This is a genomic window from Chelativorans xinjiangensis, from assembly GCF_009812055.1.
Classification (GTDB): domain Bacteria; phylum Pseudomonadota; class Alphaproteobacteria; order Rhizobiales; family Rhizobiaceae; genus Chelativorans; species Chelativorans xinjiangense.
On the sequence record NZ_WQNH01000002.1, the window covers coordinates 57,672 to 173,014 of the forward strand.

Annotated in this window: 101 protein-coding genes, 1 tRNA gene and 1 CRISPR repeat array (2 of these 103 cut by a window edge); of the genes, 29 read left to right on the top strand and 73 right to left on the bottom strand. The window is 63.3% G+C overall.

Going from position 1 to position 115,343, the window contains the following annotated elements:
- Both GM910_RS01990 and GM910_RS01995 read left to right on the top strand, forming a co-directional pair.
- Window positions 1-1,058 carry the 3' portion of a bifunctional 2-C-methyl-D-erythritol 4-phosphate cytidylyltransferase/2-C-methyl-D-erythritol 2,4-cyclodiphosphate synthase gene (locus GM910_RS01990; RefSeq protein ID WP_159585823.1) on the top strand. Its footprint begins 169 nt before the window's first position, so only the last 1,058 of its 1,227 coding nucleotides appear in the window; its start codon lies off the left edge, out of view; it ends in the stop codon at window positions 1,056-1,058.
- A 7-nt stretch (window positions 1,059-1,065) separates the two neighbouring features.
- Window positions 1,066-1,560, top strand: coding sequence for a CinA family protein (locus GM910_RS01995; protein WP_159585824.1), 495 nt, complete (start codon window positions 1,066-1,068; stop codon window positions 1,558-1,560).
- Between the two features lie 190 nt (window positions 1,561-1,750).
- Here GM910_RS01995 and GM910_RS02000 read toward each other — a convergent pair whose 3' ends face one another.
- From GM910_RS02000 to tpiA, 17 genes are all read right to left on the bottom strand, one after another.
- Window positions 1,751-2,212, bottom strand: a complete 462-nt coding sequence (locus GM910_RS02000) for a type II toxin-antitoxin system RatA family toxin (RefSeq protein ID WP_159585825.1) — start codon at window positions 2,210-2,212, stop codon at window positions 1,751-1,753.
- 8 nt (window positions 2,213-2,220) lie between these two features.
- Window positions 2,221-3,192 carry a lipoyl synthase gene (lipA, locus tag GM910_RS02005; protein ID WP_159586035.1) on the bottom strand — a complete coding sequence of 324 codons (972 nt, stop codon included), beginning with the start codon at window positions 3,190-3,192 and terminating at the stop codon, window positions 2,221-2,223.
- 116 nt (window positions 3,193-3,308) lie between these two features.
- Window positions 3,309-3,566, bottom strand: a complete 258-nt coding sequence (locus tag GM910_RS02010; RefSeq protein ID WP_159585826.1) for a GlsB/YeaQ/YmgE family stress response membrane protein — start codon at window positions 3,564-3,566, stop codon at window positions 3,309-3,311.
- 81 nt (window positions 3,567-3,647) lie between these two features.
- Window positions 3,648-5,111 carry a dihydrolipoyl dehydrogenase gene (lpdA, locus tag GM910_RS02015; RefSeq protein ID WP_159585827.1) on the bottom strand — a complete coding sequence of 488 codons (1,464 nt, stop codon included), beginning with the start codon at window positions 5,109-5,111 and terminating at the stop codon, window positions 3,648-3,650.
- Between the two features lie 51 nt (window positions 5,112-5,162).
- Window positions 5,163-5,720 (bottom strand): HdeD family acid-resistance protein, encoded by a 558-nt coding sequence (locus GM910_RS02020; protein ID WP_159585828.1) that lies wholly within the window; start codon window positions 5,718-5,720, stop codon window positions 5,163-5,165.
- 16 nt (window positions 5,721-5,736) lie between these two features.
- Entirely contained in the window at window positions 5,737-6,375 is a 639-nt protein-coding gene (locus tag GM910_RS02025) for an SGNH/GDSL hydrolase family protein (protein WP_159586036.1), read from the bottom strand.
- Window positions 6,372-6,839, bottom strand: a complete 468-nt coding sequence (locus GM910_RS02030) for an endonuclease domain-containing protein (protein ID WP_343032950.1) — start codon at window positions 6,837-6,839, stop codon at window positions 6,372-6,374. Before GM910_RS02030 ends, GM910_RS02025 begins: the two co-directional genes overlap by 4 nt.
- A gap of 97 nt (window positions 6,840-6,936) precedes the next feature.
- Window positions 6,937-8,307: a pyruvate dehydrogenase complex dihydrolipoamide acetyltransferase gene (locus GM910_RS02035; protein WP_159585829.1), complete on the bottom strand. Its 1,371-nt coding sequence runs from the start codon at window positions 8,305-8,307 to the stop codon at window positions 6,937-6,939.
- Between the two features lie 15 nt (window positions 8,308-8,322).
- Entirely contained in the window at window positions 8,323-9,723 is a 1,401-nt protein-coding gene (locus GM910_RS02040) for a pyruvate dehydrogenase complex E1 component subunit beta (protein WP_159585830.1), read from the bottom strand.
- 15 nt (window positions 9,724-9,738) lie between these two features.
- Window positions 9,739-10,815 (bottom strand): pyruvate dehydrogenase (acetyl-transferring) E1 component subunit alpha, encoded by a 1,077-nt coding sequence (pdhA, locus tag GM910_RS02045; RefSeq protein WP_159585831.1) that lies wholly within the window; start codon window positions 10,813-10,815, stop codon window positions 9,739-9,741.
- 227 nt (window positions 10,816-11,042) lie between these two features.
- Entirely contained in the window at window positions 11,043-11,369 is a 327-nt protein-coding gene (locus GM910_RS02050; RefSeq protein ID WP_159585832.1) for an FtsB family cell division protein, read from the bottom strand.
- A 64-nt stretch (window positions 11,370-11,433) separates the two neighbouring features.
- On the bottom strand, window positions 11,434-12,708 hold the full coding sequence (eno, locus tag GM910_RS02055; RefSeq protein ID WP_159585833.1) for a phosphopyruvate hydratase: 1,275 nt from the start codon (window positions 12,706-12,708) through the stop codon (window positions 11,434-11,436).
- A gap of 230 nt (window positions 12,709-12,938) precedes the next feature.
- Window positions 12,939-13,769: a 3-deoxy-8-phosphooctulonate synthase gene (gene kdsA / locus GM910_RS02060; RefSeq protein WP_159585834.1), complete on the bottom strand. Its 831-nt coding sequence runs from the start codon at window positions 13,767-13,769 to the stop codon at window positions 12,939-12,941.
- Complete coding sequence (locus tag GM910_RS02065) at window positions 13,769-14,692, bottom strand: VOC family protein (protein ID WP_159585835.1); 924 nt, start codon at window positions 14,690-14,692, stop codon at window positions 13,769-13,771. The genes kdsA and GM910_RS02065 overlap by 1 nt, the downstream gene beginning before the upstream one ends.
- A gap of 97 nt (window positions 14,693-14,789) precedes the next feature.
- Window positions 14,790-16,418 carry a CTP synthase gene (pyrG, locus tag GM910_RS02070; protein ID WP_159585836.1) on the bottom strand — a complete coding sequence of 543 codons (1,629 nt, stop codon included), beginning with the start codon at window positions 16,416-16,418 and terminating at the stop codon, window positions 14,790-14,792.
- A 149-nt stretch (window positions 16,419-16,567) separates the two neighbouring features.
- Window positions 16,568-16,951: a preprotein translocase subunit SecG gene (secG, locus tag GM910_RS02075; protein WP_159585837.1), complete on the bottom strand. Its 384-nt coding sequence runs from the start codon at window positions 16,949-16,951 to the stop codon at window positions 16,568-16,570.
- 142 nt (window positions 16,952-17,093) lie between these two features.
- A complete protein-coding gene (gene tpiA / locus GM910_RS02080) occupies window positions 17,094-17,858 on the bottom strand; it encodes a triose-phosphate isomerase (protein WP_159585838.1) in 765 nt (254 codons plus the stop codon).
- 137 nt (window positions 17,859-17,995) lie between these two features.
- Between tpiA and GM910_RS02085 the strand changes: the two genes are divergently transcribed.
- The 12 genes from GM910_RS02085 (at window position 17,996) to cas2 (ending at window position 31,831) form a co-directional block, all read left to right on the top strand.
- On the top strand, window positions 17,996-19,882 hold the full coding sequence (locus GM910_RS02085; RefSeq protein WP_159585839.1) for a SurA N-terminal domain-containing protein: 1,887 nt from the start codon (window positions 17,996-17,998) through the stop codon (window positions 19,880-19,882).
- Between the two features lie 8 nt (window positions 19,883-19,890).
- Window positions 19,891-20,907: an anthranilate phosphoribosyltransferase gene (gene trpD / locus GM910_RS02090; protein ID WP_159585840.1), complete on the top strand. Its 1,017-nt coding sequence runs from the start codon at window positions 19,891-19,893 to the stop codon at window positions 20,905-20,907.
- Window positions 20,908-20,927: 20 nt separating this feature from the next.
- The gene (gene trpC / locus GM910_RS02095) at window positions 20,928-21,743 is read left to right on the top strand and encodes an indole-3-glycerol phosphate synthase TrpC (RefSeq protein ID WP_159585841.1); all 816 of its coding nucleotides are present in this window, start codon (window positions 20,928-20,930) and stop codon (window positions 21,741-21,743) included.
- A gap of 1 nt (window position 21,744) precedes the next feature.
- Window positions 21,745-22,263, top strand: a complete 519-nt coding sequence (moaC, locus tag GM910_RS02100) for a cyclic pyranopterin monophosphate synthase MoaC (RefSeq protein ID WP_159585842.1) — start codon at window positions 21,745-21,747, stop codon at window positions 22,261-22,263.
- On the top strand, window positions 22,244-23,449 hold the full coding sequence (locus GM910_RS02105; RefSeq protein ID WP_159585843.1) for a molybdopterin molybdotransferase MoeA: 1,206 nt from the start codon (window positions 22,244-22,246) through the stop codon (window positions 23,447-23,449). The genes moaC and GM910_RS02105 overlap by 20 nt, the downstream gene beginning before the upstream one ends.
- 290 nt (window positions 23,450-23,739) lie before the next feature.
- The gene (gene cas3, locus GM910_RS02110; protein ID WP_159585844.1) at window positions 23,740-26,001 is read left to right on the top strand and encodes a CRISPR-associated helicase Cas3'; all 2,262 of its coding nucleotides are present in this window, start codon (window positions 23,740-23,742) and stop codon (window positions 25,999-26,001) included.
- 410 nt (window positions 26,002-26,411) lie between these two features.
- Complete coding sequence (gene cas5c, locus GM910_RS02115) at window positions 26,412-27,080, top strand: type I-C CRISPR-associated protein Cas5c (protein WP_159585845.1); 669 nt, start codon at window positions 26,412-26,414, stop codon at window positions 27,078-27,080.
- Window positions 27,077-28,861, top strand: coding sequence for a type I-C CRISPR-associated protein Cas8c/Csd1 (cas8c, locus tag GM910_RS02120; RefSeq protein WP_159585846.1), 1,785 nt, complete (start codon window positions 27,077-27,079; stop codon window positions 28,859-28,861). The genes cas5c and cas8c overlap by 4 nt, the downstream gene beginning before the upstream one ends.
- Window positions 28,861-29,814: a type I-C CRISPR-associated protein Cas7/Csd2 gene (cas7c, locus tag GM910_RS02125; RefSeq protein WP_159585847.1), complete on the top strand. Its 954-nt coding sequence runs from the start codon at window positions 28,861-28,863 to the stop codon at window positions 29,812-29,814. The genes cas8c and cas7c overlap by 1 nt, the downstream gene beginning before the upstream one ends.
- A 1-nt stretch (window position 29,815) precedes the next feature.
- On the top strand, window positions 29,816-30,499 hold the full coding sequence (gene cas4, locus GM910_RS02130) for a CRISPR-associated protein Cas4 (RefSeq protein ID WP_246225822.1): 684 nt from the start codon (window positions 29,816-29,818) through the stop codon (window positions 30,497-30,499).
- Window positions 30,496-31,530 (top strand): type I-C CRISPR-associated endonuclease Cas1c, encoded by a 1,035-nt coding sequence (gene cas1c / locus GM910_RS02135; protein WP_159585848.1) that lies wholly within the window; start codon window positions 30,496-30,498, stop codon window positions 31,528-31,530. Before cas4 ends, cas1c begins: the two co-directional genes overlap by 4 nt.
- A gap of 10 nt (window positions 31,531-31,540) precedes the next feature.
- Window positions 31,541-31,831 carry a CRISPR-associated endonuclease Cas2 gene (gene cas2 / locus GM910_RS02140; RefSeq protein WP_159585849.1) on the top strand — a complete coding sequence of 97 codons (291 nt, stop codon included), beginning with the start codon at window positions 31,541-31,543 and terminating at the stop codon, window positions 31,829-31,831.
- A gap of 207 nt (window positions 31,832-32,038) precedes the next feature.
- Window positions 32,039-38,858: direct repeats of the CRISPR family, unit length 32 nt; unit sequence GTCGCCCCTCTCGCAGGGGCGTGGATCGAAAC.
- 175 nt (window positions 38,859-39,033) lie between these two features.
- Here the strand turns inward: cas2 and GM910_RS02145 are convergent.
- Genes GM910_RS02145 through GM910_RS02160 form a run of 4 tightly spaced genes read right to left on the bottom strand, consistent with a single transcriptional unit; the run spans window position 39,034 to window position 42,466 of the window.
- Entirely contained in the window at window positions 39,034-39,459 is a 426-nt protein-coding gene (locus GM910_RS02145; protein ID WP_159585850.1) for a regulatory protein GemA, read from the bottom strand.
- Complete coding sequence (locus GM910_RS02150) at window positions 39,456-39,746, bottom strand: hypothetical protein (protein WP_159585851.1); 291 nt, start codon at window positions 39,744-39,746, stop codon at window positions 39,456-39,458. Before GM910_RS02150 ends, GM910_RS02145 begins: the two co-directional genes overlap by 4 nt.
- A gap of 12 nt (window positions 39,747-39,758) precedes the next feature.
- Window positions 39,759-40,505, bottom strand: a complete 747-nt coding sequence (locus GM910_RS02155; RefSeq protein WP_159585852.1) for an AAA family ATPase — start codon at window positions 40,503-40,505, stop codon at window positions 39,759-39,761.
- Complete coding sequence (locus GM910_RS02160) at window positions 40,502-42,466, bottom strand: Mu transposase C-terminal domain-containing protein (protein WP_159585853.1); 1,965 nt, start codon at window positions 42,464-42,466, stop codon at window positions 40,502-40,504. The genes GM910_RS02155 and GM910_RS02160 overlap by 4 nt, the downstream gene beginning before the upstream one ends.
- Before the next feature lie 290 nt (window positions 42,467-42,756).
- Between GM910_RS02160 and GM910_RS02165 the strand changes: the two genes are divergently transcribed.
- A complete protein-coding gene (locus tag GM910_RS02165; RefSeq protein ID WP_159585854.1) occupies window positions 42,757-43,248 on the top strand; it encodes a helix-turn-helix domain-containing protein in 492 nt (163 codons plus the stop codon).
- Between the two features lie 340 nt (window positions 43,249-43,588).
- Window positions 43,589-44,299: a transcriptional repressor LexA gene (gene lexA, locus GM910_RS02170; protein ID WP_159585855.1), complete on the top strand. Its 711-nt coding sequence runs from the start codon at window positions 43,589-43,591 to the stop codon at window positions 44,297-44,299.
- Window positions 44,300-44,362: 63 nt separating this feature from the next.
- Here lexA and GM910_RS02175 read toward each other — a convergent pair whose 3' ends face one another.
- A complete protein-coding gene (locus GM910_RS02175; protein WP_159585856.1) occupies window positions 44,363-47,737 on the bottom strand; it encodes a YhdP family protein in 3,375 nt (1,124 codons plus the stop codon).
- A 144-nt stretch (window positions 47,738-47,881) separates the two neighbouring features.
- Here GM910_RS02175 and GM910_RS02180 point away from each other — a divergent pair, with 144 nt between their 5' ends.
- Entirely contained in the window at window positions 47,882-48,349 is a 468-nt protein-coding gene (locus GM910_RS02180; RefSeq protein ID WP_159585857.1) for a peroxiredoxin, read from the top strand.
- Between the two features lie 82 nt (window positions 48,350-48,431).
- A complete protein-coding gene (locus tag GM910_RS02185) occupies window positions 48,432-49,703 on the top strand; it encodes a M23 family metallopeptidase (RefSeq protein ID WP_159585858.1) in 1,272 nt (423 codons plus the stop codon).
- 76 nt (window positions 49,704-49,779) lie between these two features.
- Here the strand turns inward: GM910_RS02185 and tig are convergent, their stop codons facing one another.
- The gene (tig, locus tag GM910_RS02190) at window positions 49,780-51,246 is read right to left on the bottom strand and encodes a trigger factor (RefSeq protein ID WP_159586038.1); all 1,467 of its coding nucleotides are present in this window, start codon (window positions 51,244-51,246) and stop codon (window positions 49,780-49,782) included.
- A gap of 84 nt (window positions 51,247-51,330) precedes the next feature.
- A tRNA-Leu gene (locus GM910_RS02195) sits at window positions 51,331-51,415 on the bottom strand.
- 293 nt (window positions 51,416-51,708) lie between these two features.
- Here GM910_RS02195 and GM910_RS02200 point away from each other — a divergent pair.
- Window positions 51,709-51,849: a DUF1127 domain-containing protein gene (locus tag GM910_RS02200; protein ID WP_159586039.1), complete on the top strand. Its 141-nt coding sequence runs from the start codon at window positions 51,709-51,711 to the stop codon at window positions 51,847-51,849.
- A 200-nt stretch (window positions 51,850-52,049) separates the two neighbouring features.
- Window positions 52,050-53,456, top strand: coding sequence for a methylenetetrahydrofolate--tRNA-(uracil(54)-C(5))-methyltransferase (FADH(2)-oxidizing) TrmFO (gene trmFO / locus GM910_RS02205; protein WP_159585859.1), 1,407 nt, complete (start codon window positions 52,050-52,052; stop codon window positions 53,454-53,456).
- Between the two features lie 5 nt (window positions 53,457-53,461).
- Here trmFO and GM910_RS02210 read toward each other — a convergent pair whose 3' ends face one another.
- The 5 genes from GM910_RS02210 to yajC all read right to left on the bottom strand — a co-directional run bounded on the left by GM910_RS02210 (window position 53,462) and on the right by yajC (window position 59,490).
- The gene (locus GM910_RS02210) at window positions 53,462-55,228 is read right to left on the bottom strand and encodes a DUF4153 domain-containing protein (protein WP_159585860.1); all 1,767 of its coding nucleotides are present in this window, start codon (window positions 55,226-55,228) and stop codon (window positions 53,462-53,464) included.
- An 84-nt stretch (window positions 55,229-55,312) separates the two neighbouring features.
- On the bottom strand, window positions 55,313-56,155 hold the full coding sequence (locus tag GM910_RS02215; protein WP_159585861.1) for a phytoene/squalene synthase family protein: 843 nt from the start codon (window positions 56,153-56,155) through the stop codon (window positions 55,313-55,315).
- 1 nt (window position 56,156) lies between these two features.
- Window positions 56,157-56,546, bottom strand: coding sequence for an Mth938-like domain-containing protein (locus tag GM910_RS02220; protein ID WP_159585862.1), 390 nt, complete (start codon window positions 56,544-56,546; stop codon window positions 56,157-56,159).
- Complete coding sequence (gene secDF / locus GM910_RS02225; RefSeq protein WP_159585863.1) at window positions 56,543-59,098, bottom strand: protein translocase subunit SecDF; 2,556 nt, start codon at window positions 59,096-59,098, stop codon at window positions 56,543-56,545. Before secDF ends, GM910_RS02220 begins: the two co-directional genes overlap by 4 nt.
- 50 nt (window positions 59,099-59,148) lie before the next feature.
- Window positions 59,149-59,490, bottom strand: a complete 342-nt coding sequence (gene yajC / locus GM910_RS02230; RefSeq protein ID WP_159585864.1) for a preprotein translocase subunit YajC — start codon at window positions 59,488-59,490, stop codon at window positions 59,149-59,151.
- 214 nt (window positions 59,491-59,704) lie between these two features.
- Between yajC and GM910_RS02235 the strand changes: the two genes are divergently transcribed.
- On the top strand, window positions 59,705-60,583 hold the full coding sequence (locus tag GM910_RS02235) for an ATP-binding protein (protein ID WP_159585865.1): 879 nt from the start codon (window positions 59,705-59,707) through the stop codon (window positions 60,581-60,583).
- Between the two features lie 236 nt (window positions 60,584-60,819).
- Here the strand turns inward: GM910_RS02235 and GM910_RS02240 are convergent, their stop codons facing one another.
- From GM910_RS02240 to GM910_RS02310, 15 genes are all read right to left on the bottom strand, one after another.
- The gene (locus GM910_RS02240; RefSeq protein ID WP_159585866.1) at window positions 60,820-62,100 is read right to left on the bottom strand and encodes a M23 family metallopeptidase; all 1,281 of its coding nucleotides are present in this window, start codon (window positions 62,098-62,100) and stop codon (window positions 60,820-60,822) included.
- A gap of 169 nt (window positions 62,101-62,269) precedes the next feature.
- Window positions 62,270-62,911 carry a protein-L-isoaspartate(D-aspartate) O-methyltransferase gene (locus tag GM910_RS02245; RefSeq protein WP_159585867.1) on the bottom strand — a complete coding sequence of 214 codons (642 nt, stop codon included), beginning with the start codon at window positions 62,909-62,911 and terminating at the stop codon, window positions 62,270-62,272.
- Window positions 62,912-62,916: 5 nt separating this feature from the next.
- On the bottom strand, window positions 62,917-63,675 hold the full coding sequence (surE, locus tag GM910_RS02250) for a 5'/3'-nucleotidase SurE (protein ID WP_159585868.1): 759 nt from the start codon (window positions 63,673-63,675) through the stop codon (window positions 62,917-62,919).
- 6 nt (window positions 63,676-63,681) lie between these two features.
- A complete protein-coding gene (gene serS, locus GM910_RS02255) occupies window positions 63,682-65,199 on the bottom strand; it encodes a serine--tRNA ligase (protein ID WP_159585869.1) in 1,518 nt (505 codons plus the stop codon).
- A gap of 608 nt (window positions 65,200-65,807) precedes the next feature.
- On the bottom strand, window positions 65,808-66,671 hold the full coding sequence (locus GM910_RS02260; protein WP_159585870.1) for a hypothetical protein: 864 nt from the start codon (window positions 66,669-66,671) through the stop codon (window positions 65,808-65,810).
- A 285-nt stretch (window positions 66,672-66,956) separates the two neighbouring features.
- Entirely contained in the window at window positions 66,957-67,754 is a 798-nt protein-coding gene (gene tatC / locus GM910_RS02265; protein ID WP_201285396.1) for a twin-arginine translocase subunit TatC, read from the bottom strand.
- Window positions 67,755-67,798: 44 nt separating this feature from the next.
- Complete coding sequence (tatB, locus tag GM910_RS02270; protein WP_159585873.1) at window positions 67,799-68,344, bottom strand: Sec-independent protein translocase protein TatB; 546 nt, start codon at window positions 68,342-68,344, stop codon at window positions 67,799-67,801.
- Between the two features lie 42 nt (window positions 68,345-68,386).
- Entirely contained in the window at window positions 68,387-68,605 is a 219-nt protein-coding gene (locus GM910_RS02275) for a twin-arginine translocase TatA/TatE family subunit (RefSeq protein WP_159585875.1), read from the bottom strand.
- Window positions 68,606-68,780: 175 nt separating this feature from the next.
- Entirely contained in the window at window positions 68,781-69,869 is a 1,089-nt protein-coding gene (locus GM910_RS02280; RefSeq protein WP_159585877.1) for an ABC transporter ATP-binding protein, read from the bottom strand.
- 48 nt (window positions 69,870-69,917) lie between these two features.
- Complete coding sequence (gene scpB, locus GM910_RS02285) at window positions 69,918-70,655, bottom strand: SMC-Scp complex subunit ScpB (protein ID WP_159585878.1); 738 nt, start codon at window positions 70,653-70,655, stop codon at window positions 69,918-69,920.
- Between the two features lie 76 nt (window positions 70,656-70,731).
- Entirely contained in the window at window positions 70,732-71,565 is an 834-nt protein-coding gene (locus GM910_RS02290; protein WP_159586040.1) for a segregation and condensation protein A, read from the bottom strand.
- Between the two features lie 184 nt (window positions 71,566-71,749).
- Complete coding sequence (gene nagZ, locus GM910_RS02295) at window positions 71,750-72,769, bottom strand: beta-N-acetylhexosaminidase (protein ID WP_159585879.1); 1,020 nt, start codon at window positions 72,767-72,769, stop codon at window positions 71,750-71,752.
- Between the two features lie 140 nt (window positions 72,770-72,909).
- Window positions 72,910-75,771 carry an SPOR domain-containing protein gene (locus tag GM910_RS02300; protein WP_159585881.1) on the bottom strand — a complete coding sequence of 954 codons (2,862 nt, stop codon included), beginning with the start codon at window positions 75,769-75,771 and terminating at the stop codon, window positions 72,910-72,912.
- A 99-nt stretch (window positions 75,772-75,870) separates the two neighbouring features.
- The gene (gene argS, locus GM910_RS02305; protein WP_159585882.1) at window positions 75,871-77,628 is read right to left on the bottom strand and encodes an arginine--tRNA ligase; all 1,758 of its coding nucleotides are present in this window, start codon (window positions 77,626-77,628) and stop codon (window positions 75,871-75,873) included.
- Window positions 77,629-77,688: 60 nt separating this feature from the next.
- Complete coding sequence (locus GM910_RS02310; protein WP_159585884.1) at window positions 77,689-78,909, bottom strand: deoxyguanosinetriphosphate triphosphohydrolase; 1,221 nt, start codon at window positions 78,907-78,909, stop codon at window positions 77,689-77,691.
- A gap of 71 nt (window positions 78,910-78,980) precedes the next feature.
- Between GM910_RS02310 and erpA the strand changes: the two genes are divergently transcribed.
- Window positions 78,981-79,331 (top strand): iron-sulfur cluster insertion protein ErpA, encoded by a 351-nt coding sequence (erpA, locus tag GM910_RS02315; protein WP_159585886.1) that lies wholly within the window; start codon window positions 78,981-78,983, stop codon window positions 79,329-79,331.
- 58 nt (window positions 79,332-79,389) lie between these two features.
- On the top strand, window positions 79,390-80,169 hold the full coding sequence (xth, locus tag GM910_RS02320) for an exodeoxyribonuclease III (RefSeq protein ID WP_159585887.1): 780 nt from the start codon (window positions 79,390-79,392) through the stop codon (window positions 80,167-80,169).
- Window positions 80,170-80,422: 253 nt separating this feature from the next.
- On the opposite strand, the gene GM910_RS02325 is transcribed toward xth, so the two are convergent.
- From GM910_RS02325 to GM910_RS02360, 8 genes are all read right to left on the bottom strand, one after another.
- The gene (locus GM910_RS02325; protein WP_159585888.1) at window positions 80,423-81,223 is read right to left on the bottom strand and encodes a tetratricopeptide repeat protein; all 801 of its coding nucleotides are present in this window, start codon (window positions 81,221-81,223) and stop codon (window positions 80,423-80,425) included.
- Window positions 81,210-82,934, bottom strand: a complete 1,725-nt coding sequence (gene ilvD / locus GM910_RS02330; protein WP_159585889.1) for a dihydroxy-acid dehydratase — start codon at window positions 82,932-82,934, stop codon at window positions 81,210-81,212. Before ilvD ends, GM910_RS02325 begins: the two co-directional genes overlap by 14 nt.
- A gap of 198 nt (window positions 82,935-83,132) precedes the next feature.
- Window positions 83,133-84,062, bottom strand: a complete 930-nt coding sequence (locus GM910_RS02335; RefSeq protein ID WP_246225823.1) for a TerC family protein — start codon at window positions 84,060-84,062, stop codon at window positions 83,133-83,135.
- A 238-nt stretch (window positions 84,063-84,300) separates the two neighbouring features.
- Window positions 84,301-85,425, bottom strand: a complete 1,125-nt coding sequence (locus tag GM910_RS02340) for an OmpP1/FadL family transporter (RefSeq protein WP_246225824.1) — start codon at window positions 85,423-85,425, stop codon at window positions 84,301-84,303.
- Between the two features lie 398 nt (window positions 85,426-85,823).
- On the bottom strand, window positions 85,824-88,607 hold the full coding sequence (locus GM910_RS02345; RefSeq protein ID WP_159585893.1) for a valine--tRNA ligase: 2,784 nt from the start codon (window positions 88,605-88,607) through the stop codon (window positions 85,824-85,826).
- A 150-nt stretch (window positions 88,608-88,757) separates the two neighbouring features.
- Complete coding sequence (locus tag GM910_RS02350) at window positions 88,758-89,384, bottom strand: PopZ family protein (RefSeq protein ID WP_159585895.1); 627 nt, start codon at window positions 89,382-89,384, stop codon at window positions 88,758-88,760.
- A 173-nt stretch (window positions 89,385-89,557) separates the two neighbouring features.
- Window positions 89,558-90,922, bottom strand: a complete 1,365-nt coding sequence (locus GM910_RS02355; protein ID WP_246225825.1) for a TolC family outer membrane protein — start codon at window positions 90,920-90,922, stop codon at window positions 89,558-89,560.
- A gap of 180 nt (window positions 90,923-91,102) precedes the next feature.
- Window positions 91,103-91,777, bottom strand: coding sequence for a protein-L-isoaspartate O-methyltransferase family protein (locus GM910_RS02360; RefSeq protein ID WP_159585897.1), 675 nt, complete (start codon window positions 91,775-91,777; stop codon window positions 91,103-91,105).
- Window positions 91,778-91,994: 217 nt separating this feature from the next.
- Between GM910_RS02360 and GM910_RS02365 the strand changes: the two genes are divergently transcribed.
- Entirely contained in the window at window positions 91,995-92,207 is a 213-nt protein-coding gene (locus GM910_RS02365) for a hypothetical protein (RefSeq protein WP_159585898.1), read from the top strand.
- A gap of 294 nt (window positions 92,208-92,501) precedes the next feature.
- Here GM910_RS02365 and GM910_RS02370 read toward each other — a convergent pair whose 3' ends face one another.
- The 8 genes from GM910_RS02370 to GM910_RS27560 all read right to left on the bottom strand — a co-directional run bounded on the left by GM910_RS02370 (window position 92,502) and on the right by GM910_RS27560 (window position 96,085).
- Window positions 92,502-92,786, bottom strand: a complete 285-nt coding sequence (locus tag GM910_RS02370) for a DUF4406 domain-containing protein (RefSeq protein ID WP_159585899.1) — start codon at window positions 92,784-92,786, stop codon at window positions 92,502-92,504.
- Window positions 92,783-93,115 carry a DUF6378 domain-containing protein gene (locus tag GM910_RS02375; protein ID WP_159585900.1) on the bottom strand — a complete coding sequence of 111 codons (333 nt, stop codon included), beginning with the start codon at window positions 93,113-93,115 and terminating at the stop codon, window positions 92,783-92,785. The genes GM910_RS02370 and GM910_RS02375 overlap by 4 nt, the downstream gene beginning before the upstream one ends.
- Window positions 93,112-94,134, bottom strand: a complete 1,023-nt coding sequence (locus GM910_RS02380) for a metallophosphoesterase (protein ID WP_343032953.1) — start codon at window positions 94,132-94,134, stop codon at window positions 93,112-93,114. The genes GM910_RS02375 and GM910_RS02380 overlap by 4 nt, the downstream gene beginning before the upstream one ends.
- Window positions 94,135-94,138: 4 nt before the next feature.
- Window positions 94,139-94,351 carry a hypothetical protein gene (locus GM910_RS02385; protein ID WP_159585902.1) on the bottom strand — a complete coding sequence of 71 codons (213 nt, stop codon included), beginning with the start codon at window positions 94,349-94,351 and terminating at the stop codon, window positions 94,139-94,141.
- Window positions 94,351-94,716: a hypothetical protein gene (locus tag GM910_RS02390; protein WP_159585903.1), complete on the bottom strand. Its 366-nt coding sequence runs from the start codon at window positions 94,714-94,716 to the stop codon at window positions 94,351-94,353. The genes GM910_RS02385 and GM910_RS02390 overlap by 1 nt, the downstream gene beginning before the upstream one ends.
- Entirely contained in the window at window positions 94,716-94,907 is a 192-nt protein-coding gene (locus tag GM910_RS02395) for a hypothetical protein (protein WP_159585904.1), read from the bottom strand. Before GM910_RS02395 ends, GM910_RS02390 begins: the two co-directional genes overlap by 1 nt.
- Window positions 94,907-95,731 (bottom strand): hypothetical protein, encoded by an 825-nt coding sequence (locus GM910_RS02400; protein ID WP_159585905.1) that lies wholly within the window; start codon window positions 95,729-95,731, stop codon window positions 94,907-94,909. Before GM910_RS02400 ends, GM910_RS02395 begins: the two co-directional genes overlap by 1 nt.
- 228 nt (window positions 95,732-95,959) lie before the next feature.
- On the bottom strand, window positions 95,960-96,085 hold the full coding sequence (locus GM910_RS27560) for a hypothetical protein (protein ID WP_281354856.1): 126 nt from the start codon (window positions 96,083-96,085) through the stop codon (window positions 95,960-95,962).
- A gap of 183 nt (window positions 96,086-96,268) precedes the next feature.
- On the opposite strand from GM910_RS27560, the gene GM910_RS02405 reads away from it, so the two are divergent.
- Window positions 96,269-96,742: a hypothetical protein gene (locus GM910_RS02405; protein WP_246225827.1), complete on the top strand. Its 474-nt coding sequence runs from the start codon at window positions 96,269-96,271 to the stop codon at window positions 96,740-96,742.
- 27 nt (window positions 96,743-96,769) lie between these two features.
- Here GM910_RS02405 and GM910_RS02410 read toward each other — a convergent pair whose 3' ends face one another.
- Entirely contained in the window at window positions 96,770-99,451 is a 2,682-nt protein-coding gene (locus tag GM910_RS02410) for a tail fiber domain-containing protein (protein WP_159585907.1), read from the bottom strand.
- A 39-nt stretch (window positions 99,452-99,490) separates the two neighbouring features.
- On the opposite strand from GM910_RS02410, the gene GM910_RS02415 reads away from it, so the two are divergent.
- Window positions 99,491-99,778 carry a hypothetical protein gene (locus GM910_RS02415; protein WP_159585908.1) on the top strand — a complete coding sequence of 96 codons (288 nt, stop codon included), beginning with the start codon at window positions 99,491-99,493 and terminating at the stop codon, window positions 99,776-99,778.
- Window positions 99,779-99,799: 21 nt separating this feature from the next.
- On the opposite strand, the gene GM910_RS02420 is transcribed toward GM910_RS02415, so the two are convergent.
- Window positions 99,800-100,165: a hypothetical protein gene (locus GM910_RS02420; RefSeq protein ID WP_159585909.1), complete on the bottom strand. Its 366-nt coding sequence runs from the start codon at window positions 100,163-100,165 to the stop codon at window positions 99,800-99,802.
- A 126-nt stretch (window positions 100,166-100,291) separates the two neighbouring features.
- Here GM910_RS02420 and GM910_RS02425 point away from each other — a divergent pair, with 126 nt between their 5' ends.
- On the top strand, window positions 100,292-100,585 hold the full coding sequence (locus GM910_RS02425; RefSeq protein ID WP_159585910.1) for a hypothetical protein: 294 nt from the start codon (window positions 100,292-100,294) through the stop codon (window positions 100,583-100,585).
- Entirely contained in the window at window positions 100,582-100,833 is a 252-nt protein-coding gene (locus GM910_RS02430; protein WP_159585911.1) for a hypothetical protein, read from the top strand. The genes GM910_RS02425 and GM910_RS02430 overlap by 4 nt, the downstream gene beginning before the upstream one ends.
- Here the strand turns inward: GM910_RS02430 and GM910_RS02435 are convergent.
- The 5 genes from GM910_RS02435 to GM910_RS02455 are packed head-to-tail and all read right to left on the bottom strand — an operon-like array spanning window position 100,826 to window position 108,646.
- Window positions 100,826-103,414, bottom strand: a complete 2,589-nt coding sequence (locus GM910_RS02435; RefSeq protein ID WP_159585912.1) for a hypothetical protein — start codon at window positions 103,412-103,414, stop codon at window positions 100,826-100,828. The two genes, GM910_RS02430 and GM910_RS02435, sit on opposite strands and share 8 nt — an antisense overlap.
- Window positions 103,411-105,162 carry a coiled-coil domain-containing protein gene (locus GM910_RS02440; protein WP_159585913.1) on the bottom strand — a complete coding sequence of 584 codons (1,752 nt, stop codon included), beginning with the start codon at window positions 105,160-105,162 and terminating at the stop codon, window positions 103,411-103,413. The genes GM910_RS02435 and GM910_RS02440 overlap by 4 nt, the downstream gene beginning before the upstream one ends.
- On the bottom strand, window positions 105,159-107,744 hold the full coding sequence (locus GM910_RS02445) for a phage tail tip lysozyme (RefSeq protein ID WP_159585914.1): 2,586 nt from the start codon (window positions 107,742-107,744) through the stop codon (window positions 105,159-105,161). The genes GM910_RS02440 and GM910_RS02445 overlap by 4 nt, the downstream gene beginning before the upstream one ends.
- 6 nt (window positions 107,745-107,750) lie before the next feature.
- Window positions 107,751-108,287, bottom strand: a complete 537-nt coding sequence (locus tag GM910_RS02450; RefSeq protein ID WP_159585915.1) for a hypothetical protein — start codon at window positions 108,285-108,287, stop codon at window positions 107,751-107,753.
- Window positions 108,269-108,646 (bottom strand): hypothetical protein, encoded by a 378-nt coding sequence (locus GM910_RS02455; RefSeq protein WP_159585916.1) that lies wholly within the window; start codon window positions 108,644-108,646, stop codon window positions 108,269-108,271. The genes GM910_RS02450 and GM910_RS02455 overlap by 19 nt, the downstream gene beginning before the upstream one ends.
- A 325-nt stretch (window positions 108,647-108,971) precedes the next feature.
- On the opposite strand from GM910_RS02455, the gene GM910_RS27780 reads away from it, so the two are divergent.
- Window positions 108,972-109,325, top strand: a complete 354-nt coding sequence (locus GM910_RS27780) for an HNH endonuclease (RefSeq protein ID WP_425482645.1) — start codon at window positions 108,972-108,974, stop codon at window positions 109,323-109,325.
- On the opposite strand, the gene GM910_RS02465 is transcribed toward GM910_RS27780, so the two are convergent.
- The 6 genes from GM910_RS02465 to GM910_RS02490 form a co-directional block, all read right to left on the bottom strand.
- Window positions 109,322-112,015 (bottom strand): phage tail protein, encoded by a 2,694-nt coding sequence (locus tag GM910_RS02465; protein WP_159585918.1) that lies wholly within the window; start codon window positions 112,013-112,015, stop codon window positions 109,322-109,324. The genes GM910_RS27780 and GM910_RS02465 overlap by 4 nt on opposite strands.
- A 3-nt stretch (window positions 112,016-112,018) precedes the next feature.
- Complete coding sequence (locus tag GM910_RS02470) at window positions 112,019-112,633, bottom strand: phage connector family protein (RefSeq protein WP_159585919.1); 615 nt, start codon at window positions 112,631-112,633, stop codon at window positions 112,019-112,021.
- A 12-nt stretch (window positions 112,634-112,645) separates the two neighbouring features.
- The gene (locus tag GM910_RS02475) at window positions 112,646-113,137 is read right to left on the bottom strand and encodes a hypothetical protein (protein ID WP_159585920.1); all 492 of its coding nucleotides are present in this window, start codon (window positions 113,135-113,137) and stop codon (window positions 112,646-112,648) included.
- A 117-nt stretch (window positions 113,138-113,254) separates the two neighbouring features.
- Window positions 113,255-113,539, bottom strand: coding sequence for a hypothetical protein (locus GM910_RS02480; protein ID WP_159585921.1), 285 nt, complete (start codon window positions 113,537-113,539; stop codon window positions 113,255-113,257).
- A gap of 13 nt (window positions 113,540-113,552) precedes the next feature.
- Window positions 113,553-114,389, bottom strand: a complete 837-nt coding sequence (locus tag GM910_RS02485; protein ID WP_159585922.1) for a phage capsid protein — start codon at window positions 114,387-114,389, stop codon at window positions 113,553-113,555.
- Window positions 114,390-114,624: 235 nt separating this feature from the next.
- A protein-coding gene (locus GM910_RS02490) for a hypothetical protein (protein WP_159585923.1) crosses the window boundary here: on the bottom strand, window positions 114,625-115,343 show its 3' portion. Its footprint extends 217 nt past the window's final position; only the last 719 of its 936 coding nucleotides appear in the window; the start codon falls outside the window, past its right edge; its stop codon occupies window positions 114,625-114,627.

Genomic DNA, 115,343 nt, shown 5'->3' on the forward strand with positions numbered 1-115,343 from the left:
CGCACGAGCGGATCGACACCATCGCCGTGGCGATCCACCCCGAGGACAGCACGCTGTTCGCGGCCGCCTGCGAGGGCATCGACGGCGATATCCGCACCATCCATGGCGGCTCGTCGCGGCAGGAATCGACGCGCCTTGCGCTCGCCGCCCTTGCCGAACTGAAGCCGGATATCGTCCTGATCCACGACGGCGTGCGGCCTTTCATCGACGGCGCCCTCATCGACCGCGTCATCGACGCCGTGGCCGACGGGACGGGCGCGCTTCCGGCCGTCGCCATTTCCGACACGCTGAAGCGGAGCGGCGCCGACATGCTGGTTAAGGGCACGGTGCCGCGGGCCGACCTCTTCGCCGCGCAGACGCCGCAGGGCTTTTCCTTCCTGACGATCCTTGCCGCCCACGAGAAGGCGCTCAAGGAAGGACGCCTCGATTTCACCGACGATGCGGCGATCGCCGAATGGGCCGGCATTCCGGTGCGGCTCGTGGAAGGATCGCCCGACAACACGAAGCTCACCTGGGCGCGCGACATGGCGCTTGCCGACCAGCGGCTGAGCGCGGTGCGGATGCCCGACGTGCGTACGGGAAACGGCTATGACGTGCACGCCTTCGGCAAGGGCGACCGGGTGTGGCTCTGCGGCGTCGAGATCGCCCATGAGAAGGCGTTGCAGGGGCACTCCGACGCCGATGTCGGCCTGCATGCGCTCACCGATGCGCTGCTTGCCACCTGCGGCGCCGGTGACATCGGTACCCATTTCCCGCCCTCCGACCCACAATGGAAGGGCGCGCGCTCGCGCCTCTTCGTCGAGCATGCGGTGAAGCTCGTGCGGGCGCGCGGCGGGCGCATCGCCAATGCCGATATCACGCTGATCTGCGAGGCGCCGCGCATCGGGCCGCACCGGGAGGCGATGGTGGCGGAACTTTCCGATATGCTGCGGATTGCGCCCGAGCGCGTTTCCGTCAAGGCGACGACCAACGAGAAGCTGGGCTTCGTCGGCCGCGAGGAAGGCATCGCGGCCATTGCGACGGCGACAGTCGTCTACCCCGATTTTCTGCCGGAGTGAGGGCTTCATGAGCGACGTCGAGATGCTGGCGAAAAGGGTGTTGCAGGCTTGCGAGGAGCGCGGCTTGAAGCTCGCCACGGCCGAATCCTGCACCGGCGGCATGATCGCCGCCGCCATTACCGATCTCGCCGGCGCCTCGAACGTGCTGGAGCGCGGGTTCGTCACCTATTCCAACGAGGCGAAGGTGGAGATGCTGGGGGTTTCGCCGCAGACGCTGGGGACCCGCGGGGCGGTGTCGGAGGAGACGGCGCTGGAGATGGCGGCCGGCGCGCTTGCCCATTCGCGCGCCGACATCGCCGTCTCGGTGACGGGTGTCGCGGGGCCCGGCGGCGGCACGGCGGAGAAACCGGTTGGCCTCGTCTGGTTCGGGCTCGCCGTGAAAGGAAAGGAGCCGCGTGCGCAAAAGCGTCTGTTTACCGGCACGCGGGGCCAGGTACGCAGCGAGAGCGTGGCGACGGCGCTTTCGCTCATGCTGGAAGTATCGCAGGAACGAGCGCCGTGAAACCCGAGCCTCTCATGTTGAGCTGAGCGCCCTCGTGGTTCGACAAGCTCACCATGAGGGCTACTGGGGCGTCGGGCGCGTTTCGATGCTGAGGGGCCGAGCGGTTGTCGCACGGGAATACGCACAGGCTTCAACACAAGCGGCGAGGCTCAAGTAGCCCTCATGGTGAGCTTGTCGAACCACGAGGGCGCTAGGCGACGCTTCCTTTCCCGTAGACGGCGTCCGCCCGCCGCTCGAAAGCTTCGGAAAACATGCGGAAGGCGCGGTCGAACATGGCGCCCATCAGCATGCCGAGCATGCGGCTCTTGAACTCGTATTCGATGAAGAAGTGCACGTCCGTCTGGCTTTCGCCCTCCGGATCGAAGCGCCAGCGGTTCTGCAGGAAGCGGAACGGGCCGTCGATATAACGCACGTCGATAATGCGTTCCTGCGGTTTCAGGACCACCTGGCTGGTGAAGGTCTCGCGGATGGCCTTGTAGCCCACCGTCATGTCGGCGAGCAGGATCGTCACGCCGTCGCGCTCCTTGCGCGAGCGCACGTTGAGCGCCTCGCACATGGGCACGAATTGCGGATAGGCCTCGATGTCCGCCACCAGGGCGAACATCTGCTCGGGCGGGTGGTTCACCCGGCGGACCGTCTCGTGTTTGGGCATCGGAAGCTTTACGCCGTCCTGGCCGCCGAAAGCCGCGCCTCACGCGCCGCCCTGAGGCGGGTGAAGTCGTCGCCGGCATGGTGCGAGGAGCGCGTCAGCGGGCTCGAGGAGACCATCAGGAAGCCCTTGGTGTAGGCGATGGTCTCGTAGGACTTGAATTCCTCGGGCGTGACGAACTTCTTCACCGGATGGTGCTTTCGCGTCGGCTGCAGGTACTGGCCGATGGTGATGAAGTCGACATCCGCCGAGCGCAGGTCGTCCATGAGCTGCAGCACCTCGTTGCGCTCTTCGCCGAGCCCCACCATGATGCCGGACTTGGTGAACATCGACGGGTCCAGCTCCTTCACCCGCTGCAGGAGGCGGATGGAGTGGAAATAGCGGGCGCCGGGGCGCACGGTGAGGTACTTCGACGGCACGGTCTCCAGATTGTGGTTGAAGACGTCGGGCCTGGCCGCCACGACCATCTCCAAAGCACCGTCCTTGCGCAGAAAATCGGGGGTGAGGATCTCGATGGTCGTTTCCGGCGAGACCTTGCGTATGGCGTGGATGACGTCGACGAAATGCTGTGCGCCGCCGTCCTTCAGGTCGTCCCGGTCGACCGAGGTGATCACCACGTGGGTCAACCCCATCTCGCGCACGGCCTTGGCGACGTTTGCCGGCTCATTCGGGTCGAGCGGGCCGGGAATGCCGGTCGCCACGTTGCAGAAGGCGCATGCGCGGGTGCAGATCTCGCCCATGATCATGAAGGTGGCGTGCTTCTTGTCCCAGCACTCGCCGATATTGGGGCAGCCGGCTTCCTCGCAGACCGTGACGAGGTTGTTCGACTTCACGATCTCGCGCGTTTCCAGATAGCCCTTCGAGGTGGGCGCCTTGACGCGGATCCACTCGGGCTTCCTGAGCACCTCCTGGTCGGGCCGGTGCGCCTTTTCCGGATGGCGCGGGCGCGGCTTCGCGGAGACGGTGTCGAGAACGGTAACCATCATTTCCTCTGTTTCTTCAATTCGCCGGCCTGGTTGCGCCTTTTACACATATAGAGATTGCCGCCGGCGGCAAAAGCCCGCCTGCCCATCGGCAGGCGGGCTTGTCGATGATCGGCTTATCGTCCTCCGCGAATCAGCCGATAAAGCCAGATCAGGAGGCAGGCACCGATAACGGCGACGACGAGCTGGCCGATGATGCCGCCGAAGGTGGCACCCATGAGTGCAATCAAAATCGCGTTGAGGACGACAGCGCCGACCACACCGAGGACGATGTTAAGCAGAAGGCCGTGCCCGGCGGCCTTCATGATCTTCTCGGCGAGCCAACCGGCTATGCCGCCGATGACAATCGTCAAAATCCAACCTACACCCTCCATTCGAAGTCTCCTGCTTTGGTTGCGGATCGGTACAAACTATACGCGACAATCCTGCACCGGTTACCGCCGGCGCAAGGCACTTCAAGCATTCAGCGTCCGCCCGTAAGCGTCGAGAACGCTCTCTTTCATCATCTCCGAAAGCGTGGGATGTGGGAAGATGGTGTGCATAAGTTCCTCTTCCGTGGTTTCCAGGTTCATAGCGATGACGAAACCCTGGATGAGCTCCGTCACCTCGGCGCCGATCATGTGCGCGCCTAGAAGTTCGCCGGTTTTCTTGTCGAGGATCGTCTTGACGAAGCCCTGGTCTTCGCTGAGCGCAATGGCCTTGCCGTTGGCGGCGAACTGGAAGCGGCCGACGCGGATGTCGCGGCCTTCTTCCTTGGCCTTCTCTTCCGTCAGCCCGACAGAGGCGACCTGCGGCTGGCAATAGGTGCAGCCGGGAACCCGGTTCTTGTCGAGTGCGTGCACGCCGGGCACGCCGGCGATCTTCTCCACGCACACGACGCCCTCGTGCTCGGCCTTGTGGGCGAGCATGGGCGGGCCGGCGACATCGCCGATGGCGTAGATGCCGGGAACGTTGGTGTGCCCGTAGCCGTCGACGATGACCATGCCGCGCTCAGTCTTCACGCCGGCAGATTCAAGACCGAGGTTCTCGATATTGCCCTGCACGCCAACGGCCGAGACGAGACGCTCGGCGGCGATCTTCTCCACCTTGCCGTCCTTCATCTCGACATGAGCCGTGACCTTGCCCGACCCCTTCTCCACCTTCGTGACCTTGGCCTCGACATGGAACTTTATGCCCTGCTTCTCGAGCTGCCGCTTGGCGAACTTGGAGATTTCCGCGTCCTCCACGGGCAGGATCTGCGGCAGGAGCTCGACCACCGTCACTTCCGAGCCCATGGTGCGGTAGAAGCTTGCGAACTCGATGCCGATGGCGCCCGAGCCCATGACGATGAGCGATTTGGGGATTTCCTTCGGCACCATCGCCTCGAAATAGGTCCAGATCAGCTTGCCGTCGGGCTCGACACCCGGCAGGACGCGCGGGCGTGCGCCGGTGGCCAGAATGATGTGTTTTGCCTTGTAGGTCCCCTCGCCCAGCGTGGCCTTCGGGGCTGCCGGTTGCGGCTCCATCGGCTTCTTCGCCGGCTTGGAGACGACGACTTCGCCCGGCTGTGACCCTGTGGAGGCCTTGGCGATCTTCGCCTCGCCCCAGATGACGTCGACCTTGTTCTTCTTCATGAGGAAGCCCACGCCGCCGTTGAGCCGGGTGGAGACCTTGCGCGAGCGGTCGACGACGGCAGCGGCATCCACGGAGACCTTGCCGTCTACCTTCAGCCCGTAATCCTTGGCATTTTCGACATAGTGCAGGATTTCGGCCGAGCGCAGGAGCGCCTTTGTGGGGATGCAGCCCCAGTTGAGGCAGATACCACCCAGATGCTCGCGCTCTACGATGGCCGTCTTGAATCCAAGTTGCGCCGAGCGCACGGCCGTGACGTAGCCGCCCGGACCGGAGCCTATGATGATGACGTCGTAGGTTTCAGCCACGGCTCAATTTCTCCTTCATTCAAATCACGCGCCCGGCCCTATCGCCGGTTCTCAGGTGTTGCCTGCTGCACGCAGGCCGAAGGCCACCAGCAGCAGGAAAACGCCGTTCGACAAAAGTTCGACGGCCAAGAGGATGCCGAGCACGGCGGAGGCCGACCACGGCATGTCGGCCAGGATCATGCCGCCCAGCACCAGGGACAGGAGACCCGAGACGAACACCCAGACCCAGCCGGGGATCGGCCTCAACGCATAGGCGTACATCAGCTTCACGACGCCCAGGACGATGAAGATGATGGCGACCAGGACCGTGAGCGAGATGATGCCTTCCATCGGCCGGAAGAGCAGCGAGATGCCTATGGCGAGCGCCAGCGCTCCGAGCAGCAGCGACCACAGGAAGATCGGCCAGCTCCCGCGACGCAGCCTGAAGGCCTGGATGACCTGCAGCACCCCGAACAGCGTGAACGCCCATGCGGCCAAAAGAGCCGCCGTCATGGTCGCGGCGAACGGATTGGCGAGCGCAACGATACCGCCGATGAGCGAGATGGCGCCGAGAACGGCAAGCCACACCCAGGAAGACCGCAACTGTCTATGCTCTACGGAATTGGCCATTGTCATCCCTCCTTGATCAAAGGCCGAATAATCGGCGGACCGCCGGTTCCAGCCCGTCGCCGATGGCGCGGGTGTTCCCGGCGTCCAGATGCACGCCGTCCAGAGACGTCGTGCGGGCGACCGAGCCGGCATCGAAGAAGGCGCAGCCGCTATCCTCGGCAAGCTGCGCGTAGAGCGGGGCCAGCTTCTTCGATTCGGCGATGCCGCCCTCGAACATGGCGGCGAAGTCGGCATTGTCGGTGTCGCAGAGCGGCGGCGGCGCGACGAGCAGGACGGCCGGCGCCTTCCAGTCGAAGGGGTAGTCATGGCGGCGGATGATGTCGATCAGCCGCCTCATGCCCTGCTTGGCGCCGACGGCGCGGCCGCAGATCACCGGTTTCATGTCGTTCGTGCCGAGCATGATGATGACGAGGTCGAGCGGCGCGTGGGTGGACAGAAGCGTGGGCAGGATGCGCGCACCGTTCCGGTCGGCGCCGGAAAGCCAGTCGTCATAGGCCGTGGTACGGCCGCCAAGCCCCTCGGGGATCACCCGCGCCGCCTCACCCAGGCGGGCCTGAAGCGCCGACGGCCAGCGGTCCTCGTATATATGCCGGTCCTCGGCCTCCGCGTTGTGGCCGTAGGTGAGCGAGTCTCCGTAGCAAAGAATGGTCTTCATGGGCGCGGCCTCCGCGAGTCCAGCGACTCCCCTCCCCCTTGGGGGAGGGTGGCCCTGACGGCTTGCCGGCGGGGTCGGGTGGGGGTCGGCGCGACGAGCGCGGCATGGATAGTATCGAGCACTGGGTCGAGCTCCCGCATGATCTCATAGTTCGAGAACCTCAGTACGCGAAAGCCCTGCCGCCTCAAGTAAGCATCCCTGCGCGCATCATATGCGATTGCCGCGTCGGTGCCGTGCTGATTACCGTCCACCTCGATGATCAGCCAATGCCTGAGGCAGCAGAAGTCCACCACGTAGGTCCCAATAGGCACCTGCCGCCGGAAGTGTGTACCTTCCAGCGGCAGCTTCTCGCGCATGTGCCACCAAAGGCGTCTTTCCGCGTCGGTCATTTCCTTACGAAGTTTCGGCGCGTTCGCTCTCGCCTTGACCGTCGGCGCTCTCCTTGGCGGTCTATTCCACGGCATTTCCCCCTCCTGAACCTTGGCACAAGTTCGCCGACCCCCACCCGTCCAGCCGCCTGGCGGCGGCTGTCCACCCTCCCCCAAGGGGGAGGGAAAGGAGCTACACCAGCATGCCAAACGGCTTCTCCACCAGCCGCTTGAATGCGGAGAGCAGTTCGGCGCCGAGCGCCCCGTCGACGGCGCGGTGGTCCGTCGACAGCGTCGCCGACATGATGGTGGCGGCTTTGATCTCGCCGTTCTTCACCACCGCCCGCTCTTCGCCCGCGCCGACCGCCAGGATGGTCGCGTGCGGCGGGTTGATGACGGCGGCAAAATCCTTGATGCCGTACATGCCCAGATTGGACACCGCCGTCGTGCCGCCCTGGTATTCCTCCGGCTTCAGCCTGCGGCTCCTGGCGCGGGCGGCCAGGTCCTTCATCTCGTTGGAGATCGCCGACAGGGTCTTTTCTTCGGCGCGGCGCACGATCGGCGTGATCAGCCCGCCGGGAATGGCCACAGCCACGCCGACATCGGCATGGCTGTGCTTCACCATCGCACTCTCCGTCCACGAGGCGTTGGCGCCGGGCACTGCTACAAGCGCCATCGCCATCGCCTTGATGATGAAGTCGTTGACCGACAGCTTGTAGGCCGGCTTCTCGCCATCCTCGGTCTTCACCAGCGGCGCGGCCTCGTTGAGCTGCTTGCGCAGGGCCAAAAGCGCGTCGATCTCGCAGTCGAGCGTCAGGTAGAAATGCGGGATGGTGGACTTCGCCTCGACCAGGCGGCGGGCGATGGTCTTGCGCATGCCGTCATGCGGCACGAGCTCGTAGGAGCCTTCCTCGAAGAGCTTCAGCACCTGGTCGTCCGACATGGGCGCGGGGGGCTTGGGCGTGGTGGCCGGCGCTTCGGGCGCTTTGGCCGCGCCACCCGAAAGCGCCGCCTCGACGTCCGCCTTCACCACGCGGCCGCGCGGGCCGGAGCCGGCGACGGCGGCAAGGTCGATGCCGGCCTCCCGGGCGATGCGGCGGGCGAGCGGGGAGGAGAAGACGCGGCCGTCCTTCCCCCCTTCGACAACTTCGAGACGGGGAGGCCGAGCGGCCGGAGACGGCGCCGGCCGGGCGTCTTCTTGGCCGGCCAGCGTGCGCTCGCCGCCACTCTCCTGCGCCGCTTCGACAGGTTGGGGACTTGGGGAGGAAGGGGCAGCCGCACCGCCGTTCCCGGCGGCCTTGGCGGCTTCGGCCACGTCCTCGCCCTCTTCCGCGAGCACGGCGATCAGTGCATTCACCTTCACGCCTTCCGTGCCCTCGGGCACGACGATCTTGGCGACGGTCCCTTCATCCACCGCCTCCACTTCCATGGTCGCCTTGTCGGTCTCGATCTCGGCGATGACGTCGCCGGACGAAACGCTGTCCCCCTCCTTGACCAGCCACTTGGCGAGGTTCCCTTCCTCCATGGTGGGCGAAAGGGCCGGCATGGTGATCTGAATCGGCATATAGGATCCCTCTCCTTAGCCCCGATAGGTGACGGCCTTCACCGCCTCGACGACTTCGGCCACGCTGGGCAGCGCCAGCTTTTCCAGATTGGCGGCATACGGCATCGGCACATCCTTGCCCGCAACGGTGATGACCGGCGCGTCGAGATAGTCGAAGGCGCGCTGCATCACCTGGGCAGCGATGTGGTCGCCGACGGAGGATTGCGGAAAGCCTTCCTCGACGGTGACCAGCCGGTTGGTCTTCTTCACCGATTCGATGACGGTATCGAGATCCATGGGCCGGATCGTGCGCAGGTCGATGATCTCCACGTCGAGGCCCATGCCGCGCAGCTCCTCCTCGGCCTTGACCGCGTAGGTCATGCCGATGCCGAAGGAGACGATGGTCGCATCCTTGCCCGCCTTGTGGATGCGCGCCTTGCCGATGGGGAGCACGAAATCGTCGAGCTGCGGCACATCGAAGGTCTGGCCGTAGAGGATTTCGTTTTCGAGGAAGATCACCGGGTTGGGATCGCGGATGGCCGCCTTCAGCAAGCCCTTGGCGTCGGCTGCCGTATAGGGCATCACCACCTTGAGGCCAGGGATGTGGCCGTACCAGGCGGCGTAGTCCTGGCTGTGCTGGGCGGCGACGCGGGCGGCCGCACCGTTGGGGCCGCGGAAGACGATGGGAGCGCCCATCTGACCACCGGCCATGTAGAGCGTCTTGGCCGCCGAATTGACGAGCTGGTCCATCGCCTGCATGGCGAAGTTGAAGGTCATGAACTCGACGATGGGCTTGAGCCCCGCGAAGGCCGCGCCGATGCCGACGCCGGCGAAGCCGTGCTCGGTGATCGGCGTGTCGACCACGCGCTTGTCGCCGAATTCCTGCAGCAGGCCCTGGGTCACCTTATAGGCGCCCTGATACTCCGCCACCTCCTCGCCCATGACGAAGACGTCCTCGTCGCGGCGCATTTCCTCGGCCATGGCGTCGCGCAGCGCTTCGCGCACGGTGGTGGGCACCATTTCGGTGCCTTCGGGAATGTCGGGATCGGCGGGAAGCGCCGGCGCCTCGGCCTTTGGCACGGCGGCGGGCTTAGGCGTCTCCTCGACCTTCTGCGCCGCCGGCTCTTCCGCCGGTGCCTGGGCGGCGGCCGGAGGCGCGCTCACGGGAGCCTTGGAAAGGTCTTCCTCGCTCTCGCCGTCGGCGAGCAACAGGGCGATGGGTGTGTTGACCTTCACGCCTTCGGTACCCTCACCGATGAGGATCCTGCCGATCTTTCCTTCGTCGATCGCTTCGACCTCCATGGTCGCCTTGTCGGTCTCGATCTCGGCAATCACATCGCCGGGGGCGACGGCATCGCCTTCCTTCTTCAGCCATTTGGCCAGATTGCCCTCCTCCATGGTCGGGGAGAGCGCGGGCATGAGAATTTCCGTGGGCATCGGCAGCGCCTCCCCTTAGAGCAGGATATCGGTATAGAGCTCGGATACGTCCGGCTCGGGATCCGCCTGGGCGAAATCGGCCGCGTCAGCAACGATCTCGCGCACGCGCTTGTCCTCCGCCTTCAAGTCGTCCTCGCTCGCCCACTTCTTGTCCAGGAGCCGTTTCTTCACCTGCTCGATCGGGTCGTGCTCGGAGCGCATCTTCTGCACTTCGTCCTTGGAACGGTACTTTGCCGGGTCGGACATGGAGTGGCCGCGGTAGCGGTAGGTCTGCATCTCCAGGATGATCGGCCCCTTGCCGGAGCGGCACCAGTCGACCGCAAGGTCGCCTGCGGCCTTCACGGCGCGCACGTCCATGCCGTCGACCTGGATGCCCGGAATCTTGAAGGAGAGGCCGCGGTGCGAGAAATCGGTCTCGGCCGAGGAGCGCGAGACCGAGGTGCCCATTGCATAGCGGTTGTTCTCGATGACGTAGACCACGGGGAGCTTCCACAGGGAGGCCATGTTGAAGCTCTCGTAGACCTGGCCCTGGTTGGCCGCGCCGTCACCGAAATAGGTGAGCGAGACGCTGTCGTTGCCGCGATAGCGGTTGGCGAGCGCCAGGCCGGTTCCGAGCGGCACCTGGGCGCCGACGATGCCGTGGCCGCCATAAAAGTTCTTCTCCTTGGAGAACATGTGCATGGAGCCGCCCTTGCCCTTGGAGTATCCCCCGCGCCGGCCGGTCAGCTCCGCCATGACGCCGCGCGGGTCCATGCCGGTGGCCAGCATGTGACCGTGGTCGCGGTAGCCGGTGATGACCTGATCACCCTCCTTCAACGCCATCTGCATGCCGACGACGACAGCCTCCTGGCCGATATAGAGGTGGCAGAAGCCGCCGATCAGGCCCATGCCGTAAAGCTGGCCCGCCTTCTCCTCGAAACGGCGGATCAAGAGCATGTCGCGGTAGGCCGAAAGCTCCTGCTCTTGTTTGAACTCTTCCGGCTTCGGCGTCCTGACGGCGGGCGTGCCGCCGGCTGTGGATGACGGTTTGGCTGGGCTACGGGATTTTGCCGACGAAGGTTTCGGCGCGGTTTTCCTGGCGGCTGTCGCCATCTGTCACTCCCTAGAAAGCGTCTCTTGACGGACATAGGACCTGCCTGCGACACCATACTGCCGCAGGACACGCATCTAGTCCACGCAAAGCAGCCATCCATGGCAAACAGTTCGGTGCCGGACGCTATCATGACGGAAAGGCTTCCGCCATGCGAAATTATGCATGGCAGCCATGCCGGCTAACCCGTTGGGAAAATTGAAATTCTTTTGGATTAACTGGAAATCGGTTAATTCACATTGCCAGCCGGGCGGAATATGACGATCTCGTTCTCCCGGACGAGATTCAGCGCCCGCCGTGCCTGCTCGTCCAGCATATCCTTTTCCAGCGAACCGTCGTTGAGCAGGCTCACCCGCTCCTCCAGGTCCCCGCGCTCCCGGTGCAGCGCGTCGAGCTTGGCTTCAAGTCCGGCAATGCGGCCTTCCAGGCGCTCCTTGCCGTTGAGGCCATAGTCGCCTTGATAGGCATGAAAGCCGAAATAGGTCAGCACGAGCGCGGTGATCGCCGGTACGATCAAGCGGCCTGTATTGCGACGTTTGTGATGGCGGGTCCACATGCGGCGAAATTCCTTCCGCCGCATGTGGCCATATCTTGCTTAATGGAGGGTTATCCGCGGGCCGTTACCCGCGCAAAATCGTCCGTCCCGCGTAGCGCGCCTGCTTGCCCAGTTCCTCCTCGATGCGGATGAGCTGGTTGTATTTGGCAAGCCGGTCGGACCGGGCGAGCGAGCCGGTCTTGATCTGCCCGCAATTGGTGGCGACCGCGAGGTCGGCGATGGTGGCATCCTCCGTCTCGCCCGAGCGGTGCGACATCACCGCCGTATAGGCGGCCTTGTGCGCCGTCTCAACCGCGTCCAGCGTCTCGGTCAGGGTGCCGATCTGATTGACCTTGACGAGGATGGAATTGGCGATGCCCATCTTGATGCCGTCGGAGAGCCGCTCGGAGTTGGTGACGAAAAGGTCGTCGCCGACAAGTTGCACCTTGTCGCCGGCAAGCTCGGTGAGGATCTTCCAGCCCTCGAAATCGTCTTCGGCCATCCCGTCCTCGATGGAGATGATGGGATAGTCGGCGGCGAGCTTGGCGAGATACTCGGCCTGCGCCTTGGCCTCGCGCGTCTTGCCCTCGCCTTCGTAGACGTACTTGCCGTCCTTGAAGAACTCGGTCGCCGCGCAATCGAGGGCGATGGCGACGTCGTCGCCGGGCTTGTAGCCGGCCTTCTCGATGGAGGTCATGATGAAGTCGAGCGCTTCCTGGGCGCTCTTCAGCCCCGGCGCGAAGCCGCCCTCATCGCCCACATTGGTGTTGTGGCCGGCCGCCTTCAGCCCCGCCTTCAGCGTGTGGAAGATCTCCGCGCCGCAGCGCACCGCCTCGCGCAGGCTCTCCGCTCCCACCGGCATGACCATGAATTCCTGGAAGTCGATGGGGTTGTCCGCATGCACGCCGCCGTTGACGATGTTCATCATCGGCACCGGCAGAACATGCGCCGAAGCGCCGCCGACGTAGCGGTAGAGCGGCAGGCCGGAGGCTTCCGCGGCCGCCTTGGCGACGGCGAGCGAGACGCCGAGGATGGCGTTGGCGCCGAGCCGGCTCTTGTTGGGCGTGCCGTCAAGCTCGATCATGGTGCGGTCGATATGGATCTGGTTCTCCGCCTCCATGCCGCCGATGGCCTCGAAGATCTCGCCGTTGACGGCATCGACGGCGCCGGCAACGCCCTTGCCGAGGAAGCGCGGGCCGCCGTCCCGCAATTCCACGGCCTCGTGAGCACCGGTCGAGGCGCCGGAAGGCACCGCCGCGCGGCCCATCGAGCCATCCTCCAGGACCACATCGACCTCGACGGTGGGATTGCCCCGGCTGTCGAGGATTTCACGTCCGACGATGTCGACAATGGCAGTCATGGGCTGGTTCCTCCGGCTCGGATTGGCGTGAAGACAGATGCGCCCCTCTTATCGCAGGCGGCGAAAAAGGCAATGCGTATACATCCACACGTCATGCCGGGACGGGAGCGCAGCGGAGGCTGTCCGGGACCTATTCCGTGACTCGTCCACGTGCCGGAATGGGTCCCGGATAGCCGTCTTTCGCTTCGCTCAAGCTGGATTCCGGGATGACGCGCGGAGATAACGGCACTTCAATCCCCCTTCGCCACCCGGTCGAACGCCATCAGGCGCTCCAGCAATGCGGGAATCTGGTCGAGCGGTACCATGTTGGGCCCGTCGGAGGGCGCATTGTCGGGGTCGTGGTGGGTCTCGATGAAGACGCCGGCGACGCCGACGGCCACGGCGGCGCGCGCCAGCGTCTCGACGAAACGCCGCTCGCCGCTGGTGGAGCCGCCCTGCCCGCCCGGCTGCTGCACGGAATGGGTGGCATCGAAGATCACCGGCGCGCCCATCTCCGCCATCTGCGGCAGGCCGCGCATGTCCGAGACGAGCGTGTTGTAGCCGAAGGAGGTGCCGCGCTCGGTCACCAGCACATTGGCATTACCGGAGCCGGTGATCTTGGCGACGACGTTCTTCATGTCCCAGGGGGCGAGGAACTGGCCCTTCTTCACGTTGACGACGCGGCCGGTCCGGGCGGCGGCGATCAGAAGGTCCGTCTGGCGGCACAGGAAGGCCGGGATCTGCAAGACGTCCACGGCCTCGGCCACCAGGCCGCATTGCTCTTCCGTGTGAACGTCGGTCAGCACCGGTACGTCGAGTTCGCGCCTGAGATCGGCAAAGACCGGCAGGGCCGCATCGAGGCCGGCGCCGCGCTTTCCCGAAAGCGAAGTGCGGTTGGCCTTGTCGAAGCTCGTCTTGTAGACGAAGCCGATGCCCAGCTTCCGTGTCAGCTCCTTCAGCGCGCCGGCCATCTCGAAGGCGTGATCACGCGATTCGAGCTGACAGGGACCGGCGATCAGCGCCAACGGGGCATTATTGGCGAAAACGGCTTGCCCCACTTCCACACGCGGGTTAGGCCCCATCATGCACTCCCCGAAAAACCGACCGCCTCAGCGGCGAACGTTGCAAACAGCCCCCAATAGGACGACTTTTCGGGCTCCGCAAAGACAAAATACGCCCCCTGCCCCGCCGCAGGCGGCACGATCAGCCTATTTCCATGTATCCTGTGGAGAATGTCAGCGGCGGCCAGCCGCTTGACGAGCGCACTTATGGACGTTGTGCGGAACATGATGCCGCGCAGGCCAAGAACATTATCGTCGCCGGCCTCAATGCCGTAGATGCGCTTGGCTTCCTCTGGCGCAAGCAGCCACACAGCTCCGTTGGAAAGCGACCAGATTCCCGCACCATCGTCAGCCTGCTTCCGGAGCAGGCGGGAGAGGAACTCCCCTCCGGTGCTCCGTTCCTCTGCCGTCGCCAGAATGCGCGATATCCCGAAAACGCCGTTGTCGTGGCGCTGCAGGGACGAACGGTCGGCGGCCGGCATCTTTACCCGCTCGCAGGTGAAGAAGAAGGAAGGAGAAGATTGGGGAGCGGCGAAGGCCAACTTGAACGAGGCATCGGCCTTGCTACCGTCGGCCTCGACGAAGGGGCGGGAGAAAGAAAGCTGCGCGCCGGCGGAGAGTCCCTCCTCAACGAAACGGGTGTGATCCGAGGCGGCATCGTCCGTGCCGAAAGCAAGCGCGGAGAAACCGTCCTCGCCACAGGAATCCCGAAACGCGCGATCCTGCAAGACGAAGGTGTTGCCGCTGGCTCCCGCCTTCGCCGCCGCTCCTTCATCACCTATGGCCAGCGGCTCCAGATACGTGCCATCCTGAAAGAACACGCAGCAATTGGCCGTGCCGAAGGGATGGGCAGCATTCGGCGCCACGGTGAAGCCGAGCGCGGCAAGGCGTTCACGCGCGACGGAAAGGCTCGCGGTCGGTAGCACGCAGTGGTCGAGTTTCATCCCAAATTCCTAAAGTATGGCTCATCAGAATAGCTTTCAGGTAGTAATTGGAATGAAGAATACAACCAAAATGGATATGGCTGTCGCGACGGTGTCATCACACCAGCCGCGATTGCTCCACGGCGGCGGCGATGAAGGAGGCGAAGAGCGGGTGCGGCTCGAAGGGCCGGCTCTTGAGCTCGGGGTGGTATTGCACGCCGATGAACCAGGGATGGTCGGCATATTCCACGGTCTCCGGCAGCACGCCGTCGGGCGACAGGCCGGCAAAGACCAGCCCGCACTCTTCCAGCTTCTGGCGGTAGCCGATATTCACCTCGTAGCGGTGACGGTGGCGCTCGGAGATTTCCTCCGAGCCGTAGATTTCGGCGATCTTCGAACCGGGCGTCAGGCGCGCATCATAGGCGCCGAGCCGCATCGTACCGCCGAGATCCCCGGCGGCGGTGCGTTTTTCGAGCATGTTGCCCTTCAGCCATTCGGTCATCAGGCCGACGATGGGCTCGTCGGTCGGACCGAACTCGGTCGAGGACGCCTTCTCGATGCCGGCGAGTGATCGCGCCGCCTCGATGCAGGCCATCTGCATGCCAAAACAGATGCCGAAATAGGGCACCTTGCGTTCGCGGGCGAATTTGGCGGCCAGGATCTTGCCCTCCGAGCCACGCTCGCCGAAGCCGCCGGGAACGAGAATCCCGTGCACCTTCTCAAGCCAGGGCGCCGGATCCTCCTTCTCGAATATCTCCGATTCGATCCATTCGAGATTGACGCGCACGCGGTTTGCCATACCACCGTGGGAGAGCGCCTCGTTGAGCGACTTATAGGCGTCCTTGAGGTCCGTGTACTTGCCGACAACGGCGATGGTCACCTCGCCCTCAGGGTTGTGGATGCGGTCGCAGACCTGCTGCCAGCGCTCCATGCGCGGCTTCGGCGCCGGGTCGATGCCGAAGGCGGCGAGCACTTCGCCGTCGAGCCCCTCGCGGTGATAGGCCATGGGCACGTCGTAGATATGCGCCACATCGAGCGCCTGGATGACGGCCTGTTCGCGCACATTGCAGAACAGCGAGAGCTTGCGCCGCTCCTCCGCCGGAATTTCGCGGTCGGCGCGCACCAACAGGACGTCGGGCGCGATGCCTATCGACCGCAGCTCCTTGACCGAGTGCTGGGTGGGCTTGGTCTTCAATTCGCCCGCGGCAGGAATCCACGGCATAAGCGTCAGATGCACATAGACCGCGTTGCCGCGCGGCAATTCGTTGCCGAGCTGGCGGATCGCCTCCAGGAACGGCATCGCCTCGATGTCGCCCACCGTGCCGCCGATCTCGCAGAGTACGAAGTCGAACTCGTCGTTGCCTTCCAGGATGAACTGCTTGATCTCGTCGGTGACGTGCGGGATCACCTGCACCGTGGCGCCCAGATAGTCGCCGCGCCGCTCCTTCTCGATGATGTTCTGGTAGATGCGGCCGGTGGTGATGTTGTCCTGCTTGTTGGCCGAGCGCCCGGTGAAGCGCTCGTAATGGCCGAGGTCGAGGTCGGTCTCCGCCCCGTCATCGGTGACGAACACCTCGCCGTGCTGATACGGCGACATCGTGCCGGGATCGACGTTCAGATAGGGGTCGAGCTTCCTGATACGGACGCGGTAACCGCGCGCCTGCAGCAACGCGCCGAGGGCCGCTGCCGCAATGCCTTTGCCGAGAGAGGAAACCACGCCGCCAGTGATGAATACATATCGCGCCATGGGACTTACCGCTTAACCGGACGAAGGCGATTCCGCCAGAGCAAAATCCCCAAACCCGCAACTTTTTGGCTGCGCGCCGACAAGCTGCCGCGCGCGATTTCGAAATCGGCGACGGGATCCGTTGCCGAATCCCGTTCGAGATTAAGTGTTTACTGACCCGTCGGCACCTGCGGCTCGGAATCGGCCGGCTCTTCCGCCGGCGCCGGCTCCGACGAGGCGCCGCTGCCGCCGAGTTGGTCGAGAACGCCGCTGCCGCCGCCCTCACCCTGCTCCTGCGTCTGCGGCAGCCGGTCGAAGATATCCGTCGGCTGGGCCTGATAGCGCGCGATCAGCGACAAACCGAGCGAGGTGGCGAAGAAGGCCGCGGCAAGGATCGCCGTTGCGCGCGTCAGCGCGTTGGCCGCTCCGCGCGCCGTCATGAAGCCGGAGCCGCCGCCAATGCCAAGCCCTCCACCCTCCGAACGCTGCATAAGCACCACGCCGACAAGCGCAAGCACGGTGAGCAAGTGGATGACGATGACGATGGTCTGCATGATTCCTTCCGGCGCCTGAGGCGGAGCGGGCGATGCGCCCGCGGACGCGGCTCATTACACGCCTTTGCCCGTTTTTCCAAGTCCCCGTCACCACAGATAGGCGTGGCATGCGGCTTTGCAAGAAAAGACGGTGGGCAGAGGCTCAAACAGTGCGCGCCGCCTCGCTTATGGCAAGGAAATCGGCTGCCTTGAGGCTGGCGCCGCCGATCAGTGCACCGTCGACATTGAGGATCGACAAGAGTTCGCGCGCGTTGCCGGGCTTTACCGAACCGCCGTAGAGGAGCCGCGTGCGTTTTGCCTCATCACCGATCTTTTTCTCCAGTTCGGCGCGCAGGTGGGCATGCGCTTCGGCCACGTCCCCAGTTGTCGGCGTCAGCCCGGTGCCGATCGCCCATACGGGCTCGTAGGCGATCACCGTGTTTTCGGCCGTCGCCTCGGCGGGCACGGAACCCGCGACCTGGCGCGAAAGCACGGCAAGCGTCTCGCCCGCCTCGCGCTGCTGCCGCGTTTCCCCCAGGCAGATGATGGCGACAAGGCCGGCGCGCCAGGCTGCTTGCGCCTTGGCGGCCACCTCGGCATCGCTCTCGCGGTGATCCGTGCGCCGCTCGGAGTGGCCGACGATCACAAAGCCGGCACCGCAGTCGGCAAGCATTTCGGCGGCGATGTCGCCCGTATGGGCACCGCTCTCGGCGGCGTGGCAGTCCTGCCCGCCCAAGAAGACCGGTGTCGATCCGAGCACCCCGCTCGCCCGAAAGACGAGCGTCGCCGGCACGCAGATCAGCCCGTCGGCCTCCTCGCCGGCAGCGGCGGCAAAGCCTTCGCCGATGGCCTCCAGTTCGCCGAGCGAGGCGCTGGTGCCGTGCATCTTCCAGTTGCCTGCGATGAGCGGACGGATCGCGGGTGTCATGGGGCCTCCATTCGTTGTCATGTCCTGGTCGAAGGATGTTCACTACCAAAAAGGCGCTACAAAGCAATCGACAGTGGCTTTCAAGGGCGCTATTGCCAACATTCGCCAAGAAGAAAAGAGAACTATAGCGGATCACCATGCTCGACAGCCTGAGACAAGCGGCCACAACCTGGATTGCAAAGCTTCTGCTCGGCCTCCTGGTCCTGAGTTTTGCCGTGTGGGGCATTTCCGGCCAAATCCTGAACGGTGCCGGGGGCGCCGTCTTGACGGCGGGTGGTACGTCCGTTTCGCCGCTCGATTTCCGGCTGGCCTACGATCGCCAGATCGCCGAGCTTTCGCAGCGTTTCGGCACCAGGCTGACGCGCGAGCAGGCGGTGGCGATGGGTATCGACGAGCAGGTGCTCGCGCAACTCGCCGCGGGCGCCGTGCTGGACGAGACGGCACGCGAGATGGACCTTGGGTTGTCGCAGGACAAGCTTGCCGAGCTGGCGACCTCCGACCCGGCATTCCGCGGCGCCGACGGCCGCTTCAATCGTCAGCAGTTCGAGTTCGTCCTGAGACAGGCGGGCATGCGTCCGGAAGACTATCTGAAGAACCGGCAGAATGCCGCCATGCGCCAGCAGATCGTCGATGCGGTCGCAGGCGGCGTCTCGGCGCCCGATACGCTGCTGCGCAATGTCGCGCTCTACCGGGGCGAGGACAGGACGATAGAGTACGTGCCCCTCCCCCGCTCCCTCGTCGAGCCCATCGAGCCGCCGAGCGACGACGAGCTGCAAAGCTGGTTCGAGGAGCGCAAGGATGACTACGCCGCTCCCGAATACCGCAAGATCAACTACGTGAAGCTGGAAGCGGAGGATATCGCCGATCCATCGACGATCTCCGACGAGCAGGTGGGCAGCTACTACGAGAAAAACCGCGAGCGCTACACGACGCCGGAGCGCCGCACCATCGAGCAGATCAACTTCTCCGAGGAGGAGGATGCCGTTGCCGCCCGCGAGAGCATGCGCACCGGCGCGACTTTCGAGGGCGTGGTGGAGATGCAGGGCAAGACCCCCGAGGACATCAGGCTGGGCACCTTCACGCGCGCCGACGTCGCCGACGAGGCGGTGGCCGAAGCCGCCTTCGCGCTTGAGGAAGGCAAGGTGAGCGAGGTGGTCCAAGGCGCCTTCGGACCGGTGCTCCTGCGCGTGACGGAGATCGTTCCCGAAAAGGCGACGCCGCTCGACCAGGTGGCCGGCGAAATCCGCCAGGAACTGGCGCTCGACGAGGCGAGCAACCTGGTGCTCGACACCTACGACGCCTATGAGGATGCGCGCGCCGCCGGCCAGACGATGCAGGAGGCGGCGAACGCGCAGAGGCTGACCATGCGCACCGTCGAGGCTGTCGACCGTTCCGGCCGCCGCCCCGACGGCGCCGTCATCGAGGACCTCCCCCAATCGCGACAATTGCTCAGCGAAGCCTTCGAGACGGACAAGGGCGTGGAGAACCCGCCGATCGACCTGCCCAGCAACGGCTTTCTCTTCTACGAGGTGGAAGACATCGTGCAGGCGCGCGAGCGCTCGTTCGCCGAAGTGCGCGAAAAGGTGGTCGAGGACTGGACCGAAGCCGAGGTCGAGGCGCGGCTTGCAGAGCGCGTCAAGGAACTCCAGGACGCACTGAAGGGCGGCAAGACGCTCGACGAGATCGCCGCCGAGATCGGCCAGGAGAAGGTCGTCAAGCGCGGGCTGAAACGCGAGGCGGACGACCCGGATCTGGGTCGAGCGGGCGTTGCCGCTGCCTTCGGCGTGCCAGAGGGCGGATCCGGGGCTTTTGCCAATCCGGCCGGCGAGGGGCAATTTCTCTTCCAGGTGACGGAGGTGTTCGAGCCGGCGGCGGTCTCCGCCGACGCGGTGCCCGAAGACGTCGCCAACAGCATCACCCAGGGCATCTCCAACGACCTTCTGGACCAGCTCGTCGCACGGCTGCAGGCCGAGCATGAGGTGACCGTCAACCAGGCCGCCCTGCAGCAGGCGCTGAGCTTCTGAGGCCGGCCATGGCAGACCTCAAGCAACATATCGCCAAGGTGGCGAGCGGCACGGCCCTCAGCTTCGCCGAGGCGCGCGAGGCCTTCGAGGTCATGATGTCCGGCGAGGCCACGCCGAGCCAGATCGGCGGCTTCCTGATGGCGCTCAGGGTGCGCGGGGAAACGGTCGACGAGATCAGCGGCGCGGTCGACACCATGCGGGCGAAGATGCTTCCGGTCGAAGCCCCCGGGGATGCGATCGACATCGTCGGCACCGGCGGCGATGCCTCGGGCACCTACAATGTTTCGACCTGTGCGGCCTTGATCGTCGCCGGCTGCGGCGTGCCGGTGGCCAAGCACGGCAATCGGGCGCTTTCCTCGCGCGCGGGCGCGGCCGACAGCCTCGCAGCCCTCGGCGTCGACATCGAGATCGGGCCGGAGAAGATCGCCGCCTGCATCGCCGAGGCCGGTGTCGGTTTCATGTTCGCGCCGGCCCACCATGCGGCCATGCGCCATGTCGGGCCGACGCGGGTAGAGCTCGGCACGCGCACCATCTTCAACCTGCTCGGGCCGCTGTCGAACCCGGCGCGCGTGAAGCGCCAGCTCGTCGGCGTCTTCTCGCCCGAGTGGGTGGAACCGATCGCCCATGTGCTCAAACAGCTCGGCGCGGAAAGGGCCTGGGTGGTGCACGGAGATGGGCTCGACGAGATGACGACCGCCGGCACGACCCGCGTGGCCGCGCTGGAGGACGGCGCCGTGCGCACATTCGAGGTGACCCCCGAGGAGGCAGGCCTGGCGCGCGCCGAGATGGCCGCCCTGAAAGGCGGCGACGGCGAACACAATGCCAAGGCGTTGCGCGCCGTGCTGGAAGGCGCCAGGAACCCTTACCGTGACATCGCCCTTCTCAACGCCGGCGGCGCCCTTGTCGTGGCCGGAAAGGCCGAGACGCTGGGAGACGGCGTGAGGCTTGCGGCAGCAGCGCTGGACGACGGTCGCGCGCTCGCCGCGCTCGAAAAGCTTGTCGAAGTCTCGAACCGGGAAGCATAATTCCAGGAGCGTACCTGTAAATGACAGACATTCTGCGCAAGATCGAGGCTTACAAGCGCGAGGAGATCGCTGCTGCGAAATCCGCCATGCCCCAGGCCGACCTTGAGGCAAGGGCGCGCGAGGCCGCCCCCGTGCGCGGCTTTGGCGAGGCGTTGCGCGCAAAGCATTCTGCCGGCCTCCTGGCGCTTATCGCCGAGGTCAAGAAGGCGAGCCCCTCGAAAGGGCTCATCCGCGCCGATTTCGACCCGCCTCGGCTGGCGGCGGCCTATCAGCACGGCGGCGCGGCCTGCCTTTCTGTGCTGACGGACAAGCCATCCTTCCAGGGTGCGCCCGAGTTCCTCGCCGAGGCACGGCGGGCGACGAAGCTCCCTGCCCTGCGCAAGGATTTCATGTTCGAGCCTTACCAGGTCTACGAGGCGCGGGCCTGGGAAGCCGACGCGATTCTCATCATCATGGCGAGTGTGACAGACGACGAGGCGAAGGCGCTGGAGGAGACGGCCGGCAAACTCGGCATGGACACGCTGCTGGAGGTGCATGACGAGGCCGAGCTGGAACGCGCGCTCGGGCTTTCCTCGCCGCTGATCGGCATCAACAACCGCAATCTGAGGACCTTCGAGACGACGCTCGCCACCTGCGAGGCGCTGGCGCCGCAGGTGCCGGAGGATCGCATCGTCATCGGCGAGAGCGGCATCTTCACCCACGACGACTGCCGCCGCCTCGCGAAGGTGGGCATCTCGAGCTTCCTCGTCGGCGAGAGCCTGATGCGCCAGGACAACGTCGAGGCGGCGACGCGCAAATTGCTCGGGCTGGAAACGGATGTAGAGGCGGCAGGCTGAGATGGCCGGAGACGAAAAGAGCGGACTGACCCATCTTGCCGCCGACGGACGGGCGGAGATGGTGGATGTCGGGGCGAAGGACGACACGGCCCGCACGGCTGTCGCAGCCGGTGCCGTGACCATGGCGCCGCAGACCCTGCGGGCGATCCTGGCCGGGGACGCCAAGAAAGGCGATGTCATCGCCGTCGCCCGGCTCGCCGGCATCATGGCGGCGAAGAAAACGCACGACCTCATTCCGCTCTGCCACCCGCTGGCGCTGACCAAGATCGCCGTCGATATCGCGCCGGACGAGGCGCTGCCCGGCTTGCGCGTCGAGGCGACGGCACGCGTGACCGGCAAGACGGGCGTGGAGATGGAGGCGCTGACGGCCGTCTCCATCGCCTGTCTGACGATCTACGATATGGCCAAGGCGCTGGACAAAGGCATGGTCATCGGCGAGGTGCATCTCAAGGAGAAGACGGGCGGCAGGTCCGGCGCCTGGCGCGCACAAGGGGCGGACGATGGCTCTGCTTCCGGTTGACGAGGCGCTGGAGCGCATACTCGACGGCCTCAGCCCCCTCGCCGCCGAGGAGGTGGCGCTCACTGAGGCCGCCGATCGCGTACTCGCCGCGCCGCTGAAGGCGCAGCGTACGCAGCCGCCTTTCAACGCCTCGGCCATGGACGGCTACGCCGTTCGTGCGGCGGATATCGGGACGGTTCCAAGAACCCTTTCCGTCATCGGCGAATCGGCAGCGGGACACCGCTTTGCCGGGGCGCTCCAGCCGGGCGAGGCCGTGCGCATCTTCACCGGCGCACCGGTGCCGGAGGGTGCGGACGCCATTCTTATCCAGGAAAACGCGCGTAGGCTTGCCGACGGCCGCATCGAGGCCACCGAGCCCGTTGCTGCCGGGCGGCACATCCGCCGCGCCGGCCTCGACTTCGGCGAGAAAGACCCGGTTCTGGAGCAAGGCAGGGTACTGGACCCGGCGGCCCTGTCGCTGGCCGCGGCCGCGGGACATGCCACACTCCCCGTGGTGCGCCGGCCGCTCGTCGCCGTCATCGCCATCGGCGATGAACTCGTGCCGCCGGGCATCGCGCCCGGTCCCGACCAGATCGTCGCCTCCAACAGCTTCGGCACCGCCGCCCTCGCCGGGCGCGACGGCGCCAGGATTGTCGATCTCGGCATCGTCCCCGACAGCGAGGAGAAGATCTCCGCCGCCCTTCGCAAGGCGCTCGCCGCAAACGCCGATATTATCGCAACGCTCGGCGGCGCCTCGGTCGGCGACCACGATCTGGTGCGCCGGGTGCTCGAGGCGGAAGGCGCCGCCCTTTCCTTCTGGAAGGTCGCCATACGGCCCGGCAAGCCGATGATGTTCGGCCGCCTCGAAACAACGCGTGTGCTCGGCCTGCCCGGCAACCCGGTCTCCAGTCTGGTGTGCGCGCATCTCTTCCTGCGACCGATGATCGCCCGGCTTTCCGGCCGGGTCTTTTCGCCGGACCTGCGCCAGGCGGAGCTCGCAGTTCCCATGAAAGCCAATGACGAGCGGCAGGACTATGTGCGCGCCTCTGTATCCCACGGCCCGCGCGGGCTGATCGCGAGGCCGTTCGACCTGCAGGACTCCTCCATGCTCAGCACCCTCGCCGCCGCCAACGCGTTGATCGTCCGCGAGCCCAACGCGGGGCCGAGCGAGGCGGGCGCGCGCTGTCAGGTGCTGATGCTGCGCTGACGGTTTCGATATACCGTCCATAATTATCTGACATCGGCCGGAATTAACCGGACCTATCCGGGAATAAGCGGGAATAGCCGGGTATAGGCGGTGTGGAGCGATCCCAATTGCCTTGGAACGCAATTGACCCCACCTTCAGGGGGCGACTGAATGCAGGCCCAGGAGCCATCCGGATTCTGCTGCCAGAAGATTGCCGTTCAAAATCCCATCGACCAGGGTAGCAATACCGGTCACCATTGACCTTTCCCAATTCGCCGGCGAAGATAACTGCCGGGTTTGGGGAGGCGTGCATGTTTTTCGCGCACTCGACGGAGGACACATCGTGCTCCGATTGGCAGCTATTACATCGACATCTGATTGATGTTGCTGAGCTGGCTGCACAGTTCGCTGTCGTGTTCGGAGCGGAAAGGGCAACTCGGCTTGCAGGACTCCTGCATGACCTTGGAAAATATACTCCGGCGTTCCAGGCGAGGCTGACGGGAGCGCTCGAAAAGGTCGATCACTCGACCGCCGGCGCCGCCGAAACATTCACTCTTGTAAGCGCGATTGCAGATCGCGCAATGGCGGAACTGATCGCCTATGCGATCGCCGGACATCATGCGGGTCTGCCGGACAGGATCGGCGATGGATCGCTGGCAGAACGGCTGAAGAAGCAACTGGAGCCTCTCGATCCGTCGTGGCGCGACGAAATCGCCCCGGATGCAGTCGGCCTGATGCCGGATTTCGAATGGAGCAAGGACAAGGACAAAGCGGCGTTCCAGCTCGGCTTTCTTGGGCGGATGATCTTTTCCTGCCTGGTCGATGCCGACTTTCGGGATACGGAAGCTTTCTACGACGGGGTCAAGGGAGAGAAGAAAGATCGCGAATGGCCGGCCCTCGGCACGATCATCGATCCCCTCATTGCCTGCTTCGAGGTTCACATAGCCGACAAGCAGTCGGGTGGCACGGCCTCCAAGGTCAACCAACTGCGCGGCGAAATCCTTGCCCATGTGCGCGCCAAGGCGAGCGAAGCTACCGGCCTCTTCACGCTCACCGTCCCGACCGGCGGCGGCAAGACGCTGGCTTCGCTCGGTTTCGCGCTCGACCACGCGAAGAAGAATGGGCTGGAGCGGATCATTTTTGCCATTCCTTTCACATCGGTGATCGATCAGACCGCGTCCGTTTTCCGGGAGGTATTGGGCGACGAATTTATCCTGGAGCATCATTCGGCGATCGATTTCAATTCGGCGGCGAAGGAGAATGAATTCCGCGAGAAATTCGAAGGAAACTCGCTCGAAGCCAAGCTCCGTCTCGCCATGGAGGACTGGGCGGCGCCGATCGTCGTCACCACCAATGTGCAGCTTTTCGAGAGCTTGTTCGCCAATCGGCCATCGCGCTGCCGCAAACTGCACAATCTGGCGCGCAGCATCATCATTCTGGACGAGGCGCAGACCATACCCTTGCCGTTGCTCCGTCCCTGTGTGGCGGCGTTGGACGAACTCGCCCGCAACTACGGCATATCGATCGTCTTGTGCACGGCCACCCAGCCGGCTCTGGCCGCACCGGAGTTCGAGGGCGGGCTCGTCCTCGGGTCAAAACAGGAACTGGCCCCTGATCCGCCAGGACTGGCCCGCGCCCTGAAGCGCGTAGAAATCGCGTCAGGCGGCGAAATGAGCGACGACGATCTGGTGGCCGCGCTCCGGGACAACGGGCAAGGGCTCGTCATCGTCAACAGCCGCAAGCATGCGCTTGCCCTGTACAAGGCCGCGAAAGCCGCGGGGCTCGATGGCGTCGTCCACCTGACGACCCGGCAATATGCGACTCATCGGCGGGAGATCCTGGCCGACGTGCGGCACAGGCTGAAGAAAAAGCTTCCCTGCCGCCTGATCGCGACATCGCTGGTCGAGGCCGGCGTCGATGTCGATTTCCCGCGTGTCTGGCGCGCGGAAGCCGGGCTCGACCAGATCGCCCAGGCGGCTGGGCGCTGCAACCGCGAAGGGGAACGGCCAGTCGGGGAAAGCATCGTCACCATTTTCAAGGCGCCGGAGAACCCGCCGCCAAGGGAGATCGGCCAGCTTGCCGCGGACTTCGTCCGCATGGCGGACAAGCATCAGGACCTGCTGTCGCCCGACGCCATGCGCGACTATTTCGGCGAGGTGTACTGGCGCAAGGGTGACAGGCTCGACGCCAAGAAGATTCTCGAGGACTTCCGGCTCAACCGCGACGAGACGAATTTTGCCTATCGCTGCGTCGCGGAGAAATTCCGCATGATCGAAAGCGGCATGGTGCCGGTGATCGTTGCGCGAGACGAGGCCGCTCGCGACGCGCTGGGCGAACTCGCGTGGGAAAAGGCCTATCCAGGCGCGGTGGCCCGCAAGCTTCAGTCCTTCATCGTGCAGGTGCCGCCGAAGGCGCGCAACCTGTTGATCGCGAACAGGCATGTGCGCTTCGAGCAGGAAAAGCGCTTCGGCGACCAGTTCGCGGTGCTGGTGACGGGAAGTTTCTACAAACCCGAAATCGGACTGATCTGGGAGGATGCGGACTATCTGGGATTGGAACAGCCGGCGATTTGAGGGCAATGGAGGCGGATCCAGTTAACTGAATCCGCCTCAAGCTGCGTTTGCAGCCTCACTCGCTCGAGAAAGTTTCGATCCACGCCCCTGCGCGAGAGGCGACAAGTTGAATGTCGGTGACAGTCGAACCAGCCTATGGAGGGTCCCATTCAATTTCTAATTCCATATTCAGGCGCCCAAGCGTCAAGCGAAGAAAGTACCGGCGGCGGCGAATCATTTTGGCGTCCTTTTGGCTGCAGGCTGTGCAGGATGCAGAAAATGGAGTGAGTGTCTAGTGCGTGTGAACTGCGTTGCAGTTCACACGCACTAGAAAGAAGTTCATTGTGGTGTTGTAGGGACTGACCTGCTAAGTTGGAACGATCGCCACCGGTAAGAAGGAACGCAGGCATCCCAAGCAGTGGAGGGCAAAATTGGCATATGGAATTCGTTTAAAGGTCTCGGGCGAATACGCCTGCTTTACGCGCCCGGAAATGAAGGTCGAGCGCGTCTCCTATGATTTGATGACGCCTTCGGCGGCGCGGGGAATATTGGAAGCGATCCACTGGAAGCCGGCGATCCGCTGGGTGATCGACGCCATCCATGTGCTGAAGCCGATCCGCTTCCAGTCGATCCGCCGCAACGAAGTGGGACATAAGGCGCCCGTCGGCAAGATCAAATCCGCCATGAAGGCGGGCAATGTCGAGGGCCTGCACATCCTCGTCGACGAGGATCGCCAGCAGCGCGCCGCGACCGTCCTCGTAAATGTCGGCTATGTCATCGAGGCACATTTCGAACTGACCGACGCGGCCGGACCGGACGACAACGAGGGCAAGCATCTCGACATCTTCAATCGCCGCGCGGCGCGCGGGCAATGTTTCCACCAGCCATGTCTCGGCACGCGCGAGTTCCCTGCCCGGTTCGAGTTGCTGCCGCCGGACGCGACGTTGCCGCCGGCAATCGACGAAAACCGCGACCTGGGCTTCATGCTCTGGGATATCGATCATCAGGTGGAGGGGCGGCCCTCGCTCTTTTTCCGCGCCGCGCTGGAAAATGGCGTCGTGAAGGTGCCCGCGCCTGATTCCGAGGAGATTAGGCGATGAGCATGCTCGCTTCCCTCACCAGTGCCTACGACCGTATGGCCCAACGCGGCGAAGTGCCGCCGTTCAGATATTCGAGCGAAAGGATTGGCTTTCTAATCTCACTGAATGAAGACGGCAATCCAGCAGGAAAGCCGGTTGATCTTCGTGAAGCCAAGGGCAAAAAACTGGTTGCGCCTTTGATGGCTGTACCCACGTCTTTCAAGCGTCCAGGTATCACACCTCGATCTTTTTTCTTGTGGGACAATACAGCTTTTTCTCTCGGTATTTCCGCTTCGCAAGACAAAGACCCAGGTCCACGACTGGAGGCCTTCCGTAGTCTTCATCGCAACGCATTGTCCGATACAGACGACCCGGGATTGCGAGCGCTGCTACGATTCATAGACCTTTGGCTTCCTGAGCGGTTCGAGACGCTTGGCTGGCCCGAGGAAATGAAAGACCAGAACGTGGTCTTCGCTCTGGAGAGCGACCGGCGTCACCACATCCGCATTCATGACCGCCCGGCCGCAAAAGCATTATGGACACGTCTTTCCGCGGAAGTCGAAGGAGCCGAGGCCGTCTGTCTGGTGACGGGCGAGAAGGCGCCGGTCGCTCGCCTCCATCCCGCCATCAAGGGGGTCTGGGGCGCACAAACTTCCGGCGCCTCGATCGTCTCTTTCAATCTCGATTCCTTCGAATCTTACGGGCATGAGCAGGGCGACAATGCTCCTATCTCCGAGCGCTCGGCCTCCGCCTACACCACCGCGCTCAACAGGTTTCTCGAATCCGGCAGCAAAAACCGCATTCAGATCGGCGATGCATCAACCGTGTTCTGGGCGGACGGTTCGGATATCAAAGAGGCCGAAGTAGCTGAAAGCATCTTCTCCGCGATGCTCGGCGGCGAAGCCGGTACCGATGACGAAAAGATCGACGAGCAAACGGAAGCGGCAAAGGTAGGCGCTGTCCTGGATGGGCTGCGCAAGGGCAAGCCGCTTGCCGAACTCGCACCCGAACTGACCAAGGGCGTGCGCTTCTATGTGCTCGGGCTTGCCCCCAATGCCGCGCGGCTCTCGATTCGGTTCTGGTTCGAGGACGATTTCGGCGTTGTTGCGGAGCGCTATCGGCGCTTCGTGGACGAGATGAGGATAGAGCCGCCGCCGCGCGACCCCAGCCCGCCGCTGTGGCGCTATCTGGTTGAAACCGCGGCGATGAGCAAACGCGAAAACGTGCCGCCCAATCTGGCCGGCGAGTGGCTTCGCGCGATCCTCACCGGCAACAACTATCCGCTGACGCTGCTTTCGACGGTGCTGATGCGCCTCAGGGCGGACAAGAACGTAAACGCCTTGCGTGTCGCCATGCTCAAGGCCGTGCTTATGCGCAATTTCAACATGGAGGTACCCATGGCGTTCGATCCCGACTTTACAGGCAAGGGCTATCTGCTCGGGAGGCTTTTTGCCGTCTACGAGCAGGTCCAGTCCGCCGCGCTTGGCCGTAACGTCAATGCAACCATCAAGGATAAGTTCTACGGCTCGGCATCCGCCCAGCCGCGCAAGGTGTTTCACCTGCTGGACAGCGGCTCGGCAAACCATCTCTCCAAGATAGGCAAGCAAAGCCCGGGACACAGGGTCTCCTTGGAAAAGCGCATCGGCGCCATCATGGACATGATGACGCCCGGAGAAGATCCCTTCCCTGCTTCTCTTCCCAGTGAACAGCAGGCGTTATTCGGCCTTGGCTATCACCATCAACGCAACGAATTCTTCAAATCCAGGGAAACGGCGCAAGCCGCCAACGAGGGGGAACATTAATGACCATGCTCGCCAACCGCTATGATTTCGTACTTCTGTTCGACGTCTCCAACGGCAATCCCAACGGTGATCCCGATGCGGGCAACCTGCCGAGACTCGATCCCGAAACCAACCACGGCCTCGTCACCGATGTCAGCCTCAAGCGTAAAATCCGCAACTATGTGGAAATGGCGCGGGGAGATGTTCCCGGCTCGCGCATTTACGTTCAGGAAGGTTCCATCCTCAATGAAAGGCACCGCGAAGCTTATATAGCAGTGCGCGCGGATGACCCGAAGGCAACGACCGACAAAAAACTCAGCCCAAAATCCGACTCTGAAATGGAGCAATTGCGCGGCTGGATGTGCGCAAATTTCTTCGATGTGCGAACCTTCGGCGCGGTGATGAGCACCGGAATCAACTGTGGTCAGGTACGCGGCCCAGTGCAATTTTCCTTCGCGCATTCCGTTGAACCGATCATGCCGCTGGAAATCTCGATAACCCGCATGGCGGCTACCAACGAGAAGGAAAAGGCGGCGCGTGAAGAAGGCAACGATGCGGACGAACGCACCGACAATCGCACTATGGGCCGCAAGCATATCGTGCCCTACGGGCTCTATCGGGCGCATGGCTTCATTTCAGCCAAACTCGCTGAGCGCACAAACTTCGCCGAGGCCGATCTCGACCTGCTGTTCGAGGCGGTGCAGAATATGTTCGAGCATGATCGCTCCGCTGCCCGGGGTGAGATGGCGACGCGGAAGCTGATCGCCTTCAAGCACGCCTCCGCGCTCGGCAACGCTCACGCCCAGGACCTGTTCGAACGGGTGAAGGTAGGTCGACGTATCAACGGGGACGTCCGCGACATCGGCGACCAAGGCATCGACAATTATCCACCTGCTCGCAAATTCGCAGACTACGACATAACGATAGACCGCGACGACCTGCCCGACGGCGTCGAGATCATCGAGATTTGCTGAGATGAAAACGGGCGAGGTTTCGGCCATGCCGCCCCTGCCCGACGAGCGGGATCCCGATCCCATCCCGCTCTCGGCGCTTCAACATGCCGTTTATTGCCTGCGGCAGGCCGCCCTCATCCATCTGGAGCGCATGTGGGCGGAAAACCGCTTCACCGCCGAAGGCCATGTGATGCACATCGCGTCCGACAGGCCCGGCTCACGCAAGGCGCGCGGCGTGCGCCGGGAAACTTCGCTTTCGATCGCCTCGAAGCGCCTCGGCATCGCCGGCATCGCCGATCTCGTCGAGTTCCATCCCGGCAAGGAAGGCGAGACCCCCTACCCCATCGAATACAAACGCGGCAAACCAAAACTCCACCGCGCCGACGAGGTGCAGCTTTGCGCGCAGGGGCTCTGTCTCGAAGAGATGACCGGCCGACCCGTGCCCGAAGGCGCGCTCTTTTACGGTGAGACGAAACGGCGCGTCGTCGTTCCCTTCGATACCGCCTTGCGGCGCCTAACGGAAGAGACGGCGGGGCAACTCCGCGAGGTCTTCACCAGCCTGCGAACCCCGCCGGCGATCTACAAAGCCAATCGCTGCCGAGCCTGTTCGCTCGCCGAACTGTGCCGGCCGAAGGCGACGGCAAGACCGGCAAGGCAGTGGCGCGACAGAATGCTGGAAGCGCTCCTCGCCGAGAACGGGTCATGAAAAAGCTTCTCAACACGCTCTATGTCACCACGGCCGGGGCGGGGTTGCGCAAGGATGGCGAAAATCTGGTCGCCGAGATCGATGGCGATGAGCGCGCCCGCGTGCCGCTCCACATGCTGGCTTCGGTCGTCGTATTCGGCGCCATATTCCTGTCCCCGGCACTGATCCAGGCCTGTGCGGCGGCGGGCATCACCGTTGTCCTGCTTGATCGCGTCGGGCGGTTTCAGGCGCGCATCGAAGGGCCGGTCACGGGCAACGTGCTTCTGCGCCGCGCGCAATATCGCGCTTCCGAGGCGCCTGAGGAGATTGTGCGCGGCTTCGTGATCGGCAAGATATCGAACCAGCGTGCCGTCCTGATGCGGTCGCTGCGCGATCACGGTGATGATCTGCAACCCGAACACCGCGACAGGGTTTCACAGGTGACGGATCGTATGGCGCGGATTTTGCGGCGCGTGAGCCTCGCCAGCGAAAATCTGGAAGAACTGCGCGGGGCGGAGGGTGAAGCCGCCAATCTCTATTTCGGCGTCTTCGACCTCTTGATCCGCTCGCCCGACGAGGAGTTCCGGTTTCGCGGGCGCTCCCGCCGCCCCTCGCTGGATCCCATCAACGCGCTTCTGTCCTTTCTCTACACGCTTTTGACCCACGACTGCCGCAGCGCCGCCGAAAGCATCGGCCTCGACCCCGCCGTCGGCTTTCTTCATCGTGACAGGCCGGGCCGTCCCAGCCTCGCGCTCGACTTGATGGAGGAGTTGAGGCCCGTGCTGGCCGACCGGCTGGCGCTCTCCCTCGTCAATCGCAGACAGCTTCGGGCAAAGGACTTTGAAACACGCGACGGCGGGGCCGTCTTCATGACGGACGACGGTCGCAAAACCGTGCTCGCCGCCTGGCAGGAACGCAAGAAGGAAGAGCGCCGCCATCCCTTCCTCGAGGAAACCACACCGCTCGGCCTCGTTCCCTACTGCCAGGCGCAATTGCTCGCCCGCCATCTGCGCGGCGATCTCGACGCTTATCCGCCCTGGTTCTGGAAGTAGGCGCTTCGCGATGATGGTGCTTGTGACCTATGACGTGAACACGATCGAAGCGGGCGGCACAAGACGGCTGCGCCGTGTTGCCAAGGCTTGTCTCGATTTCGGCCAGCGCGTGCAATACTCGGTGTTCGAGATCGAGGTGGACCCGGCGCAATGGACCATGCTCAAGGCCCGGCTCGAAGCAACCATCGACCCGGAACATGATAGCCTGCGATACTACCATCTGGGCGCCAACTGGCGTCGCCGTGTCGAGCATGTGGGGGCAAAGCCGGCTACCGATCTGGGCGGTACGCTGATCGTTTGACTGCTCCCTGAGCAGCCGTTCGGCCGGCAAGCGCGAACCTGAAGCGTGCTACGTTTTCCCGGCATGTTCGCACCAGGTTCAGCTCTTTGAAATCGTGAAGAAATTTTGGTGTGTCTTGACATTTCAGGGCGAGCGACATCGACAGCGCCATATGTTCGCTCTTCGGCTGTTCTTTCCGCAGCATTTGCAATCTGTTAGAGCATGACAGTCGCCCCTCTCGCAGGGGCGTGGATCGAAACATTGACAGCGTTATTATCGGCGAGCGCCACCGCGCGTCGCCCCTCTCGCAGGGGCGTGGATCGAAACCATTACCGAGGCCGAGAAAGCCATTGCCGACCAAGTCGCCCCTCTCGCAGGGGCGTGGATCGAAACCTCGATATTACCGAGGTGGCGCGCCCCTACAAGGTCGCCCCTCTCGCAGGGGCGTGGATCGAAACATCTCGCAGTACCGGTTCATGCAGGGGCGCCGCGTCGCCCCTCTCGCAGGGGCGTGGATCGAAACTTCGATATGGATTTGGAGTGTGTACCCACCTTCACGTCGCCCCTCTCGCAGGGGCGTGGATCGAAACCAGCAAGATGTGCGCGACTATCTAAAGGAGCGCAAGTCGCCCCTCTCGCAGGGGCGTGGATCGAAACACATACGATAAGGTCTATATCCTGAGGGGCGAGCGTCGCCCCTCTCGCAGGGGCGTGGATCGAAACTCCTGCCAGGGCATCGCCATCCCGATCGCCTCGGGTCGCCCCTCTCGCAGGGGCGTGGATCGAAACAGGAAATCGACCGGCAAATCGCCGGATGAGATCGCGTCGCCCCTCTCGCAGGGGCGTGGATCGAAACGTTGGAAGCATCGCTCAACGGTTCCCGCGCCTGGTCGCCCCTCTCGCAGGGGCGTGGATCGAAACCTTCGCCCATTGCTGATGGCTCATTGTGCGCCCGGTCGCCCCTCTCGCAGGGGCGTGGATCGAAACTCCGTGCGCTCGGAAGCCATCCTGATGCTGACACGTCGCCCCTCTCGCAGGGGCGTGGATCGAAACCGTGCGGATTGGGTCCATATCCTTATCCCCGCCGTCGCCCCTCTCGCAGGGGCGTGGATCGAAACAATCGTCATGGCCTTTGCCTCCTTCACGTAAGAACGTCGCCCCTCTCGCAGGGGCGTGGATCGAAACATCAATGATGAGCATCTGCAGACCTCAAGATCATGTCGCCCCTCTCGCAGGGGCGTGGATCGAAACGACATCAAGGAAACGCCGCCGCCGAAGGATGGTGTCGCCCCTCTCGCAGGGGCGTGGATCGAAACCTGTACGGGGCCGCAGCTCGAGCTGCGTTCGCCCGTCGCCCCTCTCGCAGGGGCGTGGATCGAAACAACATAGCAAAGCGGCTTCCTCGCCTCATCCACGGGTCGCCCCTCTCGCAGGGGCGTGGATCGAAACGCAATAAGCGTGCGCCAGCCTTTCAGCTTCGACAGGTCGCCCCTCTCGCAGGGGCGTGGATCGAAACTGCGTCAGGCGCATACAGACGCGGGAGGCAAGCTGTCGCCCCTCTCGCAGGGGCGTGGATCGAAACCGACAGTTTCGCTTGACCCCTCCACCATCGTGAAGTCGCCCCTCTCGCAGGGGCGTGGATCGAAACAATGGCGACGGCGTCAACAAGCCGCGTGGTCTCGTCGCCCCTCTCGCAGGGGCGTGGATCGAAACACCGCCTCCAGAGCAAGGGCCGATGCAAGGGTTGTCGCCCCTCTCGCAGGGGCGTGGATCGAAACTGCGCCAGGCGCGTTATCGCCATGTCGCGCGAAGGTCGCCCCTCTCGCAGGGGCGTGGATCGAAACAGCCATGTCTGATGTCGAATTGGCCGCAAACCTCGTCGCCCCTCTCGCAGGGGCGTGGATCGAAACCACTTCGGGCTTTCTTGGCGCTTGGCGTCGTAGCGTCGCCCCTCTCGCAGGGGCGTGGATCGAAACGCCTGCGCCGCTGAGGTAGTTCCTGTCATCGCAGTCGCCCCTCTCGCAGGGGCGTGGATCGAAACTCACCGCAGCCCTCGCCCATGCCCCGAAGGGTGGTCGCCCCTCTCGCAGGGGCGTGGATCGAAACACCCAGGGCCATCTCCGCGCCGCGCGCGAATGGCGTCGCCCCTCTCGCAGGGGCGTGGATCGAAACCATAACCATCAAATCCGGAACGGACATGCGCCGGGTCGCCCCTCTCGCAGGGGCGTGGATCGAAACTATGCAGGAGCCACGGAGACATTATCCGCTAGCCGTCGCCCCTCTCGCAGGGGCGTGGATCGAAACTATGATGGGCGTTTCGCCAAAAGCGGTGAAAGACGTCGCCCCTCTCGCAGGGGCGTGGATCGAAACCTCTGGCGTCTCATCGGTTACCGCCTCGCCTAGAGTCGCCCCTCTCGCAGGGGCGTGGATCGAAACGGATAGAGGACCACTGGTTTTTTGCTGATGCGTGTCGCCCCTCTCGCAGGGGCGTGGATCGAAACCGTTATGTCCTCAATCGGAGCGCCGTGTGCATTGTCGCCCCTCTCGCAGGGGCGTGGATCGAAACCACCTCGGCAACACCAACGGCGCGGCAAAGGCAGGTCGCCCCTCTCGCAGGGGCGTGGATCGAAACGCCAAAAGCGGCGAAAGACACCCGACCGCTTGCAGTCGCCCCTCTCGCAGGGGCGTGGATCGAAACTCCTTGACGATCTTCTCGGGCTTGCCGTCACGCGTCGCCCCTCTCGCAGGGGCGTGGATCGAAACAGTTCGGCGGCCGTTGCGGTGATCTCGACATCGCGTCGCCCCTCTCGCAGGGGCGTGGATCGAAACTCCGACTGGAACGTGCCGGAGATCATCTCGACGGTCGCCCCTCTCGCAGGGGCGTGGATCGAAACATCTCGGCTCGCTTGGTCATCGCGGCCTTGAGGGTCGCCCCTCTCGCAGGGGCGTGGATCGAAACGTCAAGGAGGCGGCAAGATCTTGCTGGAGTTTTGTCGCCCCTCTCGCAGGGGCGTGGATCGAAACCCAGCCACATATTCGATGCGGCTACGGCCAAAGGTCGCCCCTCTCGCAGGGGCGTGGATCGAAACGATTTCATGTGCGCGTACCCGACATTGACCTTCGTCGCCCCTCTCGCAGGGGCGTGGATCGAAACTGTTGCCTCCACCCCTGATTTCATCGATGACGCGTCGCCCCTCTCGCAGGGGCGTGGATCGAAACAGCAAAGGGCAGACGCGCCAGCGGCAGGGCATCTGTCGCCCCTCTCGCAGGGGCGTGGATCGAAACTCGAAGGCCATTGCAAGGGGCGCCTCGTGGCGGGGTCGCCCCTCTCGCAGGGGCGTGGATCGAAACGCTTTCGGCCATGCCGACGTGGCCGGCCGTCTTGCGTCGCCCCTCTCGCAGGGGCGTGGATCGAAACGGTGAGAGGGTCGATCTCCTGCATGTCGGTGAGGTCGCCCCTCTCGCAGGGGCGTGGATCGAAACTCCAAGGGCGACTGATGACGTCGCTTTATCTGGTGTCGCCCCTCTCGCAGGGGCGTGGATCGAAACCCCGACAGCTACATCATCGACAGGCGTCCGGACGGTCGCCCCTCTCGCAGGGGCGTGGATCGAAACTCCTCCTCGACAAGGACGACGAGTGGAGCCAGAAGTCGCCCCTCTCGCAGGGGCGTGGATCGAAACCTGGAAAGAATGCCGGCAAGGTCGCCGTCGTCGGGTCGCCCCTCTCGCAGGGGCGTGGATCGAAACCGCCCTGAGCCAGGCGACCAGCTCCGCCTTCTGGTCGCCCCTCTCGCAGGGGCGTGGATCGAAACACTGAAGACTTCGATTGGAAGCCGATGCCTTCCGGTCGCCCCTCTCGCAGGGGCGTGGATCGAAACATGAACTTCGCCGTCTCCGGCAGCTTGACCTTGGTGTCGCCCCTCTCGCAGGGGCGTGGATCGAAACCTTCCTATGCCGAGTTGAGTCGCACCGATCTGAAGTCGCCCCTCTCGCAGGGGCGTGGATCGAAACTCCAGCTTGATGTCATCGAAGACACCGAGCGAGAGTCGCCCCTCTCGCAGGGGCGTGGATCGAAACTGCCAGATGCTTAAGCTTATCGTCAAGCACCAGGTCGCCCCTCTCGCAGGGGCGTGGATCGAAACTACTATTGGTCCTGCCGGCTGACCACGAAATCGCGTCGCCCCTCTCGCAGGGGCGTGGATCGAAACATCTCGGGTTCCTTTCGCAAAGCGTTCCAGTGCGTCGCCCCTCTCGCAGGGGCGTGGATCGAAACTGCGGACATGAGACAGCTAGGCCCTCCTCGTATTGTCGCCCCTCTCGCAGGGGCGTGGATCGAAACATGAAGACTCTGGCCGATTCCTCATTAGAGGAAAGTCGCCCCTCTCGCAGGGGCGTGGATCGAAACCCCGTAGTGGCCGGGATAACAAGAATCCCCTCCAAGTCGCCCCTCTCGCAGGGGCGTGGATCGAAACCCCATGACGGTGAGACGAACGACCGTGTACACGACGTCGCCCCTCTCGCAGGGGCGTGGATCGAAACATTCTCACCGTGGACATTGTGGCGATTGGCGACGAGTCGCCCCTCTCGCAGGGGCGTGGATCGAAACCCCAGCGGAGATACGGCAGCGTCAAAGCCGCGCAGTCGCCCCTCTCGCAGGGGCGTGGATCGAAACTCCAGAAGGGAGGCTGTCTCCGCTCTCCAATCCTGTCGCCCCTCTCGCAGGGGCGTGGATCGAAACGTCTACGTCAATCAGGACAACATCGGCACAAGCGCGTCGCCCCTCTCGCAGGGGCGTGGATCGAAACGACTTAGCGATGCGTGGTACGGAGACGGCGAAGGCGTCGCCCCTCTCGCAGGGGCGTGGATCGAAACATCCGTCCGGCTTTATCCACCACCTAAAACACCTGTCGCCCCTCTCGCAGGGGCGTGGATCGAAACGCTATAGGCTGTCTCCGTTGACAGACCAAGGCGCGTCGCCCCTCTCGCAGGGGCGTGGATCGAAACTTCGTCAGCGGTATCGTCATGATGGGGCTGCGCTTCGTGTCGCCCCTCTCGCAGGGGCGTGGATCGAAACACCAAGTGCTGTCACTTCGTCATCGTCGCGGCCTAGTCGCCCCTCTCGCAGGGGCGTGGATCGAAACATGGAAGAGTACCAGAAGCTGAAGAATTGGACCGGTCGCCCCTCTCGCAGGGGCGTGGATCGAAACTTGTCCTCGGGGGCGAGCGATTTGTGCTGAATGGGTCGCCCCTCTCGCAGGGGCGTGGATCGAAACCCTGATGGCCCCATGGAACGCCGTGATGAAGCAGGTCGCCCCTCTCGCAGGGGCGTGGATCGAAACTTCTCGCTTGTCGGGAGAGACCGACCGGCGCACGGTCGCCCCTCTCGCAGGGGCGTGGATCGAAACCTCATCGCCAACGGGTTGCTCACCGAGTACCTGCGTCGCCCCTCTCGCAGGGGCGTGGATCGAAACATGATGGAAAAGCGCGGCTTTGTTAAAGCTCACGTCGCCCCTCTCGCAGGGGCGTGGATCGAAACGGTCTCGGCATTCAATCGTCTCCTACGGTGCGTGTCGCCCCTCTCGCAGGGGCGTGGATCGAAACCAGAATGGGCGTGACCTGGCAGAACGGATCAAGGTGTCGCCCCTCTCGCAGGGGCGTGGATCGAAACCACAGATAGACCGTGGCGCTCACGATGCCGTGCGGGTCGCCCCTCTCGCAGGGGCGTGGATCGAAACTTCCTGGACAAGATACAGCTTCCCGAGGCCGGCACGTCGCCCCTCTCGCAGGGGCGTGGATCGAAACCCGAACCGCGACCTCACGTCTTTGCACAGCAAAGTCGCCCCTCTCGCAGGGGCGTGGATCGAAACATAACGGTAAGCTGTGCGCGGCAATTAATACCGGGTCGCCCCTCTCGCAGGGGCGTGGATCGAAACTCTCGTGTGTCGCCTCCTCCACGGCACCGGAGAGTCGCCCCTCTCGCAGGGGCGTGGATCGAAACTTTTCCGGCAACAATGCCGAGGCGATCCTGACGGTCGCCCCTCTCGCAGGGGCGTGGATCGAAACCGTTAGCGACGGCGAGGATTGGCCCGTCAGCCGGGTCGCCCCTCTCGCAGGGGCGTGGATCGAAACGTCCCTTATGGCGATCGGGACACGGAACCCTCGGCGTCGCCCCTCTCGCAGGGGCGTGGATCGAAACCTGTCCGTATGCAGCGGCATCGAGGCGGCAAGTGGTCGCCCCTCTCGCAGGGGCGTGGATCGAAACATTGCCTCGTGCAGGCGTTCCGCAGACGCCGCACGTCGCCCCTCTCGCAGGGGCGTGGATCGAAACGAATACAAGACGTGCGCCTTCGTCTGGGTGAAAGTCGCCCCTCTCGCAGGGGCGTGGATCGAAACGCTTGAGATCGGCGCTCATGGAGGCTAGCGCCTGGTCGCCCCTCTCGCAGGGGCGTGGATCGAAACAGTCCTGGCGGCAGAGAATCCAGATTGCCGACCGGTCGCCCCTCTCGCAGGGGCGTGGATCGAAACTCCACCATCTCCGCTGCATCGGCGGCCGGCTCGGTCGCCCCTCTCGCAGGGGCGTGGATCGAAACGGTGAAAGCCTGACCTCGCCATCGTTCACCAGCCCGCCGCCCCTCTCGCAGGGGCGTGGATCGAAACGATAGCTTCGACTGGCGATTGCCGAAGATGACGGTCGCCCCTCTCGCAGGGGCGTGGATCGAAACTTCGGTCCGAAGGGGCTCGTGATTGCCGATGCTCGTCGCCCCTCTCGCAGGGGCGTGGATCGAAACTCCTTGTTTGCCATGTATTTGGCAATCCAGCGGGGTCGCCCCTCTCGCAGGGGCGTGGATCGAAACCTTCACCGGAAACGAAGTCGTCGACGATGCGCTGTCGCCCCTCTCGCAGGGGCGTGGATCGAAACCACGTAATGGCCACCCAGCCACGGCGCGGATAAGTCGCCCCTCTCGCAGGGGCGTGGATCGAAACCTTGCTCGCGACGATGGCGGCCCACCACTGCGGTCGCCCCTCTCGCAGGGGCGTGGATCGAAACCAGATCGGAGGATGCCGGAGCAAGGCAAAGGGATAGGCGAGTTACTGGAGCGGCGCCCTCAATCCGCCTGTCGCGATAAAGATCTGTAGAGCGCGATTGCGCACCCCGAAGGTCGTAGATCCCTGGGGAAGGTCTCGCGCCGCTCCACGGCTTTGAAAGCACTTCGAATCCGATTTTATTTTCGGCCTACCATCGCTTTGAGCGCAGGAATGACGCTCGCGGCCTTCTCGGCGCTGACGAACCGCAGCACCGAGACGTGGTGATACTTGTGCAGCCAGGCGTTCAAATGGGCCTCGCCCTGATCGTCGGGATCGTATTGCGCCCAAAGCCGCCTGATAAGTGCCACCTGCGGAGGCGTTGCCATGCCGGGACGATCACCGAAATTCCGTTTTGCCCCGGTCGACTGGAACCCCAGCTCCTTGAGGCAGATCATCACCTTCTCGAAGCCGAGGGGTTCCAGCTCCCTGCTAGTTTCGACGCCGCCCCAGCGCTTCAGGATGTCGCGATAGGCGTCGTCATCAAGGCCAAGCTGCCTTTTGGCTACGTGAAGCAGCGCGATCTTTTTAGGCTGGATGGACCCATTGCGCAGACGCGATATCATCGAACGTCACTTTCAAAGCTACGCGAACGTCGCTGGCTTTCCTTGGCAATCATGTCGCCGACCTCCTCAGCGACGGCGCCGGCCAAGCCGGCCTTCGACGTCATGTCCCCTCGCCCGAGGCCGGCCTCCGTGTGATCACGGATAACGTACAGGGGCATTGCGAGGTTTTCGGCATGCACTTCGTTGAGTTGCTGCACACCGGCTGCGCAAAGCAATTCCTCGACAGCAAGCAGCGCGATCGTTCCATCGTCAAACAGGTCAATGTCGACTTCTTCATTGGCTGGCATAGGGCCTCCTTGTCAGGTGTTCGGGGAAAGAAGTTTGAGCGCGTCACGCCGGCCGTGCAGGCCGATGACGGCGGTCTCGATGTGGCGAATCTGGATGCTGCCGACGCCGTCCGAATTGGCGACACACATATCCAGAAGGAAACAGAGCTGGCGGATTGAGGTCCGCGCGCCATAGCTTGCGATGGCGGCATAGGTGTCCTTGCCCTCGACATTATATTCGACGCCGATGCTCTTGCAGTCGGCCGAGGTCGGGCGCTCGATGTGAACTCGCATGCCGATGCGGCTGTTGATCTGGCTGAGAGCGCCGGCTTCCTTCTTCGAAGCTGCAAGCCTCTCCCTGTTGCCCGCGAGAACGAGGGCGAATCTGCAATGCTCGTGAACGCGCAAAAGCTCGCGCAACGTCTTCGGTTCGAAATTCTGATATTCATCGACCAGCACAGGCGGGATGGAGCCATTGGCGTTGTCCAGCCACCTCAGGCACTGGTCGGCCAACTCATAGGTGAAGTGGCTAACTGGTGGGATTCGATAGGCATCCAGTAGCATGCGATACATGCCCTTCACCGACTTGGTTTGCTGGGAAACCTCGCAATAGGCTTCGCCGGTTTCCTGCGCCACGCGCTTCAGCGCCGTCGTCTTGCCAAATCCGGCGTCGCCCACCACAAGCACCGGAAAGCGCAAATCACTGGCCATCTTCACCGCCGCGCGAACCTGCTGAACAGGACGGATTTCCGCAAATTTTGTTGCGCGCACCGGCATCATCCGGCCGATCTCCTATTTGCGAGTGCCTGCTGAATGTCAAAGACCTCATCCGCCTCGCGCTGTTCTTCCTCGCACGCCGTCGCCGATTTGGGACCGGGAACAAGCACTCGTGCCGGCCGGGTGGCCCGATCGAATGTCACCGTCCCGTCCGGCGCGTTGGGTGTGACGGCTTCTCTTTCCTGCCCAAACGTGGTGAGGCGCTCGGCTATATCGATGGTCGGCGCGGACTTATCGAGCTTCCGCACCATGCTCCTGCGCGCCTTGCTGCGTCCGTCCGCCTCGCGCGCTCCGCGTTGGTCGAGGGGGTGGAACGCCCGGTCCGGCGTGGCGATCCCGAGGCGCTCGCCGTTCAGATCGAGCAGAAGCAGTTCCGCCGGTTCATGGTAAGCTGGCACCCGCACCTGAACTCTGTCGTGCGGATAGTCCCAAAGCGCCGGGCAACTCCACATGACGTTGCCGACGCTGATGCGCCCCTGGCTTACGGTTCGGGTTTCTGTATGGGCGCAAGCCGCCCTCATCTCATCGCGGCTCATCACGGTTGCTGCCCAACCGGCATCCACGTGCGCCTTGAACAACATGGCGGGGGACTGTCCCTTGAGTTTGCTGTCCTTCCCTTGGGCCGTATGTTCGTAGGCGCGGAGAAGGCCATAGAAGGCTGGAACAAAGTCCTCGAATGTTCCCAGCGGGGCGGCGGTCCGGCCCACCGTCTCCTGCTTCTTGTTCATGCGGTCACCGCCGATCCAGCCCGGCAAGGTGCTGAGAAAGCGGGCCTCGAAATTCTTGAAGAAGGACTCGATTACCTTCGCCGCAGCATTGTACGGCTTCGCTTTGATGATCGTGGACCGGGATCGCTCCGGCGACGAGAAGCACGGCACATTGAGCCGCATCGCATCGTCCAGAAACGACGCGAACAGATACTCCTTGCCGTTGTCGATGTAGAGGTTTTCCGGCAGGCCGAAGGCCGGATCCTCGACCATGGCTCCGAAAGCTTCGATCAGATCGACATTGCGGACGCCGCCCCGCCCCTCGATGAAGACGAGTTCGCACCAGACACGCCACGTCGCCCAATCCAGAAAGCCGAGAAGCCTTGCCGTCGCGGTGGTGCCGTCCCGGCGCGTCAGAAGGATGTCGACCGGGTGCACATCGGCCACCACGATCTCCATCGGGCGCAGGCCGTCGATGGTGCGCGAGATACGCGGCCGGCTGTCCTCATAGGCTTTGCGGTCCCTCTTGAACTGGTGGACCTTGCGATAGTGAAGCTCGGCCGACAGCATAAGCTTGGGGATCGCGCAGATGCGCTCCAGTTCGGCCGGGTCAGCGGGACGGTAGCCGTAGGAACTGGTGGCGGTCACGAGGAACCGCCGAGCGAGCATGCTGGCTATGCCCCACTTCGCGCCGCCCTTGAACAGGCCACGGATTTCCTGCTTCAGGTCTTCCGCGATCTTGGCCTTGGTGGCTCCGTCAACGGGCACAGCCTTGTCCCAGCTGCGCGAGACATACACGCGCCTGCGCCCCTTGTCCGACCGGCCGTGCCGCCCTAGCTTCACACCGTCCTCGTGTTTCGCGGCACGCCGCTGCAAGGCGCGGACGCTCAGTGTGATGGACTTACCTCTCCAATCGAAGTGCTGCCGGGCGGCGATCTCTTCCAACGCCGTCCGGCGCTCTTTCGAGCCTTTCGGATGCTGCAAGGCCGGCTCAAGGAGGGTCTTCCACCAAACATGCTCCCGCGCGGATCGGCTATCCGGGAGAACCATCTTCGAAGGGGCTTCGACGGGTGTTTGAAGAGCCTTCAAACGCTCCTGGAGATAGGGCGGAAGGCTGGAGACCTTGACGAGGTAGTTCTTGCCGGATGCGCCACGCCTTCCCTTTACTTCCCGCACTTCGAGCGCGTGGCCGCGCCAGTGAGTCTTGTCACCGCGTTCGATCTTAGCGAACAGGCGACTTGCGACCTCGCGCCTCATCTCCACCAATCCTGCGAAGTCGCTGACTCCCAGCCATTCGCTCATCGAATGGCATCGCTTTCGCGAATCAACCGCTGGCGCAGCTCTACGGCGGCAGGCCCGTTCCGCTTGCCCAAAAGAACATCTCGAGCCCAAAAGCGATCGATGCCAGTTTTTTGACACCACTTGCTTAGCGAAGTTCCTTGGGCAACAAAGCCTCCGCGAACCCTCGCCAGGAGCGTGGGGCCAAACGAATTAAGGTATGCAGTCTCAGTCCTCATATTTGTGGACTAGACCACATAGTGTGAAAAATGGCAACAGACCACACGCCCGCCGCAGTGGCTCTTTATATCCAGCGGCTCAAAATGGCATTCGACGTCAAAAGGGATGACGAGCTTGCAGAGAAGCTCGGCCTTTCAAAGCAGGCGGTTTCGAACTGGAGGAGCCGAGGCAGAGTACCGCTCCGAGTTCAACAACACATGCTCGATCAACACGGCATCCGCTACACTGACTGGAATTTGGAATTTGACGCGACCAAGGGCGACATCGTTTATGCTGTCGCTCTTTATGCGTACGAACGGTACCTGAGCCAAAGAGACCGGCCGCTTGATGCTCGCACCCGCCGCGCCATTGGTCAGGTTTTCCCCGTTTTGCGAGATGCAATCGCCAAGAGGCTAGAAGGGATAGCTGCCACCGCAGGGAGCGCAGAGACCATGATCTCCCTCCTCACCTCGTACCTAGATAACGGGCGCTTCACCGAAGTGGACGAGTTGCTTTCAAGGGTGGATGACGTTTCTGAATAGGATCACAAAATGGGTCACAATTCGGTTGTCGATTCGGCCCCTTTGCGGTCAGAAGTCCGAAAATCCTTAATAAAATCAAGTGTCTATAATTATTTGTCGTTGACGGCGATTTGTGACCTTTTCGGCGCTGGTTAGAAACCCTCAGCGCACAGGGATAGCGCAATGAAAACAACAACTTGCGTCGTCTCCAACGACAGTTAATTGTGGACGGGTCGCCCCTCGCCAACGACACTTAATTTCGGCCTCTGTATCGATACCTCAATAATTTTCCTGTTGCGGAACACAACTGGAACGTCTACGTTATGTTCTGGTTTTGTTTACTGATTCCGGGGTGGAACCGATGCTGACACGCAAACAGCACGAGCTGCTGCTTTTCATCCACGATCGTCTGAAGGAGACGGGCATACCGCCCTCCTTCGACGAGATGAAGGAGGCATTGGATCTGGCCTCGAAGTCCGGCATCCACCGGCTGATCACCGCCCTCGAGGAGCGCGGCTTCATCCGCCGCCTGCCCAACCGGGCGCGCGCGCTGGAAGTGCTGCGATTGCCCGATTCGATCGCCCCGGGGCTCGGGGGGCCACGCAAATTCTCGCCCAGTGTCATCGAGGGAGGCCAGGGCCGCGCGGCACCGATGCCCAAGCCGCTGGCCGGCAACGACGATGCGTCGGGCGTCGTTTCCATTCCCGTCATGGGGCGGATCGCCGCCGGCGTGCCCATCGAGGCTATCCAGCACCAGACCCACTCCATCGGTGTTCCGCCCGACATGCTGTCGAGCGGCGAGCACTTCGCGCTTGAGGTGAAGGGCGATTCGATGATCGAGGCCGGCATCTTCGATGGCGATACGGTCATCGTCCGCCAGACCCAGACCGCCAATCCCGGCGAGATTGTCGTGGCATTGGTCGACGAGGAGGAAGCCACGCTCAAGCGCTTCCGCCGCAAAGGGGCCTCCATCGCGTTGGAGGCGGCGAATCCGGCCTACGAGACGCGCATCTTCGGCCCCGACCGGGTGAAAGTGCAAGGCCGGCTGGTGGGCCTCATCCGTCGTTATTGAAGCTCTCCCTTTCCTGCGTGCAGCAGGGGCCTCTCCCAGTGCCCGGCAGGAGAAGGGAAACGATCAGCGGAATTCGAAGATGCGGCGGAAGATCCCCGGCGCGATGGCGGAGATGGGGTTGATCTCCAGCGTCGGAGCATCGAGCTTGCCGGTGAGCCGGTATGTGATGCCGATGAGGCCGCCATTGCGCCCATTGCCGAGGATTTGGCCGATGATGGGAATTTCACCGAAAACCCGGTTGATTCCATAGAGCGGCAGAAAGGTGCCGGTGATGGCGGTGGTGTCGTTGGGGTCGTACAGCGTTCCCTGGAAGGTCGAGCCGATCAGCGGGCCGCGCAACACGCCGTCTCTGATCTCCAGCTGCTCGCGCCCCTTGGAGAGCGTGGCCGAACCGTACTCGAACTGAACGCGCGAGACATCCATCTCGCCGTTGGAACTCTCCGCGCTGGCAGCGACGAGCGAACCCAGCCGCTCTTCATTGATCACCCAGAAGTTGCGAATGTCGAACTGGCCGGAAAGATCGTCATCGCTCGCGCCGGAGAGCGCGAGGCTGAGCCGCCCACCGTCCACATGCTGGTAGATATTGAGGAAACGCAAAAGGGCGCCGGCGTTGCTTGAGGAGGCGCGGACGGTGCGTCGCCCCTGCTCCACGCCTTTCATGAATTGCACGGCGCCGTTCGCGGCCACAGCGGCGCGGACCGACAACCGCTCCGGCTGCGCCGCTTCGGCCGAATAGGCCATTTCCACCTGGCTCAGACTTTCGCCGTTGAACCCTTGCACGTTGGCAAGCGAGGCTTCCACCGTGATCCCGGCCCCGCTGTCCGCGCCATGGCTCTCCGTCGCCTTATTGTCCAGGACACGTTCGATCACCCCGCGCGCATCGAACGAACGACCGTTCACGGACATGGAATAGCCGCTGCCCGTGTGCCGAATGGTGGCGGCATAGTCGTCGATACGGTTGAGGCGTACCTTGTTCAACCGGGCCTCCTGCAAGCTGCCGCCGGCAAGGCGAATATGGCCGCTCACCGCGAAATTCTCGCCGTCCAGGGTAAATTCGGACAGCTCCGACACCTTGTTGTCCCCTTCCGGGCCGTTCTCTTCCAGAAAGAAGCTGGCGGCGGCCGGGATGCCGGCACCCTTCTGCCAGCCGATCCACGGCACGGTGAGGCGCGCGGTATCGAGCGCAACGGCGACCTTCTTGCGCCCGTCGGGCTGCTCGTCATAGACGATTTCGAAAGGCCCGGAGACCAGCACGTCCAAGCCGGGAAAGAGCCTGTCGCGCGCCGCGTCGTCCATCTGCAATTCGACATGGCGCACCCGCTCCACCTGCGAACCACCCAGGGGCTCGAGGATGCGCAGGCGCGCCGGAACCGCATTCAACTCGGCCTCGGCGGAGAATTCGGCCTTGTCCGGCTGCACCAGAAGCGAGCCGTTCGCCTTCGTCACCTCCTGACCTTCGAAAGGCTTGGCGATCGACAGGTCCTCGTAGTCGAGGGCGACACGCCAATCGAGATCCTTTGCCGGAATGCCGGCCTGCAGCGGAATATCGGCGCTGATGTGTCCGGACGCCCCTCCGTCGAGATCGCCAGGGGCGATGTCGTGGAACCGCGAGGCATCGATGGGCTCGTAGGAGGCGAGTTCGACCATGGCGGCCGCCTCGCCTTCGACGCCGATCTCCAGCCTGCCGATACGCGGCTTCTGGTGGGCCGCATCGATTGTCAGGCTGCCACCGCTCGCCTCCACCATGCGTCCGCTCGGCATGTAGATCGTGCCCTTCGACAGGCCTACCGCCACATCCGTGCCGCGAAACTCGACCCAGCCGCTACCGTCGCGCACGGGCGGGATGTCGCCAGCGATATCGAAACGCGTGTTCTCCAGGGCAAACCGACCGACCACCTCGTCCTGCGACAGCGGCACACCGTTTCCAAGGCGGCCGGGCGGGACGTTAAGCCGCAGATTGCTGTCGCGCACGCGCCCGCCGAAAACGTGCTCCAGCATCCAGTCGCGCGCGCCGCTCGCGGCGAACCACGGCCAGAACTGCTTCGCATGCGCCGTCGGCATATCTTCGACATAGATCGCCAGCCTGATACCGGGCGACACACCCGCCGGCATCGTCAATACCGCGTTCCCCGCCAGCTCCCCGTCGGAGGTGCGCACCTCAATCTTCTCCGCGTTCAGCCGCGATGCCGCCGGCTCGTACCGGCCGGCCAGGCGCATGGCGAAGGGAAGCGCCCGCTCGGGCGAATCGGCGGGCGCGAGCACCGACCCGCGCGACACCAGATCGTACCTATAGGCCGGATCGCCGCCTGTTGTCGTGACAGGAGTCACGGCCCCCTGAAAATTAACCTGCGACCGCCCTGCCCCGATCTGGGAGGCAACCACGGAGAAGGCCTCGTCTCCTTCGGCAAAGGCGGCGCGCATCGACGCCACGTCGAGCGACAGCGTGTCCTTGTCGATTTTGATGGCGATATCCTCGAGCCGCGTGTCGAGAGCCAGCCAGCCCTCCTCCTCGCCTCCAGCTCCGCGCCCCGATAATGACAGCCGGGCATTGCCCAGCGCGCCCAAGGCTCCTCCCTGCGCATCCGCGCTCGCGCCGCTGGTATCGGACGTGACGGCGTCAAGCGACAAGGCCGTGATCGCACCGCTCTGCCCGTCATGTTCAGCCTTTCCACTTAAGATGATGCCGCGGCCGCGGTAGACCGCCGAACCTTCGAGCACGATCTCCGCCTCGTCGGCCCGCTGTAACTCGAGCGCCTCGATCAGGAAATCGGGAACAGCCTGCCCTTTCGCCGTTCGCAGGCCCACATTGGAGAGGCTGATGCGGTTGAGGCCGGCGGATTCCGTCATCATGAACGCCCGCTCCACCGCGCCGAAGACCGCCGCATAAACCTCGTCCGGTTTCATGACCGGAGCTGCAAGACCTCCTTTCCGCAGCGTGGGTATGTCCGCGGGCGAGATCGCGGCATCGGTGAGCCCCACCCGCACGACCTCAATCCTGCCATCCAGCAGCGGCCACGCCTTGAGACCGAAGCGCAGAGTACCGGCGCTGGCGAGCACCGCGCCGTTGTCGGCCCTGGCAATACGCGCGTCCCGCACCTCGAGCGCCAGCAGGCTGGTTTCGCCCAACCCCAGACGCAGCTCGCCGAGCCTTACATCGGCATCAAAGCCCGCCATTCGGGTGATGGCACGCTCGGCCGCCACCCGCAGCCGCTCATTGCCGATTGCATCGACGCCAACCAGATAAAGCGTTCCGCTGAAGACCAAGAGCAACAGAGGAAGCGCAAGCACGGCGATCGCGGCCCAGCCAAGGATGCGTGCACGCCACTGCTTGGGCAGGGGGCGGGAGGATGGACAGGTAGCGGACGGGAAGCGCTTCAGCGAGGCGATCTCGCCACGCCGAAAGTGCACCTTCTCGTGGTCCGGTCCTGCGTTCTCCACGCGGCTTCCTGTCAAAGCGTTTCCGTTCGGTTGGACGAATCCCCTTAGGCCATTATATCTGTGCACCCGATTCAAGGGGGCCGGCTTGCAGGAAATCCAGATATTTTGTCGGATGCCGGCCTAACGCTAAAGAGAGGTGATTAAATGGCCGGTCTCGACAAAGAAAGCGAAGCCCCCGACTTCGAGCTACCGCGAGACGGCGGCGGAAGCCTGCGGTTGTCGGAGCTGCACGGCAAGCCGGTGGTTCTTTACTTCTATCCCAAGGACGACACCAGCGGCTGCACCGCCCAGGCGATCGATTTTTCCGCCCGCAAAGCAGAATTCGACGCGCTCGGCGTGGCGATCGTCGGCATGTCGCCCGACAGCCAGAAGAGCCACGACAAGTTCAAGGCGAAGCACGGGCTGACGATCGATCTGGTCTCGGACCCGGAAAAGAAGGTTCTGGAGGCCTACGGCGTGTGGGTCGAGAAAAGCATGTATGGCCGCAAGTACATGGGCGTCGAGCGCACCACCTTCCTTATCGCGCCGGACGGACGCGTTGCGCAGGTCTGGCGCAAGGTGAAGGTGCCGGGTCATGTGGACGCGGTGCTGGAGGCGGCGAAGGCACTTTGAAGCCGTCCGGCAAAGCCTTTGTTAACCCTAATGGAGTGTAATCGGCTTCATCGGAATCTTCGATAAATGGACTCTCAGACCGGTGAAGCGGGTACAAGGGGCGGACATATTCCGCGGGCGCAGAAAGCCGACCACGATTATCGTCGCGCGCGGCGACGACATCCGTTATTTCACGGTGCGCCCATGGCTGGCGGCGATTGCCGGCACGGCACTGACGGTCGCGGCAGTGGGCTATCTCTCAGCGACAGCCTATCTGGTGATGCGCGACGACCTCATCGGCTCCACTATGGCGCGCCAGGCACGCCTGCAACAGGCGTATGAGGACCGCATCTCCGCCCTCAGGGCGCAAGTCGACCGCGTCACCAGCCGGCAACTGCTGGACCAGCAACTCATGCAGCGCAAGGTGGGCGAGCTCATCGAACGCCAGGAGCGGCTGAGCGAGCGCCACGGTCAACTCGTTCCTGTTCTGGAGCGCACCGGAGATATCGTCGGCGAGAAAGAGATACCTGTCCCCTCCCCGCGTCCCGACATCCGCGCCGACGCCGATCACGGCGGCTTTCAACTCGACGAGATGGTCACCGGCACGGCCTATGCCGGCGTGATATCATCGCGCATCCCCTGGCCGATCCGCGGCATCGGCCAGGAAACCGAGGTCACACGGGCCGATCGCACATTCGTGGCGATCGATCGGTCGCTGCGCGATATCGAAGCGGAGCAGATCGAACGCGTGGAAACGCTTGCCGAGGAGGCATATCAGACCGCCGAGACGATCGCCGATGCGCTGGGTTCGGCGGGCATCTCCATTGCCGACGGCTATGGAGAGGAAGATGTCGGCGGGCCGCTGATCGCGCCGGCTGCGAATATCGGCTTCGAGGAGAAGGTGCGCGAGCTCGACGAGGCGCTGCAGCGGCTCGATGAGCTGAAACGGACGGCACGGCGCGTCCCCATCGCCAACCCGCTTCCAGGCGCGGCCGTGACCAGCCAGTTCGGCCTGCGGCGCGACCCCATCCTGCGGCGGCCGGCGCATCACTCCGGCGTCGATTTTCGCGCTCCTCGCGGTGCGGCGATCAGAGCCACCGGCGCCGGCACCGTCGTCTCCGCCGGCTGGAACGGTGGCTACGGGCGCATGGTCGAGATCGACCATGGCGGCGGCATCACCACCCGCTACGCCCACCTGAGCAAGATCCTGGTCGAGCCGGGGGATAAGGTGGATGCTGGCGCGGCCGTCGGCCAAGCCGGTAGCAGCGGTCGCTCCACCGGCCCGCACCTGCACTACGAGGTCCGGCACAACGGCACCGCCGTCAACCCGCTGAAATACATCTCCGCCGGACGCCGCATCGTCGAATATCTGTAGGCGAAAAGAAAAGGCCCCCGGCAGGTGACCGAGGGCCTTCCTATCTTCGTTGCGCCGCTGACGACGGACGGCAGGGCTATTCGGCGTCCGCTTTTTTGGCCGCCGCTTTCTTCGGCGCAGCTTTCTTGGGCTCTGCCTTGGTCGCCGCCTTCTTCTTCGGCGCGGCCTTTTTCTCCGCTGCCGGCTTCGGCGTCTCCGCTTCGTCCTCGTCGTCCGCAAGAAGCTCCTCGCGGCTCACCTTCTTGTCGGTGACGTCGATCTTGGTGAGCAGGTGGTCAACCACCTTCTCCTCGAACAACGGAGCGCGGATGCCGGCCAGCGCCTGCGGGTTCTGGCGGTAGAAATCGTAGATCTCCTGCTGCTGGTGCTGCGGATAGCGGCGGATCGATTCGATCAGCGCCCGCTGCATCTCGTCCTCGGCAACCTCGACCTTTGCCTCCTCGCCGATCTGCGCCAGAACGAGGCCGAGCCGCACGCGGCGCTCGGCGAGCGTGCGGTACTCTTCCCGGGCTTCTTCCTCGGTGGTGTCCTCGTCCTCGAAGGTACGGTTCGCCTGCTCCAGATCGCGGGTCACCTGCCCCCAGATGTTGTCGAACTCGGCATCCACCAGCTTCGAGGGCGCCTCGAACTTGTAGGTCTCGTCCAGTGCGTCGAGAAGCTGGCGCTTGGCCTTCTGGCGGGTGACCTGGCCGAACTGGTTCTCGATCTGGCCGCGGATGATCTCGCGCAGCTTGTCGGCCGATTCCAGGCCCAGCTTCTTCGCCAGCTCGTCGTCGATCACCAGCTCTTCGGCCCCTGCCACCTGCTTGACGGTGATGTCGAACTCGGCTTCTTTGCCGGCCAGGTGCTGGGCGGCATATTCGGCGGGGAACGTCACCTTGATGGTCTTCTCATCGCCCGCCTTCAGCCCGACGAGTTGCTCCTCGAAACCGGGGATGAACTGGTTGTGGCCGATCACGAGTTCCGAGTCGGTTGCCGAACCGCCTTCGAACAACTCGCCGTCCACCTTGCCGGCGTAGTCGATGGTGACCTTGTCGTTCTCTTCCGCCTTGCCGTTCTTCGGCTCGTAGGTGCGGACGGAATCGGCCACGCGCTTGACCTGCTCCTCGACCTCCTCCTCCGGCACGTCGTAGACCGGCCGGGTGATCTTGATTTCGGCGAGGTCCCTGATCTCGATCGGCGGAATGATCTCGTAGCTCATGGAGAACTCGAAGTCGGCGGCGCCGGCAAGAACCTTCTCCGCCTCCTTCTCGTCCTCGGTCATGGAGATTTCCGGCTGCATGGCCGGCTTCTCGCCGCGATCCTCGATGATGGACTTGGAAGAATCGGACAGAATCTCGTTGACCACCTCGGCCATGAAGGACTTGCCATACATGCGGCGCAGATGCTGCAACGGCACCTTGCCGGGGCGGAAGCCCTTCAGCCGCACCTTGTTCTTGGCATCCTCCAGCCGCTCCATCAGCCGGGCTTCCATGTCCTTGGCCGGCACGGTGACCTTGATCTCGCGCTTCAGGCCTGAATTGAGTGTCTCGCTAACCTGCATCATAAAACCTTTGTGTTCATTCAGCGCCGCTGCCCGACGGCGTATCACCGCTCAGCCTGCCGAAAGATCTTTTCCGGGGTGGCCTGGTGCGGGTGGAGGGACTTGAACCCCCACGGCTTGCGCCACAGGAACCTAAATCCTGCGTGTCTACCAGTTCCACCACACCCGCTTTCCGAAAGCCGACGCTCCCGAAAGCGCGGGTTCTATATCACCTGCCCTTGGTCTATCAAAGGGAAATTGCCCGAAAAACAGGCTTTTTTGGCTGCCGGGCGGCAACCAGCGCCACGCCCGTCGCAGCCGCCCACACACTCTATATCGTGGCGGCTTCGCGGCGCATTTATGATGCAATGCACAATACGCATTGCTGCTATGCAACATTATCTCTTCCGGTGCGGCGCGAGGCCCCTTATCTGTTGCTCACAAGACGGTTGGACAAACCAGACGAACAAAGTGAGCAAGACGATGAACCTGATCCGCAACTACCGCAACTGGCGCCGCTACCGGCAGACGGTTAACGAACTGAGCCGCCTTTCCTCGCGCGAGCTGAACGACCTCGGCATCGCCCGCGGCGACATCCCCTTCGTGGCGCGCAAGTCGCTCTAACGAACACGAATTTCGCCAGGGTCACCTCCTCCCGACCCTGACGGATGCGACCGGCCTTCACCTCCTCCCGATAGCCGGTCACCAAAACGACACCCGCCGGACCTCCTCCCCCGGCGGGTGTTGTTTTTTTATGCAGTCCCTCCTTTTCCGCACCGCACTTCTCGTTGCATTCGCACCGTCTTCGCCCTATCTCGGACGACATGAAACATGCGCCCATTCACGTGATCGGCGGCGGGCTTGCGGGCTCGGAAGCCGCCTGGCAGGCGGCCGAGACCGGCGTGCCCGTCATCCTGCATGAAATGCGCCCCGTGCGCGGCACGGATGCGCACAAGACGGACGGCCTGGCCGAACTCGTCTGCTCCAATTCCTTCCGTTCCGACGACGCCGAGACCAACGCGGTCGGCCTTTTGCATGCTGAAATGCGGTTAGCCGGCTCGCTGATCATGCGCGCGGGCGACGCCAGCCAAGTGCCGGCCGGCGGTGCGCTCGCGGTCGACCGCGAGGGATTTTCCCAGGCCGTCACGCGTGCCATCGAGGCGCATCCGCTCATTACGGTCGTGCGCGAGGAGGTGGACGGGCTGCCGCCCGCCGAATGGGACCAGGCGATCATCGCCACCGGCCCCCTCACCGCGCCTTCCCTTGCCGAAGCCATCCGGGCGGCCACGGGCGCCGAGGCGCTCGCCTTCTTCGACGCCATCGCGCCGATCGTGCACTTCGAGACGATCGACATGGATGTCTGCTGGTTCCAGTCGCGCTATGACAAGGTCGGCCCCGGCGGCACCGGCAAGGACTACATCAACTGCCCGATGAGCAAGGCCGAGTACGAGGCTTTCGTGCAGGCCCTGCTCGACGGCGAGAAGACCACCTTCAAGGAATGGGAAGGCACGCCCTATTTCGATGGCTGCCTGCCCGTCGAGGTGATGGCCGAGCGAGGGCCAGAGACCCTGCGCCACGGGCCGATGAAGCCGATGGGACTCACCAACGCGCATAAGCCCGACGAAAAACCCTACGCCGTCGTGCAGCTCCGCCAGGACAATGCGCTCGGCACGCTCTACAACATGGTCGGCTTCCAGACGAAGCTGAAATATGGCGAGCAGGTGCGCGTCTTCCGCCTGATCCCCGGGCTGGAGAATGCCGAATTCGCCCGTCTCGGCGGTTTGCACCGCAACACCTATATCAACTCTCCGGCGCTGCTCGACGGCACATTGCAGCTTAAATCGCGGCCGGGCCTGCGCTTCGCCGGTCAGATCACCGGCTGCGAAGGTTATGTGGAAAGCGCTGCGATGGGGCTCGTCGTCGGCCGTTTCGCCGCCGCGGAGCGCCTCGGCCATCCCATCTCGCCGCCCCCGCCGACGACGGCCTTCGGCGCGCTGGTGAACCATATCAGCGGCGGGCACATTCTCGCCGACGACGAACCGGGAAAACGCTCCTTCCAGCCCATGAACGTCAATTTCGGGCTCTTTCCGCCGGTCGAGGTCCCGAGGACGGAAGGAAAGCGCTTGCGCGGCAAGGAGAAGACGTTGGCGAAGAAGCGCGCGATGAGCGCGCGTGCGCTTGCCGACTGCCGCGACTGGCTGGGGATCGCCGCAAGGGCGGCCGCCGAGTAGGCCGCCTACCGCCAGTCCTCCGACCGCAGCAGGATTGCCCCCTGAAAACTGGTCAGTCGCGGCGGATCGCCGAGATCGGCATAAATATAGTTCGGCATCAGCATCATCCTGCGGCCATCCGCATCGACCGGAATCTCCACCGGCCTGCCGGCGCCGTCAAGCCGCGCCATGCCTTCGATATCCTGCCCGGAGATGGGAAAGCGCACGATCTCCTCGCCCGCCATCACGACGAGCGCATTCTCTTCCAAGGTGAAAGAGACCTCGCGTCCCGAGGGCAAGCGCGCGGAAACCGGAGACTCGCTTTCGACAGAGACACTAATGTACTGGATCATCGTGTCGAAGCCCTTCACGGTGAAGACCGCGGTCTCGGGCCCGATATCGAACGAAAAGCCGCGTGGGCCTGAAAAACGGCGCGACGGGTCGAGCCCCCACGCCTTGGCTGTCTCCATATAGGCGTTGTCTGCGTTGGGCGGGATGTCCGTTCCCTCCGGCGCTACACGCGAGAGCGCCTTTTGGCTTTCGAGGAAGGTCAACGCCCCAAGCGCCTGCTCATGGCGCGCGCCCTCTACCGGGGGGTTCTCGACGATCTCGAGAAAGCGGGTGGTCTGGCTCCTGAGCGACAGCCCCAGCGCGCCCTGGGGCCCGAAGCTCACCAGGATAAGGGCCACGACCGGCACGCCAGCGATCACACGGATGTCGCCGCGCATGCGCGGGAAAAGTTGCAGGGCGAGGATAAGGGTGGTGACGGCACCGAAAAGCCCGAGCAGAAAGCGTTCGGGCGTTATGCCGAACTCTCCTACCCTCAAGGCCACCGCGTAGAAGAGAAGCGCCAGCGGCACCGGCAGGAAGAACGGCCACAGGCGCAGGAAGGCCCGTGTCGGCGCGCGCGCCCGGTCGAAGAATGGATTGATGATGATGAGCGTGCCGAAGATGCAAAGGCCGTAGACGAGCACCAGCCAGCCGATCTGCCCCTGCGGCACCTCGCCCGTAACGACGATCTTCAAGGCGTAGAGATGCAGGATCACCGCGTAGAGGATGAGAAGAGGTGCGGCGAGAAAATCGCCGAGCGCGCGCATGCCGCGGTCCATGAAGCCTGTCACCGCCGTGCCCGGCTCCTCGTCGAAGCGGTCGGGCAGCTGCCCCATGGCGAAGAGCGGCGCGGCGAAGAGACCGGTGAAGGCCCACACGTGGCTGTAAAGCTCGTCCGGCACGGCAAGCTCGAACAGAAGCGTCAGGCTGGCGAGGATTGCCGAGATGCCGCCGGCGAGCAAAAGCAGCGCCAGGAGGCCGAGCAAGGCGGCGAAGGCAGCCCGTGCCGAGAACATCCAGAACGCCCCGCTGCCGCCGCGCCCGACGAAGGGAGCGACCGGCACCAGGCCGAGAAGCGCCGGGACCAGCGTCCATTGCAGCACCAGGAAGGTCTGAGGCAGCGCCATCAGCGCGAACGCTACAAGGCCGGCAACCAGCGCCATGGTCGACCTTGCCGGCCTCGAATAGCCCCGCGCCTCACCGAAGAGCGTAGCTGCAAGGGCAGCCAGCGCACCGCTCGCAAAGCCTAAAACCAGATCTGAATCGTCGTTGAAGCGGCCCTGCCCTTCCGAGCCGAACAGGTGGATGTCGGCAATCAGCAGGTGCGCCTGGATGGCGGTGGCCAGTAGAAAGATCGTTGCCAGAGGAAAGCGGAGGACGGCCTCACGCAGGCCGACCAGCATCTCCATGAGCACGGCACGCCAGCCCGTTCCCGCGTTCCTGTCTCCCGCAGACGCAGCCATCCCGAATCTCCCTTCTCATAAAAAAACTAAATGAAACAGCTCCTTGGAGCGAAGAATTCAGGCGGAAATACGGCCAGGAAGGTTTCACCAGCCACGCATGGCGTGGCTCAGAAGCAGCCAGTGGCGGTATAGGGGAGAGATGGCGGCAACGTCTTCCAGCGGGTCGACAGCACCGCTTTCGATACGGTCGAGATAGGCGCCGGCAAGCGCTACGGGCAGATAGGCCGGGCGGAGCGAGCCAGGCAGCGCTCCCGCGCCCTCGCGGAAAGCCGCCAGATGCTCGCGCCCGAGCGCCGCCATGGCTGCCACCGCCCGCGCCGCGCCCTCCCTGTCTTCGCCGGCAACCAGCGCCTCACGCGTGGTGCCGGCCGCCTGCAGCATGTCGAGCGGGATATAGCACTGGCCGCGCCGGCGGTGGATCGGCAGCAGCCGCAGAAGGCCGGCAATCGCCTGTGCGCAGCCGGCGTGGCCGGCGAGCGCCGCCGTCCGTTCCGCCGCATCGGCGTCGAGCACGAGAGCGCAGAGCTGGATCAGCGCCGATGCCGTCTCGCCGCAATAGCCTTCGAGGTCCGTACGGCTCGGCATGGGGTCGTCGTAGAGGTCGAAGATGCGCGCTTCCAGCATGTTCTGGAAGGCGGCGGCCGGCAGGCGATGGGTGCGCACCGTATTAAGAAGAGCGGCCGCCACGGGGTGGCCGCCCGCCGCTTCCGGATCGCCGGCCGCCAGCACGTCTCGCCACCACTGCAGGCGCACCTCGCCGGGAAGCGGCTGGCTGATGCGGTCGCGCACCGCCGCGATTTCGGCATTGAAGGCGTGGAGCGAAAAGAGCGCGCCGCGCCGCGCCGCCGGTGCGTAAAGGGTGGCGAGATACCGGTCGGGATCGGCCTGGCGAACGATCGCAAGTGCTTCGGTTTCGGCCGGGCCCATATCAATCGACGGCGATCAGTGCCGCGGCGACCGCGCGCTCTTCCGCCAGAAGCACGTTGAAGGTGCGCACCGCCGCCCCGGTCGCCATGGTCTCGACGGCCATTCCCGCTTCCTTCAACCTCAAGCGAAGCGCGGGAGGCAGAGACAGAAGCGTCCTGCCGGTACCCACCAGCAGGATTTCGATGGCGTCGGCCTCTGCCAGCGGCCGGGCAAAATCCTCTTCGCGCAGCGCCGCGGCGTCTGCCGCCGACCAGCCGTGAATACCGGAGGGAAGACACAGGATCGAGCCGCGATGCGACATCTCGGCAAAGCGGAAACCGCCATTGCCATAGGCGTCGATCGCGGCGCGGCCTGGAAAGTGGGCCGCGCGGATCTGCATTCCACCGCTCATCCCTTTGCCGCCACCTCGTCGACGCCCTTCTCTTCCTTCGGCGCGGTCTCCGCCACCGAGGGCCGCATCCTGAACAGGATGAGCAGCGGACCGGCGATGAAGATCGACGAGTAGGTGCCGATGACGACGCCGAAGATCATGGCCGCGGTGAAGGAGCGGATGACCTCGCCGCCGAAGGCATAAAGCGCCACCAGCGCCAGAAGCGTCGTCACGGAGGTCATGAGCGTGCGCGACAGCATCTGGTTCATCGACAGGTCGAGCAACTGCGGCAGCGGCATCTTCTTGAAGCGCCTCAAATTCTCGCGCACGCGGTCATAGACCACCACCGTATCGTTCAGCGAATAGCCGACGATCGTCAGGATGGCGGCAATACTCGTGAGGTTGAACTCGATGCCGGTGATGACGAAGAAGCCGATCGTCATGATGACGTCGTGCAGCGTCGCCAAAATCGCACCCACGGCGAACTGCCACTCGAAGCGCAGCCAGATGTAGATCAGGATCGCCAGCAACGACACCAGAACGGCGATGGTGCCGGCGCGTGCAAGTTCACCGGAGACCGTCGGCCCCACCACCTCGACGCGGCGGAAGGTATAGTCGTTCTCGAGTTCGCTTCTCACCTTGGTGATGGCGCTCTGCTCGGCATTTTCGCCGCCGTCCTGCGCCTGGACGCGGATCAGCACCTCGCGCGGGTCGCCGAACTCCTGCACCTGCACCTCGCCGAGATTGAGGCCGGAGAGGCGGCTTCGGATATCGGCAAGGTCAGCATTCCCCTCATGCGCCTGAACCTCGATGCTCGAGCCGCCCTTGAAGTCGATTCCGTAGTTCATGTCGACGGTGACGAAGAGCGCGAGCGCGGCGATGGATGCCGCCGCCGAGAGCGTGAAGGTCATGCGGCGCAGCCACATGAAGCCGATGCTCGTCTCCGTCGGCACGACCTGAAGCGGCATACGCGGCAGCTCTTTCGGCCTGCGCCGCTTCACCCATTCCGCCACCATCCAGCGTGTCAGCGTATAGGCGGAGAAGACGGTAGTGATGATACCGATGGCCAGCGTCACGGCGAAGCCGCGCACCGGACCCGTGCCGAGATAAAAAAGGATGACAGCGGCGATCAGCGTGGTGACGTTGGCATCCACGATGGTACCCAGCGCCTTCGAGAAGCCGGAATCCACCGCCTGGATGATCGACCGGCCGGCCGCCCGTTCCTCGCGTATACGCTCGAAGACGAGCACATTGGAATCGACCGCCATGCCCATCGTCAACACGATGCCGGCAATGCCGGGCAGCGTCAGGGTCGCGCCCAAGCCGGAGAGGATCGCCACGATCATGCAGATATTCGCCACGAGCGCGACAACGGCGAAGATGCCGAGCAGCCCGTAGGTGGCGATCATGAAAACGACGACAAGCGCCGCGCCGATGATTGAGGCGATCTTGCCGGCGTCGATGGAGTCCTGCCCGAGCCCGGGGCCCACCGTGCGCTCCTCGATCACGGTGAGCGTCGCCGGCAATGCGCCGGCGCGCAGAAGCACGGCAAGGTCGTTGGCGGTCTGGACAGTGAAGTTGCCGGATATCTGGCCGCTACCGCCAAGGATCGGCTCGCGGATCTGCGGTGCCGAGATCACCTGCCCGTCGAGGATGATGGCGAAGAGGCGACCGACATTCTCCTGGGTCGCCTGCCCGAAACGGGTGGCACCCCTGGTGTCGAACCGGAAGGAGACGACGGGCTCGTTGGTGCGCTGGTCAAAGGTGGCCTGAGCGTCGACGAGGCTCTCGCCCGAAACGATGACGCGGTCCTCGATGAGGTATGGCACGGGCGGATCGTCCATCGAGTACATCACCGTCGTGCCTGCCGGCGGCCTGCCCTGGATCGCCTCCTGGACGGGCACCGACTGGTCCACCATCTGGAACGTCATCTTGGCCGTTTGGCCGAGGATGTCCTTGAGGCGCTCGGGGTCGTCGAGGCCCGGCACCTGGACGAGCACCCTGTCATCGCCCTGGCGCTGTATGATGGGTTCGGTAGTGCCCAGTTCGTTGACGCGGCGGCCGATCACTTCGATCGACTGCTCGAGCGCCGTGGCCAGACGGTAGCTGATCCCCTCCTCCGTCAGCTCCAGCCGCAGAAGGCCGGGCTCCGGTTCCGTTATCGTCAGTTCGCTGACCGTGCCGGAGCCGAACAGGCCGGAGGCGACGGGCTGCGCCAACTCGTCCAGCGCCTCTCTGGCCGCTTCCACCTCGCTTGCATCGCGGATGCGCACCTGCACCGCCTGCCCGGAGGCGGACAGGCCGGTATAGCCGATGCGTTCGCCACGCAGGAGCCGGCGCACGTCGTCGCGGGTGCTCGTCAGACGCTCGGCGATCAACTCACCGCGGTCGATCTGCAGCAGGATGTGCGAGCCGCCCTGCAGGTCGAGCCCCAGCGTCATGGGCCGCGAGGGCGCCCAGCCCGGCAGCGGGGAGAAGTAGGATTGCGGAAGGACGTTCGGGGCAGCGTAGGCAACGCCGAGCGCCACGGCCAGCCAAATGAGGAACGTCTGCCAGCGCGGGAAATGTAACATGCTGCCTCTTTTCGTTCGGGCCCAGGCCCGGCCTTCCGCCTGCAATAGGGCTATTTCTTGGCGGTCTTCTCAGGCGCCGTCGGCTCGCCCTTGACCCGCACCTCGGCGAGCATGGTGCGCACTGCCGTGACCTTCATGCCGCCGCCCAAATCCACCTCGAGCTCGTTGTCGCCGATGACCTTGGTCACCTTTCCGACAAGGCCACCGCCGGTGACCACCGTGTCGCCCCGGCGCACCGCCGCCAGCATCTCGGTGCGCCTCTTCATCTGCTGGCGCTGCGGCCTGATGATAAGGAAATACATGATCACGAAAATCAGCACGAACGGCAGGATGCTGACGAAAATGTCGGGTGCTCCCGCGCCCGCCTGGGCGTAAGCCGGTGTTACAAGCATGAAAAACTCCTAGAAAATGCGGAAAGGGCCGGAAATGCCCGCCCGTCAAGCTCGCGCGGGAATATAGATGTTCGCACCCCGTTTGCAACTGTCCGCGGCCGGTCTTCCCGCTTTGCTGCCATGCGGCGTCAAGCTTGCAAATCGCGAATGGCTGTGACAGAACCGTACCGTACGGTACTGACCTGTGAACCGACCGCCGGCTCGAAGGGTGATCATGAGCGAAAAGACCATCGAAGCGCTGAACCAGAAGCTGGACCGGCTGATCGACGTCATCTCCCGTATCGCCCCTGCCCGCGCGGACGAGCCGCGCTTCGAGGAAGCAGACTGCTTCGTCTGGCAGGCCGAGAGCGGGTCGCTGATGCCGGTTGGCAAGGTCAACCGCGTCGACCTGTCGCTCATACACGGCGTCGACCGGGTGCGCGACATCCTCACCGACAACACGCGGCGTTTTGCCGCCGGCCTGCCGGCCAACAACGCCCTTCTGTGGGGTGCGCGCGGCATGGGCAAGTCATCGCTGGTCAAGGCGGTGCATGCCGAGGTCAACCGGACGCGGAAGAAGAGTGCCGCGCCCTTGAAGCTTATCGAGATCCACCGCGAGGACATCGAGGGCCTGCCCAGGCTCATGGCCCTGGTGAAGGCGGATGGGCACCGCTTCATCCTGTTCTGCGACGACCTGTCCTTCGACCGGGACGACACGTCTTACAAGTCGCTGAAGGCGGCACTTGAAGGCGGTGTGGAAGGACGCCCGGACAACGTCATCCTCTATGCCACGTCGAACCGTCGCCACCTCCTGCCGCGCGACATGATCGAGAACGAGCGCTCAACGGCCATCAACCCGTCCGAAGCGGTGGAGGAGAAGGTATCCCTGTCGGATCGGTTCGGCCTGTGGCTTGGTTTCCACAAATGCTCGCAGGACGAATATCTCGCCATGATCGAGAGCTACGCGCATTACCACGCGCTGCCGATCGAGGCTGAAGCGCTGCGCGCGGAAGCTCTGGAATGGGCGACCACCCGCGGCAGCCGCTCGGGCCGTGTCGCCTGGCAGTTCATCCAGGACCTGGCTGGCCGGCTGGGAAAGAACCTCAAGGACTGACGGTAGGAGGTGCGCTGCATCCCGCGCCCTCGTGGTTCGTCCTTCGACAAACTCGGGAGGCTCACCATGAGGGCTAGTGTTTACGCCCTTCCTCCAACGGTGCGGCTTGCACCGGCGTCGCCTTGCTTTCACCCTCATGGTGAGCTTGTCGAACCACGAGGGTGAAGGCACGCACTGCGTCCCCACACGATAGTGTTGTCATCGGAGATGGCGCAAAATCCGGGGGGAGACCTTACCTATTCGAGATAGCCCATCGGGTCGACCGGGCTGGTGCCCTGGCGCACCTCGAAATGCAGCTTGGGACTGTCGGCCTCGCCGCTCATGCCCGAGAGCGCGATCTCCTGGCCGCGCTTGACATTGTCGCCGCGCTTTACCTTCAGGTCCGAGGCGTGGCCATAGACCGTCACCAGCCCATCCTCATGGCGCACCAGGACGGTGTTGCCGAAGCCCTTCAGCCCGTCGCCGGAATAGATGACGACGCCGTTCTCCGCCGCCCGCACGGAGGTGCCCTCGGGCACGGCGATATCGATGCCGTCGGTGCTGCCGCCACTGAAATTCGAGACGACGCGGCCGCGTACCGGCCAGCGCAGGCGGCCGACGCCGGTGGAATCGGGCGTCAGCGCGGCAACTTCGGTGGATTCGTCCCCCTTCGCCGCCTTGTCGTCGGAAGGCGGCGTGTAGGTGGAGACCTGGGATTTCTCCTGTTCCTTCTTGGCCGGGGACGCGGCGGCCGTGGTGACCGGATCGGCGGCCTTCGGCTGCTCCCGCTTCGCCGGCGCCGCATTTGCCACCGTCGCGCCGGCGGATGGGCCGGCGGATGGGATTGTCAGTTTCTGGCCGACCTGAATGACGCCGCTGGACAGACCGTTCGCCTGCTTGATGCTTTCGACGCTGGCGCCGGTCTTGCGGGAGATGCCGTAGAGCGTGTCGCCCGAGGCCACCGTGTAGGAGCCGCCGGCCGATGGCGACGTGTTGCCGGTCTGGCCGTTGCTCTTGTCCTGCGGTTTCGGTGCTTGCGGCAGCACGGCCGCCTGGCTGGCCGGCTGCGGCGGATTGGGAGCGGGCTGCTGCTCGCCGCGCGCCTGCTGCGGGCTGGCGGCGGGTACGGAACGTCCTCCCTGCGCGCTCGTCGGCGGGGGCAACGGCTGGGAAGACACGGTTGGCTGGGAAGACACTGGCGGCTGGCTTGCCGCCGGCGCGGAGTAAACCGGCGAGGAGGGGCTGGGAAGTGCTGCCGGCGCGTTGCTGCTCTGCAGTGCACCGCCCACCGGCACTTGCGGACGGACGATCCTTCCGTAACGGGGCTGCTCCCGCCGGCCGGATTGCGTATCGCCGGGGTAAGGCTGATCCGCCTGGGCCACCATGACCGGAGCGTTGCTGCTGGTGGAATTGGTGACGAGGCCGTCGTTCAGGCTGGCGGCGCCCGAGCTGCAGCCGGCGGCGATTCCACCCACCACGAGGACAGCCGCGCCTCGTGCCAGAGTGCTTCGATGTTGTCCTGTGATGCCGAAACGCATGGATACTACCCGCACTTATCCCGTTACTCGAAACAGGGATGATTAAAGCGCGTTAATGTTACTGGCCGGTTAATCCGCTTAGCGCATCGGCCCGAAAACCGGAATCGGTTTTCGGAAAGCACGATGCGTGGATTCAAAGAGATAGCGCGTCCAAAGGACGCGCGGCGCGCTAAAGGGCTTCGGCAACGCCCTTGATCAGCGGCTGCAGGCGCACGGGCTCCAGGTCGGAGCGCTCGAAACGGCTGCCGATCTTCTGGAACCTGGCCATCACCTGCACGTCCTCGGCTGGGCCGACGGGCGCCACCATGATGCCCCCGCTGGTCAGAAGATCGACGAAGCGGCGCGGCGGCTCCTCGAAGGCGGCCCATGCGACGATGCGGTCGAAGGGGCTGTCGGCGACGCCATTCAGGCCGTCCTCCTGACGAACGATGATATTTTCGAGGCCGAATGCCTCGTGGCGCAGATGCGCCTGCTCGACCAGCGTCTTGTAGCGGTCGACGGTCAGCACACGCTCTGCCAGCTTCGCCATCACCGCGGCCGTATAGCCCGACCCCGTTCCGATCTCCAGGACGCGCACGCCCGGTTGGAGGTCCAGCGCGTCGATCACCGCCGCCTGCAGGTCGCAGGCCTCGAGCGTCTCACCGCACTCGATGGGCACCGTGCGGTTCGACCACGTCCATTTCTGCCATTCGGCCGGCACGAAGCCGGCGCGTGGCGTCGCCTCCATCGCCGCAAAAAGCGCGTTCGAGGCGATGCCGCGGGCGCGGCAGCGCAGCATGAATGCGGCAAAGCCCTCGCGTTCGTCGCCCATTGCCGTCACGAAAGCGCCTTCGAAAGCCGTTCGCGCACCTCGTGCGCGGTGAGATCGAGATGCAGCGGCGTGACGGAGATATAGCCGTCGCGCACGGCGGCCTGGTCGCTTCCCTTGCGCACTTCCTCCTCCTTGCGGCCGAAACGCAGCCAGTAGTAGGGAAAGCCCCTGCCGTCCTTGCGCTCGTCGATCCACAGCCCGTGCACGAGCTTGCCCTGGGAGGTGACGATGGTGCCCCTCACCTCCTCGGGCGGACGGTTGGGGAAATTGACGTTGAGAAACACGCCCTTGGGCAGATCGGTGGCGACGAGCTTCTTCAGGAGCGGCGGCGCGACGGCCTCCGTCGTGTCCCACGGGATATAGCGGATATCCTCGGCGAAATCGTAGGCCTGGCTGAGCGCGATCGCGCGGATGCCGAGCAGCGTGCCCTCCATGGCGCCCGCCACGGTGCCGGAGTAGGTGACGTCGTCGGCAAGATTGGTGCCGTTGTTGACGCCGGACAGGATCAGATCCGGCGGCGCATCCATCACCTTGCGCACGCCCATGATGACGCAGTCCGTCGGCGTGCCGCGCAGCGCATAGTGCCGGTCGTCGATCTTGCGCATCCGGAGCGGTTCGGACAGCGACAGCGAATGCGCAAAGCCCGACTGGTCCGTCTCCGGCGCCACCACCCACACATCGTCCGACAGCGTGCGGGCGATGCGCTCCAGGACCTGCAGGCCCTCGGCGTGGATGCCGTCGTCATTGGTCAGAAGAATGCGCAAGGCGCCCTACCCTTTTGCCGATTCGATCCTCGTTACCCCACCCATATAGGGCTGCAGGATTTCAGGAATGCTAATGCTGCCGTCCTCGTTCTGGTAATTTTCCATGACGGCGATGAGCGCGCGGCCCGTCGCCACGCCGGAACCGTTCAGCGTGTGCACGAACTGCGTCTGCTTCTCGCCGGCCGCACGATAGCGCGCGTTCATGCGGCGGCCCTGGAAATCGCCGCAGACCGAACAGGAGGAGATTTCGCGGTAGGCGTTCTGGCCGGGCAGCCAGACCTCGATGTCGTAGGTCTTCCGCGCGCCGAAGCCCATGTCGCCGGTGCATAAGACGACGGTGCGGAAGGGAAGGCCGAGCTTCTTCAGCACCGTCTCGGCGCATTCGGTCATGCGCTCGTGCTCGGTGAGCGAGGATTCGGCGTCGGTGATCGAGACAAGCTCGACCTTGTAGAACTGATGCTGGCGCAGCATGCCGCGCGTATCCTTGCCCGCCGAGCCGGCCTCGGAACGGAAGCAGGGGGTGAGCGCGGTGTAGCGGAGGGGGAGTTTTTCGGCGTCTAGGATTTCCCCGCGGACGAGGTTTGTGAGGGGGACTTCGGCGGTGGGGATAGCCCACAGCTTCCTTCCCACAAATGTGGCCTCCACCTGATCTCTCGCACTATGATTTTCCCCATACACCGACTCTATGAGGTGTCTAATCCGACCTTCATCACCACTACCAAAGACCAATGTAATTAGCTCGTTAAACTCATCCTTCTTTTCAATATGCGGAGCCACATCAACCACACCCTCCAGAAGAGGAAGGCTTCGCGCCAAGAATAAATCTCCAGCGAACTTCGGTAACTGTCCCGTGCCAAAGAGTACCTCGTCCCGCACCAAGAGCGGCGGCTGCACCTCCGTATAGCCGTGCTCGGTCGTGTGCAGGTCGAGCATGAACTGACCGAGCGCGCGTTCCAGCCGGGCAAGTTGCCCCGAAAGGACGGTGAAGCGGCTTCCCGAGAGCTTGGCGGCGCGCTCGAAGTCCATCATCCCCAGCGCTTCGCCAAGCTCGAAATGCTCCTTCGGTTTGAAGGTGAAATCACGTCGCTTGGGCCGGTCTCGTTCAGCCTGCTCGCGCGTTTTATTTAGGCCGAAATACTCGACATTGTCGCTCTCGTCCGCGCCCTCCGGCACGTCGTCGAGCGGCACGTTGGGGATGCTGGCGAGTTGATCGCGCAGGTCCGCGTCAAGCCCGCGCTCCTTTGCCTCGCCCCGTTGGACAGAGTTCTTCAGCTCTCCCACTTCGGCCTTCAGCTTCTCAGCCAGTTCCTTGTCGCCTTTCCCCATTGCCTGACCGATCTCCTTGGAGATGGTCCTCTGCCGGGCTTGCTCTTCCTGCAGCTTGGTAAGATGCGTGCGGCGCGCCTCGTCGGCGGTAATCACGGTCTCGACCTGGGATCGCGCCTCGGCCTCCGCCTGACCGCGCTTCTTCAGCGCGAGCACGAGGGCTTCGGGGTTCTCGCGAATCCATTTTATGTCGAGCATGGCGTGAACGATTCCTGTGACTGGTCGGGCAGCGCCCCTTCGCGCCCCCCTCTGGCCTGCCGGCCATCTCCCCCACAAGGGGGGAGATTGCGCCGGCCGCTTTACCGGCGCCTCCCCTGCAACGTGGACGATTGGCGAAGCTATGCGCGACAGCCAATCTCCCCCCTTGTGGGGGAGATGTCCGGCAGGACAGAGGGGGGCGCCATAAGGCGCGATTCCTTCCGGCAAAACCGCCGGAGAAGACGAGAAAGGGCGTAAACCGCAATCGAGGATGACGCAAGGGCGTTGAGGCGCCCTCCGGGCTGCGAACTCGGATGAGCGCAGCGCAATCACCCCCACTCCGTCTCGGGGCTTTCGCCCCGATCCACCTCTCCCCCTGCCCGGGGGAGAGGAAGGGCGCCTTGCGTTGCGGCCAGTTTCCTCTCCCCCGGGCAGGGGGAGAGGTGGATTGCGAAGCAAGACGGAGTGGGGGTGATTGCGCTGCGCCAATCGATCGGTTTCACCGTAGCTGCTCCTTTCCATACCCAATGCCTCCATGGGCAACCGGCAAGGCCGATTACCCCATCTCCAAGCTTGTTGAAATGCTCCGCCGAAAGCCGGTCCGCGCGTCATGACGTGTCGGGGCTCTCCAGCGCGTAGAGGGCCAGCGAATGGGCGTGAGCAAGGATCTCGTCGACCTCGCGGATGTTGCGGGGTGCTTTTCTTCTTTGCGCGCCTGCGGCGCCGCGGCAGGCGGCGGAGGGGTCGAAGCGGGACAGCCGGCCGCCGGGCGGCCGGCCGCCGCGCAGCGGCCAGGTACGGCGCACAAGCCCCAGATCGCGGCGCGCCTTCCAGCGGGCAAAGCGCATGGCTTGTCCCGGCAGATCGTCAAGGGCAGCAAGCAGTGCCGCGAGGCGCTGGCCAAGACGCGCGGCGCTTACGGGATCGTCGCGGGATGGCGGCTGCGGGAGGGGAGACGGCTCGGTGACGCCGGGAAACAGGATGCGCGGGACGGCGCGCGCGGGCCCATGGCGGCCGCGGCCCCCTTCGGCAAGCTCAGGGCTCAGAGAAAGCCGCAGCGGGTCGAAGAGCGGCAGGCTCAAGCTTCGCGGACGGGCGGGCGCGGCGGCGCGCCTGGCTTCCGCCCTCGCTCTGCGCGCTATGGCGGACAGGTCGGCGGGCGAGGCCATCACGGCGATGCCGAGGCTGCGCAGGAGCGGCGCCGGGCTCACGGGTTTCGGCTTGCGCGGGGGCGGCAGGGAGACGACCAGACCGCGCGCGGCCGCGATGATCAGCCGCCGCGCGGCGGCCTCAGTCGGGCGCAGCAGGCTGAGTATGGCGCGCCAGAGATGGCGGGGCAGGGTCTTTCGAGGCTCGCCATCGGCTCGCACCTCAGGATGAGGACCCACGGCCGGCCCGGCCATGGCCACGAGCGATGCGACGATGCGCTTCAGCGCCACGCGATCCCGCTCGATTGCCGCACGTCCGTCCATGGCTGCCTCCTTTCGTCCAAGTGGCGAGGATTATCGCACGGGTCGGGAGGGGCGTGAATGGGAATAGGAAAACATTCCTGACATGTGCTGACAGGGGTGCCGCACACGCCGGGCATTTCCCGCTGCTCCCGCCTCCAAACGCGCGTCATCCCGGAAGCCGGAGCGAAGCGGAGGCTGTCCGGGATCCATTCCGGAATGTGGACGAGTCACGGAATGGGTCCCGGACAAGCCTTCGGCTTTCCGGGATGACGCGCGTTTGGGGGCGGCAACCGGTTGCCCCCTCGCCTATTCGGCGGGGTTGGCTTTGCCCTCGGCCGAGGCTTCGGCCTTCTCTTTCTCCGCCTCTTCCCTCTCGCGTCTGCGCTCCACCATCCGGGCGCACCAGATGGCGATCTCGTAGAGAAGGATGGTGGGAAGCGCGAGACCGATCTGGCTCACCGGATCCGGCGGTGTCAGCACCGCGGCGACCACGAAGGCGGCGACGATGGCGTATTTGCGCTTGTCGACCAGGCCCTGCGCGGTCAAGAGCCCCACCCGCGCCATCAGCGTCGTGACCACCGGCAGCTGGAAGACCAGGCCGAAGGACAGGATCAGCGTCATGATGAGGCCGAGATATTCGGAAACGCGCGGCAGGAGCGAAATCTGTACCTCGTTCTCCGGTCCCACCTGCTGCATGGACAGGAAGAACCACATCACCATCGGCGTAAAGAAGAAATAGACGAGCCCGCCGCCGATCAGGAACAGGAGGGGCGAGGCGACGAGGAAGGGCAGGAAGGCCCGCCTTTCGTTGCGGTAGAGGCCCGGCGCCACGAACTTGTAGACCTGCAGGGCGATCACCGGGAAGGCCAGCACCAGCCCGCCGAACATGGCGAGCTTGATCTGCGTGAAGAAGAACTCCTGCGGCGCGGTGTAGATGAGGTCCACCTTCTCCGAATCGAGGCCCGCCCATTCGCTCGCCCACTGAAAGGGGATGACCAGGAGGTTGAAAATCTCCTTGGCGAAGAAGAAGCAGATGAGAAACGCGACGAAGAAGGCGGCGATCGCCCACATGAGACGCGAGCGCAGCTCGATCAGGTGCTCCATCAGCGGTGCTGATGACTTATCGATATCGTCGTCGTCTTTAGCGCTCACGACGCGGTTCCCGTTGTCTTCTTTTGACGCGCGGCGGGCCTGGCCTCTGCCCGCTTGGCGGTGGGTTTGGCGCTCGGCGCCTTCTTCGTCGTAGCGGCTTTGGTCGCAGGCTTGGCAGCGCGTTTAGCCGTCTTGGGTTTGGCCGTAGTGGGCTTGGCCACTGTGGGCCCGGCGGGCGCAGGCTTCTCGCTCGCCGGCACGGCGGGTTTCGCCTCGGCGACGGCCGGAGCCGCCTTCGGTTTCATCGCCTCGTCAAGCCCGCTTCGGACCTCACGGCCCGCCTTTTCGAGCGGGCTGAGATGCTTCTTGATCTCGCCGCGCGGGTCGAGCTTTCGCGCATCGTCGACAAGGCCCTTCACGTCATCGAGCTCGGCCTCCCGAAGCGCCTCATCGAACTGCTTGCGGAAGTCGCCTGCCATCGAGCGCAGCTTTGTCGTCGTGCGGCCGAAGCCGCGCAGAACGCCGGGCAGATCCTTCGGCCCGACGACGACGATCAGCACGATCGCGATGACAAGAAGTTCAGGCCATCCCAAGTCAAACATCGGTCGTTTCCAAGGATACGGCGGCTGGCGCCAAGGTCAGCGTCAGGACTTGCTCGCCTTTTCCTTGGCGCTCTTCACCGGCTCGTTGGCCTGGTGCTCGACGGTCTTGGCCTCTTCGGCTTCGTCGTCGGACATGCCTTTCTTGAAGCTCTTGATGCCCTTTGCCATGTCGCCCATCAGCTCGGGGATCTTGCCGCGGCCGAACAGGAGCAGAACCACCACAAGCACGATGAGCCAGTGCCAGATCGATAGGGAACCCATGATTATGATCTCTTTTGCCTGAAGTTCAGTTGTCGTTCTGATTTATGCGCTTTCGCGCCGTCTTTCAAACACTAGTGGTCTGACCCAAACAGATGGTACCCATCCGTTTGGAAAAGTCAGCCCACAAGCTATCAATCTGGTGGGGCGATTTGTCCTGACAGATGGGTGCCATCTGTCAGGATCGCACCACTAGAACGTCGCTGGGGCGCACGTTGAGCGATATGTCGCGCACGCCGGGTGCGAGCTGGCTGCGGCGGATGCGCGCGCGCACGTGATCCTCGCTCCCCTCGACCGCCAGTTCGAGAAGCACCACCACGCCGAGAAAGCGCCTGGAGACGATCCGCGCCGGCACGCCCTGCCCTTCCTCGCCCACCTCGAACCCGGAAAGCCGGACGGCCACCGTCACCGGCGTCCCATCGGCCAGATCCGGTGCGGCAAACCGGCCGAGCGGCGTATCGGCCGTGCCGTTCGCCATTCGCGCCTCGAATAGGTTGAGCTCGGAGAAGAAGCCGGCGACGAAAAGATCGGCCGGCCGCAGGTAGAGTTCCTCGGCCGTTCCCACCTGCACCAGCCGCCCGGCCCGCAGGAGCGCGATGCGGTCGCCGAGCCGCATCGCCTCCTCCGCATCGTGGGTCACCACGATTGCCGTCGCCCGGCTCTGGTGCAGGATGGCGAGCGTCTCGGCCCGCACCGTGTCCTTGAGCCTGGAATCGAGGCCGGAGAACGGCTCGTCCATCAGAAGCACCGCGGGGCGCGGGGCAAGCGCCCGGGCCAGCGCCACGCGCTGCTGCTCGCCGCCCGAAAGCACATGCGGGTAGGCCCCGGCATAGCCCTCCAGCCCCACCCTCCTGAGCGCGATCATCGCCTCGTTCTTCGCCTCCTCGCGCGACAGCGCCGTGAGGCCGAAGCGCACGTTGTCGAGAATGGTGAGATGCGGAAAGAGCGCGAAATCCTGGAAGACGAGGCCGATGGAGCGCTGCTCGGGCGGGAGGAAGACGTTGGGCCCGGCAATCTCCCGGTCGTTGAGGAGCACGCGGCCGGCGCTCTGGGTCTCGATGCCGGCGGCAATCCGCAGAAGCGTCGTCTTGCCGGAGCCCGACGGCCCCAGGAGACACAAGACCTCGCCCGGCTCGGCCGTCAGCGTCACATCATCGAGTGTGACCTGGTCGGGCGCGAAGCGGTGGCTGACCTGTTCGAACGCCAGGCGGGCGGCGAAGGTCACCCCGGCGGTCACCCGCGCCGGCTTTTCGTCCGTCTCGCTCATCGTTATGGCGTTCTCATCCTTCCGGCGCTGTCCGTGCGCCGGAAGCGGTCAATCACCCTCGACACGCGGTGTCAACAGGCCGAGCTCTTCAAGGTCGATATCGGTGAGCGGATCCTCGTCCTCGCCGAGCATATCCGCGTCGGCCGGCGGCTGCGGCACGGAGAAGTTCGTGGGCATGCGGGAAGAAAGCAGCCCCGCCCCCCTCAATTCGTCGAGCCCAGGCAGATCGCGCAGCTCTTCGAGGCCGAAATGGTCGAGAAAATCGGTTGTCGTGCCGTAGGTGACGGGCCTGCCGGGCGTGCGGCGGCGGCCGCGCATGCGCACCCAGCCGGTCTCCAGAAGGATGTCGAGCGTGCCCTTGGAGGTCTCAACGCCGCGGATCTCCTCGATCTCGGCGCGCGTGACCGGCTGGTGGTAGGCGATGACGGCCAGCATCTCGAGGGCGGCGCGTGATAATTTCTTCTGCTGCGTCGACTGTCGGCTCATCAGGAATGCGAGGTCGCCGGCAGTGCGGAAGGCCCAGCAGTCGTCCACCCGCACGAGATTGACGCCGCGGCGCGTATAGTCGCTTTTCAATTCCTCCATAATCGCCGCGATATCGGTGCCGTCGGGCAGCCGCTCGGCCAGCGCCTTGGAAGGTACGGGCTCGGCGCTTGCAAAGACCAGTGCCTCGGCCATGCGCTTGGCCTCGACGAAGGCGATGCCATCTGCCGGCCGCTGCCGCGCGTCCTCCGCCGACCCGCCGTCCTCGGCACGGAATGGAACCACGTTCGCGCTCTCGTTCATGGCATTTCCCGGTTGTCTAGTGATCTGACCCAAACGGATGGTGCCCATCCGTTTGGAAAAGTCAGCCCACAAGCTATTAATCCGGTGGGGCGATTTGTCCTGACAGATGGGGACCATCTGTCAGGATCGCACCACTAGGCGATTTCGGCCCGTTTCGCATGTAGAGCGGTGCGAAGGGCTCGTGCTGGCGGATTTCCAATGCCCCTTCGCGCACCAATTCCAGGCTTGCGGCGAAGGTGCTGGCAACCGCCGTCTTCCGATCCTCCGGCCGCGTCAGATAGGCGATCAGGAAGCGGTCGAGCGCGGTCCACTCGGAGAGTTCGCCGACCATGCGGGTGAGGATGTCGCGCGCCTGCTTCAACGACCACACGCCGCGCTTGGCGATCTGCACATTGGTGATGGCGCGGCGCTGGCGCTGGCCGGCATAGGCGGTCAGGAGGTCGTAGAGGGTTGCCGAGTAGTCGCTCTTTTTCTGAACGACCACCGGCTCGGGCATGCCGCGGGCCAAGACGTCGCGCCCCAGTCGGTTGCGGTTGACGAGGCGGGCGGCCGCGTCGCGCATGGCCTCCAGCCGCTTCAGACGGAACTGCAGCAGCGCCGCCATTTCCTCGCCGGAGGGCTCCTCGTCGCCCTGCTGCTGGGGGATCAGGAGGCGCGACTTCAGATAGGCGAGCCACGCCGCCATCACCAGATAGTCGGCCGCGAGCTCCAGCCGCATACGCCGCACCCGCTCGACGAATTGCAGATACTGCTCCGCCAGCGCCAGGACGGAAATCCGCGCCAGATCGACCTTCTGGTTGCGCGCCAGGTGCAGGAGCAGGTCGAGCGGCCCTTCGAAGCCTTCGACATCGACGGTCAGCGCCGGCTCGGAGACGCCACGCTCGCCCTCCTCCGCCCACAGCTTGTCCATGGGGATGGGCTTGCCCGTTCCCCCCTGTCCCGCCGTCTTCTTCGCTGCCTCGGCCACTGTCAGCCGTTCCTTCTTCCCGCCTCTAGGCCAGGTCATCGTTCCATGGAATCGATGACCTGGTCCAACTCCTTGTTCTGTCGCAATTCCGAACGGAAAACCGGTCTCCACTTTTCCTGGAACTGCTCTAGGCCGCAGCCTCGAACAGGCTCGCAAATTCAGCGCGCGCGACGGCCTCGTCCGTGTCGTCGTCGCCGCCGAGCATGGCAAGCGCGGCCTCCGCCCGCGCCTTCGACTTGCCCGTCAATTCCGGCGTTCGTTGGGCGACGGCCCGCATCTCGTCCATCACGCCGTTGCAGTGAAGGACGACATCGCAACCGGCCGCAAGGATTGCCTGCGCGCGAGCGCCGTAATCCCCAGAAAGCGCGTTCATCGACACGTCGTCGCTCATCAAAAGCCCGTCGAAGCCGATCTCGCCGCGGATGATATCGGCGATTACCCGCGCCGAGGTGGTGGACGGGTTGTCCGGGTCGACCGCCGTGTACACCACATGCGCCGTCATCGCCATGGGCAGGTCGCAAAGCGCCTTGAAGGGCACGAAGTCGCGCTCGCGCAGTTCGTCGAGCGGCGCCTCGACGCGCGGCAGCGCATGGTGGCTGTCCGCGCCGGCGCGCCCGTGGCCGGGAATGTGCTTCATCACCGGCAGGATGCCGCCCGCCAATAGCCCGTCCGCTGCCGCGCGGCCGAGCGCGGCCACCACTTCCGGCTCGCCGCAATAGGCGCGCTTGCCGATCACATCGTGCGCGCCGGGCACCGGCACGTCGAGTACCGGCAGGCAGTCGACCGAAAGGGCAAGGCGTGCAAGGTCGAAGGCGTGCAGGCGCGACATCAGCCACGCAGCGCGCAAGCCGGCCGCTTTGTCCCGGCCGCAAAGCGCCCCGAGCGCTGCTGCATGGGGATAGTCCGGCGCCAGCGGAGGACGCAGCCGCTGCACCCGCCCGCCCTCCTGATCGACGAAAATGGGCGCGTCCAGCCTGCCCACGCTCTCGCGCATTGCCGCCGCCAGATCGCGCACCTGATCGGCCTCGGCGATATTGCGCGCAAACAGGATGAAGCCCCAGGGCCGCTCGTCGCGGTAGAAGGCCGCTTCGTCTGCCCTGAGCCGCGTGCCGGCAGCGCCCAGGATCATTGCTTTTGATTCGCTCATGCAGCGAGGATAGCGGCTAGCGGTGGCATTGGCACCTCCGAGTGCGGGACGGCGACCACTGGTGCAAGCCGGCCATGCAGTTCATGCAAGCAAAAACCGCCGCGGAGCGCGGCGGTTTCACAGGTCTTGCGTCTACCCGGCTACTTCGAAACGAAGCAGCTCCCGCCGGCCGCCTTGAGTTGCTCGCACAACCGGATCGCCTCGTCCTTCGAGGAGGATGGAATGCGCACCCGGTAGTAGGTGCCTTTGCCCTCGATGTCTGCCTTGACGATATTAACGCCCTTGCCCTGCAGCAGATTGCCGTGGCGCTGTGCCAGTTCCTGGTATGATTGTTGCGCGCCTTCGACGCTGGCCTGCGAGGATATCTGCACCGACCAACCGGATTCGGCGGCCGTCTGCGTGGGCTGCGGCTGGGCGGCGGCCACCTGCGTGGGCGTGCTCTGCTGCTGCGCCTGCGCGTTGGCATTGGCGGAGGGAGGCTGCGCGTTGGCCTGCTGCTGCGCCGGAGCGATATTGCTCGGTCGGGCGGGTGGGATCGGCCCGGAAGGCGGCACCGAAACCGCGTTCGCAGCGGCTGCCTCGACGGTGTTGCCGTCGGCGTCGGCCTGCGCGTTCTGTGTTGCGGCGGACGGCTCATCCGTTGTTTCGGTTCGCGTGGCGGCAAGCGTCTCGGCGTCGTCCGCTGCGGCGGCATTCGCCACGCTGTCGGCATTGTCATCCGCCGTCTCGACCGGCTCCGGTACATCGTTCGGCACCATCGTGCCGTCCGGCTGCACGACGAACGAGCGGACACGGCGCGGCGTGAGCGTCGCCGTCTCGTTGCCGCCGGTAGCTTCCTCGACGGGATTCTCCAGCCGTTCCTCCAGCTTTGCCGCCCCGTTGTCACCCGTCTGCGGCTCCGCCGCGGGCAGGTCGACCGGCTCCTCGGTGGTCGAGACGAGCCGCGTCTGCCCTGGCTCGGCCTCCTCGGTTTCACCGGATACGCGCCTGTAGACCTGGTTATCCTGATTGGGGATGGTCGTGCCGCCCGGATTCTCAGGCCTCACCTTCACCGGCGTGTCGTCCGCCTTCACCAGGGCCGGCTCGTCGGCGTCACCCCCGCTGAAGGTGAGCGCGAACACCGTCACGCCGCCCAAAATGGCCACGCCGCCGACGATCGCCGCCGCCATTACCGCACGTGAACCGAAGCGGCGTCCGGCATCGGCCACGGGCGGCTCGGCGCCGGGCACCGGTATCAACTCGTCGGAAGTCGCGCTCCACTCCCGGATGCCTTGATCGTGTCCGGAAGCAGGATGGCCGTAAACGTCTCCGCTTGGCTGCTGCGCTGCGTAGGCGGCAATCCCGGCTCCCACACCTGCACCAATACCGGCTGACAGATAGTCGTCGATCTCCTGGTCGTCGGGCTCCTGCGGCGCATCGGCCGGGCGGGGCGCGGTTTCCATCCACGCATCGTCAAGCCCGTCGGCCGCCTCGTTCCCCTCGCCGAAAGCGCCAGCCAGCATCTCCTCGATCTCGTCGAGCTCCGCCTTCACCTCTTCTTTCTGATAGGGGACATCGGGCACATCGAGGTTATCGGCCAGGGCGACGGCGCCTTCGGGCACCTCGACCGTATCGACCTCCGGCGGCATAGGATCGGCTGCCGGGGCCTCCGGCTCCGCATCGCCTTCACCATCCTGATGCCAATCCTGATCGCCGAGGCCGGCAAAAAGGGCTTCCGGCGACCACTCACCCAGAACATCGCCGCCTTCCGTACCCGCCTGCGGTTCATCCGCCGGCACGTCCGCGTCGTCTCCAGCCCGCGTGGAAGCAGCCATCCACCCGTCTTCAGGGGCCTGGCTATAGGTCGCTCGGGCCGCATCGGCGGCAGAGAAGTACTCGGGCTCTTCGGAGGCAGGCTCGTCATCGCCGAACGAAGTGCCGTATTCGGCCTCTTCAGGGACCTGCGGCTCGTCGCCGATGGCTGCCGCGGCATCGGGCTCATGGTCGTGCAGAGGCTCCTCGTTACCGAACGAGGCACCGTACTCAGCCTCTTCAGGAGCCTGCGGCTCGTCGCTGATGGCTACTGCGGCATCGGGCTCATGGTCGTACAGAGGCTGGTCATTCCCGAGCGGGGCACCGTATTCAGCCTCTTCAGCAGCCTGCGGCTCGTCGCTGATGGCTGCCGCGGCATCGGGCTCATGGTCGTACAGAGGCTCGCCATTCCCGAACGGGGCACCGTATTCGGCAGCCTCTTCAGGAGCCTGCGGCTCATCGCCGATGGCTGCTGCGGCATCGGGTTCATGGCCGTACAGAGGCTCGTCATTCCCGAACGAGGCACCGTACTCAGCCTCTTCAGGGGCCTGCGGCTCGTCGCCGATGGCTGCTGCGGCATCGGGCTCGTGGCCGTACAGAGGCTCGTCATTCCCGAACGAGGCACCGTATTCAGCCTCTTCGGAGGGCGGCGGCTCGTCGCCGTCGGCTGCTGCGGCCTCGGCCTCCTGATCATACATGGCGAAGTCGGAATCAAGCGCCGCCAGATCCTCTTCGCGGATCATGAACGGATCGTCTCCGGCGCCTTCCTGCGTACCGCCTTCCTCCGCAAACCCGGCAGGCTCGGCATCGACATCGTCGGCCGCCTCACTATCCTCGATCGCGGCGGGCTCGCCGGCGGCGAACACGTCGTCGAATGCGCTGCCGAACGTGTCGTCGAGGGTGGGGTCGGGTTCCGAGGTCTCCTCGGCCATAAGGTCGGGCTCGGGCGCCTGAGCATACTGCCGGAAGCTGGCCTCCTCCTCATCGAGCGCTGTATCGGCTGCATAGGCCTGATCTGTCTCGTCGGCCAGATCCCCCAGCAACTCGTTCTCTAGTTCGAGGGTAAGATTGTCTGCCGGTTCTTCTTGCTCCGGCTCCGACTTTGGAATGGGACGCGTGTCGTGGCCCATGATCCGTGTCAGTTCAGAGAACGGATCGTCTTGCGCCAGATCTCTCGGCCCTGTGGCATTCGAATAATTACTGTCAGCCATGCCTTTTCCCACACTCGGTCGGACGCGGGCAACGTCGCACTATACTTGGTTGGCCCTACCAGTGCATTGTGGGCAAATGGTGACAGCTTCTGTCTACGATCAGCGCATCTCCGCCGGCGCCTCCGCGCCCACGAGCGCCAGTCCCGACGTCACGACGTCGCAGACAGCCTGCACCAAGCCCAGCCTGGCGTGGGTCAACTCTGGATGGTTAACCTTAACAAAACGTAAGTCGTCTGTCTCCGTGCCGCGATTCCACTGTGCATGGAACTGACTGGCGAGGTCGTAGAGGTAGAATGCGATGCGGTGCGGCTCCAGCGCCTGGGCCGCGCTTTCGATGAGTCGCGGGTACTCCGCCAGCTTGCGGATGAGCGCGACTTCGCCCTCGTCCTTGAGCAGATGCAGCGCCGCGCGCATGGCGGCGCGGTCGAAATTCTCAACGCCGAGCTGCTCGCGCGCCTGGCGAAAGACCGAGTGGCAGCGCGCCGAGGCGTACTGCACGTAGAAAACCGGATTGTCCTTGGACTGCTCGGTCACCTTGGCGAAGTCGAAGTCGAGCGGCGCGTCGGACTTGCGGTAGAGCATCATGAAGCGCACGGGGTCGCGCCCCACCTCGTCGATCACATCGCGCAGGGTGACGAACTCCCCTGCCCGCTTGGACATGCGCACCGGCTCACCGCCGCGATAGAGCTTGACGAGCTGGCACAAAAGCACCGTCAGATGCAGCTTGCCGTCGGAAATGGCGCGGGCGAGCGCCTCCAGCCGCTTGACATAGCCGCCGTGGTCGGCGCCCAGCACATAGATCAGGTGCTCGAAGCCACGCGCGTATTTGTCCTTCATGTAGGCCACGTCGGCAGCGAAATAGGTGAAGCTGCCATCGGACTTGATCAGCGGCCGGTCGATGTCGTCGCCCACCTCCGTCGACCGGAACAGCGTCTGCTCCCGGTCCTCCCAGTCTTCCGGCAACTGCCCCTTGGGCGGCGGCAGCTTGCCCTTGTAGACATGACCTTTCATGGTCAGGTCGTTGACGGCAGAGCGGATCACCCCGCCATTGCCGGCATGAAGGGAGCGCTCGGAGAAGAAGACGTCATGATGCACGTTGAGGGCGGCGAGATCCTCGCGGATCATCGCCATCATGGCGTCGATGGCGCGGTCCTTGACGATTTCGAGCGCCTCCGGCTCCGGCATCCACTGCAGCCTCGTGCCGAATTCGTCGGCCAGCGCCTTGCCGACCGGCTTGAGATAATCGCCCGGATAAAGCCCCTCGGGGATGGCGTCGATCTCTTCACCCAGCGCCTCGCGGTAGCGCAGCATCACCGACCGCCCCAGCACATCGATCTGCACACCGGCGTCGTTGATGTAGTATTCCTTGACGACGTCGTAGCCCGCGAACGCCAGAAGGTTCGCCAGCGCGTCGCCCACCACGGCGCCGCGACAGTGGCCGACATGCATCGGGCCGGTCGGGTTGGCCGAGACATATTCGACGTTCACCTTGTGCCCCGTGCCGACCGTCGAGCGGCCGTAGTCGGTACCAAGATCGAGCATCTCGCCGAGCCGGGCCTGCCAGAACGCGTCGCCGAGGCGCAGATTGACGAAGCCGGGGCCGGCCACGCTCGCTTCCGCCACGTCCGGGTCTTCGGCCAGCGCCGCGGCCAGCCGCTCGCCCAGCGCGCGCGGGTTTTCGCCCACCGCCTTCGACAGCACCATCGCTGCATTGGTGGCCAGATCGCCGTGGCTGGCGTCGCGCGGCGGCTCCACCGCCACGCGGGAGAGATCGAGCGCCCCGCCCTCCTTCGGCTCAAGCCCCAGCGCGTTGACGGCCTTGACGACCCGATCGGAAAAATCGGCAAAGATGTTCATGGACGATGTCCCGGATTGAGAACCGCGCGGCAGCACGCGCCGCCGCAAGTGGCCTGCGCCCTATCGCAAATCAGGTGTGCGGTCAAACAGGCGCTCGTGCTCCTTGAGTGCATAGGTGTCGGTCATTCCTGCCAAAAAGTCCGCTACATCGCGCGCCTTGACGCGCTCCTCGGCCCGGTCGAGCCCCTCGCGCCAGCCTTCCGGCATCTCGCGCGGATTGGCGAAATAGGCGTCGAACAGATCGCGCACGACGCGGTCGGCGCGGCTGCGCACCTCAAGCACGTCCGGGTGGCGGTAGAGGTTTGCGTAGAGGAAGGACTTCAGCGCCTTCTCCTCGACCGCCATGGCCGGTGAGAAGGTGACCAATGTCCGCCCGGCGTCACGCACGTCCTCGACTGAGCGCGGCTGCAAGGCCTCGAGGTTCTCGCGCGCCGTGTCGATGACATCCTCGACCATGGCCGTGATCTGCCGGCGCATCAACTCGTGCCCGGTGCGCACCGGGTCGAGGCCGGGATAACGCTCCCCGACCGCGCGCAGGATCCGCCCCGGCAGGTCCACCCCGCGCAGCATGTCGAGCGTCAGGAGGCCGGCGCGCAGGCCGTCATCGATGTCGTGTGCGTTGTAGGCTATGTCGTCGGCGATCGCTGCGCATTGCGCCTCCACGCTGGCGAAGCGGGAAAGTTCGAGATCCTGCAGTTCCGAATAGTCGCGGATGGCTTGCGGCACGGGGCCGTTGAGGCCGTTGCCTTGCCTGTCGGTCAGCGGCCCATTGTGCTTGACGAGCCCCTCCAGCGTCTCCCACGCCAGATTGAGACCGTCGAACTCCGCGTAGCGGCGCTCCAGCCTGGTGACGACGCGCAGCGACTGGGCGTTATGGTCGAAGCCGCCCCATGGCGCCATCTTGTCGTTCAGCGCCTCCTCGCCCGTATGCCCGAAGGGCGTGTGGCCGAAATCGTGCACCAGCGCCACCGCCTCGGCCAGGTCCTCGTCACAGCAAAGGGCGCGGGCGAGTCCCCTGGCGATCTGCGCCACCTCGATGGAGTGGGTAAGCCGCGTGCGATAGTGATCGCCCTCATGCGCGATGAAGACCTGCGTCTTGTGCTTGAGCCTGCGAAAGGCCGTGGAATGGATGATGCGGTCGCGGTCGCGCTGGAAGGGCGTGCGCGTCGGGCTTTCGGGCTCCTCGCAAAGGCGCCCGCGCGAGAGCGCCGGATCACAGGCATAGGCCGCGCGCGGCCGGTAGCCGAAGCCGATGCCATGAAGATGTGCCGGGCTTGCCATATCCGCCGCTTGTTGACTCGCCGCCTCGCCGTTCATACCTATTCGACATAAGCGAATGCAAGGTGATCTCCATGGGCATTGACGCCAAAATCGACATGAAGGGCGTGGAACTGACTGAAGCCGCGGCCAAGCGCATCGCCAAGATCCTCGGCGAAGAGCCCGGCAAGATCGCGTTGCGCGTGTCCGTGGAGGGCGGCGGCTGCTCGGGATTCTCCTACAAATTCGACCTTGCCGACAGCCGCAACGACGACGACGTCGCCATCGAGAAGGACGGCGCTTTGGTGCTGATCGACGACCTGTCGCTCGTCTATATGGGCGGTTCGGTCATCGATTTCGTCGACGACCTCATCGGCCAGTCCTTCCAGATCAAGAACCCCAACGCCGTCGCTTCCTGCGGCTGTGGCACCAGCTTCTCCATCTAAGCGCGCATCTCGCGGCAAATGGTTTGACCGTTGCCGCGATTCCTCTACTGTGCGCGCCATGAAGATCGCCACCTGGAACATAAACGGCGTCAAGGCGCGCATAGACAATCTTCTGCACTGGCTGCAGGAGGCGGGCCCCGACATTGTCTGCCTGCAGGAGATCAAGTCGGTCGACGAACAGTTTCCGCGCGAGCCGATAGAAGCGCTCGGCTACCACGTGGAAACCAGTGGCCAGAAGGGCTTCAACGGCGTCGCTATCCTGTCGAAGCTACGCTTCGACGAGGTCAACCGCGGTCTTCCGGGCAACGAGGCCGATGAACAGGCGCGCTTCATCGAAGGGGTCTTCTCCACGGAGACGGGCGCCCTCAGGGTCGCCTCGCTCTATCTGCCCAACGGCAACCCGGTCGCCAGCGAGAAGTTCGCCTATAAGCTCGGCTGGATGGAGCGGCTCGAAGGCTGGACAAGGGCGCGGCTGGCGCTGGAGGAGCCTTTGGTGCTTGCGGGCGACTACAACGTCATCCCTGAACCCGCCGACGCCAAGAACGCCGACGCATGGCTCGGCGATGCGCTCTACCAGCCGGAAAGCCGGCAGGCCTTTCGCAGGCTCGCCAATCTCGGCATGACCGACGCCCTGCGCGCCGTCAGCGACGAGCCGGGCGTCTACACCTTCTGGGACTACCAGGCCGGCGCCTGGCAGAAGAACAACGGCATCCGCATCGACCACCTGATGCTGTCACCGGAGGCCGCGGACCGGCTGTCTTCGACCTCCGTGCAGAAGCACACCCGTGCCTGGGAAAAGCCGTCGGACCACGTGCCGGTGGTGGTGGAGCTGATTTAGATCCTTTCATCATTTCACAGAAACGATGAAAGGATCTAACCTTTTGATTTCACGCAATTCCGGACGGAAAACCGGTTTCCACTTTTCCTGGAATTGCTCTAAGACATAGGCGCGTGCCTTCACCATCGTGGTTCGACAAGCTCACCATGAGGGCGAAGGCAGACCACCGTCGTGCAAGCCTCGAGGTTGAAGGTTGGGCGCGCACGGAAGCCCTCATGGTGAGCTTGTCGAACCACGAGGGCGGGCCTCAGCCCTATTCCATCCCGTTCGACAGATAATCCTCGGCCAGCGCGATCGCCGTGCGGCGGTCGGACTCGGCGGCCACGGCAAATGCCTCCTCCTGCATGGCGCGGATCCAGGGAACGTCGGCAGGTGCCGCCCGCTCCAGCGCCGCGGTCATCAGTGCCAACCCGCGCACCACCTTGCCACTATGGAACAGGAGATTGCCAAGGGTCGCCTGGGCGCCGGCATGGCCCTTCTCGGCGGAGAGCTGCAGCCAGCGTGCGGCCTGTTGAACGTTTTGCGTCCCGCCCTCGCCGGTCAGGAACATGTGGCCGAGCTCGTATTGCGCCGATGCGTTGCGGTATGCAGCGGCCGCACGCATGAAATATTGCTGCGCGGCGGCCGGATTGGCCTCGACCGGCGAGCCGGGAATGCCTGTCTTCAGGTATCGGCCGACGGCCACCAGCGCATCCGACACATAGCTTTCGTCACGGCTGCCGGGCCGCACATCCTGCTGGGCGACCTCGGAGAAGAACTTGAAGGCCTCATAGTCGTTGCGGGCAACGCCGTCGCCTTCGGCATACATGCGGGCAAGCTTCCAGCTCGCGCCGACCTGGCCGTTCTCGGCGGCGTAGCGGTAGGCCTCCACCGCTTCTTCCTTCTTGCCGCTCTTGTAGGCGGAGAAACCGAAGCGGAAGACGGCCCAGGGGCTGCGCTCGCGCGGCTGTTGTACCACCACGTTCTCATCGAGCGCGAGCGCAGGGCCGATGGGGCCCATCAGCACCAGTGCGGCGGCGGTAAAGCCGCCCGTGATTTGCTTAGATATCCGCATAGCAGTGGGTTTCTTTCTCCCCGCCGGGATGGGTCACGGCGCCGTAGCGAGCCGAACCGACCGTCTGCGCGTATTTCCAGATCGCGCCGGACTGGTAATCCGTTTCGCGGGGCGTCCAGCCCTTCAGGCGCTCGGCAAGCTCTTCCTCGCTGAGTGCCACATCGATCGTGCCTTCCACCGCATCGATGGTGATGACGTCGCCGTCACGCAGAAGGCCGATGGGCCCGCCGGTGGCAGCCTCCGGCCCCACATGGCCGATGCAGAAGCCGCGCGTGGCGCCGGAGAAGCGCCCGTCGGTGATCAGCGCCACCTTGTCGCCCATGCCCTGGCCGTAGAGGGCGGCGGTGGTGGCCAGCATCTCGCGCATGCCGGGGCCGCCCTTGGGGCCCTCGTAGCGAATCACCAGCACTTCGCCTTCCTCGTAGCGGCGCTCGTTGACGGCGGCGAAGCACTCCTCTTCCGAATCGAAGCAGCGCGCCGGGCCGGAGAACCTCAAGTTCTTCATGCCGGCGACCTTCACGATGGCTCCCTCGGGCGCCAGATTGCCTTTCAGGCCGACGACGCCGCCGGTGGGGCTGATGGGCTTGTTGGCCGGGTACACCACGTCCTGCGCGTCATTCCACTGAACGCGCTCCATGTTCTCGGCCACCGTGCGGCCGGTCACCGTCATGCAGTCGCCGTGCAGGTAGCCGTTATCCAGCAGCGTCTTCATCAGAAGCGGGATGCCGCCAGCCTCGAACATGTCCTTGGCGACATATTTGCCGCCCGGCTTCAGGTCGGCGATGTAAGGGGTCTTCTTGAAGATCTCCGCCACATCGAAGAGATCGAACTTGATGCCCGCCTCATGGGCGATGGCCGGCAGGTGCAGCGCCCCGTTGGTCGAGCCGCCCGAGGCGGCGACCACGGCCGCCGCGTTCTCGAGCGCCTTGCGGGTGACGATGTCGCGCGGGCGGATCTGCTTGGCGATCAGCTCCATCACCTTCTCGCCCGAGGCGTAGTTGAAGCGGTCGCGCATCTCGTAGGGCGCCGGCGCGCCGCAGGAGTAGGGCAGCGCCAGGCCGATGGCTTCGGCCACGGTCGCCATGGTGTTGGCGGTGAACTGCGCCCCGCAGGAGCCGGCCGACGGACAGGCCGCCTGCTCGATCTCAAACAGGTCATCGTCGGACATGGTCCCGACCGAATGCTGGCCCACGGCCTCGAAGACGTCCTGGACGGTGATCTGGCGCCCGCGAAAGGTGCCGGGCAGGATGGAACCGCCGTAGATGAAGACCGACGGCACGTTGAGCCGCACCATGGCCATCATCATGCCCGGCAGCGACTTGTCGCAGCCGGCGAGCCCCACCAGGGCATCGTAGCAGTGGCCGCGCATGGTCAGCTCGACGGAATCGGCGATGACGTCGCGCGATACCAGCGAGGCCTTCATGCCCTGATGGCCCATGGCGATGCCGTCGGTGACGGTGATGGTGGTGAACTCGCGCGGCGTGCCGCTGGCGGCGGCCACGCCCTTCTTGACCACCTGAGCCTGGCGCATCAGCGAAATGTTGCACGGAGCGGCTTCGTTCCAGCAGGTGGCGACGCCTACCAGCGGCTGTGCGATCTCCTCCGGCGAAAGACCCATGGCGTAGAGGTAGGACCGATGCGGCGCACGCGCCGGGCCGACGGTCACGTGGCGGCTGGGAAGTTTTGCCTTTGAAATCGCTCGAGCATCCATAATTCACCTTTGCCGCGGCTTTGCGGCTTCTCCTGACACGCGTTTTCGTAGCGGCGCGGTCCGAGAGATGTTTTCGGTGCGCCCGGTTTATGGCGGGAAATTGACGTATCGTCCCCGCACAGTTCTAGCGCATAGCATCTTGAGAAAGTGTTGCCGATCCGCAACATTTTGATAGCGGATCGGCAGATAGGACGCGGGTTAACGCTCCGTCTCGGAGCTCTCCTCGCGATGCAGTATGGAGGCCACCACCGAGGCGCCGATAATGAGCGCGGTCACGCCGAGCGCCACCATCGAGGGGATCTCGATATATTGGGCAAACAGCATCTTCAGGCCGATGAAGACGAGAACCAGCGACAGCCCGGTCTTCAGGTGGCGGAACGTGCGCAGCATACCCGACAGCACGAAGAACAGCGCGCGCAGGCCGAGGATGGCGAAGACATTGGAGGAAAAGACGATAAAGGCATCGTTTGAAACCGCCAGTACCGCCGGAATGGAGTCCACGGCAAAGACCAGGTCGGTGATCTCGACCGTCACCAGCACGACAAAGAGCGGCGTCATGTAGAGAAGGCCGTTACGGCGGGTGAGGAACCTCGCCCCGTCATATTCCGGCGTGACGCGGCCGGTGCGCATGAGCAACTTGACGGCGAAGCTTTCGCCGGGGTCGACCATGTCGTCGCCGCTCGTCATCATCTTGAAGCCGGAGAAGATGAGGAGCCCGCCCAGCGCCATGGCCACCACGTGGAACTGGTCCACCAGCTTCACGCCCGGCACGATGAGCGACAGCCGCATGACGATGGCGCCGACGATGCCGTAGAACAGCACCCGGTACTGGGCTTCCGCCGGCACCTTGAAATAGGTGAAGATGAGCGCGATGACGAAGATGTTGTCGAGGGAGAGCGCCTGCTCGATCAGATAGCCGGTAAGGAACTCGGCTCCCCGGTCCGCGCCGGCAAAGGCGAACACCCCGCCGGCGAACAGCATCGCCAGTCCCACATAGGCGCCCACCGTACGGCACGCCCCGGACGTCGAGATGACGTGATCCCGGCGGTGAAGAACGAAAAGGTCGACAAAGAGAATAATGGCGACAAACGCCAGGAAGCCGGGCCACAGCCAATCATGCAATGTCATTTGTTAGGTTGAAGGTTGCGCCGCGTGAGCGCGTTGTCGATCGGTCCGACATCACAGGCAACGCCTTGCCTGCCAGAGGGGCCCGGCCCGGGTGACATACCCCATCTATCTGCGGTAGTTTGGCTTCGGTTTCAAGCCCTTCGGCGCAGTTTGCCGCAACTTCCGGCCGCTCGCCGTACAAGAAAGACCCGGCACGAAGGCCGGGTCGAGATACAGATCGAACGGATCTGCCGCGGTATTACCATTTCACCTTGTAGGAGGCCGAGAGGATGCCGGCCCAGCCGTTATCCACGGCAGCGCCAAAATCCGGCGCGCCAGCGCCGGTGATCTCGGCCGAGGTCAAATAGACCAAGGCCCCGCCGAGCCGCAATTCCCCGCCCAAATCATCCTTGAGGCTGACGCCCGAGGCTAGCATCCACTTTTCGCTGCGGTAATCGTAGCCAGTCGAGACACCCTGGTCCCATTGCAGGCTGACTACACCGGAAACGCGCTCGTTGAACGCATGGCCCACACCGCCGGTGATCGTCCAGCCGTCTTTCCAGTGGTAGAGATTGGCACTGTCTACCGGCCCAGCGGAGACGATCAACTGTTCGTTCACCGACCAGTCGGTCCATTTCACCGATCCAAAGGCCAGCCACCCAGGGGCGATGCCCGTCTGCAACTTGAACTCCACACTCTGCGGTAACTCACCGGAACCCGTTGCCGGAAGTATGCCGCCGGGGGCACCGAGCGCTTCGAATAGCGGGCTCGTCGCAAAGCCCGAGGCGTCATGGCTTGTTGCCGAGCGGTACATGACCTGAGCGCGGAGGGCGATATCTGGAATTTCATAGCCCAAGCCGGCGCGCCATCCATAAGCATTGCTGGTCAGTTCCATCGCGAGCGGCGCCCCCGAGAACGGAGGTACTATCGGATTGGACGCTAAATCGTAGCTGAAACGCTCGATAAAACCGCCGCCCAGGACTGACAGACGGCCCCGTCCCATCTCGACGAAAGCAGCACAGGTCCCGCCGAACTCAGCCACCGTGAAGGTTTCCTCCACCGTACCCTTCGGGCCGTATGGCGCCGAATAGCTTGAAGCCGCACCGTACGGCGTCGTGAATGTCCCCGCGCAAGAGAGGTTGTCGGTGATCTTGAACTTTACCGCGGCTGAGGGGATCATGTAGGTGTCGAGGTAGTCGCTCCCTACAACACTTGTGCCGGGGGCCTGCATAACCGGATCGGCCGTGAATTCGTGTCCCGGCATCACAATCGTCGCGCCGGCCCGGAAATTGAAATTCCCGTCCTCGTAGAGGATATCCGTGTCCGCCGTGCCGCGGGAAAAACCGCCCGCCTGGGCACTCGCGGCCATGAGGACGACACCCATAGCCGAATATCCAAAAAGACTGAAACGCATTACGAGGACCCTCCCTTACCTTTAAGCGCTCTTGTGAAGGCAGGATAACAAGGCTGTTATCGCAGACAATTAACTTCGCGCGTCGCGCAGCGGGAGAAGGCCAGCTCTTACCTGTACGTAAGCCCCATTTTGGCGGATAAGAGATGCTGCGGCGGTGCAAAACGTGGCGAGGTCATGCCCATTTTGGCCGCAAATCAGCCGTTTTTCAGCAACAAACGCCGGCCGCGAAAGCCGCTGTTGCAAAAACGTGACATCTCTCCAAAAAGATGAACTAACGGAGGAAGAGGCGGCTACGCACTACCTCTTTTGAGCTTTCGGGACCCTCGCGGAGGGGCCGGGACGAATCGGCCCGGCCCGCGGGCGGGCGCTCAGCCCGCCTCGCGCACGCGCGCCAGGGCGGCGTCCAGCCGCGCCCTGGCCTCGCCAAACTCGGCCAGCTTCTCACGCTCGGCGGCGACGATCTCCTCCGGCGCATTGGCGACGAACTTGTCATTGCCGAGCTTCTTTTCCAGGCGCTGGACCTCGCCCGCCATCTTGGCGATTTCCTTCTCCAGCCGCGCAACCTCGGCCGTAAGGTCGATGAGGTCGCCGAGCGGCAGGCAGAAAGTCGCCTCGCCCAGCAGGATCTGTGCCGAACCCTTCGGCGCTTCTCCGGCAAAGCCCACCTCGCCGACGCGCGCCAGCCGCCGGATGGCCGGATCGTGGCGGGCAAGACGCGCCCGCGTCGTCTCGTCGGCACCGACGGCGATCAGCGGCGCCACGGATGCAGGCGGCACGTTCATCTCGGCGCGCACGGAACGGATGCCGGAGACGAGCTCGACCAGCCAGTTGATGTCGGCTGCCGCCTCGTCGTCCTCGAAATCCGGCTGCGGCCAGCGCGTCAGGGCCAGGAGGTCGTCACGGCCGCCCTCGCCCGCCGTCAGCGCCCACAATTCCTCCGTCATGAACGGCATCATGGGGTGGAGAAGCTTGTAGATATCGTCCAGCACATAGGCGGCGCAAGCCCGCGCCTCGGCCTTGGCCGCCTCGTCCTTCCCGGAAAAGACGGGCTTCAGCAGTTCCAGATACCAATCGCAGAACAGGCTCCAGACGAAACGGTAGGCCGCCCCCGCCGCCTCGTTGAAGCGGTAGGAGGTGATGCCCTCGGTAACCGCCGCGGCAGCCTTCGTCAGCTCCGTCAATATCCAGCGATTGATCGCCAGCTTGGCGTTCTCCGGCCGGAATGCGGCATCGCCCGCAACGCCGTTCATTTGCGCGAAGCGCGTGGCGTTCCACAGCTTGGTGCCGAAGTTGCGGTAGCCCGCCACCCGCGCCGGGTCGAGCTTCACGTCGCGCCCCTGGGCGGCCATGATGGCCAGCGTGAAGCGCAGCGCGTCGGCGCCGTACTCATCGATCAGTTCCAGCGGGTCGATGACGTTGCCCTTCGACTTCGACATCTTGGCGCCGTGCTTGTCGCGCACCAGCGCATGGACATAGACCGTGTGGAACGGCTCCTCGTCCATGAAATGCAGGCTCATCATCATCATGCGGGCGACCCAGAAGAAGATGATGTCGAACCCGGTAACGAGAACGGAGGTCGGATAATAGGTCTTGAGCGCCGGCGTCTTGTCCGGCCAGCCGAGCGTCGAGAAAGGCCACAAGGCAGACGAGAACCAGGTATCCAGCACGTCCTCGTCGCGGGTCAGGATGTCGCCGGGTGCGAAATTCTCGAGCTTCTCCTCCACCCAGGCCTTCCACGGACCTTCAAGGGCGATGTAGTGCTGGATCGCCGCTTCCAGGGCCGTCTCTTCATCCCTCTCGACGAAGACCTGCCCGTCAGGGCCGTACCAGGCCGGGATCCGGTGTCCCCACCAGAGCTGGCGCGAGATGCACCAGGGCTGGATGTTCTCCATCCACTCGAAGTAGGTTTTCTCCCAGTTCTTCGGCACGAAGGCGGTGCGTCCGGCGCGCACCGATTCGATCGCCGGCTTGGCGAGCGTCTTGGCGTCGACGTACCACTGGTCGGTGAGAAATGGCTCGATGATCGTCGATTTCGACTTTTCGTCGTGCGGCACCATGTGGACGTGGTCTTCGATCTTGCCGACCAGCCCGCCCTCTTCCATGATCCTGACGATCAGCTTGCGCGCCTCGAACCGGTCGAGCCCGTGCAACTGCTGCCACACGCCGCGCTGCATCTCGTTCGGCTCGAGGCCTTCGAGGAAATCCTCGTTCTCCAGGATATCGATGGCCGCTTCGGCGGTCATGACATTGATCGCGCGCAGGCGGTGCCGCTTGCCGACCTCGAAGTCGTTGAAGTCGTGCGCCGGCGTGATCTTCACCGCACCGCTGCCCTTTTCCGGGTCGGAATATTCGTCGGCGACGATGGGTATCCTCCGCCCGACGATGGGCAGGATGACGTTCTTGCCGACCAGGTGCTTGTAGCGCTCGTCGTCCGGGTTCACCGCGACGGCGGTGTCGCCCAGCATTGTCTCGGGCCGCGTCGTGGCGACGGTGAGATAGGTTCTCTGGTCCTCGGGGTCGAAGGCCATGCCTTCGATCGGATAGCGGAAATGCCAGAGATGGCCGTTGACCTCGACCTGCTCCACCTCCAGATCGGAGATCGCCGTGAGGAGCTTCGGGTCCCAGTTGACCAGCCGCTTGTCGCGGTAGATGAGCCCCTGCTTGTAAAGCGTGATGAAGACTTCGAGAACGGCCTTCGAAAGCCCCTCGTCCATGGTGAAGCGCTCACGGTCCCAGTCGCAGGAGGCGCCGAGGCGCTTCAACTGGTTCATGATGGCGCCGCCCGACTCCTCCTTCCACTCCCAGACCTTCTCGATGAACTTCTCGCGGCCGAGCTTGCGCCGGTTCATCTGGCGCTCCATCAGCTGCCGCTCGACCACCATCTGCGTGGCGATCCCGGCATGATCCATGCCCGGCTGCCATAGGACGTTCTTGCCGCGCATGCGCTCGAAGCGCACCATGATGTCCTGCAGCGTGTTGTTGAGCGCGTGGCCGATGTGCAGCGAGCCGGTCACATTGGGCGGCGGAATGACGATGGTGAAGGTTTCGGCGCCGGGTTCGGCCCCGGCGCCGGCGGAGAAGGCGCCCGCCTCTTCCCAGCGTTCGGCGATTTTCGTCTCGACGCCCGCGGCGTCATAGGTCTTTTCAAGCATGAGGGATGTCCGCGCTTGCCGGCGTATTTATCGGTGCCCGGTGTAAAGCCGAAGGGTCCGAGCAAGTCAACCGCCACTGGCGCGGGACAGGCGGAAGGCTAGCGCATCGGCTCGAAAACCGGAGCCCGGGATGACGAAGGATGACCCGCCCTACGTCCCGCGGGCCACGCGCTCGATCTCTTCGCGCACCAGTCTTTCCACCAGTTGCGGCAGATTGTTGTCGAGCCATTCCTGCAGCATCGGCCGCAGCATTTCTTCGGCGGCCTCGCCAAGGCTCTTGCGGCGGCTTGCCTCGAAGGCCTCGCTGAGCTCCTCGAAGGCGGCCGCGACCTTGCGGCCGGACACTTCCGATAGAATGGCCGGGCGGCTGTCTCCGGAAGGCCGGGGGGCAGGCGTCGCCGCTTGCGGCGCAGGCTCGCCCATCGGCGACTGCGACGACCCGGACGTATCGAGCGGACGTGGCGCGGCGGCCTTCGGTTCCTCGCCGCCGGTCTCGTCCGCCGGGGCGGCATCTGGCTGCCGGCTTTCCGGCTGGAGCCATTCGAAAGCCCGGCCGGTCTCGTTCTTCGCTTCCGGGGCCTTCTTTTCCGCAACCGGTTCCGGCTGCGGCGTGGCGGCCGGCTTCAATTCATCGCGGAAGGCTTCGACCTCGCCGGCGCCGTCCGCCTCGGATTTGACGTCCTTATGTCCGGATTCGCCATCCTCGATGATGCGCCGGATCGAAGCGAGTATCTCCTCCATCGAGGGTTCGCGCTGCGCGCTGCCTGCCTGTGCCATTGCCGATAATTCCGCCACTTTGTCTGCCCCGCCGATCATCCGACCGCTGTGTCGCGGACAGAACGTCCTTGCGAATCACCACACAAGGGTAACGAAGGCTTGCGCGGGTGAGAATCCCTCAACGCGGATTTACGGTTCTTTCACACAGAAGTTGCCGGGACTGCCCGACCGCATCACCGCCCGTCCGGCGTACGCAGGCCGAACCACTTGTCCTTGACCGCGTTGTAATGCTCTTCCGGCCGATAAGTGGCAACCTGAAGGCCAAGCTGGCTCGGCGAAAGCTGCCCCATGGCCGAGACGATGGCATAGCTGGCCACCACCACGTTCCGCTGGGCCTCCAAGAGATCGATCTGCGCGTCGATGACATCGGCCTGAGCATCCAGCACATCGAGCGTGGTACGCTGTCCTACGTCGCGCTCCTCTATGACGCCGTTGAGGGCAAGCTGCGCGGCATTGACCAGTTCCCGGTTGGCCGACACGCTCTCGACCGCCGCACGGTACTGGGTCCAGGCCGATGTGATGGCCTGGCGCACGGTGTCACGGGTCACATCGACGTTGATGCGCGCCTGGCCGAGCGATTCCTTCGACTGGCGGACCCGCGCTGAGTTCTCACCACCCTGGTAGATGGGCACCGTCAGGCTGAGGCCGATGGAGGCGGAATTGGTGGTTCCGTCCTGAATGCGCGTGGGGCTCGAGTCGGAGTAGCTCGTCCCCACGTTGCCGGTCGCCGACAATTGCGGCAGAAGGGCACCTTCCGTCGCCTTCACGGAGAAAGCCGCCGCGTCCACCTGATGCTGCCTCGCGATGACGGCCGGATGCTGCGCGAGCGCCAACCCCACCGCCTGTTCCAGGCTCGACGGCAGAAGCCTCGTCAGCGGGCTCGGGGTCTTCAGCGTGCCGGGCTCCTCGCCCACCAGTTCCCGATAGGTCGCCGCACTCGCCGCAACTTGGGCGCGCGCCGCCGAAAGTTGCGCCAGGGCGGCCTGCCGGCTTGCCTCGGCCTGGGCCACGTCGGTGCGTGTACCCTCGCCCACCTCGAAACGCGAGCGCGCCGAGCGCACCTGCTCTTCCAGGAATTCGAGGTTGCGGGCCCTGAACACGGAGATCTGGCGGTCGCGGATGACATCCATGTAAGCGCTCGCCGCGTCGAACAGGGTGTTCAATTCCTCGTTGCGCAGCGATTCGTTGGCGGCGCGCACCTGAGCTTCCGCCGCACGCACATTGTTGCGCGTCTGAAAGCCGTCGAAGATCGGTTGCTGCAGGTTGATGCCGAACTCACCGGTGCGGATTTCCGTGCCGCCGGTACTGCTCAGTTGCAAAGAGCCGGTTGCCGAGATACGCGGCCGCAAACCCGATTTGGCAATCGCCACGTCCTCGTCGGTAACGCGGACGCCGGCGCGTGAGGCGTTGAGACTGGAATTGTTCTGGTAAGCCTTGGCGAGGGCCCCCTCGATTGTTTCGGCGCTGGCCGGGACGGGAGCGAGAACAAGGGCTGAGACAGCAAGAACAGGGAGCAAGCAACGGCGAAAGAACGGCACGACCAACCTCACATTGTGCTTCGCACAGGCCTCTCGTGCCCGTACGGCTTGTTTTCTGGGCCTTTGCGGCCTGAGCACCCCCCGGGGCACGCGGGCAAACCGCATGATTCCGGTTTTACGAGCAAGACGTTACATCATAAGCTCGATCAAATCCGTTGCGCATGCGCAACAGGCCGCCTCTCAAAAAACAAATCCTTTCTCCAGCTCGAAGCCCGGCAGCGGCTTCACCGCGGCATTGAACTCCTCCCGCGATGATAACACCCCGTCCTCCTTGACGAACAGATGCGCCCGCGCCGCATTGCCATGGCCGACCACCGCGACCAGGCGGCCGCCCTCGCCCAACTGGTCGAGAATCGCCTCAGGCACGGTTTCCACGGCGCCGCCAATGAAGATGACGTCGTAGGGCGCTTCGCTCGGGTGCCCTTTCTCCAGCGGGCCGGTGACGACCGTAACGTTGACGCAGTCGAGATCGGCGAGGGTGGAGGCGGCGATCTCGGCCAAGGCCGGATCGCACTCCAGCGCCACCACGAAGCTCGCGATCCGGGAGATGACGGCGGTCGAGTAGCCGGTCGCGCAACCGACATCGAGAACGAGGTCCGACGGCTTCACGCCGGCAAGCTGCACCAGCCGTCCGAACTGCGCCGGCTCCATGAGATAGCGCGCCGGCTGGCCCTCGGTAGCCGCCGAGACTTCCAGATCTTCGTCGATATAGGCAAGACTGCGGCGCCGGCTGGGCACGAAGGCCTCGCGGGGAATTTCGCGAACCGCCTCGAGAAGCGGCACGTTGGTCACGTCGCGCGTGCGAAGCTGGCCCTCGATCATCTTGGCGCGCTGCACGGAAAAATCGGCGTTCATCACCCTCGTTCCCGTCTCCGGCGCGCCGAGCGCGCTCCCTTTCCCCTCAAAGGTGCGGGCGCTGCCGCACCGTCAATGTTAAAACTGGAGGCCTCGCCCGGAATGCCGCCCCCGTTGAATGGAAACGCTTTTATGTGGAACGTGAGGCCTTATCAAGGGCCATTTCTGATAGCCTTGTGTAACGCGTGTTCCGCACAAGGAATAGGAGTGGAGAGAGATGAGCACGATTAGCGAACAGTTGCGTCAAGAGGCATCAATACCGGAAAAGGGCTACCCTCTACTGGGCGAAGCCGCCGACACCATCGACGCGCTTGTGGCGGCTTTGGAGGCGGCACGAAAGCAGATTGTCAGTGATGGCCCGTTTGAACCTGTCATCGAGCAGATCGACGCAGCGCTTGCACTGGCGCGCAAAGGGAGTGGAGAGAGATGAGTGAAACACCGGAAGATGGAGTGGTCGAAGTCGATGTACGGGTACAGCCCATTCTAGACGCACTAATCACAGAGAATGCGCTACTTCGGGAAAGGGTGCAAAACGCAGGAGGCGCATCGGCCATCCGCTTCAAGGGCAATCTTATCATCGTTCACCCCGACTTCCCTCCGCACATTTGGGACGGGAAAAAGATGAGCCCGATAGAGCAATGCGCCCCACTGAATCAAACATCCCCCTCATCCTAGCCCTAGCCGCGCTCTTTGCGGTCGGGGTGGCGGTGTGGGAGGCTTGGGGTTAGAGGTAGATTACCTCGTGCCCGAGGGCTTCGGACAACGCTAGTTCTGCCTTCGCCCCCTTGGAGTTCTCCCAGCCGGGAAGCATGGCAATAGCATCAGCATGAGCGCATATCCACGCTACATCAATGGCGAAGCACTCACGAATGCCGGCATTAAGGGGACTGCTTTCTGCGGGGTTGAACACGAAATACCCGGTCGCGCGAAGCTGCTCAGCAGCCGCATTGAATGCGGGATAGTTCAGGTCGTCGTGACCTCGCATAGGGCCGCTCAGGTAGACGTTCATTGCTGGGCCACCTCGCCGGCACATGAGGCATAGCCCGCCATGTCCACGTAATCATCCAAGTTGAGGTCGCCCGACTGCGTGCGTGCAACCTTCATGAGAACCATCATGATACCCACGTCGTGGGCCGATAGGTCTGCACCGGGTTCCTTGCGGGTATGAAGCCATGCGTTCCACATGGTGGCGATGCGGTCGAAGTTGTCCCTCTTGGCCCCGTGTTGGCGGTCCCTATCTCCGCCGACAAGCTCTGCCGCTCTGGATGCTATATCGGTAGCTCGCATGACAGTGTGGTCTTCAAGCGGGCCGAACGTCTCTGTTGCAATATCGCTCACTTATAGCGCTCCTGAAGGTCGAGCATTGAAAGGAAATTGGAGCCCTCAACACGACCGCCACTCAGGCGAAGCTCAGCCACTCCATAGGAGTATCCGGTGGTCGCCCCATCTGCATATTTGGGGATATAGCCATAGGGCATCGCAGACCCCACGTTGGTGACGGTGATGGAGTTGTTGATGCCTATCTTCGGCACCGTGACGTGGTTCCACCGGTGGGTATGGCCAAAAACGATGGAGTGCGTACTCTGGTTGCCGATGTTCTGCTCCGGGTAGCGGCCTCCGATGGGCTTGCCCATGATGCTGATAGGCACGTGGGTGAAGCCTACACCCTCCATGAACAGCCAGTGCCGGTACGGCGTCACGCGCCATCGATAGCGGGCGAAGAACTGATCAAGCTGGAGTGTCAATGTGCCCTTGAGGTTCGGTGCGGCTTCCTCCAAACGCCAGACGCGGAACTCGTGATTGCCCAGCACCACGTCATGCGGGATTTCACCGATGCCAACCTCTCGATGATACTCATCAAGCGATTCCTCGCCAGATTCGATGTCCTCCTGAAATGCCGGGCGCTGCTGCTGGCTCGCTGATCCTGGTGCGCTGTGGAACTCACAGCTCTCCATGTCGAAGAAATCGCCAATCTGGATAACGTTGTCCGGGCGCGTTTCTGCCACATAGCGCCCTATCCAGCGCATGGGTTCTATCTCCATGCCGGGCCTGCGATGCATATCACCTATGACGACGACGCGCCGGGACGGTAAGTCTCTGGCGGCCATTGGATTATATGCTCGCACCCGGACGCGGGGCTTACTGCTTCCGAGGTCGCCGATATCCGGGGCGTATGCGTCTTGGGCGGGCCCGTGATTACGGGCATCCAACCCGCATTGTATCCAGCGTTGGGCCTTCTTCCATTCGATACCAAGAGCTTCGGCAACGTCTGAATAGCGCGGTCTCCCAAGGCTGTCCCAAATCTCAAGGGCACGCACAACACGCGGATCGTCCGCGCGGAGCCGGGGTGTGGGCATTCGCCTATCCTTTGATGAATGGAAGGAATTTGGCGGCTGTGCCGGCAGCGAAGCCGCCGACCGATGCCATGGCGATGATGGCCCACCGGGCCCCACGGGCCTGCATGAGGAAGCCATGCATCTCGTCAACCTTGGAGGACATCTTCAAGAGGTCGTCGCTCAAGTTGGAGACGTGGACCTCAAGGCGGGCAATTCTCTCGCGCTCGTCGGCGGTCATCAGCGCCTCCTCTCGAAAGGACGCGTCAGGAAGTAGGCGCCGAACACAATCATCTGGAGTTGCCAAAACTCCGGTGAGAGCGCGTCAGTTGTTCCCCACCCGAGAACCTTGTCCCACACGACGATTTTTGCGTCATAGATCACGAACGGAGCCGCAAATGCCGGCCTTATCCAGCGTGTCATCCATGAGCCCTGCTCGGCTGCGAGGACGGCCTGACGAGCTTGAAGTTGGGTAATGAGTTTGTCGGCCTCGATGCGCTCGGAATCGTTCTGTGCGCGCAACCGTGCTTCGTAAGCGCGGTTAAGCTCTCGGCCTATGGCGGCAATACCACCGCCAGTCAGCCAAGATAGGATGGCGCCGAACATCAGTAGCGCTCACCCACTGGCGTCGTCGTGATCTTGCGTAGCCACATGTTGGCGAGCACAACGAAGAGGGCATAGTACGGAACCCAAACGTCCGGCAGGACGTCGCGGAATTCCGTCAGTTCCATAATGGGCAAAATCGCCATGAGCGCATTCGCAATAAGCGTGCGCCAGCCTTTCAACTTCGCTAGCATCAGAATAACCTTTCGATGAGTGCAGTGATCTTGTCCCAGAACAGCGCGAGAGACGTGCCGATGACGGCGACAAGGGCGACGATGCCGCTCTTTCCGCCAGACTTGCCCGTTGGCGGCGTTTCGGGTTCCGGGGTGTCCGGGAGCGGCGGAAGGGGCTCGCGCGTGCTGGCGGGTGCTTTCTGTGCTGAATGGCCGGCGGCCGTCAGGGCAGAGTGGAAAGCACGGTGATATTTGGCGATATCGCCGTCCGTTCCATCCTTGCCGTTGACGATCCGGCGTGGGTGGTGGGCCGGAGGTGCCGATAGATCTTCCGGGAAGGCATAATCGGAAAGCTTGCGACCGGTGTAGAGGCCCTCGGCCATGCCGATCACAGCGCTATCCGCACCCGTGCGCGGCTTCAGAAGCTCCTCAGGATACCTGATTAGATCCACGCCAAGCCGCGTACCCATCTTGAGATAGTTCTTGTAGTGGGTTGTCTGGATTGGGCCACGGCCAAACCACCCTTCGCGCCAATAGGGCGTCTTGACCCAAGATAGCTGACCGGCCTTCCATGCCCTTTCCAGCCGGGCGATAACCGTGGCGTCGGACGGGCTCTTGTCCTTGTGCGAGGCGTAGACCGTTTCCTTGATGGGAAGCATATAGCCGCCCGTCTCGTGGTAGACCTGTGCTAGGATGTTGGCGACGTAGTGCGGGTCGGTGACACGGTTGCGGGTGCAGGAATCCAGAATAGCCTCCGTACCCCGCACCTGTCCCTGCGATAGCGACGTGCCAAACACCCCGCTCTCACGACGCCGGAGCGCCGCGAAGAATTTCGCTCGATCCATAATGGTATCCTTGGGTTTTTGGATTAGGGCTTGCGATGCTTGTGCAGGAGCCACCACTCCAGTTCCGAGCCGCAATGATCGGGCTCGATGAGATGTGATGCCAGTTTGCAAAACACGCAATTAACGCCCCACCGGTAAGCAATTCGGGCGCACAATGTCTGCGGCCACTCCCCTCCCGTAAGCCAGTTTGCCATGCGGGAGAGATGCCCGAGAAACGTCATTCCAGCCTCACCCGAATAGCAGCTCGACCAGCAGAACAGACGGCACAAGCAACGCCACGCCCATCATCGCCATTACTCCGACAAAGCCGATGGCCACGTAGAGCCCAAGGCGGTAGAAGTCTTTCGCTTCCATCGTGTGGGCGTCCTTGATTTTTTGTGTGGGTGGTGGGATAGGGAATTTGCCTGCTAGATGGCAGTAAGACAGACGGTGCGACATAGGGGGTGACGAGCAAATATGTCGAACAGACCAACCAATGTATTTGTCCTTTGCGCAGGACGCTGCGGGTCAACCACATTCATAAAAGCATGTCGCCACATGACGAACTTCACGACTGCCCATGAAGGCAGAGCGCGCGCCTTCGGTCCCTATAAGTTCACCTACCCAGAACACCATATAGAGGCGGACAATCGCTTATCTTGGATGCTGGGTCGACTAGAAACGGCTTATGGAGACCGTGCTTTTTATGTCCACCTTACCCGCGATCTGGATGCTGTAGCCGAAAGCCATGCAAAACGCATGACCCCTGGTAGCAATAGCATCGCTCAAGCGTATAGACAGTCGATATTATCCCGTCACGAAGAAGAGGGGCCAAATCTAGCGATAGCGCGCGACATGCTTATAACCATTACGGAGAACATTCGCTATTTTCTCTCGAATAAAACGCACGTCATGCACATTAAACTTGAGTGTGCCGAGGAAGACTTTAGGGAATTTTGGCGTTGGGTTGGCGCAACAGGAGATATGGAAGCGGCTTTACTGGAGTGGCGGATAAGGCACAACGCTTCTTGATTTGGGAGGGGTTGCCTTTCTCTGCTTCTAAGTTCTGGAAAGCTCTCTCCTGGTCCATGCAGCCTCCAAGGCAAGCGCCTCTTCATAGCGCACGCCATAGCGCCACTCTCCGGTCTCGCGCTCAACTTCCACCTCAACGTCAACAGTCTCCACCACCGGCACCGAGCTAAGAAGTGGAACTTTTCGGTAGACCCGGTGATCAGGCGTCGACGCTTCTACGTCCAGTTCATCATGCATTACTGGTACGCCGCTCTCGTCCACAACGGGCAACGTGCGTTCCTTCGGACGCCTCACGGTCTTTTTAGTGCGGCGTTGCACGATGCGATCATCGACCACCTCTTCGACAAGGCCGTCGATTTCGACTTCTTCGAAGACGTGCTGTTCTTCTTGGCGGATTTCGATTGCCGTTTCTATGACTGGATCACGACACAGTAGGCCAATCTCAAAGGCATCGAGGCCACGCGCAGCAAAGGCGCGCTCTATCTGCTGTGCGACCAGCCCAACGTGCCAACGGGCAGTTTCTCCCTTTTCCTCAACGGCATGTTTCCACTTATACCGAGACCACCGCACATCACCCCATGCGTCGAGCCATTCGTCAGGTACGGCCTCGATGTCCTGCTTCTCTCGCTCGTCAGACGTGTTGATCGTCGCATTACCCGCGAACACCTCGGACCAGCGGAAAGAAGCGGAGCCTAGAGTCCTGACGTTGTCCTGCGTAGGGCGGACGACGCCTCCGAATACATTGTCGATGGCGTTGTAGGTCAGGGTTCCCATTCCAAGAGTAGCCGACCCGCCCGACGCCAAGATACGTGTGTCGTAGGCACTATTGTTGCCCGAGGTGTGAAACGCGATGTAGCGCCCCGAGCCTGTGGCGGTGGTAGGCGTGCCCGCCTCAACGTCCCCTGTACCCTTGAGCAACCATCTACGGTCATTGCTGGTGTCTTCTACATATAGAGCGGTCCCTCCAAAATTGGAGCGAAGACGAATGCCCTCTTTCAGCGCACTGGTGGTCTTGTAGTAATAGCCAACGTCCTGGCTGTCTGCCACATAGCCGTAGTGCCACCATCCGCGCGCCACGAACGCCGCTTGAGACTTGAAGTGATCCGCCGTCCCCTCAGCAACAGACGCCGCCAGATAGCCCCACACGCGGTTCGTGGCGTCATCAACCGTAGAGGTACTTGCCCCCTTCAGGTTCCTGTTGCTTATCTCTGCGCCTATCGCCTGGGTGGAAACACCCGCTAGAGACAGGTTGGTGACAAAGTTTGCGCCCCAAATCTTATTGACCGCGCCGACCAGCAGCCCTGTTCCGTTGGCCGGGGTCTGGATGCCAGCCGCGCTGTTAAGCGCCTCGTACCAACCATCCTTGACGGTGAGGACCGTCGAAGTCCAGCTTTCGAGGACGCCGATATATTTAGGGGAGTGCTTTGTTTCGATAACCGTCCCTTTGCGGAGACGAAGCAATTCATCCGCACTTAGCGCGGCGATTGTGGCTGTGGTCGACGTGTAGTTGGCTGTGGATTTGTCCGCGATAGCCGCCTGTGAATACGCTGCCCCTATCAGAGCTACCCCGTCCCGTTGCGCGTAATCAGCCAAGGCGGCCGGGGAGGCAACGCCGGTTATGGGGCTGGGTTTATCCGAATAGCCTCCGCCAAAGGTGACAGTGAAGCCGGCTGCATCATCCAAAATCCCGTATGGGTAGCCGTGAGTTACATGGACCCCCGGTCGCATCGTCCTGCCATTAAGGAAATCAGAAATGGTGCCCGCAAACCTTGCCCCATTATCCAAAATCCAAGTGACGTTCTTGTTGTTGACATCGACCAAGCTCGTCAGATTATAGTCACCTGCAGGAACCCGAACGGCGCAAGTGTCGGCGCGCGGAACCGTACTGGTATTGTTCGGTGGGCCCAGCGTATCGAATGCGACGGCCGCTTGCGCTGCGGCGGAAAATGCTGCCGTATCGTCTGTAACACCATCGCCAACAGCACCGAAGTCTTTGACGCTCGGGATTTCCTCAATCTTCGACCGGAGCGTTCTGGCCACGCCGCCCGTGTAGGATGGCGTGAATTGGTCAAGAACATTAATTGCGGCGTCATCGGTCGCCGCACCCAGCAGCGCAAGGCCGGTGGTGCCTAGTGTGGTGGTCCCGGAGGAAAGGGTGGTGAGGTTGGCATCGTACGCCTGTACGTCCGTGCCAATTGTCAGTCCAAGACTGGCCCGCGCCGTCGCGCCGCTCTCCGCAACCCAGTTTGTGCCATTCCCGACGATGATGTTGCTATCGGTTTTGGCGAGCCCAGAGATGTCGTCCAGTGCGGCATTCCATGCCTGCACATCTGTACCGATCTCCAGGCCGAGATTGGTGCGTGCACCCGCTGCCGTTGATGCATTTGTGCCGCCCTGCGCAATGGCAAAGATGCCGTCGCCGTTTGGATCATAAATGCTCTTGAGCATCTCATCGTCGCCAATGGTGCCGGTGGCATCGCCCGCAGTATCAACGGAATCGACAACCAGAATGTAGGGGTCGAAGGCGGCCGCGATTGGAGAGACGAAAATCAGATCGTTGACACGGACGCCGTACTCCCCGGCCCCGGCGAAATAGCCGGTCGCGGTGACGGTGGCCTGGCCATCGTCGGTGCGATAGCTGATAAACCGCATGCCCTCACCGCCAATGGGCTGGACGATGACGCCGAGGGTCGCCTGAGTGAATGCCATGTGCTTATCCCAATAAAAAAGCCGCCCTGCGGAGGCGGCTTGAAAGGCTTCGATTGTCTGGTGTTACTAAGAGAGTTTCGCTTGCCGGCGCAGGATCGCGGCCGTCATGCACTCCAGTTGTTCTTGTTCGCGCTGCTCTTCAGATTCGGCGTGGGCTGCTGCGCGGCTCCCGTCCTCATCTCGCGCGGCTTCTTCGCGGCGGCGCAATTCCTCGCGCCAAGCCGCTTCGATCCTCTGTTGTTGCAGACGCTTGAGGGCGAGGCGCTTTTCTTCGTCAGTCCTTGCCCTGGCCTGCGCCGCGAGCGAACGCCGCACAGCCCGCTTTAGGGCGTGCAAGGTAATCATGGCTCATGTGTCTTGGGTTAGCGAAATAGAGGTTGTGCCGATGGTGATCGGGTTGGACGCCGACACCCACCAGACCGTTGCGGCGAGGGTAGAGCCATCCGTCACAAAGACGCGTGTGCCACGCACCACATCGTTGTTATTGGCGAAGTCCTTGGCTCTACGCCAAACTCCGGTGTCTGCCACATAGATGCCATTCTCGCTTGCCGTAGTCTGGTTCTTCACCAGCACCCGGTCATCCGCAACGACCGCAACGCCGTCGATGGTCTGTTCGCCGGATAGCGTGATGTTCGCTGTGGTGGCGACACGGCACGGGCCCTTGATGGCGGCGGATGAAGACAGTCCGTCCGTGCGGTCGATGTTGATTGCCATGAGCTTCTCCATGCAAAAAGGCCGCCCATCTGGACGGCCTCGCAAGATGTGACTATATGTAACGAACCCGCCGAGCGTTGTGGCGCTGCGACGGGTTCTAACCAGCCAACCTGATAGGAGGTCGACATGGCTACCCGATATCTAATTCCCGTTAAGTTCCTCGGCAATGCGGCAATTCTGTCCGCCGCCGTTTTCCTTGCCTCGTGCGCCGCGCACCCGGATCGAATCAAGCCCGTGTCCTATGCCGACGCCACATGCACCGATGCAGACCGACAGCGCCTTGCCGATCTAATCCAGGTGCAGAAGGCAACCGCGAGAAACGATGCCGTTGGCGTGTTCCTTATCGGTCTTCCGATGGGGCGCATCGCAGGCGGCAACCATGCCCCGGAAATTGCACGCCTCAAGGGCGCATGCTCTTGACGCGGTGGTTGAAGTTCATGGGCGCGGCGGTGGGATGGTCTCTCATCTGCCGCGCCATTCTCGAACTCGCTCCCGTTCATCCAATCGCCGTGTTTTTCGTCTGGGTCGTCGGCTTTCTCTGGCTCACCGGATGGATAGCCGCAGGCCCGAAAGACGCTGACGATCTCGTCAAATACTGCCTCGCCACGCTGGCGCTCATAGCCCTTGGCGGCAGCGTCCTTTTCCTTCTGATCGCCCCATTCACCTGAATAGGCCGGGGAACGCCTCTCGCTCGACCGAGCTGCGCTGCCCGTATTCCTTGCGGCGCCGAGTCTCCTGGCGCTTGAGATAACCTGGGCTCACCGCGTCACGCATCGAATTGAGGAACAGATAATCCAGCGCCGGGCGGGTATAGAACAGATTCACGAACGGCGTGTTCTGAAGTCCGATAGACAGAGCGTCAGCCGCCGACGCATCTCCGTCCCTCGCTTTCATAAGGAATGTCATGCTGTCGAGTACGGAGCCGATGGATGGGCCGATTACCGTTTCCGCCAATCCCCCGCCAAACCGATTTGTTTGCGCGAACAGGAAATCGCCATAGATACCGAAGGCCCCACCCTGGAGGGCTGCGGCCTGCCACGTCTTGACATCGGTCGGATCGCGCGGAGGCCAGTATCCCCGGATAATATCCTTCATGGTCATAGACATGTAGCCCGCTATGGTCATGCCGGCGAGGAGGGCGCCGATATGCGCGGTCTTGTCCAGAATGGTGGCATCCTTGCGGTGGCCGAATAGCGCCCTGCCGACGATGCGGTTGGCGAAAGTGAAGGGAAACCCCTTGAACTGCCCGACGAAGCGGATGGCCTCACCCGCCGCAGTGCCGGGCCTGAGGCCCTGCGTCATAATCCTGCGCGTTGAGGCATCGACCTCCACCACGCCATAGCTCGTCTCGTCGGCAAAGAAGCGCAGAACCGACAATTCCAGATCGCGCCGGCCATCCTCAATAATCTGCGCCCGCTTGGCTTCAAATGCCTCATCGCTCTTGCTGGCCTTGCGTGCCGCCGCGATCCGGTCGGCAACCAGCGGCTCAATCGCAGCATCATCCAGTTCGCGGATACGATCCGGCGTTACGTATTCCTTTCCCTCAACCTCGCGGAACCGCGACTTGCGGATGGCGTCCCATTTTTTCGCATTGATCCCATGCAGGCCCAAGACATGCTTATAGTTTGCCGGAAGGCTGTCGAAGTCCGTTTTCGCCCGCATGCCCATCTCCGCAGAGATGACGCGCCCCGCCGTGGCCCTCTGCACGTCGGTCCACCAAGTCAGGCCATTCCATTTGAAGAACGACTCCTGAAGACGGGATAGCCTGCCTACGGGGCCATCGGTGGCGGCGGCCGGGGCAACGATATGGCCGATCAGACCGTCAAACCCCTCACCGATCATGTAGGAGATTTCCGCGAACTCGCCTTTCGGACGGCCCTTGCGCAGCCCATCCAGTTGTGCCGTGAGGCCACGGAAGAAGCTGGTGCCACGAAACATGGAGGCTACAGCCGGGGTGATCGTATCTGAAAGGGCCGTGATCGTCGCTCCGCCAAGCTTTGCCATGGACTGAACGGCACGGATATCGGAGCCAATCTTCGCGGCGGTGACGTTGACAGGACGAGAGATCATGCCTGTCGAGACATCAAGCGCTTGTTTGAGCTTTCCAGCCTCAGCATCAAGCCCCCGCATGCGCTTCTGCTTTTCAGCTGGGCTCAACTTCGGATCATCCTTGATCCGGCGTTTCATTCCATCGACCAGCGAACCGAACATGACTTCCGGGTTTGGCCCAAGCGCTTCCATATTGGCTGCAACCCGCGCGGCCCTCCTGAGATGCGAGATCATGCCCGACACGGTGTTGCCGTATCCGAACTCCTCACGATAGGCCAAGGCTGCATCGCCGTCCTTGAAATGCAGGACGCGGGACTTGCCGAGTGATCGTGCTAGATTGGCCGGGTTCACCCTCTGGCCTTTCTCCTTTGGTGTCGCCCTGTTCGGAAATCCGGTGACGAGCGTATCGTAGACATCGCCAAGAAGCTCCTTAACCTGGGCTTCATCGACGGCATCGGGGAATGTGCGGTCCATGTCGAGGCGCGGCAGGATAGCATCTGTCCATGCTTCCTTGCCGGCAGCGATCATCCTCACATCGTCATGGATCTGCGCCCCTGCCCAGCCGTCGAGCTTGCCTATCGAGGCCCCAAGCTTGTTCAGATCGGTGCGGCTCAACTCGGCATAGGAGGCGAACAGCTTGGCGACGTACTGCGCATCCTTGTTCTTGGTGATGCCCGGCGTACCACCCTCACGCAACTCTGACATCTCGCGCATGATATCCGCGTCCATCTTCGGATCGCGCAGCGTGTTGACCATGTACGGGCGGTTCTTCTGCAATTCAGCGAAGAGACCACCCAGATAGCGTGCCTCATAGGCGAGGTTCAAGGCGGCTACGGAATTGCGCCCACCCTCAACGCCGCGCTGTGTCCCCTCCAGAACGGCAAGGAGGGCCCTCTGTGGCGACAGCCCCGCCCTCATAAGCCCGTCGATGGCCTGGTCCATTCTGTCGCGCACAAGCACATTCATGGCGGCATGCCGGCGCTGCATCGCGGCGGCAATCTTGGTGCGCTCCGCTTCCCTCTCTGCAAAGGTGCGCAGCTTGTCGGCCATGCCGTCGAGATTGCCTTCGGCCTGAAGCTTCTGCTTATAGTCAAAAACGCGCTGGAACGCCTCGTTGACTTCTTCCTTGCTAAGCCTGTCGCCCGCTGCCTTGCTGGCGGCGTCGAAACAGCCGGGACCGATGTTGGGGCGGATTCTCATATCAGGCAGCTCACAGCAGCTTTGAGGGCTTTGCCCCAGGCATCGCCGTTTTCATATGTCGTCGTAGCATCTGCGAGGGCGGCCTCGTCATCCTCTGTCAGCCTGCCCTCTGTGCGCAATTGCTCGATCTCCGGTTCCTCAAAATAGGCGCCTGTCTCTGGATCGACGCGGTATTGTGCGGCCATCGCCTTGAAGTCGTCAGGTCTGGCTATGGCCTGTTCGGCTTGTGCGCGGCCCTCAGGAAGCGTTTCTGGTCTTGCCGGCGTCGTGTCCACCGCTGCGCGCGAACGAAGGCTACGGACCTTCTCAAGGCCAGATGCAAGGGCATCAACTTCACGGCGAACCCTGGCGAAGTCCTCTCGGGCAGCGGCGAGTGCAGTTCGCGCCCGCTTGGCCTGTTTCTCGGGGCCGATACGGGTCTCGCGGTCAACCCTCGCAACGGCGTCCGCGTCAAGGCTTTCGACAATCAGGTCTCGCTCTGCCTCAAGCACCTCACGGCGACGGGCTGCCGGCCCTGCCGCCAGTTCGTCCTCTATGGCGCGCAGGCGTTCTGCGGAGGCCTCATCGACAAGTGCGACAGCATCGGACTCGCGCCGCGCCGTCAGCCCCTCCTCAATCTCGGCTACCTTCTCCTGCGCCGCCGTGAACTTCTCTTCCGCCGCTCGATAGCGTTGCGCCAGTTCAGGCGACGTGGCAAGAACATCCTCCCGTACGGCGGCCTCGAACTCACGCACCGTTGCGGGGCGATTGTCAATGACGCGGCCCACGGCAGTCGAACCGAACAGGTCTTCACGATCAAGAGGCGCGAAGAGATCGGGTGATCTAGCCGGGTTGTTCTCCCGCATGATGCGCGCCAGCGGGTCGGTCGCATTCGGTGAGAGCCTGACCTCACCATCATTGATCAGCCCGCCGACCGCCTCGTTCAACGCAATGCGGGCTTCCTGCGTGTTGCGCAGTGTGGATAGCCGGGCCTCTATCTCCCTTTGCTGCGCCTCGAATCCACGCCGGCCGAGAAGACCAAAACCGGTGCCAAAGGCTCCACCAATCAAGGCGGCTGTGGCGATCTCCGTGACAAGGCGCTGCCACGAAACATCATCGCCAAAGGATTCGCGCGCCTCTCTGGTGGCAATGCCAAAGGCGGCAGTGTTCGCGGCGGCGTCAATGGCTGCCGTCGCGGCGGAACCTCGCACGAAACCAAAACGGGCTATGTTCGCGGCCCTGACGGATTGCCCGGCGATGGGCACGTAGTTGATGGGATCGACCGCCTGCCCGGCGAGATTGCCGAGAAACGACGTGATGGGCCTCTTCGACGCGAAATACTCCCGCACCCTTTGTGTGTCATACCAAGTCGCCAAGGCAGCGGCCCGGTCCTCCGTCATCGCCTCATCCCATGGGACTTCCTTACGGAAATAGGGGGACTGCTGGTAGGCATCCTGCGAAAGAGGGGTCTGGTCCTGGTTGATCTGGCCCTGAATGGCTCTCCGGCCAACCTCATAGGCTTGCAGAAGCGGATTGACGAATGGCAGGATGATGTTCTGCCTGCGCCGCTGATCATCGTTAACGACGCCTTCCGGTATCGCTGTATGCCTCAGGGCCGTGCCAAGACCGAAGCTTTCGACTATACCCCCCTTGGCCTGGTCCCAGAACGTCGCGCCAAGGTTCATTGGCTGATCCAGAGCGGCATCGAAAAGATCGATGCTGGTAGCCCCGCGATAAGCCGGCCCCTGGCGGAAGCTGTATAAGCTCATTGCGCGCCGCCCATGGTGCCGAATGACCTAGAACGCTCCTCAAGGAATTGACGCTCCCGTTCTTCCTCGTTCAGAAGCTCACGTACAGGGGTAGCATCAATTGCTTCCTGCGTAGTGAAAATGATCGGCTCCCCATTCTGGTCGGAAACCGCAAGCCCGGTGAAAGGGTCGATGAACGCAAAGCCGTCGCCTGAGTTGCGGAAGTATCCCTCCGCCATCACGTTGTCGATGTAGTTCTGCGTTGCGGCGTCAAGAACAGCACGGGTGCTATCTGCGGTCGGGGCGTCGGAAGGAACGGTAAGTGCTGTGGCGAGCGCTCCTCGGACATCAGGCAAGAGCCCCTCCAGCCCGTTGATGATGGCCTGTCCGTCATCGCCTGCCGGCACCAATATCTGTGCATTGACGGCAGAATTGCCGGTGAACACATTGACATCGCCGTAAAGGTCTTTCGCCACGGCGGCGACAGCACTCGATAGGGATTCGCCTTTGCGGATACGCACCTGCACGGCATTGTTGATGAGCTTCTGGTCCCTCTGGGCGCGGACGAAGTTCTCCGTCGATCCATCCGACAGTCCATAGTAGACATCGCCAATCTGACCCACATCCATAAGCTCTGATTGAATAGTCTCATCGATAGCGGCCGGCTTCTCCGGGGATTGGCCGGGCAGTTTTGCCGGGTCGATCATGGCGGCGCGGAAGAGTCGCCTTGCTGCTCCTTCATCGCCCCGAGCGGCCGCCTCAATGGCACCTTCCGTGATATCCGGCAATCCAGCCTCAACCAACTGATCAAACAGCGCGCGGCGCTGCATGGGATCGGACGTGCCGAGAATGGTTTGCGTCACCGCAGCAATGCGCTGGTCTTCCGGTAATTCCTCATCTTCAAATTTGCCGATAGCCGCGTCGGCAAGGTTCGCCGGCAGAAGGCGCGGCCTCTCGATGCCGAGTTGGCGTTGTGCCGCAGCGGTTTCCGCAAGGGCGTTCTGATAACTCCCCGGCGCGGACATATCGCCACTCCATGCGCGCTCGACCTCAGGGAAGGTTTGGCGCGTATAGGCGGCTGGATCGGCGTTGCGGGCCTTCAGGGTGGCGCTGGCGGCACCGGAAAGCACCTCGAAGCGCTTTTGCTCAAGAGCGGCATTGTCGCCGGACGAAACCGGCGTTGCCGCAGCAACCATCTCCTGTATCTGCGCAGGCGACATGGTGCGCATTTCGAAGGCTTGTTCGGATGTCTCGATGGAAGTCTGGAATGCGTTGTACTTTTGTGGCCCGTCCTGCGGCCCATAGGCATCAACGAATTGCTCAATGGACGGAAGGGACCCATCATAACGGCCCGTGTTCTGGATCGCCGCAGGGGCGTTATTGGCGGCAACCTCGATGAATCCCTGAAGCTCGACGTTCTTGCGTGTACGCGCGGCGTCGGCCTCGCGCTGGAGTTTGGCCTGATGTTCCGGCGAAAGGCGCTGATACCAGTCCGGATTTACTTCCTGACCAGCCGCACGGGCTGCAAAATTCAGACGGCCAGAATAATTATGTCCGCCACGCGGGTTTTTCGATGTCCACCCTGCGGGGCGCTCATACCCGATAAAGGCGGCGGTGGCCTCATCAACGGTCTTCGCATCTTTCAGCGCTCTGAATGCCGCCGTTTCCTGACTCTGAAGCTCAACATCGACAAAGGCAAGCTGTGTCTCGAAGTCCTGCCAATCGAGATTGTTCGATGCCGCATAGCGCTTGAGGCGATTAAGCCGCTCGCCACGCCATTGAGCGATGCCGAATGCGGTCCCGCCATCACCCACTGCGCCCGAGGGGCGCAAGTTGCTTTCCGCAATCAAATTGCCGACGATACCCGCCGCCTGTACCTTGGAATAGCCGCGCGATTCATAAAACGCCATGGCGGCAGCGGCACGGTCACTTACTTCGGCGGGGAGTGGTTTAGCAACTACGGAAGGGTCGCGCTCGATGGCCAACTGGCCACGACTGAAATCAGCATCCTCAATATACTGCTGCCTGCGCTGGTCTGCCTGTTCCGGCGTCAGGAGTCCAGACGAAAGGCCTGCGGCAATCGCCCCCTCGATATCACCTCGCGCCTTAGCCTTTACGTCATCGCTCGTGTCGGGATCGACATAGAGACGGCGATTGGCTTCCAATGCCTCATCGAACGCGACGGTTTCAGCCTGGCGTTTGATGGCCCTGCCACGGTCGAAGATCGTATCGTTGGTGCGTGCCGCATCGGCTTGAGCGCTGGCCTCCCATCGCGCGCGCATGTTCCTGTCACGGATGAGGTGAGCGCCGTTCTTGACAACCTCGCCTGTCCTCTCCGGGGCGCGCTTGTCGAACGTGGCATAGTCAGGATCGTCCTCGAACGCGTTCTGTGTGGCGAGGAGCTGTTCGGTCTTGTATGCTTCAGCCCGTGCGATATCGACAGCGTTCTGGCTCTGCTCGATCTCTGCGCCGAGTGCGGCGATATCCTGGCCAGCCGAGGCAATTCCGCGCCCGATGCCAGACGTATCGACCGAGGCTATTGCCCGACCGCTGCGAAGCGATACGGGGCCGCTTAAATCTGATTTGGTCGGCAACCTAGCCATTCATCGTCACCCGAAGGCCCGGCCGAAGCCGCGCGCAGCCTGCCCAAAGCCGCCAATGGTAGAGCCGAGAAGCGATGCCCGGCCGCTGGCGCGCCTGCCCTTTGCGGAATCCAAGAGGCCACGGGCGCGACTCTCACCACCAAACCCGACCGTGCGGGCGTTGAAATCCGCCGCGCCCGCCGTATCCGTCATCAGCTTGACGATGGTCGGCGCATCTGTGCCAGCTCCGGCGCCGGAAGCGGCGGCCAAAGCCTGCTGGCGAGACTGGATAAGCTGGCCCTCACGGCGCTTCTGCTGCGCTTCGCGCTGGGCAGCAGCGCGCTCCTCGGCGGCCTTCTGCTCAAGCTGCTGCGCCTCGAACTTGGCGGACTGGTTTGCGGCGGAGCCGGCCGCGACGGTACCCACGGCGCCAACGCCCGTCCCGATAGCCGATAGTGTCTGACCGAGGGTGATGCCCGATGACGCTGCTGCGCCCGCGCCAGCTGCCGCGCCACCACCGCCAAGGGCAGTAATCAGGGGCCCGATTAGCGGGAGACCTGCCATCGCCACACCTCCGTACCGTCCTCGACGGCATAGAATTCAAATCCAAGCATTTTGCAGAGCTTCTCAGACGTTGAAAATTGCATATCACGGGGCGTGAAGACTTCACTTGCCCCAAGCTGAACGGCATGGCGAAGGCACTTCCGAGCCTCGCGACGGATCACAAATCCATGACCCGGGCGATAGTTTTCGACGTGGAAGAAGATCCACGTCCTACCCCCACCCCACGCCAAGCCCCAACAGGCGATTAACTCTTCATCCTCGATTGCCGCTTTGGCATAGACCGGTAGATCAATGTCAAGGCCGGATGCCCGCACGATCTCACGCGGGTTGACGGTGACGATTAGGGTGTTTGATTTCATCAACCGCCCGTAGTACAAACAGCGAACCCGCCGAGCGTTGGAGCGCTGCGACGGGTTCTGACCGAAACGACGAAAGGACCGTCGAGTGGCTAAATCCCGTTTATGTTCGATTCCAGACTGTGGCAAGCCCGTCAGGGCTAGAGGCTATTGCTCCGCCCACTATGACCGCTGTCGAAAGTATGGTGATCCTCTTGCCGGCGGCGCGCCACGCGTGCCTAAAGGTGAGGCACTTCGCTGGCTCTACGCGGTGGCTATTCCTTATAAAGGTAACGACTGTCTGATTTGGCCCTTTGCCAAAGGCGGGAACGGATATGGCCAAGTTTGGATGGACGGTCGATATAGGGTCGCCAGTCGTATTGTCTGCGAAGAGGCTAACGGTTCGCCGCCAACCCCAAAGCATGAAGCCGCCCATAACTGTGGCTTCGGTGATCGTGGCTGCGTAAATCCAGAGCACCTACAATGGAAAACGCACGCCGGTAACCAGATGGACCGCGTCGAACACGGCACCCACCACCGTGGGGAGCGTCAGTGGATGGCTAAACTCACCATTCCCGACGTACGCCAAATCAGAAAACTCAGAGGCGAGATTTCGCAGTCGAAGATAGCCATAATGTTCGGGGTAAGCCAGGCCACCGTCGCCGACATCCACCTACGCAGGAAGTGGGCATGGCTACCCTAATCATTTGCCGTTACCGCTACCGTCATCCCGAGCGCCATCATCGTGTACGGGCTCGCACATTCTATGTGCACGCGGGAATCCAGAGACCACCCACCGCCTAGATCGAAGGGCACCTCGTCATGCACCGTGCTTAGCACAATATCGGGCGGTGTCTTGCCGAGAACCTTGCTGGGCATGTCGTACATCTTCTCGAAACTCGAGCCGAAGCGGATGCCCTTACGGGTGAAATCCGTCATGATAAGCCCAAGCTCATCAACGGTTTTCTTGACCAACATGCTTGTGCCCGAGGCGCTGCCGTATGCTAATCTTGCGCTCTTGTACCGCATGCGGTAGGGCAGTCCGACAACGACATTTGTCACTGCGGACGGCAATGTGATCTCCCCAGAGCCGCTAACTGTGAATTCGGCACGAACACCCGGCGATGTTTCTACCGGGGCGCCATCGGCCCATGCGACAACGGTTTCGCCAATTAGATGTGTGAGCCCCGATACAGTTGCGGAAGCCGGGCTATTTGTCGCCACAAGGTGGGAGTCCATTACGCGACAAAGAGTGTCAGGCTTGACCTCGCTATCTTGAGACATTTTCTCGACATACCTCACCGTTCCGCCATTCACCGTGCGGTTAACGACGAAATACACCCTGTCCTGTGTCGTTGCGGGGAGAACGGCGACACTCTCAAAATCGCCATCCGTCTCCATGGGGACGAAGGCAAGCACCTCCTGGTCGGGTTCATAGACACAGCAAATGCAATCGCCGTCATTCGTGACGATCCAGACCCTTGTGTCGGGTCGGCGCTGGACCGCAAGTGTCTTGACACCGGCCGAGAACAGATCGGTTGTGAGCTTCGAAAGCTGCGTGGCGTTGTAATCTGCCGTGGCGCCGTCAAAGATGATCTCAAGAACGGCCCGGCCGGCTCGCTCTATCACAAGCCCCCTGCCGTCGAGCTTCGCCGGATCAATGGCTGCAACGCCAGTTGTTGCCGAATCCCTTATTCCGATATTCGTCGGTGTCAGGGGCTCATCAAGCGATGAGGACTTTGCAACGGCGATAGCTCCCTCTGTCCCGATAATAAGGCGCTGGAGAGCCAGCAGCCATTGTGTGTCATTGACGCCGCCAGTGGCGATGGAGCGAGAGATAGGACCGGCATCTCCCTCCAATTCCTCATCAAAGCTCTCGAAGGCGTCGGAGACAGAACCCCACAGACGATCCGAACCAGACCACCAGAGACGGCCATCGGAAAAGGTGCCGGCAGAGGGCCATATCTGGGCGGCTGACCATTCTCCCTCGCGCCAGTCGCTCGTAAATGTCGTTCTTGAAAACGGCTTTAGCACTTCGATGTTAACGACTGTGGGGCTCGAATAGCCGACGACCCGCGCCACGCCAAAATTGCCGCCACCACCATAGGTTAGCGAGACCGTCGCAACCCCGGAAGTGTAATCTCCTAGATTGAACAAAACCCGGTACCACTGGATGACATTATCGAGAGAAGTACCAGGGTCTATGGTCAAATTTGTCTGGTTCATCGTGTAGGTGGGCCCCTGATTAATAAACCCGGAATCCGGCCCGTCATATGACCTTTGAAGTGTCAGCGTTCCAGACCATGTGCCAGAAATGTTGAGGATGAAGTTATTGTCGCTACCAACGCCCGTCACACGGATTGCCTCAGTGGGGAAGTCCTCCGCCGATAGATTGGATTGCGTATGCTGACTGCCGTGGAACAGACGAAAAATCGCGCCGACATGGTTTGACGTAAAGAAATTAGCTGATGCCGTCAGCGTGCCATTGCCCTCGATGATGCTTGGCTTGAGCCTAATGCCCCTTGTCCCGCCTGCACCGAAGGGGCCATCATCGGATTGATAGAGGACTACCGACCATGACCGCAACGCCCGGCGCTCTATGCGGCGTTGCTGATAGCCTCGACACGCTACGAACACCACATCAGCGGACTGCGCGAACCGCATAAGGTCCAGATCGGCCTCAAGCCATGGTGTCGGCAATTCCATTACGCCCGCGCCCTCGACCGTGATCGAGTCCACACGCTTCAAATTTGGGTCTTCACTCTGAAATTTGAGGTGGAAACTTGCCGTTGTCGGGGTAAATGCGAGGGAATGAGTACCGGTGCGCAGAGTAGTTTCCGCAATATACTCATCGCCGCCCGATGTTGAGCCGCAGCGGAACGTGACCGGGCCGCGCTCTACCACAATGCGCAGGGCGTGTTCCGTGCCCTGCTCGTTGACCGTGACGGTCTGGGTTGCGCTGGCGCTGGAGCCACGCGCTAAGGCCGTGAGATTGAGATAGCCGCCCGATACTGTAGACGTAGCTCCCGCCGTGGCGGTCAGCGTCCAGCCGGTCCCGGAACTGAACGTGCCGCTGGTCACGGTGGCGGTCACTGCGGGGCGGGTGATCAGCACATCGCTATTGCGCACTCGCATGGAGGCATTGGAGAACTCCATCAATGCCGCGTCGGTGGCGCCGAACACAAACTCCTTCAGTCGCGTGACGGCGTTGCCGTCCGTCGAGGATAAATACTCCAGACCGGGGCGCATAAAGCCCGGACCCGTTGCCTTCGGCAGGAGGTTTGTCTGAACTTCAGCGGCAAGCCGCATGCGCTCCAGATCGACGCGGGGGAGCGCTGTCGCGTCCTGCACGCCGGTGGCGAACGAGTGAAAATAGGTGTTGAGGCGCCCCATGACTCAGCCGTCCTTGCCGAAACGGCGCGAGAAGCGGGAACGCACAACCCTGCCAGCCGGCGAATACTTCACGCTCTCGTCAAATGCATCGAGCGTCTTGGCCTTCGTCAGGCGCTCCTTGTACAGGGAGTAGAGATCGTTGCGGTTGCCGCGATCATTGGAGATGGGAAGCCCGCTTTCGAAGGCCAGATATGCCTCAAGGGCTTTGGCAAAGGGCTGCCGCCATGCGCCGATGTTGAGCCCGTAGGCCGCGTCATTCGACACATAGCGGACATAGAGCGTGTCGACATTGGCGAACCACTTGCCGGCCTCGTCCTCATAGTCCTCGAATCCGATGCGGAAGGTGGCCTCATTCGAGATACCGGCCGTCCGCACCCAATCGTCGGGCTTCAGGAAGCCGTAATCCCACCCGAACAGCGGTTCCTCATCGTCATCGGCCGTCATCTCGACGGCACGAATGCCGAAGTTCCAGAGCCCCTGCGTCAGAAGGTGCTCGACGGCATCATCCCAAGCATCGTCAAGCTGATACCGCTCGGGCCTGTCATCCGTGAGGGTGGCAAGCTCGTGCGGTCCAAGGAGGCGCAGGGCGCCCTTGTAGATGCGTAGTTTGTCAGCCATCGAGCGGGTTCCCTACGCTGCCACGCCCATGGCCTTCGCGGCGTGCTGGATAGCCGCCTGATAGGCTGCGGGTTTGGTCTTGTGCGTGGCGACGGTTTCGGGAGGATCGATTGTCCTCACCAGCCATCCGGCCTTGGGCGAAAACTGGACCTTGTAGTTGGCGGGGATGTCCGGCAGGTCTTCGTCACTGACCTCAGGCGCGGCAGCCTTCGGCCTCTCGTTCGTGAAGGCACGCACCACGCGCATCTGCACGAGCCCGACCTCCTTGCCGACAACGCGGAGCTGAACGTCAAGGCTGAAGTCCTTGGCCAGCACATCTACCAGATCACCCGGATTGAGCGCGGCGTGATGATGAGCCCAGAAGGCGGGGCGCTTGAGATCGTCCAGCGTCACATCGGGGTCGACCCAGACATGGCGGCGCGTGATGGTGAAGTCTGCCGGCTTCGGGCGGGACGTGGCCGGAAGCCTCTTGAGCTTCGCAGCCGAAGGGGTTTCGGAAGTCATGATTGCCTCTTGATTTTTGGGAGAGAGCGCGCGGTTCGGGGGCCAGTCCGAAGACCAGCCCCCACGACCGCACGAGGGGAGAGGCAGCCCCGCGACCGTAAAGCCGCGAGACTGCGGTTAGTCGGTGTCGGTGCCGGTGATGGTCACCCCATCGGACAGGTCAACGCCGCCCGTAGCAGAGGCCGAAGTCACCCAGCACAAAGCACCCGTGATAGGGCTCGCGTCATTGTCGAGCACAATCACAAGGTCGCCCTTGCGCATGCCAAGGTCCCAGCCGTTGGAAAAGTATCCATCGACACGAACCACAGTCACCGCGTCGGCCGAGCTGTAGTACCAGAGGCGACGACCGCCACTGAGTGCACCGGCCCAGAGTTCCGGAGGATTCGAAGTGCTATAAGCCATGTTTCAGCCCTCCTTAGGTGGCCACGTAGGCCGAGCCGTCGTGAGTGATCTTCACGATGCCCGTATCCTGGAGAATCTTGGCGGCATGGTACGTGGTCGCACGGCTCCACGAGGAATCCTGCTTGTCGTCGTAGCCGATGGAGATGGACTCCTCGGAGACGCGCACCGCATAGCCGAGGGCCGAACGGTGGAACATGTAGCAGATTTCCGCAGTGGTACCGACGCCCGTGACACGCGCGCTTTCGATCCAGTTGATGCCAAACCAGCGCAGCATCTTGCGAGCCGGGCCGGAGAAAGGCTTCACGTCGACATACTCGGCAGAGGCGAACTCACGGGTCTGCATGAGATAGCCCATGAATGCCGGCGACACGACGGCGAACATGTTGTCCGCTTCCGTGGTATCGACATCATTGTTGCCGAGGATGACCTTGGCGCCCGCAACGGTGTTGAGCGAGGCCGTGCCGGAACCGTAGTCCTGCGTGGCATTCGCCAGTTCCGCGAGGATGGTCAGGTCGATGTCACGGTTGATGACGTTCATCGACGCCATCTGCATGACACGCTTCTGATCGCCCTGAGACGCGAAGATGTTGAAGGAAGTCAGCTCATACGGAGCGTGCTTCTCGACCAGCGTTGCAGTGACCTGCGTGTTGGTCGGGTTGCCGTACGGGATCTGACCGTTTGTACCGCGCGTGACGGCGGTATCGCCACCCGACCCCGAGACGAGGAAGGTGGCCTGGTTGCCGTTAATAACGGATTCCTTCGTGGTGCTCGCCTTGAGCAGGCTCACGCGCTGCTCAAAAGACGCCACGAATTCACGCCGATATTGAACGACGGCAGCTTCGACAGCCATTGTCGTTTCCTTTCGGTTGAAGTTTTCGTGTGCTCAGAGCCGCGCATTCGAGGGTGGCCGACGGCGTCGCGGGGCCTCTTGCGAGGGGTGGCCGCTATCCGTTCGGGGCTGTCATGCTTGGCAGTTGGTGGGGTTGGCTTGGCCTGGGGCCGCTATGCGGGGTGTCCGGCGTTCAGCCACTAAAAAACCCCGCTCGCTGGCGGGGCGTTCATTCACCGGACGATGCCGGGAATTCCTATTTTGCGCGACGCTGTTCCTTTTCGAGGATGGTCGCGTATTCCTTATCGAGGCCCTTTTCGTAGTACTCATCGATATTGGAATTCATGATCTGCTCGATTTCCTGCTTGCGCGCGGTGTGCTTGCGCTCGGAATCCGAATTGGCGAAGGTCGCATCACCGAACATGTCGCGACCCATATCGGACGCCCATGCAACGAATTCCGGTACCGCGCCGAGGGTGCGGCCATCGGGAAGGCGCGCCTGATGCCATTCATTGCCGCCAGGTACGCTTTCCATGAAACGATTTGCTAGCGTGATGTTGGCCTTGTATTCGCGGCCCCAATCCTTGCGGAGGGCCTCCTCTGCCGTTTCTGCCGCCTCTGCATCGGCGGCGGTCCGTTGCGCCTCCAATTCCTCAACGGTGTCGAAGTACCATTCGGGAGCAAAGTCGATAACCGTCTGAGGCGCGCCCTTGCTGTGCATCCATTCGGTGAACGAGGCCAGCATCGGCTTGTCGTCGTCCGTCATGCGCTTGGTGACAGTCTCCGGCAAGATATAGCCGGTCGGATCGTCAGGGATGCCCTGCTCTTTGCGCCATTCGGCGATGGCCTTTTCGTCCGAGGCGTCGGGCATCTCGCGCTTGATCTTGCCGGAGCGGATCAGCTTGTCCTTTTCGACAAAGGATTTCACAAAGTTGCGCAGTGAGCCGTAGCGCTTCAGGAGTTTAAGCGCGTCCT

Bases quoted from the DNA above. Each gene is read 5' to 3' on its own strand.
- GM910_RS02290 (WP_159586040.1), bottom strand. From the start codon at position 71,565: ATGGACAAGCTGTGGGCGGAGGAGGGCGAGCGTGGCGTCTCCGAGCCG.
- GM910_RS02085 (WP_159585839.1), top strand. From the start codon at position 17,996: ATGCTCGACAGCCTGAGACAAGCGGCCACAACCTGGATTGCAAAGCTT.
- GM910_RS02310 (WP_159585884.1), bottom strand. From the start codon at position 78,909: ATGGCAAGCCCGGCACATCTTCATGGCATCGGCTTCGGCTACCGGCCG.
- GM910_RS02395 (WP_159585904.1), bottom strand. From the start codon at position 94,907: ATGCTAGCGAAGTTGAAAGGCTGGCGCACGCTTATTGCGAATGCGCTC.
- GM910_RS02385 (WP_159585902.1), bottom strand. From the start codon at position 94,351: ATGACCGCCGACGAGCGCGAGAGAATTGCCCGCCTTGAGGTCCACGTC.
- GM910_RS02480 (WP_159585921.1), bottom strand. From the start codon at position 113,539: ATGGCTTATAGCACTTCGAATCCTCCGGAACTCTGGGCCGGTGCACTC.
- GM910_RS02450 (WP_159585915.1), bottom strand. From the start codon at position 108,287: ATGGCAGGTCTCCCGCTAATCGGGCCCCTGATTACTGCCCTTGGCGGT.
- GM910_RS02150 (WP_159585851.1), bottom strand. From the start codon at position 39,746: ATGCCAGCCAATGAAGAAGTCGACATTGACCTGTTTGACGATGGAACG.
- GM910_RS02050 (WP_159585832.1), bottom strand. From the start codon at position 11,369: ATGTGGACCCGCCATCACAAACGTCGCAATACAGGCCGCTTGATCGTA.
- GM910_RS02475 (WP_159585920.1), bottom strand. From the start codon at position 113,137: ATGACTTCCGAAACCCCTTCGGCTGCGAAGCTCAAGAGGCTTCCGGCC.
- argS (WP_159585882.1), bottom strand. From the start codon at position 77,628: ATGAACATCTTTGCCGATTTTTCCGATCGGGTCGTCAAGGCCGTCAAC.
- GM910_RS02325 (WP_159585888.1), bottom strand. From the start codon at position 81,223: ATGCGGATATCTAAGCAAATCACGGGCGGCTTTACCGCCGCCGCACTG.
- GM910_RS02145 (WP_159585850.1), bottom strand. From the start codon at position 39,459: ATGATATCGCGTCTGCGCAATGGGTCCATCCAGCCTAAAAAGATCGCG.
- yajC (WP_159585864.1), bottom strand. From the start codon at position 59,490: ATGCTTGTAACACCGGCTTACGCCCAGGCGGGCGCGGGAGCACCCGAC.
- GM910_RS27780 (WP_425482645.1), top strand. From the start codon at position 108,972: ATGGACGGTCGATATAGGGTCGCCAGTCGTATTGTCTGCGAAGAGGCT.
- GM910_RS02000 (WP_159585825.1), bottom strand. From the start codon at position 2,212: ATGCCCAAACACGAGACGGTCCGCCGGGTGAACCACCCGCCCGAGCAG.
- GM910_RS02360 (WP_159585897.1), bottom strand. From the start codon at position 91,777: ATGAACGCCGATTTTTCCGTGCAGCGCGCCAAGATGATCGAGGGCCAG.
- GM910_RS02210 (WP_159585860.1), bottom strand. From the start codon at position 55,228: ATGGCTGCGTCTGCGGGAGACAGGAACGCGGGAACGGGCTGGCGTGCC.
- GM910_RS02390 (WP_159585903.1), bottom strand. From the start codon at position 94,716: ATGTTCGGCGCCATCCTATCTTGGCTGACTGGCGGTGGTATTGCCGCC.
- GM910_RS02335 (WP_246225823.1), bottom strand. From the start codon at position 84,062: ATGACATTGCATGATTGGCTGTGGCCCGGCTTCCTGGCGTTTGTCGCC.
- GM910_RS02425 (WP_159585910.1), top strand. From the start codon at position 100,292: ATGGCTACCCGATATCTAATTCCCGTTAAGTTCCTCGGCAATGCGGCA.
- GM910_RS02345 (WP_159585893.1), bottom strand. From the start codon at position 88,607: ATGCTTGAAAAGACCTATGACGCCGCGGGCGTCGAGACGAAAATCGCC.
- GM910_RS02200 (WP_159586039.1), top strand. From the start codon at position 51,709: ATGAACCTGATCCGCAACTACCGCAACTGGCGCCGCTACCGGCAGACG.
- lipA (WP_159586035.1), bottom strand. From the start codon at position 3,192: ATGGTTACCGTTCTCGACACCGTCTCCGCGAAGCCGCGCCCGCGCCAT.
- GM910_RS02365 (WP_159585898.1), top strand. From the start codon at position 91,995: ATGAGCACGATTAGCGAACAGTTGCGTCAAGAGGCATCAATACCGGAA.
- GM910_RS02215 (WP_159585861.1), bottom strand. From the start codon at position 56,155: ATGGGCCCGGCCGAAACCGAAGCACTTGCGATCGTTCGCCAGGCCGAT.
- GM910_RS02280 (WP_159585877.1), bottom strand. From the start codon at position 69,869: ATGAGCGAGACGGACGAAAAGCCGGCGCGGGTGACCGCCGGGGTGACC.
- GM910_RS02300 (WP_159585881.1), bottom strand. From the start codon at position 75,771: ATGGCTGACAGTAATTATTCGAATGCCACAGGGCCGAGAGATCTGGCG.
- GM910_RS02040 (WP_159585830.1), bottom strand. From the start codon at position 9,723: ATGCCCACGGAAATTCTCATGCCCGCGCTCTCCCCGACCATGGAGGAG.
- tpiA (WP_159585838.1), bottom strand. From the start codon at position 17,858: ATGACACCCGCGATCCGTCCGCTCATCGCAGGCAACTGGAAGATGCAC.
- cas3 (WP_159585844.1), top strand. From the start codon at position 23,740: ATGTTTTTCGCGCACTCGACGGAGGACACATCGTGCTCCGATTGGCAG.
- trpD (WP_159585840.1), top strand. From the start codon at position 19,891: ATGGCAGACCTCAAGCAACATATCGCCAAGGTGGCGAGCGGCACGGCC.
- GM910_RS02440 (WP_159585913.1), bottom strand. From the start codon at position 105,162: ATGAGCTTATACAGCTTCCGCCAGGGGCCGGCTTATCGCGGGGCTACC.
- GM910_RS02035 (WP_159585829.1), bottom strand. From the start codon at position 8,307: ATGCCGATTCAGATCACCATGCCGGCCCTTTCGCCCACCATGGAGGAA.
- cas2 (WP_159585849.1), top strand. From the start codon at position 31,541: ATGATGGTGCTTGTGACCTATGACGTGAACACGATCGAAGCGGGCGGC.
- GM910_RS02380 (WP_343032953.1), bottom strand. From the start codon at position 94,134: ATGCCCACACCCCGGCTCCGCGCGGACGATCCGCGTGTTGTGCGTGCC.
- GM910_RS02025 (WP_159586036.1), bottom strand. From the start codon at position 6,375: ATGAAGACCATTCTTTGCTACGGAGACTCGCTCACCTACGGCCACAAC.
- GM910_RS02020 (WP_159585828.1), bottom strand. From the start codon at position 5,720: ATGGCCAATTCCGTAGAGCATAGACAGTTGCGGTCTTCCTGGGTGTGG.
- GM910_RS02030 (WP_343032950.1), bottom strand. From the start codon at position 6,839: ATGCCGTGGAATAGACCGCCAAGGAGAGCGCCGACGGTCAAGGCGAGA.
- GM910_RS02260 (WP_159585870.1), bottom strand. From the start codon at position 66,671: ATGGACGGACGTGCGGCAATCGAGCGGGATCGCGTGGCGCTGAAGCGC.
- GM910_RS02465 (WP_159585918.1), bottom strand. From the start codon at position 112,015: ATGGGGCGCCTCAACACCTATTTTCACTCGTTCGCCACCGGCGTGCAG.
- GM910_RS02220 (WP_159585862.1), bottom strand. From the start codon at position 56,546: ATGAGCGGTGGAATGCAGATCCGCGCGGCCCACTTTCCAGGCCGCGCC.
- nagZ (WP_159585879.1), bottom strand. From the start codon at position 72,769: ATGAGCGAATCAAAAGCAATGATCCTGGGCGCTGCCGGCACGCGGCTC.
- GM910_RS02065 (WP_159585835.1), bottom strand. From the start codon at position 14,692: ATGAAACTCGACCACTGCGTGCTACCGACCGCGAGCCTTTCCGTCGCG.
- tatC (WP_201285396.1), bottom strand. From the start codon at position 67,754: ATGGAGCACCTGATCGAGCTGCGCTCGCGTCTCATGTGGGCGATCGCC.
- xth (WP_159585887.1), top strand. From the start codon at position 79,390: ATGAAGATCGCCACCTGGAACATAAACGGCGTCAAGGCGCGCATAGAC.
- GM910_RS27560 (WP_281354856.1), bottom strand. From the start codon at position 96,085: ATGGAAGCGAAAGACTTCTACCGCCTTGGGCTCTACGTGGCCATCGGC.
- GM910_RS02180 (WP_159585857.1), top strand. From the start codon at position 47,882: ATGGCCGGTCTCGACAAAGAAAGCGAAGCCCCCGACTTCGAGCTACCG.
- secG (WP_159585837.1), bottom strand. From the start codon at position 16,951: ATGCAGACCATCGTCATCGTCATCCACTTGCTCACCGTGCTTGCGCTT.
- tig (WP_159586038.1), bottom strand. From the start codon at position 51,246: ATGCAGGTTAGCGAGACACTCAATTCAGGCCTGAAGCGCGAGATCAAG.
- secDF (WP_159585863.1), bottom strand. From the start codon at position 59,098: ATGTTACATTTCCCGCGCTGGCAGACGTTCCTCATTTGGCTGGCCGTG.
- GM910_RS02370 (WP_159585899.1), bottom strand. From the start codon at position 92,786: ATGAACGTCTACCTGAGCGGCCCTATGCGAGGTCACGACGACCTGAAC.
- cas7c (WP_159585847.1), top strand. From the start codon at position 28,861: ATGACCATGCTCGCCAACCGCTATGATTTCGTACTTCTGTTCGACGTC.
- pdhA (WP_159585831.1), bottom strand. From the start codon at position 10,815: ATGGCGACAGCCGCCAGGAAAACCGCGCCGAAACCTTCGTCGGCAAAA.
- eno (WP_159585833.1), bottom strand. From the start codon at position 12,708: ATGACTGCCATTGTCGACATCGTCGGACGTGAAATCCTCGACAGCCGG.
- cas1c (WP_159585848.1), top strand. From the start codon at position 30,496: ATGAAAAAGCTTCTCAACACGCTCTATGTCACCACGGCCGGGGCGGGG.
- GM910_RS02240 (WP_159585866.1), bottom strand. From the start codon at position 62,100: ATGCGTTTCGGCATCACAGGACAACATCGAAGCACTCTGGCACGAGGC.
- GM910_RS02165 (WP_159585854.1), top strand. From the start codon at position 42,757: ATGGCAACAGACCACACGCCCGCCGCAGTGGCTCTTTATATCCAGCGG.
- trmFO (WP_159585859.1), top strand. From the start codon at position 52,050: ATGAAACATGCGCCCATTCACGTGATCGGCGGCGGGCTTGCGGGCTCG.
- GM910_RS02485 (WP_159585922.1), bottom strand. From the start codon at position 114,389: ATGGCTGTCGAAGCTGCCGTCGTTCAATATCGGCGTGAATTCGTGGCG.
- GM910_RS02235 (WP_159585865.1), top strand. From the start codon at position 59,705: ATGAGCGAAAAGACCATCGAAGCGCTGAACCAGAAGCTGGACCGGCTG.
- pyrG (WP_159585836.1), bottom strand. From the start codon at position 16,418: ATGGCGCGATATGTATTCATCACTGGCGGCGTGGTTTCCTCTCTCGGC.
- trpC (WP_159585841.1), top strand. From the start codon at position 20,928: ATGACAGACATTCTGCGCAAGATCGAGGCTTACAAGCGCGAGGAGATC.
- GM910_RS02010 (WP_159585826.1), bottom strand. From the start codon at position 3,566: ATGGAGGGTGTAGGTTGGATTTTGACGATTGTCATCGGCGGCATAGCC.
- GM910_RS02455 (WP_159585916.1), bottom strand. From the start codon at position 108,646: ATGAAATCAAACACCCTAATCGTCACCGTCAACCCGCGTGAGATCGTG.
- GM910_RS02155 (WP_159585852.1), bottom strand. From the start codon at position 40,505: ATGATGCCGGTGCGCGCAACAAAATTTGCGGAAATCCGTCCTGTTCAG.
- GM910_RS02405 (WP_246225827.1), top strand. From the start codon at position 96,269: ATGACGAACTTCACGACTGCCCATGAAGGCAGAGCGCGCGCCTTCGGT.
- GM910_RS02275 (WP_159585875.1), bottom strand. From the start codon at position 68,605: ATGGGTTCCCTATCGATCTGGCACTGGCTCATCGTGCTTGTGGTGGTT.
- GM910_RS02470 (WP_159585919.1), bottom strand. From the start codon at position 112,633: ATGGCTGACAAACTACGCATCTACAAGGGCGCCCTGCGCCTCCTTGGA.
- GM910_RS02410 (WP_159585907.1), bottom strand. From the start codon at position 99,451: ATGGCATTCACTCAGGCGACCCTCGGCGTCATCGTCCAGCCCATTGGC.
- serS (WP_159585869.1), bottom strand. From the start codon at position 65,199: ATGCTCGACATAAAATGGATTCGCGAGAACCCCGAAGCCCTCGTGCTC.
- GM910_RS02160 (WP_159585853.1), bottom strand. From the start codon at position 42,466: ATGAGGCGCGAGGTCGCAAGTCGCCTGTTCGCTAAGATCGAACGCGGT.
- cas8c (WP_159585846.1), top strand. From the start codon at position 27,077: ATGAGCATGCTCGCTTCCCTCACCAGTGCCTACGACCGTATGGCCCAA.
- ilvD (WP_159585889.1), bottom strand. From the start codon at position 82,934: ATGGATGCTCGAGCGATTTCAAAGGCAAAACTTCCCAGCCGCCACGTG.
- GM910_RS02245 (WP_159585867.1), bottom strand. From the start codon at position 62,911: ATGGGCGACGAACGCGAGGGCTTTGCCGCATTCATGCTGCGCTGCCGC.
- erpA (WP_159585886.1), top strand. From the start codon at position 78,981: ATGGGCATTGACGCCAAAATCGACATGAAGGGCGTGGAACTGACTGAA.
- GM910_RS02350 (WP_159585895.1), bottom strand. From the start codon at position 89,384: ATGGCACAGGCAGGCAGCGCGCAGCGCGAACCCTCGATGGAGGAGATA.
- tatB (WP_159585873.1), bottom strand. From the start codon at position 68,344: ATGTTTGACTTGGGATGGCCTGAACTTCTTGTCATCGCGATCGTGCTG.
- lexA (WP_159585855.1), top strand. From the start codon at position 43,589: ATGCTGACACGCAAACAGCACGAGCTGCTGCTTTTCATCCACGATCGT.
- GM910_RS02400 (WP_159585905.1), bottom strand. From the start codon at position 95,731: ATGGATCGAGCGAAATTCTTCGCGGCGCTCCGGCGTCGTGAGAGCGGG.
- kdsA (WP_159585834.1), bottom strand. From the start codon at position 13,769: ATGGGGCCTAACCCGCGTGTGGAAGTGGGGCAAGCCGTTTTCGCCAAT.
- GM910_RS02420 (WP_159585909.1), bottom strand. From the start codon at position 100,165: ATGGCAATCAACATCGACCGCACGGACGGACTGTCTTCATCCGCCGCC.
- GM910_RS02105 (WP_159585843.1), top strand. From the start codon at position 22,244: ATGGCTCTGCTTCCGGTTGACGAGGCGCTGGAGCGCATACTCGACGGC.
- scpB (WP_159585878.1), bottom strand. From the start codon at position 70,655: ATGAACGAGAGCGCGAACGTGGTTCCATTCCGTGCCGAGGACGGCGGG.
- cas4 (WP_246225822.1), top strand. From the start codon at position 29,816: ATGAAAACGGGCGAGGTTTCGGCCATGCCGCCCCTGCCCGACGAGCGG.
- GM910_RS01995 (WP_159585824.1), top strand. From the start codon at position 1,066: ATGAGCGACGTCGAGATGCTGGCGAAAAGGGTGTTGCAGGCTTGCGAG.
- moaC (WP_159585842.1), top strand. From the start codon at position 21,745: ATGGCCGGAGACGAAAAGAGCGGACTGACCCATCTTGCCGCCGACGGA.
- GM910_RS02435 (WP_159585912.1), bottom strand. From the start codon at position 103,414: ATGAGAATCCGCCCCAACATCGGTCCCGGCTGTTTCGACGCCGCCAGC.
- GM910_RS02340 (WP_246225824.1), bottom strand. From the start codon at position 85,425: ATGGGTGTCGTCCTCATGGCCGCGAGTGCCCAGGCGGGCGGTTTTTCC.
- GM910_RS02445 (WP_159585914.1), bottom strand. From the start codon at position 107,744: ATGGCTAGGTTGCCGACCAAATCAGATTTAAGCGGCCCCGTATCGCTT.